This is a genomic window from Tatumella sp. JGM118, assembly GCF_018257515.1.
In the GTDB taxonomy this organism is placed as follows: Bacteria; Pseudomonadota; Gammaproteobacteria; order Enterobacterales; family Enterobacteriaceae; genus Tatumella; species Tatumella terrea.
This window is the reverse complement of the sequence record NZ_JAERJR010000011.1, coordinates 1-108,337: the sequence shown is the minus strand read 5'-3', so window position 1 is coordinate 108,337 and position 108,337 is coordinate 1. Positions and strand designations below refer to the sequence as shown.

Genomic DNA, 108,337 nt, shown 5'->3' with positions numbered 1-108,337 from the left:
CCCCATGTTGGTTTGTCTCCTTTTACTTGTGGTGAGTAAGCAGAGATATTCCGGCATGGGCATTCTTCAGGCTATAGTCTTACAGGATCAATCACCACCTCCCCAGGAGGTGGTTTAGGGGTGACAATAAAAAGGGCGTCCTGAGGGACGCCCTTTTTTTATCTCTGACCCGTTCTGAATCGCGATGACCTGTTCCTGATCTCACTGCGGATCACGTGATGATGGCAGAGCGCATAACAGCCAACGGGATTTGTCCCGGTCTGAATCGCGTTAATACCGTTGACTCACCTACTCAGGAAATCAGGAAAGGTGATCACTCAGCGGTGAAGTACACACCCTGCGATGGAACCTCACCCTGCATCCTGCTGTAACCTGCTGTTACCGTTCAGACTGCCCGGCCCCCGTCAGTTATTTACGCCGCCAGGTCGTTCCCTGCGGGCCATCTTCAACGATGATCCCCAGCTCATTCAGTTTGTCACGGGCAATGTCCGCCTGAGCCCAGTTTTTGGTTTCACGCGCTTCTTTACGCATTACAATCAGTGCCTCGATTTCAGCAACCTCATCATCATTGCTGCCGGCCGCGCTCTGCAGAAAGACTTCCGGATCCTGCTGTAACAGCCCCAGCACACCGGATAACTGACGTAATTTCGCCGCCACACCTTCCGCCGCGGCCGGGTCTTCGGCTTTCAGCCGGTTCACTTCGCGCGCCATATCAAACAGCACCGAATAGGCTTCCGGCGTATTAAAGTCATCGTCCATCGCATCGCGGAAACGCTGCTCAAACTCCGTCCCTTCCGCCGGCACTGCCGACGGGTCGGTGTTACGTAATGCGGTATACAGACGTTCCAGCGCCGAACGGGCCTGCTTCAGGTTATCTTCGCCATAGTTTAACTGGCTGCGATAATGTCCGGACATCAGAAAATAGCGTACCGTTTCGGCATCATAGTGGGCCAGCACATCACGCACGGTGAAAAAGTTACCCAGCGATTTGGACATTTTCTCGCGGTCCACCATGACCATTCCGGAATGCATCCAGTAATTAACGTATTCACCGCCATGAGCACAGGTCGATTGCGCAATTTCATTTTCATGGTGCGGGAACATCAGGTCAGAGCCCCCGCCGTGGATATCAAAATGCTCACCCAGTTGTTTGCAGTTCATGGCCGAACATTCGATATGCCAGCCCGGACGCCCCTCACCCCACGGAGATGCCCAGCCTGGTTCATCGGCTTTCGACATTTTCCACAGCACAAAGTCCATCGGGTTTTTCTTCACATCCGCCACTTCCACGCGGGCGCCGGCCTGCAACTGCTCCAGATCCTGGCGGGAAAGTTCGCCATAATGGCTGTCGCTCATCACATCGAACATCACATCGCCATTACCGGCAACATACGCATGTCCGCGTTGCAGCAGTTTTTCCACCAGCCCGATAATTTCCGGGATATGGCGGGTAGCCCGGGGCTCTGCGTCCGGCGGCAGGATATTCAGCGCAGCAAAATCACGGTGCATTTCGGCAATCATCCGGTCGGTCAGTTCACCGATGGTTTCACCTTTCTCGTTCGCGCGTTTAATGATTTTGTCATCAATATCGGTAATATTTCTTACGTAATTCAGGTCATAGCCCAGGTAGCGTAAGTAGCGGGAAACCACATCAAAGGCGACAAATGTCCGTCCGTGCCCGATATGGCACAGGTCATAAACGGTAATACCGCACACGTACATGCCAATTTTCCCGGCATGAATAGGTTTAAATTCCTCTTTTTGTCTGCTCTGAGTGTTATAGATTTTTAGCATTTAACTCTTCCGTTTCTGCGTGTGTTCTGCGTGTGCGATAACTCGGGTTATTGTGCCGTATTTTTCACGGGACTGCGACGTAAAGCAAGCCCGGTAACCGGAGGTCCACTTCCCCTACTGCCGTATACCTCAAATTTATGGTATAAGGTGCCATCGTCAATGCCCTTTCTGAATCACAGAAAAGGCTGAAATACTGCACAACAACCATGACAGGATGAAATTATGGTCACTTTCCAGACTAATTTTGGTGATATCGTCATCAAAACCTTCGATGATAAAGCCCCGGCTACCGTAGAAAACTTTCTGACCTACTGCCGTGAAGGGTTTTATGACAACACCATTTTCCATCGCGTCATCAATGGCTTCATGATCCAGGGGGGTGGTTTTGAGCCAGGGATGAAGCAGAAATCAACCAACGCTGAAATCCGTAACGAAGCCAGCAATGGTCTGAAGAACACCCGCGGTACACTGGCAATGGCACGTACTTCTGCACCGCACTCTGCCACAGCACAGTTCTTCATCAACGTTGCAGATAATGACTTCCTGAACTTCCGTGATGAAAGCGTTCAGGGCTGGGGCTACTGTGTCTTCGCCGAAGTGGTCGAAGGTATGGATGTGGTTGAGAAAATCAAAGCAGTTTCTACCGGCCGTAGCGGTATGCACCAGGACGTCCCTAAAGAAGACGTTGTCATTCAGAAAGTGACCATCAGCGAGTAATGTCGCGGACACTTTTTATTGCAGATTTGCATCTGTGTCAGCAGGAACCGGCAATTACTGCCGGTTTTCTGCGTTTTTTACAGCGTGAAGCCACAGCCTGTGAAGCCCTGTATATCCTGGGCGATCTGTTTGAAAGCTGGATCGGCGATGATGACCCGAACCCGCTGCACCAGCAGGTCGCTGAGGCGCTCTCTGCCCTGACGATCCCGGTCTGGTTTATCCACGGTAATCGCGACTTCTTACTGGGGAAAAAGTTTGCTGCCCGCTGCGGTATGCAGTTACTCCCCGAAGAACAGTTACTGGAACTCTATGGTCACCGCGTTCTGATTATGCATGGTGATACCCTCTGCACCGATGATGCCGGTTACCTGCGCTTTCGCGAGAAGGTTCATCAGCCCTGGCTGCAGCGCCTGTTTCTGAGGCTGCCGTTGTGGCTGCGCCAGAAAGTCGCCGTCCGGTTACGTAATGACAGTCAGCAGGCCAATCAGACCAAAAGCCAGCAAATCATGGATGTGAATCAACAGGCCGTCGAAGCCGTGATGGAACGTTACCAGGCCTCACTGTTGATCCATGGTCATACCCACCGTCCGGCCATTCATCGTCTCACTGTCAGTGATCATCCCGCAGAGCGGGCCGTCCTCGGTGCCTGGCATCAGGAAGGTTCTATGATCCAGCTGGATGCAGACGGGGTCAGCCTCATCGCTTTCCCCTGGTAAATCAGGCTATTTTGTCCGGTTGTGTCACGACGCAACCGTTTTCCTTCTTCCCGACTCATGCTATTCTCACGCCCTTCTCAAGGTGTAATACCTGTCCGCCTTCAGGTTTTTTATCTACTCACAGGAGTTGACCGCATGTCGTCGAATACTGCCCCGGCCCGTATCGCTATCATTATGGGTTCTAAAAGTGACTGGGCTACGATGCAGTATGCTGCAGAAATTCTTAACGAACTGGATCTTGCGCACCACGTGGAAGTGGTGTCTGCACACCGCACCCCGGATAAATTGTTCAGCTTTGCTGAGAATGCACAGCAGCAGGGCTTTCATGTGATTATTGCCGGTGCCGGCGGTGCAGCACACCTGCCAGGTATGCTGGCGGCCAAAACCCTGGTGCCGGTACTGGGTGTCCCGGTACAGAGCGCAGCGCTCAGCGGTGTCGATAGCCTGTATTCTATCGTGCAGATGCCGCGCGGGATCCCGGTCGGGACGCTGGCGATCGGTAAAGCCGGTGCCGCCAACGCCGCTCTGCTGGCCGCGCAAATTCTGGCCGTTAATGATGCCGGACTGGCGCAGCGTCTGTCCGACTGGCGGACGCAGCAAAGTGAAGCGGTGCTGAACCATCCGGACCCACGGGAGGAAGACGCATGAAACCGGTTTGCGTATTAGGTAACGGACAACTGGGACGGATGCTACGCCAGGCCGGGGAGCCGCTGGGAATTGCTGTCTACCCTGTCGGTATTGATGCAGAACCGGAAAGCCTGCCTATCCGCGAGAGCGTGATCACCGCCGAAATCGAACGCTGGCCTGAAACCCCGCTGACACAGGCCCTGGCCAGTCATCCGGCGTTTGTTAACCGGGATATTTTTCCGCGACTGGCCGACCGTCTGACCCAGAAGCAACTGCTCGATCAGTTAGGCCTGGCGACGGCCCCGTGGCAACTGCTGAGCGATGCAGCACAGTGGCCGGAGGTTTTTCAGCGCCTGGGCGACCTGGCCATCGTGAAACGCCGGACCGGGGGCTATGATGGCCGCGGCCAGTGGCGACTGCGGGAGAGCGATTGTCAGACGCTGCCGGAAGAGTGCTATGGCGAATGTATCGTGGAACAGGGCATAGATTTTTCCGGTGAGGTTTCCCTGGTCGGTGCCCGTGGTCATGACGGCACGCTGGTCTTTTATCCCCTGACCCATAACCTGCACCATAACGGTATTCTGATGTGCAGTGTTGCCCTGCCTGAGCCGGATGCCGCACAGCAGCGCCAAGCCGAGTCGATGCTGACAGCGATTATGCAGGAACTGGACTATGTCGGTGTGATGGCGATGGAATGTTTTATTACTCCTGAAGGCCTGTTAATTAACGAACTGGCCCCGCGGGTTCATAACAGCGGTCACTGGACACAGAATGGTGCTTCGATCAGCCAGTTTGCGTTGCATCTGCGGGCAATCACCGGTCTGCCCCTCCCCGAACCGGTGGTCTTCGCACCGTCGGTGATGGTTAACCTGATAGGTTGCGAACTGGACATCCGGTGGCTGTCACATCCTCTGGTCCATCTGCACTGGTACGACAAAGAGGTTCGTCCGGGCCGCAAGCTGGGCCACCTGAACCTGACCGACAGTCATCCCGACCGCTTGCAACAGGAATTACAGGCACTGGTCTGCCAGCTCCCGGCGGAATACGCCGCTGCCATCCCCTGGGCTTGCGAAAAACTCTGAACACTTTACCGCAGCAGCCTCCGGGCGCTGCGGTCATCTTCCCTTACCCTGCCTGCTCCGCGATTGGTACTCTGCCGGTTTTGTGTGTAATACTTTACCGGACCGGGCGCCTGAGGCTGAGGCGCATCCATTCCTCTTCTGATGTGATGTTATGCAAAAAAATATTCTGATTACCGGCTGCTCAAGCGGCATCGGTGCCGTTGCCGCCAGCGATTTACTGAACCGTGGCTATCGTGTGATTGCCGCCTGCAGAAAACCGGACGATGTGCGCCGTATGGTGCAACTGGGATATTGCGGTATTCTGCTGGATCTGGACGATGCAGAGAGCGTCAGCAACGCAGCACACGAGGTGATTACGCTGTGTGATGGCCGGCTGCACGGGCTGTTCAATAATGCCGGCTTTGGCGTGTATGGTGCCTTACCCGCCCTGTCCCGTGAGCAGATGGAAAAACAGTTTTCCGCCAATTTCTTTGCGGTACACCAGCTGACGATGCTGCTGTTGCCCGCGCTGAGAGCGGCCGGGAATGCCCGTATCATCAACACCAGTTCGGTGATGGGCCTGATCTCCACCCCCGGCCGGGGAGCCTATGCCGCCAGTAAATATGCCCTGGAGGCCTGGTCAGATGCACTGCGCATGGAGCTGAAACCGGAAGGTATTCATGTCAGTTTGATCGAACCCGGCCCCATCTCCACGGGGTTCAGTGAGAATGTCGTGCAGGGTGTCGCCGATGAACCGGTCACTAATCCCGGCATTGCCGCCCGCTTTACCCTGCCGCCGGAAGCTGTCCTGCCGAAATTGCGGCATGCGCTGGAGAGCCGTTTCCCGAAACAGCGTTATCCGGTGACCGTGGTCGCCCATGTGATGTCTGTCGCACGCCGTCTGTTACCCGGGAGAGTTCTGGATCGGATTTTAAGCAATCATTCCGCCAGAGAGAAATAACCGGTTGAAGTCCGGGAAAAGATCCCCCATATCCTGCGGATAACGGTAACTATTTTCAGACCAAGGAATACAGCTTATGTTACAGCAAGCCCCGATCACTGACGTTAATGAATCCAATCTGCAGCAGGTGCTTGAGCAGTCCATGCAGGTACCGGTGCTGTTTTATTTCTGGTCTGCCCGCAGCCAGCATTGTCAGGAACTGACCCCGGTGCTGGAAAAACTGGCCGGCGAATATCAGGGACAGTTTGTGCTGGCAAAACTGGATTGTGATGAACAGCAGATGGTCGCTTCACAGTTTGGTCTGAGGGCCATCCCTACCGTCTATCTGTTTAAGGACGGTCAGCCGGTCGATGGTTTCCAGGGCCCGCAACCGGAAGAAGCCATCCGCGCACTGCTACAGAAAGTATTGCCGCGTGAAGATGAAATTAAGCTTCAGCAGGCCACCGCCTTACTGGCCGAAGAGAAACCCCTTGAGGCACTGCCGTTACTGAAAGAGGCATGGCAGCTCAGCCAGCAATCCAGTGAGACCGGCTTCCTGCTGGCAGAAACGCTGATCACCCTGAACCGCAGCGACGAAGCGGAAGAGGTGCTGAAGCATGTTCCGTTGCAGGATCAGGATAGCCGTTACCAGGGGCTGATTGCACAGATCGATCTGCTGCGCCAGGCCGCCGATACCCCGGAAATTCAGCAGTTACAGAACGAGCTGGCAGCCGACCCGGCCAACGCGGCGCTTGCCGCAAAACTGGCCGTACAGTTCCATCAGGTCGGTCGTAACGAAGAAGCACTGGAGCTGTTGTTCAGCTTTCTGAAAAGCGATCTCGCCGCCGGTGGCGGTGAACTGCGTAAAACCTTTCAGGAGATCCTGGCCGCACTGGGTACCGGTGATGCGTTAGCCGGTAAATTCCGCCGTCAGCTCTATTCCCTGCTTTACTGATCGACGGATTTCGGGTTCGCGGTCTGATGACAGCACCCGGCCAGAGAATCGATAATCGGGCAGGCTGCCCCGTCATCTCCGGGGCAGCTTTCTGCAAGCGTTAATAACCGCTGTCGCATCTGTTGCAACTCCGCCATCTGCCTGTCCAGTTCCTGTACCTTCCTGAGCGTTCTGGCCTTGATATCCGCACTGTGACGCTGCGGGTCGTTAAACATACCCACCAGCTCACGACACTCCTCCAGACTGAACCCGACCTGCCGTGCCTGACGTAACAGCGTCAGTTCTTCAATATGGTGGCCGACATAATGCCGGTAGCCATTGGCCGACCGTTCCGGCGGGGTAATGATGCCCTTCTCTTCATAAAACCGTATCGCTTTACCGGATAAACCGGTTTTACGTGCAATATCACTGATGTTCATCGGGCTTCTCCGTGGTTGCCGGGGCCGGTGCGGCTTTTTCTGTTGACCTTTACCTTACCGGAAGGTTTAGACTTTTAATATCGTGACGCTCCACGTTCTGTAATAGAAGGAAAAAACTATGTCTGATACTACACAACTGAAACTGGATGGTCTTTCCTGCGGTCACTGTATCCGGCGGGTCAAAGAAGTGCTGGAACAGCGCAGTGATGTGACGGCTGCAGAGGTCACCCTGGAACAGGCTCAGGTCACCGGCACCGCACGGGCAGCAGACCTGATCGCCGATATCGAAAAGGCCGGTTACCATGCCAGCCAGCAGACCGGTGAAAGCCACCCAAAGTCTGAACCGCTGACAGCAACAGATCCCGTGCCGGACGGGCTGCCAGCGGACACCGTTCCGGCCTCCCCGCTGAATGAGGACGATCAGGCCGTCCAGCTGCTGATTGAAGGTATGAGCTGCGCGAGCTGTGTCAGCCGGGTTGAAAAAGCACTCAGTCAGGTCTCCGGTGTCCGTCAGGCGCGGGTCAACCTGGCCGATCGCAGTGCGTTGATTTCGGGACAACCTCAGCCTGACGCCCTGCTGGCCGCGGTCAGCGCCGCCGGGTACCACGCACTGCTGATCAGCGATGATAACGAACGCCGTGAAACACAGAAGAAAACGTCACGGCAACGTTTTATCCGTTTTAGCTGGCAGGCAGCGCTGGCTCTGCTGACCGGTATCCCGGTGATGATTTGGGGGATGACCGGCCAGCATATGATGCTGAGCGCGGAGAATCATAATCTGTGGCTCAGCATCGGGGTGATCACTCTGCTGGTCATGATCCTTTCCGGTGCCCATTTCTATCGCAGTGCGTGGAAAAGTCTGCGTAACCGGACAGCGACCATGGATACGCTGGTCGCGCTGGGCACGGCTGTCGCCTGGCTATATTCTGCCGCGGTGGTGTTATTCCCGGCTCACTTTCCGGAGGCCGCACGCCATCTCTACTTTGAAGCCTGTACCATGATAATCGGGCTGATTAACCTCGGCCATGCGCTGGAACAGCGCGCACGACAGCATTCCTCACAGGCACTGGAAAAATTAATCGCCCTCGCCCCGGCAGAAGCTACGATCGTCAACGGTAAAGAGGAAAAGCGTCTGCCGGTCAGTGCCATCGAAACCGGTATGCGGATCCACCTGCGGACCGGGGATCGGATCCCGGTGGATGGCGTGATCAGTGACGGGGAAGGCCGTGTCGACGAATCGATGCTGACCGGCGAAGCCTGGCCACAGAAAAAACAGGCCGGTGATCTCCTGCATGCCGGGACTCTGGTCAGTGACGGTTCACTGATTTTCCGGGCAACGGCCACCGGGAAGAATACGGCCCTGGCCAGGATCATCTCGCTGGTGAGAAATGCCCAAAGCAGTAAACCCCGCATCGGCCAGCTGGCGGATCGTATTTCTGCCGTCTTTGTACCGGCAGTGATTGCCATTGCGCTGCTCAGCGGGGTTATCTGGTATCTGGCCGGACCGGCCCCGCAGCTTGCCTACAGCATGGTCGTGATCACCACCGTACTGATCATTGCCTGCCCTTGTGCCCTGGGACTGGCGACCCCGATGTCGGTGATTGCCGGGGTAGGCCGGGCCGCCGTCGCCGGTGTACTGGTCAAAGATGCCGATGCGCTGCAACAGGCGAGCAGCGCGGATACGGTGGTGTTCGACAAAACCGGGACACTGACCACCGGGCATCCTTCGGTGACCGGTATCACGCTGTTTAACGATGCCGGTGAGGATGACGTTCTGTCGCTGGCCGCCGCGATGGAGCAACACTCGTCACACCCGCTGGCCAAAGCCATTCTGGCACAGGCCGCCGGCAGGGTATTACCTGATATCGCGAATGTGCAGACGGTCGCGGGCAAAGGGCTGTCCGCACGCCATAACACACAGTCGCTGTTACTGGGTAATATGACATTGCTGACGGAAGCCGGGGTGGACCTGAGTATTGCAGAGGATGCCATCCGCCAGGCGGCAGAACGTGGCGAAACCCCGGTCTTGCTGGCGATCGACAACCGGCCTGCCGCCCTGATCACGGTCAGTGACCCGTTACGTCCGGAGACGCCCCGGGTGGTACGGCAGTTGCAACAACTCGGCTATAACGTGGTGATGCTGACCGGCGACCAGCCCGAAGCGGCCGGCGTGATTGCCAAAGCCGCCGGGATCCCGCAGGTGATTGCCGGGGTACTGCCGGATGAAAAGGCTGCGACTATCCGTGGGTTACAGAAAAAAGGGCACCGCGTGGCGATGGTCGGTGACGGGATCAACGATGCCCCTGCCCTGGCGCAGGCAGATACCGGGATTGCTATCCGTGGGGGTAGCGATGTGGCGGTGGAAACGGCTACCCTGGCATTAATGCGTAACGATCTTCAGGCCGTCGCCGACGGACTGCTGATTGCCAGGGCGACCCTGCGCAATATGAAACAAAATCTGCTGGGTGCGTTTGTCTACAACTGCATCGGGATCCCGGTGGCGGCCGGAGTACTTTATCCGCTGACCGGCACCTTGCTGAACCCGGTCATTGCCGGTGCCGCGATGGCGCTGTCATCCATTACTGTGGTCACCAATGCTAACCGTTTATTACGCTATCGGTTGCCGGTACAGAATAAGCTATCCCCGGAGCACGGAAATGACTAGCATAGACGCATCCTCTGAACGACGGTATCTCAGGTAATGACACTCCTCTGGCAGCGACTGGAAAAACTATGGCGCTATCTCCACCCGGTCAGTTATCCCTGGCCGGCGGTTGATCTGCGGGTGAATGACTGCCGGATACATCTGACCGGCAGTATCCATATGGGTACGCGGGATATGTACCCGCTGTCTGAGCCTCTGCTAAAGCAGTTACGGGCCGCCGACGCGCTGATTGTTGAAGCCGACATCCTGTCATCGCCCTCTCTGCCACCGCCTGCCGATGCACGACCGCCGTTACAGGAACGATTTAGTGCAACGCTGAACGCAGAACTTGAAAAGCGGTGCGCGGAGTGTGAGTTGCCAGTCTCAACGCTGGATACGCTGCCGGCGTGGCAGATAGCGCTGATCTTACAGAGCCGGCAGGCTCAGCGGTTAGGGCTGCGTCCGGAGTATGGCATTGATTATCAGCTACTGCAGGCCGCAAAAACCCTGAATAAACCCGTGATTGAGCTGGAGGGGGCCGGAACACAGCTGGAGATGCTGACCCGCTTACCGGAAGACGGCATCGATCTGCTGACGGACTCCCTGCAGCACTGGCATACCAATGCCCGGTTACTGCAAACGATGATCAGCTGGTGGGTCGAAGGCCCGCCACGCGGAGGGCTGACCAATGACCTGCTGCCTTCTTCATTTGGTCATTCCCTGAACGATGTTCTGATCAAAAAACGTAATGCCGAATGGCAGCAGAAACTGATCCGCCTGCCTCCCGGCCGCTACCTGATGGCGGTAGGGGCACTCCATCTTTATGGTGACGATAATCTGCCTGCGATGTTTGGCCGGTGACCCTCTGCCCGTCAGAGGATCGGAAAAGTATGTATGTTCGATAGTTTAAAAGGATCTCTTTATGACGCCAGCCATTAATCTGCTGGAAAAGCAGAAGATTAACTTCCTGACCCATCAATATGATCATGACAGCAATGAGACAAATTTTGGTGATGAAGTGGTACGCAAACTTCAGCTGGACGCTGCTCAGGTGTTTAAAACCTTGCTGGTGGCCCTGAATGGTGACAGTAAACATCTGGCCGTGGCAGTCACGCCGGTGGCGACACAGCTTGATCTGAAAAAAGTCGCTAAATCGCTGGGGGCTAAAAAAGCTGAAATGGCCGACCCGCAATTAGCTCAGCGGGTGACCGGCTATCTGGTTGGCGGGATCAGTCCGTTAGGGCAAAAGAAACGCCTGCCGACCGTGATTGATGCCAGCGCCGCCTCCCTGCCGGAAATGTATATCTCCGGCGGAAAACGCGGGCTGGATATATCGCTGGCGCCGGCCGATCTGGCGGCTCTGCTGACGGCCCCTTTTGCGGATATCGCCCGCCACGACTAATCCTTCTGCTGACAAAACTGGTCAATCATCCGATACCCCGTCGGTCCCGGCGGATGGCAGGCTGACCAGATAACATGTCTCCTGCTTTGTTGCTGCCCGCCGGCTAACGTCTGCGCCCGAATGGCCTGACCAGCCAGCAAGGCAACGTTGTCCCGTCAAATCCCTGCTCTGCTATATCGCGGAGCAACAGATAAGGGGGGCTGACCACGAAGGCCCCTCACTTTTATTGTCGGGAGGCCGCATCCGGGTATTCTGCCGTCATTCCCGCACCTCTCTGAGCTGCGCCCCGCTCACCTGTTCGTAACCCGCCAGAGGATGCTGGTGATGAATATAGAGAGCCCCATTCTGACCAGCACCTGCAGGCGTCGGGCGACCCGGTCCGGCAACACTGCGTTCACGCACGCCCCGGAACGACCCGGCCGGTTTGCAGAAAATCCGCTATGTCATCATTTTCCGCGACTCTGCATTCAAATTCGATATCCTGATACTGCTCCGCAAAACGGTGTGACAGAGTTTCATGATGTTCGGCGGACCAGACATCTGACACTGCCAGGGTCAGCCCCGGCCCGGTGCCGCGGGATCAACCTATCGCTAAATCATCCGGACGACGGCAGGCGGCCAGGATCTCCCGGACGCTGACCAGTGCGAACGCCCCGCTTCCGTCAGTACCGGCTGCCTGCCGCGCCGGTCAAAGAACAGGAACTCCCTATCATCTTCCCGCCGGGCTACTGCGGCACTGATGGTGGACTGGCTTTTCCCGGTTTGCTCAGGTTCCATCCGGGACTGAACGGAGAAAAACGTTTTATCCGCCCTCAGCAGTCTTCCGGCGCGGCACCGCCCCCGTAAATGCTTAGTGAGCCAGCCCCCGCGGCCGGGTTCTCCGTCCGGACCCGGTTTGCTCAGGCTCCATCCGCGACTGACCGGCAAAAACTTTTATCCGCCCTCAGTCATCTTCCGGCACGGCAACCCGGTCGTAAAGCCTGAGCGAGCCGGCTCGTCAGGCGTCGGTGTGTTGATTCATCAGGCTCCGTCTGAAAGCGGGTTTTACTCTGCGGCCCGGGCTGTCGGGTGCCCCGGTGGCCGGCGCTGCAACAGGTGATAAACCCTGAGGATCCTGTGCCGCCGGCGAGAATTTATGAATATCAGGGATATTAATGAGTCGATAAATCCGGGGTTTTGTCAGGAAAACTAAAAAAATGGTGTCTGTCTCTCAACTTTCAGCGGCACCGTTTGTGTCATTCTGCTGTTTTACTTATTCTTTATTTAAGGGTTTACTCCGTGAATTCAGGCTGAAAGACAGAATTCAGGTTATTTTTGCCCTTATGCCTTTTTTACTGACTCAGTAACGGATTTTTAACGTTTTTATCGCGACTGTCCGTCCTGCGGACTGCGTCATTTTCCTCTCACCCCTGGCAGTGAAAGCGGTCGCCCGGCTTTAAAGGAGAGACAATGCATCATACCACCCCCCTGATCACCACTATCGTCAGCGCCCTGGTTCTGGCCTTTTTGCTGGGTATGCTGGCGAATAAATTACGATTCTCCCCGCTGGTCGGCTATTTACTTGCCGGTGTGCTGGTCGGGCCTTTTACCCCGGGCTTTGTGGCGGATACCAATCTGGCACCGGAACTGGCCGAGCTGGGCGTTATTCTGCTGATGTTCGGTGTCGGACTGCATTTCTCCCTGAAAGACCTGATGACCGTTAAAGCCATTGCTATCCCCGGGGCCATCGCACAGATTTTTGTGGCGACATTACTCGGGGTCGGTCTCTCGGCTATCCTGGGATGGAGCATGATGACCGGGCTGGTGTTCGGCCTTTGCCTCTCGACCGCCAGTACGGTTGTCCTGCTCAGAGCCCTGGAAGAACGGCAACTGGTTGACAGTCAGCGCGGGCGTATCGCCATTGGCTGGCTGATTGTCGAAGACCTGGTGATGGTACTGACCCTGGTTCTGTTACCCGCCATTGCCGGGATGATGGAACAGGGTAATGCCAGTATCGGGCTGCTGTTCCGCGACCTGCTGATCACCATCGGTAAAGTGATCGCCTTTATGGTGATTATGGTGGTTTTTGGCCGCCGGGTCGTCCCGTGGATCCTGGCGAAAAGTGCCGCCACCGGGTCGCGGGAGTTATTCACGCTGGCGGTTCTGGCTCTGGCGCTCGGGATTGCATTTGGGGCCGTGGAATTTTTTGATGTGTCATTCGCGCTGGGGGCTTTTTTTGCCGGGATGGTGCTGAATGAATCTGAACTCAGCCACCGGGCAGCCCATGATACGCTGCCGCTACGCGATGCCTTTGCGGTGCTGTTTTTTGTCTCCGTCGGTATGCTGTTTGACCCGCATATTCTGATTGAACGCCCCCTGGCGGTACTCGGCGCACTGGCCATTGTTCTGGTCGGTAAATCGCTGGCGGCCTGGTTGCTGGTTACCTGGCTTGGCCATACACGGCGTACCGCCTTAACCATCTCCGTCAGCCTTGCCCAGATTGGTGAATTTGCCTTTATTCTGGCCGGTCTGGGGGTCTCACTGGGATTACTGAACGATGACGGTCGTAATCTGGTACTGGCCGCCGCCATTCTGTCGATTATGGTGAACCCGGTGATGTTCAGTCTGGCAGAACGCTATCTGGCAACGACCGGGCCTTCCGGAGAAACGACGCCTGCCGGCGACGCTGACGAGCCGGAAGAACTCCCCGTGCCACTGACTCTCTGTCACCATGCCATTGTGGTCGGTTACGGACGGGTCGGTAGCCTGCTTTGTGAGAAGCTCCGTCAGCGACAGGTCCCGGTAGTGGTGGTGGAAACCAGCCGTACCCGTGTGGAGATTATCCGCGAACAGGGGTTTGCAGCTGTCGCGGGTAACGCCGCGCGCACCGATATCATGGACATTGCCCGGCTGGACTGCGCACGCTGGCTGTTTTTAACCATCCCCAATGGTTATGAGTCCGGAGAGGTGGCAGCAGCGGCCCGCGGGAGTCGCCAGGATATCGCCATCATTGCCCGCGCTCATTATGACGATGAAGTCACCTATCTCACCGAACACGGGGCGGATAACGTTATTATGGGGGAACGGGAAATCGCAGAGAGTATGGCCAATATTCTGGCCGCGGAGAGTTCAGCGCCGTATGCGGTATAGCGGCCGGGGCCGCGGGCCGGAGCACGCGCCCGTGAAGAATGCCACGGGCGCGGTCTGTTTTACCTGTCCCAGTAGGCCTCTTCCAGGCTGTCTTCACGTTCGGGCAGCCCGCGACTCAGACGCGGTGAATGCTGGTTCAGTACCTGGTAACTGACACGGTTTGCATACTTACAGACCTGAGCCAGCGAAGAGTAAGTCAGGAATGACTGAGAGTGTTTGGCCGAGTTCGGCACTTTCTGCCGGTGATAGTTATTGGCGGAAATATCGTGTAATACCGCGGCCAGTGCACCATCTCCTGCGCCATTAGTATTCATGATTTTTTCCGGCCCGCCCATGTAAGGGGCAATATGGGAGAAGACTTTCACCGGACGGTTACAATCCTGATAGCGCATGGCACGACTGAATTCATACTGGTTAAATTCAGCGATGGCCCCGGGTAATAATGGCAGATTCGTGCGGCGTAATACCTCTTCGTCACTGTAACCCGCCATATACAGTCCCGCCGGCCCGGCGGTGCACAGCACCAGGTCGACCCATTGTAAGGCCATATCCGCGGCCAGCAACGGGTCCGACTCCCCGGTCAGCTCACAGGCTTCGTCTTCGTTCATGGCGACGATCGAAATATGCTGCTGCAGGAACTCACGCCAGAATGCCGGGTTTTCGGCAATGACATGACGGGTCCCCAGGGTCAGAACCACCGGAACCTGGTGTTTTTTAGCATATTCGATGGCTTTCATGGTGGCCTGCGGCATGGGTTCCCCCTCTTTCGCACGCACCAGGTAAGAGGTCAGCACCAGAGCCGAGGCTTCAGCAATGACGGCTTCCGGAATATTCTCCGGATGCAGCTGATTCATGGCCCCCGGGCTTATGGCAAAGGTACGTTCGCCATTGTCACCAATCAGAGTGTAACAACGGCCAATCGAACCGTTGACGCCCTGCAGGCAGTTCAGGTCAACTTTGCTCGAGGTATTACAGAGGTAGCGATACGCATAATCACCGACCGTGATATTGCCGCACATCACCCCCAGCAGGACCGAGCGGTCATCTGCCAGCACTGAGTAGTTATGCAGAGTATTGCCGATAGTGCCACCGGCAAACTGATCACTGATAAGCTTCTTCTGTACTAATTCCTGATACAGTGCTTCTGCAACATCATCTTCGATAACCAGTGAATGCCCTCGGCTGAGACCATAACGTTCAATAAAAGCATCATCGACTTTTGCTTCTATATCCACCATCGTCTGATCAATACCGACCACCGGGGATGTGGTAAGAGACTCTGCAGGGTCAGCCTGCAGTAACGGGTCACGGGCACTGACCGGAAAGTAATGTTTGGATTTGCGCTGACCAGGAAATTTCATAATATTAAGTTAATCGCAGGAATAAAGCGTGGATCTTACCATATTCCCGACGATTAACCGGGGTTTCATCGCTCAGAATTTACCAGCTGTAACATCATGCGGATATGTAACTCATCATCGTTCAATGCCGGGATATATTCGAACTTCTCCCCCCCCGCATGCAGGAAGAACTCACGGTTTTGTTCGTTGATCTCTTCCAGTGTTTCCAGACAGTCGGCAGAGAAACCGGGACTCATGACCTGGATATGACGAATGCCTTTTTCCGGCAGAGACTTCACGGTTTCATCCGTATAAGGCATCAGCCAGGGTTCGCGACCAAACCGCGACTGGAAAGTCATGATTAATTCGTCTTCGTTCATCCCCAGGGCCTCACGCAGGCATGCCGTGGTATGTTCACAACGAAGCGGATAATCATCGCCCTGATTGGCGAAACGTTGCGGGATCCCGTGATAGGACAGTAACAGCACATCCGGCTTTCCATGCTGCGCAAATGAACGCTCTACCGAGTCCTTCAGTGCGGCGATATAACCGGGATGGGTGGCATAATCGCGGATCAGTTGAATATCCGGTAAGGTCCGCCGGCTCCGGAAAATGTCATGGAGTCCGTCCCAGACCGCCGAGACCGTCGATGATGAGAATTGGGGATATAACGGTAAAACGATCAGGCGGGTGACCCCCTGCTCCAGCAGTTCATCCACACCACTCAGCAGTGACGGATTGCCGTAAGACATGCCTAAGGCGACCGGCATATCGGTGAGCTTCGCCAGTGCGTCCCGTTGACGCTTGCTGTAGACCAGCAGCGGCGAGCCCTCATCCATCCATACCGATGCATAAAGCTTTGCTACGCGCGGAGAACGCAATGGCAGGATAGCGCCACGCAATACCGGCCACCAGATAATACGCGGCACATCGACGACGCGCTTATCACTCAGAAATTGCTTCAGATAACGCTTTACTGCCGCAGGTGTGGGGGCATCGGGAGTGCCCAGATTGACCAGCAGAACACCTGGCTTATCTTGCCTCATAATTATTCCTTATTCACAGGCTTTGCAGGGAAGGCTAATTGTAGCGAATATTGGCGAAGGGAACAGCGGCAGAAACAGAACGGACCGGATAAATCCGGTCCGTTACAGGGGATTACCCCAGAATGGTCGCCAGCTGCTGGCTGACTTCGCTGACCGGACGGGTACCGTCAATTTTCTGGTAACGGGTCTGTCCGGCAGCCGCGTCTTTGCTGTAATAAGCAATCAGCGGAGCCGTCATCTGATGGTATTCCACCAGACGTTTACGAACGGTTTCTTCCTGGTCATCTTTACGCGTGGTCAGCGGTTCGCCGGTCACATCATCCAGCCCTTCCTGCTTCGGCGGATTATAGTCGACATGATACACACGACCTGACGGCGCATGGACACGACGGCCGATAATACGGTCGACAATCACTTCGTCCGGGACGGCGAATTCCAGCACATAATCGACATTAATGCCGGCTTCTTTCATCGCATCGGCCTGCGGGATTGTCCGCGGGAAACCATCCAGCAGGAAACCTGCTTTGCAATCGTCCTGCGCAATACGCTCTTTAACCAGTGCAATAACCAGTTCATCTGTCACCAGTTTGCCTGCATCCATAATGGCTTTGGCCTGTTGACCCAGTTCAGTGCCCGCTTTAACCGCTGCGCGTAACATATCACCGGTAGAGATTTGCGGAATCCCGTATTTCTCCATGATGAACTGAGCCTGAGTTCCTTTACCTGCGCCCGGAGCACCGAGCAAAATAATACGCATTGCGTAGTACCTCTTGCGAATCGCGTTTAATAATCCTGAGAAGTGCAAAAACATACCATTATGTCCGGCGCTCCACAAGGAAAGGCCAGCCTTAATCGCTGTAAATGCCCGACAGGCACCGAAAGAGAGCCGGTAAGCCTGTTATTAAGTTTATGGAACGGACAACGACGTATCGCCGCGGAGATCACCGCCCCCTCAGATGATACAGACAGATAAAAAAGGCCCGCAAATGCGGGCCCCGTTAACATGCTGCACTCACCTGCGGCGATTACGCCAGTAATAGCTGGTTCATGCGGCGGATAAACTGGTTAGGATCTTCCAGTGTTCCGCGCTCAGCAAACAGCGCCTGATCAAGCAACAGTTCAACCCAGTCAGCAAACTGGCTGTCATCGGTCGCCTCAGCGGCTTTTTTCACCAGTGTATGTTCCGGGTTGATTTCGAAGATATATTTCACTTCCGGCGCTTCCTGACCGGCAGCGGCAAACAGCTTCGCCATCTGGGTACTCATTTCATCGGCATCGGTCACCACGATGGCCGGGGTATCAGTCAGACGATGTGTCAGACGGACATCCTTCACGCGCTCACCCAGCAGGGTTTTTACACGATCAACAAACGGCTCAAGGGCTTTTTCGCTTTCTTTCTGTTCCGCGGTTTCTTCATCGGCCAGCTTATCCAGCGAATCGTCTGCTTTGCTGACGGACTGGAACGATTTGCCATCGAACTCTGTCAGATAGCTCATCATCCATTCATCGATACGGTCAGACAGTAACAGTACTTCGATGCCTTTCTTACGGAACAGTTCCAGATGCGGGCTGTTCTTCGCCGCGGCATAGCTATCCGCCGTGATGTAATAGATCTTTTCCTGACCTTCGGCCATACGACTGATGTACTCTTCCAGCGTTACCGTCTGTTCAGAGCTTTCATTATGGGTGGAAGCAAAGCGCAGTAATTTGGCGATCGCCTGAACGTTACCCGCATCTTCCGCCGGTCCTTCTTTCAGGGCCAGACCGAATGCTTTCCAGAACTGCAGGTATTTCGCTGCATCATCTTTTGCCAGTTTATCCAGCATTTGCAGCGTACGTTTGGTCAGCGCACCGCGCAGACTTTGCGTGATACGGCTGTCCTGCAGAATTTCACGCGAAACGTTCAGTGGCAGATCATTCGAATCGATCAGTCCGCGAACAAAACGCAGATAATTCGGCATAAACTGCTCAGCGTCATCCATGATAAAGACACGCTGCACATACAGTTTCAGACCATGTTTATGATCACGGTTCCACATATCCCACGGGGCCTGCGCCGGGATATACAGCAGGCTGGTGTATTCCTGCTTACCTTCAACGCGGTTGTGGCTCCAGATCAACGGGTCAGTAAAGTCATGGGCGATATGCTTATAGAAATCGTTATATTCTTCGTCGGTGATTTCTGACTTATTACGTGTCCACAGTGCCTGGGCTTTGTTCACTTTTTCCCAGTGGGTGGTTTCACTGTCTTCGTCTTTGGTTTCAATTTCCACCGGCAAGGCGATATGGTCAGAATACTTGCTGACGATGTTACGGACGCGCCAGGTATCGAGGAACTCATCTTCCCCTTCACGCATGTGCAGGGTAATTTCGGTGCCACGCTCAGCTTTGTCGATGTCCGCCAGGGTATATTCACCTTCACCGGCCGACTCCCAGAACACCCCTTCACTTTCCGGAGCGCCTGCAGCACGGGTACGTACGGTCACTTTATCCGCAACAATAAAAGCTGAATAGAATCCGACACCAAACTGGCCGATCAACTGGCTGTCTTTAACCTGGTCAGATCCCATAGATTCCAGAAACGCTTTAGTCCCGGATTTTGCGATGGTACCAAGGTTTTCAATAACTTCCTCACGGCTCATACCGATGCCGTTATCACTCAGAGTCAGAGTGCGTTGCTCTTTATTCACCGACAGGCGAACGCGTAATTCACCGTCGCCTTCATACAGGCCGGAATCAGATAACGCACGGAAACGGAGTTTATCTGCGGCGTCGGACGCATTCGAGATAAGCTCACGTAAAAAGATCTCTTTATTTGAGTAGAGTGAATGGATCATCAGTTGCAAAAGTTGTTTCACTTCTGACTGGAAACCACGTGTCTCTTGTCCTTTCATCGTCATTGATACCTCAAGAAAATCAGTATTAATTCATGTCGATACAGGAGATGGGGGTGAAAGGAAAGTTTTCAAGCTGATGTTCAGAAAAAACATCAGCAGGGGATTAATATTTGAACTTCTGCCGTCCGGCCAGAGAATGGGATAACGTGGTACCGTCCACCATTTCCAGTTCTCCACCCACCGGCACACCGTGAGCAATCCGGCTGGCGTCGACACCATACTGACGGCATAAATCGGCAATATAGTTGGCGGTTGCCTCGCCTTCGATCGTCGGATTGGTCGCCAGAATCACTTCACGGATCGTTTCATCCTGCAGGCGATGTTCCAGCGTATCCAGCCCGATATCTGCCGGCCCTATTCCGTCCAGAGGAGAAAGGTGCCCCATCAATACGAAATAGCGACCGGCAAACTGCCCGGTTTGTTCAACAGCGTGGATATCCGCAGGGCTTTCGACAACACAAATGATGCCATTTTGCTGACGGCGGGGATTGGCACAGATAGTACAGATCTCCTGCTCGGTGAAGGTCCGGCAGTGAGAACAGTGGCCGATCTCCGACATCGCGCGGGTCAGCGCCTGTGCCAGGCGCATACCGCCGCTGCGATCACGCTGTAGTAAGTGGAAAGCCATACGCTGCGCTGATTTCGGCCCGACTCCGGGCAAACAACGCAGTGATTCCATCAGGGCTTCCAGCAACGGGCTTGTCTGCATCAGAAAGGCATCTTAAAGCCAGGGGGCAGCTGCATGCCGGAAGACACTGAAGCCATCTTCTCTTTCTGCGCTTCGTCAATACGACGGGCAGCGTCATTAAAAGCGGCGGCCACCAGGTCTTCCAGCATATCTTTATCGTCTTCCATCAGGCCCGGGTCGATTTCCACACGGCGGCAGTTGTGAGCACCGTTAATGGTCACTTTCACCAGACCGGCACCGGATTCACCGGTCACTTCCATTGCCGCGATCTCTTCCTGAACCTGAGACATTTTGTCCTGCATTTGCTGGGCTTGCTTCATTAAGTTGCCCAGACCACCTTTACCAAACATAGTTCTCTCTCTCTGCTAAGGCCACAGCCATCCCGATGATGACCTGCAGCATGTTTAAACGGGTCGTATGCTCTCTTCATCCAGAGAGGCATCAAATAACTTCTGTACTGCCCGGATATGCGGATCATCGACGATTGACTGGCGCGCCTGCTCCAGTTTTTCTTCATAAATCGCCTGCCGCCATTCCAGCGGTGTCAGCACTGCGGGATTATCGTCTGCCTCAATGGTCAGTTCAACTGTTTCACCTGCCGCCGCCGATAAAACCTCCGTCAGTACCTGCCTTGCGGACGCTGAATTCAGATGTTTCTGCGCCGAACGTAAATGCAGGTGAACCCGTGTTCCCTCCTGCTGCTTCCAGGCATTCAGCGCCAGCTGCTGTACCAGTTTCGGTAAATTCAGCTGCGCTATTTCATTCGCCCAGGCATCCCGGAGCTTCGCTTCTTCCGCGAGTCTGGCGGCAAGCTCTGGCGTTTTTTCATATTCCAGCGCCGTACGCAGTGCTTTCGGGGTCGCCACCGGTTCGGCTTCTGTCGTTTCCGGCTGCCGGGTTTTCCAGCGATAACGTTCCTGTCGGGTGGCATTCCCTGCGTCCGGATCACTCTCTTTCGACGTTTTCCTGACGACTTTTTCTGTTACTGAGGCCAGTCGCTGCAGGGCACTCTGCGCCGGCTGCGCGGTGGGCACCGCCGGCTCAGTCTTTTTTGAGGCTGAGGCCCCCCGCCGTAATAACTCTGTACGGGCCTGCAATAACTGACTGGTGGAACCGGCTACCGCACTGTTATCCGCAGGCTGAGGCGCTGGCCGGGCAGTCGGGGCAGTCGGGGCTGACGGTGCCGGTGCGCTCTGTGGCTTCGCGATCGGGTCGGCCGCCGGTTGCGGCAAACTGCCGGTCACCGGCTCTTTAATGTCAGCCAGCGGATGAAAAGCCAGCGCACGCAGTAAGGTCATCTCAACCCCCATTCGAGGGTCCGGTGCATAAGCAAGCTCTTTTCTGCCGACCAGCAACGTCTGGTAGTAAAGCTGGATCTCTTCAGGCGGCAGTTTTCTCGCCAGTTCACGTAACTGTTGTTCGTGCGTCAGGAATTCGTCATCCAGGGTAGACGGCAATAACTGCAACATGGCGATGCAATGCAGTAAACGTAGCATCTCAACCAGTAAGGCTTCCCATTCTACGCCACGGCTGGCGGCCTGTTGCAGTAAGGACATCACCGAATCACCCTCACCGGTGGCCAGGGCCTCTATCAGTGCCAGCGGCTGGTCGTTGTCCAGGGTGCCCAGCATGGCAGACACCGTGTCGGCCGTCACTGCCCCCTGCCCCATCGCAATGGCCTGATCGGTCAGACTTAATGCATCACGCAGGCTGCCTTCCGCTGCACGGGCTAACAGCTGCACGGCCCTGGGTTCAGCGTCTATCTGCTCTTCGCCCAGAATATGGGTCAGTTGCTGACTGATCTGCGGGACGTCCAGCGCCTTCAGATGAAATTGCAGACAGCGGGACAGAATGGTGACCGGTAGTTTTTGCGGATCGGTCGTGGCCAGTAAAAATTTGACGTGTTCGGGAGGTTCTTCCAGCGTCTTCAGTAGCGCATTGAAGCTGTGACGCGAAAGCATATGGACTTCATCGATAAGATAGACTTTGAAACGCCCACGGGCCGGCGCGTATTGCACGTTATCCAGCAGGTCACGGGTATCTTCGACTTTAGTCCGGGAGGCGGCATCGATCTCTATCAGATCAACAAAACGTCCCTGCTCTATTTCAAGGCAATTTTCGCACTGACCACAGGGTGTGGCCGTGATCCCCTGCTCACAATTCAGGCCTTTAGCCAGTAGCCGGGCGATAGTGGTTTTACCCACACCCCGCGTGCCTGAAAAAAGGTAAGCATGGTGAAGTCTGCCCAATGACAAACCATTGGCCAGCGCGGTGAGAACATGTTGCTGGCCGACAACATCAGCAAAAACCTGTGGTCGCCATTTTCGCGCGAGAACCTGATAACTCATGGAAATTTAGTCACTGGATTGGGGTTAAAACATCATACAGCGCATCTGATATGCGTCTCTGCATCCCGGTGCGTTTGTCGCAACCTATTGATACCAAAAGGGCCAACAAACACAGGGTTCAGTGTATCAGCCGCCTGACCTGTTGCCTATCTATTTAGATGAGGTGGCGGGTCAGGCGGGAACGGCCTGTTTTAGTGGCCCGGGAAGTTAACGACGCTGAAACATTCCAGTCCCAGTGCCTTCAGACGGGCTTCGCCTTCGAGGTCGAATAAATTGATCACAAACGCGGCATCATGTACTTCTGCCCCGGCACGACGAATAAGCTTCACTGTCGCTTCGATGGTGCCACCGGTCGCTAACAGATCATCAACCACCAGCACCACATCGCCTGGTTTCACCGCATCGGTGTGCATTTCCAGAACATCGGTGCCGTATTCCAGACTGAAGGCTTCGCTGTAGGTTTCACGAGGTAATTTACCTGGCTTACGAACCGGAACAAATCCAACGCCCAGCCCTAATGCCACCGGCGCCCCGAATAAAAATCCACGGGCTTCCGTCCCGACAACCTTGGTAATGCCTTTATTACGATAACGTTCGACCAGTATCTCAATGGTCGCTGAATATGCTTTTGCATCTTCCAGCAGTCCGGTAACATCACGGAAAAGGATCCCGGGTTTCGGATAATCGGGAACACTTTTGATGCTATTCTTAATGGATTCAAGCTGTTGCTCAGTTACGCTCATAATGGTATGCCTGGTAAATTCTTAGTAACACGCAGCCCGCTGCCGGCCCGGAACCTCTGTGGAGGATGACAGCCGACAGGAAAACGGACAGGAACTGCGTAGGAAAACCGACAAATCTAAGCAAACTACAAAATAATTGCAACCTCAGACCCCGACTTCTGCCTTTTTATTCTGTCTGTCAGAGGTTGATTCACTCAGAATAGCACTCAGTCTGCCCTGCAAAACCGCTTATCTGACGGTTGCCGCAGGGTATGCCGGGGAAGTTCAGGCACTATGAGCGCCCTTCGGCAGGCGGCCACGTTATCACTACCGTATTATTCATACCGTACTATCAATACAGGTTCTGCAATGAACAGAGATAAAATTATCCGCCAGTTTGTAATGTTAATTGCGCAATTAAAGCAGCAAATCGCCCGGGCGGGTGATCCGGCATGCCGGGAGAAACGATTCGATAATACACTTTTTCCGGTCTCCGGCCCGACACTGACCAGCTATCTGCAACAGACAGAGCAGTCGCTCGATAAACTGCATCAGTTTGAATCGGCATCCTCTCCGGCATTTCTCTGGCTGACGGAAAAAATGGCCGCCCAGTGTCAGGCCCTGCAGCGGGAACTGGCGACGGCAGGCAGACGCAAGGCCCTGCCTGAGGGGACGGCAGGCTACTGGCGGCACCTTTATCAGCAGCAACTGGGTTATGAAGCGCGATTGAATGAGATGCTGCTGCAACACGAACAGCAATTAACCACGGCCGGGACATTGCAGCAACAGCAGGAGATTGGTGAAAAACTGCGGATCCTTGAACAGCGTCTGGCGCGCTGTCGGCTGGCGCTGAAAGAGACGCACTGGCAAACCACTCTGCACAATTAACCAGGCCCCGGTAAGATCAACGGGTGAATTAATGCGGCGCCCGCTCCCTAACCTTCGGAAATTCCCGTTTTTTCTTGCAGGCCAACGGCAGTCAATGTTATCACTGGTTTAATGCGGTCAGCCTGGCGCTGACCGCACATACAGGTAAATCACTTTTTGGCAGAACAGGTTAACGTTATGTCGCTGGACACCGCACCTGAAGAGGTTAAACTCGCTGTTGATTTAATTATGCTTTTAGAACAAAACCAGCTTTCTCCGCGGGTGGTACTGGAAGCGCTGGAAATTGTCAGAAAGGACTATATTGCCAAACTGAACAATGAACAGCCTCTTTCTGCTGCTGACTAATTACTGTCTTATTCAGACGGTATTATTTCCGCAGTACCGGGCTTAAGCGCAACATATCCATAAAAGCATCAACCAGTGGCCCGGCATCATTTTCTAAATCAAAACCAGTGGGTGTAAATAACCAGTTCTCCATCAGGCCACTGATATAACTGCGCATCATAATCGCGGCCTGTCGGGTATTAAGTTTTTCGGGGAGCTGACCGGCAGCAATGCATTTATTTAATGTACTTTCGATCTTCGGATAACATTCTAATAACATGTCTTGCTGGATTTTTTGGAATGTTTCCATTTCTCCGACAAACTCGCATTTATGGAATATAATTTCCATTAATGCTCTTCGGGAGCTGTCTCTCACCGTCGACTGCAGCAGTGACACAAGTAAGGCACGAATTTGTGCCATGGGGTCATCCGGATATTGGTTCTGATATTCCAGTTCGAGCTTATCCAGACACTCATCACTCTGCAGCCAGATTTCATTAAGAATGTCTATTTTATTTTTAAAGTGCCAATAAATAGCACCTCGTGTCACACCCGCCCGGATTGCAATATCTGACAACGAGGTTGAAGAAACACCCCGGGTAGAAAAGCAGTGGATCGCAGCATCGAGTATCTGTTGACGGGTTTCAAGTGCCTGCTGTTTGGTTTTTCGTGCCATATAAATGGTTCTTAGTCAGATCACGGGTCATACGCCGTTGTACAGGCGATATAAGGATTTACATACATTCATGTATATATGTATCATATCATGGCTTGTGTAATTACACAGCCACTGTCCCTTTTTTAAGAACAGTGGCCAGATAAATTCCGGATATTAGAGGTTTATTTATGAAAAAAAACAGAGGATTGTCACCTCTGGCGGCCATCCTGATGTTTTCCGGGAGCGTCGCACTCACCGGATGTGATAACAATAAAACGCAGCAATCGGGCCAGCAGCAGCCCCCCGAAGTAGGCGTCGTCACATTGAAGGCTCAGCCGCTGGCTATGACGACTGAGCTTCCCGGCCGTACCTCGGCATACCGGGTGGCTGAAGTTCGCCCTCAGGTCTCCGGCATCATCCTGAAACGTAATTTTGCAGAAGGCAGTGATGTCCGGGCGGGACAATCGTTATATCAGATTGACCCGGCCACCTATCAGGCCGCTTACGACAGTGCGCTGGGTGATTTAGCTAAAGCTCAGGCAAACGCGCGTATTGCCGATTTAACGGTTCGTCGTTATAAACCTCTGCTCGGAACCCGCTATATCAGCGAACAGGAATATGATACTGCCGTCGCCACTGCCGCGCAGAACAATGCCGCCGTTCAGTCAGCGAAAGCCAGTGTCGAAACTGCCCGCATCAATCTGGCCTACACCAAAGTGACTTCCCCGATTTCCGGCCGGATTGGCAAATCGGCGGTGACCGAAGGTGCGCTGGTCCAGAATGCTCAGACCACTGCCCTGGCAACGGTTCAGCAGCTGGACCCGATGTATGTCGATGTCACTCAGTCGAGCGATCAGTTCCTGCGTCTGCGTTCCGAGCTGGCTTCCGGTCAGTTAAAACAGACTCAGGGCAAAGCCAAAGTCACGCTGATTATGGATAACGGGCAACCGTTCAATCAGACCGGGACACTGGAGTTTTCCGACGTCACCGTGGACCAGACCACCGGCTCCATTACCCTGCGTGCCATTATTCCTAATCCGGACCATAGCCTGTTACCGGGCATGTTTGTTCGCGCAAAACTGGATGAAGGGACCAACCCGGATGCACTGCTGGTGCCTCAGCAGGCGATCACCCGGACGCCGACAGGTCAGGCGACCGCGTTGGTGGTCGGCAGCGATAATAAAGTTGAGTTACGTCAGGTGGATGCTTCTCAGGCAATCGGTAATCAATGGCTGGTGACAAGCGGACTTAAATCCGGTGATCGGGTCATTACTGTCGGTCTGCAGCGTGCCCAGCCGGGTGCCAGCGTGACGCCGGAAGAGGTTACTCCTGATTCCGGTAGCAGCAATGCGCAATAACTGTCCGCAAAATTATCGTTTTAACAGGAGCCAGTGATCCATGGCTAAGTTCTTTATCGAACGCCCGATTTTTGCATGGGTACTCGCCATCATTGTCATGCTGGCGGGCGCGTTGTCGATTCTGAAACTACCGATCGAGCAATATCCTGACGTTGCTCCTCCGGCAGTACAGATCCAGGCAAGCTACCCGGGCGCAGATGCAAAAACCCTGCAGGATTCCGTTACCCAGGTCATAGAACAAAATATGAACGGGATTGACGGTTTGCTGTATATGTCATCCAGCAGTGATTCCAGCGGTACATTGCAGCTTACGCTGACCTTTGCCGCCGGGACTGATCCGGATATTGCGCAGGTTCAGGTGCAGAACAAGTTGCAGCTTGCAACCCCGCTTCTGCCACAGGAAGTCCAGCAGCAAGGGATCAGTGTCGAAAAATCCTCCAGCAGTTTTCTGATGGTTGCAGGCTTTGTCAGCGATGACGGCAGCATGGACCAGAATGATATTGCCGACTATGTGGCCTCCAACATTAAAGATCCTATCAGCCGTACCCCGGGGGTAGGTGATACTCAATTGTTTGGTGCACAGTATGCAATGCGTATCTGGATGGACCCGGCAAAACTGGATAACTATGGCCTGACGCCGGTCGATGTGATTACTGCGATTAAAGCGCAGAACAATCAGATCGCCGCCGGTCAGCTGGGCGGCAGCCCGCAGGTCAGTGACCAGGAGCTGAATGCTTCTATCATCGCTCAGACCCGTCTGACGTCAGTCGATGAGTTCCGTAAAATTCTGCTGAAAGTTAACACCGACGGTTCCAAAGTGACCCTGGGCGATGTCGCTAAAGTGGCACTGGGCGGCGAAAACTATGATGTTATCGCGCGCTTTAACGGAAAACCGGCAGCAGGCCTGGGGATTAAGCTGGCGACCGGTGCCAACGCACTGGATACCGCCACGGCCGTGAAAGCGGAGCTGGCTAAGCTCCAGCCGTTTTTCCCGCACGGACTGAAAGTTGTTTACCCGTATGACACCACGCCATTCGTTAAGATTTCTATTTTCGAAGTGGTCAAAACGCTGTTTGAAGCCATCGTGCTGGTGTTCCTGGTGATGTATCTGTTTATGCAGAGCCTGCGCGCGACACTGATACCGACCATTGCGGTACCGATTGTCTTGCTGGGTACGTTTGCCATTATCAATGCGCTGGGTTATTCGATAAACACGCTCACGATGTTCGGGCTGATACTCGCCATCGGATTGCTGGTCGATGATGCCATCGTGGTGGTGGAAAACGTTGAACGTGTGATGGCAGAAGAAAATCTGTCGCCGAAAGAAGCCACCAAACGGTCGATGGAGCAGATTCAGGGAGCCCTGGTCGGTATCGCTCTGGTCCTGTCTGCTGTCTTCATCCCGATGGCCTTCTTCGGCGGGTCCACCGGGGTAATTTACCGTCAGTTCTCCGTCACCATCGTTTCTGCAATGGTACTCTCTGTGCTGGTGGCATTGATCCTGACACCGGCATTGTGTTCGACCATTCTGAAACCGCTGAAGCCCGGCGATCACGGTAAAACCAAAGGATTCTTCGGCTGGTTTAACCGTATCTTCGAAAAAAGCACCAATCACTATGTGACGTGTGTCAGCCACATCATCCGTCGTACCGGTCGCTATCTGGTCATCTATCTGGCGATAGTCGTGGCAATGGTCTTCCTGTTTGCCCGGTTACCGACCTCGTTCCTGCCGGATGAAGACCAGGGGCTGTTGTTAGCTCAGGCGCAATTACCGGCAGGGGCAACCCAGCAGCGTACCCAGAAAGTGCTGGATCAGGTGACGAATTACTTCCTGACCAAAGAGAAGGACAATGTCAATTCGGTCTTCACCGTGAATGGTTTCGGATTCTCCGGACGCGGTCAGAATACCGGTATTGCCTTCGTCAGTCTGAAACCCTGGGATGAACGTACCGGCAGTGCCAACAAGGTACCCGCGATTGCAGGGCGTGCTATGGCCGCACTGGGGCAGATTAAAGATGCCTTCGTCATTCCGTTCAACCTGCCGGCCATTATCGAATTAGGTAATGCGACAGGGTTCGACTTTGAACTGATAGATCAGGCAAACCTGGGACACGAGAAACTGACCGAGGCCAGAAACCAGCTTCTGGGAATGGCCGCGCAGCATCCTGATGTCCTGACCGGTGTCCGCCCTAACGGTCTGGAAGATACGCCGCAATACCGGTTGATTATCGATCAGGAAAAAGCGACGGCTCTGGGTGTGTCCATCTCTGATATCAACACCACACTGGGCGCCGCCTGGGGTGGCTCCTACGTCAATGACTTTATCGACCGGGGACGTGTGAAGAAAGTGTACGTGATGGGTGAAGCCGATGCCCGTATGCTGCCTTCGGATATCAATAAATGGTATGTGCGTAACAGTAACGATCAGATGGTGCCGTTCTCTGCCTTTACCACAGCGAAATGGCAATACGGTTCTCCACGTCTGGAACGTTATAATGGTCTGCCATCTATGGAGATTCTGGGCCAGCCTGCCGCCGGTAAAAGCTCCGGGGAAGCCATGGCACTGATGGAACAACTGGCGTCGAAACTGCCGGCCGGAATTGGCTATCAGTGGACCGGGATGTCCTATCAGGAACAGATGTCCGGTAACCAGGCGCCGGCATTGTATGCCATTTCCCTGATTGTCGTGTTCCTGTGTCTGGCAGCACTGTATGAAAGCTGGTCGATACCGTTTGCGGTAATGCTGGTTGTTCCACTGGGTATTGTCGGTGCTCTGTTATTCACGACCCTGAGAGGACTGAGTAACGACGTCTACTTTGTGGTGGGCTTACTGACCACCATCGGTCTGTCGGCGAAAAACGCCATCCTGATTGTCGAGTTTGCGAAGGACCTGATGGATAAAGAAGGCAAAGGTCTGGTGGAAGCGACGCTTGAAGCGGTCCGTATGCGTTTGCGTCCGATTCTGATGACCTCGCTGGCCTTTATCCTGGGGGTTCTGCCTCTGGCTATCAGTACCGGTGCCGGCTCCGGATCTCAGAATGCGGTGGGTACCGGCGTTATCGGTGGTATGGTGACGGCAACCTGTCTGGCTATCTTCCTCGTGCCTGTCTTCTTTGTGGTGGTGCGTCGCAGATTTGGTAAAGACAATAGCGCGACCCGTACCGGAGTCTCTGCGCAGGATAAATAATCCTCAGAAATTCCGTATGACTAAAGAGGCTGCCTGGCAGCCTCTTTTTTTATCGGCTTTGCGGGGGATGCCAATCACAGGACGCTGTTGCTCTGCCGTTCGGAGTCTATCTTTTTACCCGCCTTCCTTCCGTCGTTACCGTGTATCGCAAGCCACAGGGTATTGGCTGATCACAGAAGGTGCTGTGCGCTGTGTTGTTTCTCTGATATTTACCGGCTGATACCCGTGTTCTGCCTGCCTCTCTTAGCAGCTTCCATGCTTTTTCTGCTCTGCGGCTACGGCTGCGTTGTACCTGCTATGTACCTGCTATTAAGATTTTCTGCCTGCGACACCCTGCTCTCTGCTCTCTGCTCTCTGCTCTCTGCTCTGCAACAGACTTGCCCGGAAACTCTGTTAGTGCCATAATTAAGTTATGTTATAACATAACAATTAAGCGGAGACTTTATGAAGCCTGATATCCATCCTTACTATCGCCCTGTGCTGTTCCATGATACGACGTCTGGCGAGTACTTCAGGGTAGGTTCGACCATCAGAACTGAGCGCACGATCGACTATCAGGGAGAGACGCTTCCCTATGTGACGCTGGATGTTTCATCAAAATCACACAGCTTCTATACCGGTAAGCAGAAAACGGTCGCCAAAGACAGTCGTGCCGCGCGCTTTGCTCAGCGGTATAAACATTTACCGGTAAGCCCGGCGGAGGAATAATCATGCAGGTACTCAGTTCCCTGAAGTCAGCAAAGCAACGGCATCCGGATTGTAAACTGGTTCGCAGGCACGGGCGTGTCTATGTTATTTGTAAGAGTCACCCGCGCTTCAAAGCGGTACAGGGGAAAAAGAAGAAACGCTAACGCCCCGTTGGGCGGCGAACGCTGCCCTCCGGGAATAGTAAAAAAAAACGGCCATTCCTGGCCGTTTTTTTGATGCGGAGGGTATCCGTTCCGGGGACTATTGCATGCTCTTCAGCAATTCTCTGACATTCAGCTCAAATGCCTGCTGATAGGTCGCTGCCGGACCCTTCGCTGTCGACAACGCTTCAGGGTATAACTCCCCGCCCGGTGACGCGTCAGCAGCCGTGGCTATCTGCTGTACCAGACGGGGATCCGTCTGATTTTCGATAAAATAGCGGTGGATATGATCCGCTTTCAGCTGATTAATTAACCCCGCCACGGTGGAGGCGCTGGCCTCTTCATCGGTATTCAGACCAATCGGTGACATAAATTTCACACCATACTCATCGCCGAAATAACCGAAAGCATCATGGCTGGTCAGTACCTGACGCTTACTGGCCGGGATTTTTGCAAACGCGGCCAGGGTCTGCTTATCCAGGTTCTCCAGTTGCTGAATATAGGCTTCCCCCTGCTTACGGATAGCGGCCGCATCTTCCGGGTCCGCTTTCTGCAGGCTTTCGCTGATATTCCGCGCATAAATGACACCGTTCGCCAGACTGTTCCAGGCATGCGGATCGGTAATTTTAACCCCGTCACTGATCATGGTCCGCGGCGTCACACCTGCGGAAGCGACCACCACCTTCCCCTGGTATCCGGAGGCCTGGATAAGTCTTTCCATCCAGCCTTCCAGCCCCAGGCCGTTAATGATAACCACATCGGCCTGAGCCAGAGCCACACTGTCACGCGGTGCCGGTTCAAAGGTATGCGGGTCACCATCCGGCCCGACCAGGCTCTTAACATCCACGTATTGCCCGCCGATTTGTCTGGCCATATCAGCGGGGATAGTAAAACTGGCAACCACATGCAGGGTCTTCGCCATCACGGCTGGTGCAAATACTACCCCGCTGAATACTATCGCCATCAGATATTTTTTCATCACTATCACCTTCTGTCATTAGCTGGCGGAGGAACGGAAAATTCCGCCACAAGGACCGGCACACACGGAAACAAAAAACAGCACCGTAGCGCAGAGAATAACCGCAGGACCGGCAGGTAAAGACCAGTACCACGACGCAGAGAGCCCGCACCAGGCAGAGAAAATGGCCAGCACAATGGCAACCAGTAATATTTTTTCGAGCCTCCGGCTCCAGAACCTGGCGCTGGCGGCAGGTAACATCATTAAGCCGACGGACATTAATGTGCCCAGGATCTGGAAACCGGCCACCAGGTTCAGCACCACCAGAATCAGGAAAATCCCGTGGACGACCGGCGCATGCCAGCGGCCCTGCATCTGCAGAAAATGGGGATCGAAGGCATCGATTACCAGCGGCCGATAGATAAGGGCCAGCACCACCAGACTCACGGCGGAGATTGTGGCAACCATGATTAACGCCTGACTATTCACGGCCAGCAGCGATCCAAACAGCACATTCAGCAGATCGACGCCGGAACGGCGCAACGAAATCAGCGTTACCCCGAGGGCAAGCGCCCCCAGATAGAAACCAGAAAAGCTGGCATCTTCTTTCAGCGGAGTGAACCGGCTGACAACCCCGGAAAGTAACGCCACGGATAACCCGGCGATTAATCCGCCGATGCCCATCGCCACCAGCGATAGACCGGAGAGAAGATATCCCATGGCGGCGCCCGGCAATACCGCATGAGAAAGAGCATCTCCTACCAGGCTCATCCGGCGTAATGAAAGAAAGACACCGAGGGGCGTCGCGCTGATAGCAATGGCGACACAGGCCACTAATGCCTTGCGCATAAAGGCAAATTCAATAAATGGCTGAACTAACAACATAGGTTTAATGCCTTTTCCTGCGTTTCTGTCGTGTGGTACCAGTGCGCGTTATCACCTTCCAGTGATATCACATGGCGAAAGTTCTGCATCACGAGCCGCTGATCATGCAGAACGACGACAATTGTTTTACCGGTGTGCTGCTGCTGATGGATTAATGCCATGAGTGAGGTGATAGTTTGCTGATCGACACCGCTGAAAGGCTCATCCAGCAACCATAAATCACTTTGCTGCAGTAACAGACGAGAAAAAAGCACACGCTGCAGCTGCCCGCCGGACAACATCGCAGGCCTGGCATCCGCAAATGCAGCCATGCCGGTAGCTTCCAGCGCCTGATGGATCTCTTGCCTGAGTTCCCGGTTAATGCTGCGAAACCAGCCGGTCCGGGGCCAGCAGCCCATGGCGACCAGTTCATACACCGTTAACGGGAACTGGCGTTCCAGTTCACTGCGTTGCGGCAGCCAGCCTATTTTATTCCGCGGTAAAGCGACCTCACAGTGACCACTGACGACCGGCAACAGTCCCGCAACGGTTTTTAAGAGCGTTGATTTACCGCAGCCATTCACGCCCACCAGTGCGGTCAGTGTGCCGGCAGAAATTTCGCCGTTAACTGTCGGAGTTACCGCCCGCCTGGCATAGCCCGCGCGGCATTCAGAAAAGCGTATCATCCCAACACTCCCCAGCTGACACCAGCCACAAGAAACAGGATAACCAGCCCTGCCACAATAAGCCGGCTGAAGGCGGAGAGAAGGAGTGGGCTGCTATACATAGAACACCAAAGAGTAAAAAACGTTATAACATTACATGTTAGAAAAAAAGCCGGCTAAAATAAAGAGGTTAAATGTTTCCAAATATCATACAAAAATCACCGATGAAAGGATTGCTAATTCCGGGGCTTCGCTGCAAACTATGAGCCAGTGTTGTGAACTCTGCGGGCCACCGGCCTCCTTCTGAGAATGCCGCAGGTCATTTCTGTTCGCTGTATTAGTTACTCAGTTACTCAGTTACTCAGTTACTCAGTTACTCAGTTACTCAGTTACTCAGTTACTCAGTAAACAGTTAAACTATGATTTTAAGAAAAGTCTTTATTGATAGATTCAATCGATAGATGTTAGTTTGCTGATATGCTTAAATCCGGTTCATACTCAGCACGGACTGTTTATACATTAAGTTTCTTTCTGCTGAATCCCCTGCGAACCGTGACGTAATTTTCATCAAAATAACGATTAACCCTATTCACTCTGGTAAAATAAGACAAACACCGCAGAGTAAACTAATATTGTTATGGTGGTTCAGCAGATAAAAACCCTGAAGATATTGCGCAGGATTTAGTCACAGGAATATCTCTGCTACTGATCTATCCTTATTCTCTCTGAACAGAATGAATCATTACGAATCTTCTTTATGCGGAATGGCTCCCGACAGAGCCTGATAAGAGGTGGAAAAGATGGATGAATACTCACCTAAAAGATATGATGTAGCACAGCTTAAATTTTTGTGTGAAAATTTATTTGATGAAAGTCTGGCTACCCTCAACGTCCAGGAATCGTGCTGGATTAATGACCCGACATCGGAAGGAAATCTTCAGCTGCATGATTTAATTGAGCATATTGCAGCCGTCAGTATTATTTATAAATTAAAACATAGTGAAGATGAACTACTGATTTCACAGGTAGACAAATATCTTGACGATACATTTACATTATTTAGTGGTTACACAGTAAATAAGCAGGACTTTAATTACTGGGAAGCCTCATCAGGCAAGTTATTTAGATTATTTTTTGAAGCGAGTCTCTGTCAGGAAAACGGACAAAGTCTCACACATTAACCAGGAGTCGTTTTATCATGAGTCAAACCCCATTAACCAAGACAGATTATCTGATGCGTCTGAGGCGTTGCCGATCTATCGATACTCTCGAGCGGGTGATCGAAAAAAATAAATATGAATTATCAGATGAAGATCTGGTGGTTTTTTATTCGGCAGCTGACCATCGTCTTGCGGAGCTGACTATGAATAAACTGTACGATAAAGTGCCTGCTACCGTCTGGAAATATGTTCGTTAATGTCACTGAGTTTCACCAGAATTAATAATCATAATTACTATTAAGGTTCCGGTTCCCCTGGCAAAAAACTGTTGAATTCGCTTTTCGCTTATCACGCGGGTGTATGATATCCGGCTGACTTCCGGACGATGAACCCGCAATTCTGAAGACTGCGTCGATGGAATGCCCCTGCATCGCTGATACCCTTGCGGGTACGTCAGGCCGGATGCCATCACCGATCCGCAGGATCCGTTATTGCCCAATGAATCTGTGAATCTGTGAATCTGTGAATCCGGAATTATTGTATAGAAATCATCAGGGAGTACTGACTCAGGCTGGAATTTTTTAGTGGGAGCAAAACAGGAATAATTCGTTGGGTGGGGCCCCTGCCAGCGACATCCCGGCACATGCGTCATCTGTTACGGCTGCTTCCTTCCGGATCTGACCGGGTTCACAGATTAGCATTGCGGGAGAACCAACAGGGTCCCCATTGATGAGCTCTGATCTCTCAAAGCGAGTGCATTATCAGTGATGGCATCATGAATTGCAAGTCTGTGGAACCTGACCGTTGTTTTCTTGAACATTCCCGCTATGATCCTCCTCTCTGAAGTTTATCCGGAAGTTATCATGTCTGAAGAATTATCATTTCGGGAAAGAGTGTGGCTAATCATTGCTGCCATTCCTTATGGCCGGGTGAGCACTTATGGCGAGATTGCTCGCCTGGCAGGTAATCCCCGGGCGGCACGTCAGGTCGGTGGTGTGCTTAAAAAATTACCGGAAGGCTCATCCCTGCCCTGGCATCGGGTGGTCGACAGGCAAGGCAGAATATCGTTGCAGGGAGCAGATTTCAGACGTCAGCAGCAGGCGCTGGAAGCGGAGAATATCGAATTTACCCCGATGCAGACAATTGATTTAGAAAAATACCGCTGGCCAGGGCATTCGTCGCCCTGACCTCACGGTTTAGCGGTTATGGCGTACCAGGAGACACCTGGTCCACAGGGACCGCAACTTCAGGAACTGCCACCAGCGTTAAATCCTGACGCTGTGTCGCCGGTGATGTGACCGGTTGCAGCGATTCAGCAGTGAAAATCACGCGTCCGTTCAGACTGATAGCTGCACTCAGCAACACCTGTCCCTGAGAACTCACATCGGCGGCATTAAACGGCAGACGGTAGTGGAAAGGCGCCTGCTGACCGGAGAGTCGCGTTACTTTCTGCGCGATCACTTTGGTCGGCCCGGTTCCCCCGGAAGCATCAGACAGGGTCACGGTCAGAACCGCACCTGGCGGCAGAGCGATACGTTGACGTACATATACCGCTCCGGAGATCACCGGCTGGTTACTGGTGGCGCTGATCACCGGTGCCGGTGCTGGTAAATCCGTCCTGTCAGCACAGGCCGTCACAGTCAGAGCCACGGCTAACCCTGTAATAATATGCATTGATTTCATTGATGTCGTCTCCTTATGAACAAAATGAACAACGGAAGTCTATAGTAAGCCAGTTCTGCATATTCGTTACCACTGAATATAATTTTGGCAGAAAATATAATTTATTCCTGCAGACAGGGGGCAAAACCCGGATACGACCGGATAATAGGAATAATCCTGGTTATTTTGCTGCGGCGGTTTCCGCCACGACAGCAACTGAATATTCAACCGCTTACAGAGCGATGGTTCCCCCCCATCAAAGGAACGGCAGATGCCCACTATGAAACCTGAGCAGCCGGTCGGCAACTGATGCCGGCGCTTCCCCGGCGCTCTGGCATACCCTGATATCAGCCCTCATCGTACGCTTACCCGCATGCCGGAGATAATGCTGCTGCAAACGGGTGAAGAATGATGGCGGATAAAGGGAGGTCTGAGGCGGTGATAGGGAATTAACGTGTTTCCCGGCACCGGGTGCGGGAGTGATCTGCACGGCAGTGGGGTATGGCTGGAAAGTGATATCGCGCGACTCACAATGCCGTTAAGGGGATGAGGGGAGCCGACGCCGGATCCCGCCCAAAAAAAAAGGCGATAATCTATCGCCCTTTTTACTTCCCGGGTCATCGCCCGGGATGAAGACTCACTTACTGGTTGTAAGCATTTTCGCCGTGACTATTCACATCCAGACCTTCACGCTCCTGATCTTCAGGAACACGCAGTCCGACAATCAGGTCAGCCACTTTAAAGGCAATAAAGGCAACCACACCTGACCAGACCAGAGTGACCAGGCAGCTCAGCAGCTGAACCCAGATCTGATGGCCCATCGTAACTCCGGCAGCATAGCCGACACCACCCAGTGAAGAAGAGGCGAAGACACCGGTCAGGATACAGCCCAGGATCCCGCACACACCGTGAACACCGAACACGTCACACGGGTCATCAACACGCAGGAAACGTTTCAGAGAGGTCACACCCCACAGACCTGCCAGACCCGCCGCCAGACCGATGATCAGCGCGCCACCAACACCGACATAACCACACGCCGGAGTGATTGCGACCAGACCTGCGATGAATCCTGAGCTTGCACCCAGCAGTGAAGGTTTACCACGCAGGATCCACTCACCGAATACCCAGGTCAGAACAGCGCCCGCGGTAGCAACCACCGTATTCAGGAATGCCAGAGCGGCGATTTCGTTAGCCGATGCCGCCGAACCGGCGTTGAAACCAAACCAGCCAACATACAGGATCGCCGTACCGATAAAGACCATCGGCAGATTGTGTGGTTTGAATGCCTCTTTACCGAAACCGGCACGTTTACGCAGCATGTAAGCTCCCACCAGCGCAGCCACCGCGGCATTGATATGAACCACTGTACCGCCTGCGAAATCAAGCGCACCATCCAGAGCCAGTAACCCACCGCCCCAGACCATATGAGCGATTGGGAAATAAGAGAACGTTGCCCAGATCAGGGTAAAAATCAGCACCGCAGAGAAACGTACACGTTCAGCTAAACCACCCAGTACCAGACCGACGGTGATGCAGGCGAAAGAAGCCTGGAAAGCCACATGAATGTACTGATAGATCGTACCCATTACGGCTTTCAGCTCAATCCCTTTCAGCATCACCCACTGGAAACCCCCAAAGTAGTTGTTACCCTCAGCAAAGGTCAGAGAATAACCGTAGATAACCCAGATAACACAGACCAGAGAGAACGTTACCGCGACCTGGGTCATCATGGAAAGGACGTTTTTGCCGCGGATAAGACCGCCATAAAAGAGCGCAATACCTGGCACTGACATAAATAACACCAGTGCGGTACAAATCATCATAAATGCATTATCTGCCTGGTCTGCCACTGCAGGTGCAGCAAACGCCAGTGAAGGCGAAAGAGCCGCTCCGGCTAAGGCCAGTTTTGTCAGAAGTTTATTCATTTTTTCCCTACCTCAACAATCAACGGCTAAATTAAAGCGCAGCTTCGTCTGTTTCACCGGTACGGATACGAATGACCCGCTGCAGTTCAGACACGAAAATTTTCCCATCACCAATCTTACCGGTGTAAGCAGCTTTACTAATAATATCAATAACTTCATCAAGCTGATCTTCGGCAATAGCAATATCAATTTTTACTTTAGGTAAAAAATTCACACTATATTCCGCACCGCGATAAAGTTCGGCGTGCCCTTTCTGGCGACCGAAGCCTTTCACCTCAGTGACGGTCAGGCCCTGGATACCTACGGAAGATAATGCTTCACGCACGTCTTCTAACTTAAATGGCTTAATCACCACGGTTACCAGCTTCATATCACTCCCTCCGGGTATTGAAATTATCAGTTACATTGAACCTGGACTATCTTAAGCAAATGGCATGCCATCTGTTTAATTTCATGAATTATTTTTCTGATATGCGACGATAGCGGGCTGTTAACGGATTTTCAGAACTGAGAGGATGGCGGGAATAAAAAAATTCAGGCCTGATGCACCACGATAATGCCGGCGGCACTATTGTGGTGCATTCATCAGAACAGTCTGATTAAAATGTACTAATTGAGTGCATTGCCGGAAGCGGGAAAGTCTGCAGTGCGATGTGATAGCTCATTACCGGCCTGTTGTAACTGATACATCTGTCGATAGCGGCCACGGTGGTCCAGTAGTTGCTGATGTGTTCCCTGCTCGATAACCTCCCCTCTTTCCAGAACCAGAATCGTATCCGCCGCCGTGATGGTCGATAACCGGTGAGCGATAACCACCAGGGTGGTATTCTTACGTATCTGGTTCAGCACCTGCTGAATCGCTTGTTCTGTCCCGGAATCGATACTGGCCGTTGCCTCGTCCAGAATTAATAATACCGGGATATCGACCAGGATGCGGGCCAGTGCCAGCAGTTGTTTTTGTCCGGCGGACAGGCTTTTCCCCTGCTCTCCCATTCGGGTATGAAGCCCTTCAGGCAGAGACTGAAACCATTCCATCAGTTTGACCTGCTCCAGCGCGGCCATGACTTTCGACGCACTAATCTCTCTGCCCAGACAAATATTTTCCAGTAATGTATCGGCCAGGATCAACGGATCCTGCTGCACCATACCAATCCCTTTACGCAGTACAGCATGGCTTAACTGCGAAATCTTCCGGCCATCGAGCGTAATTTCTCCCTCTGCAATGGGGTAATAGCCCATCAGCAAACCGGCCAGCGTGCTTTTTCCACTCCCCGTATGTCCGACCAGAGCCAGGAATCCCCCGGAAGATAACCGGCAGTGAATATTTTTCAGCACCGGCTGACCAGGCTTATACGCAAAGGAAAGATTATTGATGGTCAGAGCCCCGGTTTTCAGCGCCCGGTGGTCCGGACCATATTGCTGGGCCGGCGCATCCATCAGTTCAAAGATCCGCTCGGCCGAGACGACCGCCTGCTGTAATAATGATTGCCGGGTAGTCAGTTCTATTAAGGGTTCTTCGATACGTCCCAGATAGGCGATAAACGCATACAGGACACCCACTTCAAAATGTCCGGGGGCCGACAAGCTAAATAGCAGTACCAGCAGAGACAAAATAATCGCCGAAAACAGATTTAATAACGGGCGCAGTAAGAAAGCATCCAGTCGCAGAATTTTCATCCGCGCCTGATAGTGGTTTTCGTTATGCTGACGGAGCTGTTCTGCAAAATACTTCTGCCGCCGGAACTGCTGAATCACCGTCATTCCGCTGATCACCTCATTGAGGCTGTTATTAATATCCGCCAGGAAGGTTCGCACCTGACGGGCGATACCGGTACTGTAACGCTGGTAGATAATCATTACGGCGATCACCAGCGGAAAAATACCGGCGGCAATCAGCGCCATTCGCCAGTCCAGAATAAACATCGCCACCAGCATGGAGATGATCAGGACCCCGCTACGCAATACACTGCCGACCACAGAAATATATAAATCTCTGACCACTTCACTGTCATTGGTGACCCGGGAAACAAGCTGCCCCACCGGCCGGGTGTCAAAAGCCGATAATGGCTGGCGCAGGGCTGCATCCATCACTTCACAACGAATTTTCCGGACCACCCCGATAGCGACCCGGTTAAACAGCAGTGACTGGCGGTAATTAAAAACGGCCGCCAGTATTTGCAGCAGCAGAAAGCCGCCCCCCAATGCCAGCACCGGCAACCATTGCCATTGCCGGGTACTGATAAAATGATCGATAAAGTAGCTGACCAGAGCAGGCCCGGTCACCTGTGCCGCAGAAGCCATCACCAGCAGAAACACTGCCATCGTTAGTGGCTTTTTCCAGTCCCGCCCGTAGGACAGCAGACGCATTAATGTTTTCATAAAAGAGACTGGCTGCGACACTTAATGCTCCTGAGACTGAGGGTGTTCGGTACGGTGAGACAGGGATTCAGCAATTTTCTGATATTGCGACATTTCACGATACCATCCGGCGTCTTCCGCCAGCACTGCCGGTGTTCCTCGCTGGGCGATCCGTCCCTGCTGCAGTACCAGGATCTCGTCGGCCCCCTGTAACGCAGAAAGACGGTGGGCCGTTATGATCACGGTCTTCCCTGCCCGCCATTCCTGCAGTCGGGACAGGATGCGTTGTTCTGTTTCACCGTCCACGGCGGAGAGCGCATCATCCAGGATCAGGATTTCTGCATTCATCAGCAGCGCCCGGGCCAGAGAAATACGTTGTTTTTGTCCGCCGGAAAGCATAACGCCCCGTTCTCCCACCTGCGTGTCATAGCCGTCAGGTAAGTGCAAAATATCGTCATGGACAGAGGCCAGCAGCGCCGCCTGCTCTATCCGTTCACGACTGGCCCCGGGATCTCCCAGCGCAATATTGTTCGCAATCGTGTCTGAAAACAGAAACGGTGTCTGATTAACCACCGCCAGGCGCTGACGCCAGCCATCCAGCAATAATGCCGGCAGCGGATAGCCGTGATAGTCAATGCGCCCTTCACTCAGATCATAATGCCGCTGAATCAGCGAAAGTAAGGTGGTTTTCCCGCTGCCTGTCGGCCCGCAAATCCCCAGCATTCCCCCCGGGGGTAACCGGAAACGGACCCCGTGCAGAATGTCGGTCTCCGTGCCGGGATAGCTAAAACGGGTGATCTCTGCCACCAGTTCTCCGCGTGTTTCCGGCAGCGGCTGATCCCCATCGGGTAACGTGGGTGGCAGCGACAGCAACGCAGAAATACGTGTCCACGCCGCACTCCCCCGTTCAACGATATTGAACATCCAGGCCAGCGCCAGCATCGGCCAAATCATCAGGCCCAGATACATAACAAAACTGGTGAGCTGTCCCAGCGTCAGCTGATGATGCCAGACCATCCAGCCGCCTCCGGCAATGGCCAGAAAGTTAGAACAGGCGATAGCCAGATAGATCGTTGGCTCAAACAGAGCATCGACCTTTGAAACGTGAAGGTTGTCCCTGCTGGTCTGTGCCGTGGTCTCAGCAAACTGTGCTGACCGGTGATATTCCAGCCCGAAAGCTTTGATCATACGGATACTGGTCAGACTTTCCTGCGCCTGATCGTTCAGGGACGAGAATGCGGCCTGTGCGGCGCGGAAACGCTGATGTAATTTTTTACCACAACGATTAATGACCCATGCCATTAACGGCATCGGGAGCAGTGCCGCCAGGGTGAGCTGCCAGCTGATTTGTGTGCTCATCACCACCAGTACCGCCAGCCCCATGACCAGCGAATCGATCAGCGTCAGTACCCCTTCTCCGGCAGCAAAAACCACCCGGTCCACATCGTTAGTGGCCCGGGCGAGCAGGTCCCCGGTCCGGTACTGACTGTAGAATACCTGACTCTGCTGGCTGAGCTGGCGATAGTATTTTTCCCGCAGTACCAGCGCCAGCCGGTAAGATGCACCGAACAGAAGGATCCGCCAGACATACCGCAGCAGATAGGTCAGTAGTGCGGTGATTAAGATAAGCGAGATCCAGCCCGTCAGCTGGCGGGTTCCCAGACTATGGTGAGTCACCCCATCGACAATAATACCGACCAGCCGGGGCGGGACTAACTGCATCAGAGAAATAATAATCAGCAAACTGACCGCGCCTGAGTAGCGCCGCCATTCTGAAGAGAAATACTCACGTAAGTAGCTAAATAACTGCACAAAGAGATCTCATGATGTCGCGTTTTAAACGCTGAGCGGAATGGCCGTGGTATATTTAATTTCTTCCATCGCAAAACTGGAGGTGACTTCGGTCAGACCATCAAGGCTTTCGGCCAGCTTTTTATACAAAGCATCATAACTTTTCATGTCAGCAACCTGAATACGCAGCAGATAATCATACTCCCCCGCCATCCGGTAGCACCCCATCACTTCCGGTAATCCGTTGATCAGGTCCGAAAAGATCTGATACCACGCTTTACTGTGTTGTCGGGTTTTTACAAACATAAAGGCGGTCAGTCCCAGCCCCAGCTTTTCACCATCCAGCAGGGTGACACGGCGGCGTATAATGCCATTATCTTCCAGTTTTTTCAGCCGCTTCCAGCAGGGCGTTGAGGTCAGGTTAACCGCCATGGCCAGTTCCTGAAGGGACAATGTACTGTCCTCCTGTAACAGAGCGAGCAGCTTTCGGTCAGTTTTATCTATCATAACGCCCCCATGGAGAATATCTTTCTCTTATTCTGCCATTTTAAACCGTATTTAGTGACCTTTTTTTCCGCAGGGTGCTTTATGCTATTTTTTTATTTCCGGAGATAAAACCATGGCTGATACCTGGGTACGCGATGCTGTTAACGAACTTAATGCTGACTTCCGGCGCTCTGCCGATACACACCTGATCCGCTTTAGCCTGAAAGAGTATCCGGGAATTCATTTCTACCTGAAAGATGAGAGCACCCATCCCAGTGGTAGTCTGAAGCACCGGCTGGCACGTTCCCTCTTCCTCTATGGCCTGAGCAATGGCTGGATCAATCAGCATACCCCGGTCATCGAAGCTTCTTCCGGGAGTACAGCCGTTTCTGAAGCCTATTTTTCCCGTCTGCTGGGGTTACCCTTTATCGCTGTGATGCCCGCCAGTACAGCCCGGCGTAAAACAGAACAGATCAGGTTCTATGGCGGTCAGTGTCACTTCGTGGCAACCTCGTCTGAAATCTATCAGCAGTCTGCACAGCTGGCCCGCGAACAACAGGGGCATTATATGGATCAGTTCACCTACGCAGAGCGGGCCACCGACTGGCGCAGCAATAATAATATTGCCGAAAGTATTTTTCGTCAGATGCAGGATGAACCCTACCCGGTGCCACATACTCTGGTAATGAGTGCCGGTACCGGAGGGACTTCCGCTACGCTCGGTCGTTACATCCGCTATCGCGGTGCCCCTACCCGCCTTCTGGTGACCGATCCGGAAAACTCCGTCTTTTATGATTACTGGAAACACCGGGATCCCGGACTGACCCACTCAGCGGGCAGCAGGATTGAGGGTATCGGTCGCCCACGGGTCGAGCCATCTTTCCTGCCGGATGTCATCGATGAGATGCTAAAAGTTCCTGACGGTGCATCGCTGGCCGGGATGTACGCGCTGGAAAAAATTCTCGGTCGTCGCGTAGGCCCCTCGACCGGCACTAATTTCATCGGGTTGTTACATGTGGCGGAAAAAATGAAAGCCAACGGTGAGTGTGGCTCGCTGGTGACATTAATCTGCGACAGCGGCGAGCGCTACCCGGATACCTATTACAACCCGGCATGGGTCGCAGAAAATATCGGGGATATCAGCGGGTTTCAGTCACAACTCCCCTGCTAAAAACACCCTTCTGTGCCGCCAGTTTTGTTCTTTTGCCCGTCAGGCGGTAACATAGGCCGGTATTTTTGACGGGAATATTGATAATGAAAAGCGCTGTAGTAGTTTTTAGTGGCGGGCAGGATTCCACCACCTGCCTGATTCAGGCCCTGAATCAGTATGATGAGGTACATTGCGTCACTTTTGATTATGGTCAACGCCATCGTCAGGAGATTGATGTTGCCCGCCAGCTCAGTCAGCAACTGGGCGCCTGTGCCCACAAAGTGCTGGATGTCACGTTGCTCAACGAACTGGCCATCAGTAGTCTGACCAGAGACAATATTCCGGTGCCTGCCTATACCCCGGACAGCAATGGACTGCCGAGTACCTTCGTACCAGGCAGGAATATTCTGTTTCTGACCCTCGCGTCCATTTATGCCTATCAGGTGAATGCAGAGGCCGTCATCACCGGGGTGTGTGAAACCGACTTCTCCGGCTATCCGGACTGCAGAAACGATTTCGTCAAAGCACTGAACCATGCCGTTGAACTGGGTATGGCCCGTAATGTGCGTTTCGAAACGCCCCTGATGTGGCTGAATAAGGCAGAAACCTGGGCCCTGGCCGATTACTGGAAACAATTGCCGCTGGTGCGTACTGCGACACTGACCTGTTATAACGGTATCCAGGGCGATGGCTGCGGTGAATGTGCGGCCTGTCACCTCAGGGCCAGAGGGCTGGACGATTACCAGCAAAACCCGCATGCCGTGATGGATGCGATGAAGCAAAAAACCGGTCTGCAATAGCCGTTCTGATGCACAGGGGAGCACATTCAGAGCTGCCCCTGTACTTTCAGACTCCCCGCTACGGACGCAGCTGACTCATCTGCAGTCGTTCGGTATGCTGTGCCCCCCTGCTGCGCTGTACTCCTGCGGTTTTCCCGTCTCTGGTCTGTGCTGCCGTCTCTTTGCCCCTGGCTGAGCCGCAAACCGGTCACGCGGCAAAGCACGCCCGGGTCAGAGTGTCAGCCGGCTGACATTCCGTTCGACCAGGCTAGTGCCCATCCCCGGAACCTCTGCCAACTGCTCTACCGAGGTAAAAGGCCCGTACTGCTCGCGATATTCCACTATCGACCGGGCTTTCTTTAATCCGACCCCGTTCATGGCCTCTGCCAGCATTTCTGCCGTGGCCTGATTAATACTGACTTTTCCGGGACCGGCCTGTTCCTCCGCCACCGGTGCGGGGCTGCCAGCCACTGTCGCGGAAGGGGTGGCAGGAGACTGAAAACTGCAGGCCGCCAGGGCCAAACATAATGAAAAAATCCGGAAGCGTCGTTGTTCCTTTAACATAGTCATGGCTCTCCATAGATGAAAATTCAGCCATACGATGACAGAGCTCTCCGGGCCGCGACAGAGTGCCACAGATAAAAAAACGAAAGGCTGCAAGAAGCAGCCTTTCGGGTTACAGAGTGACATTATTTTATGCGGTCAGTTACTCGGATTGTGCCGCCGCACCGATCTTAATTTTCGCATCATGACGCAGGTTCTGTAACAGCGCGGCAAAGACCAGCTGCGCATTATTCTGGCTCACACCGTTAACCAGTTGAGTGACCTGCGCTGCCGGTAAAGTCCCGGGGATCACTTTATCCAGAGACAGGATAACCACATTCCCCAGCATATCCTCACTGATGCCGTAAGAGGATTTACCTGCTGCCGGCTCCGGCAATGCAAAGGCTGTGGACGTCAGCGAACTCTGGCTATTACGGCTCAGCGTCTCAGCTTCGCCGAATTTCAGTCCGGCAGCATCAAAGGCGGTGGTTTTACCGGCTTTCAGTTCATCGATAACCGACGCGGCCTGTGTGCGGGCCAGCTGCATCGCTTTATCATGCTTAATACGGTCGGCAATCTGAGCCTTCACCTGATCCAGCGGTTTCACCGCTTCAGGTTTGTGCTCTGAAATACGGACCACGAAAGCTCTGTCGCCATCGACACTGATAATGTCAGAGTTGCTGCCCACAGAACCGTTGCTGCCGAGCAGCGTACCGCCGAACAGTACCTGCTTCACCGGATCAAAGTTCAGTGCCGCCGGCACTGAGTCACGGCTGAACCAGTCAGTTTCAACAGATTTCACCCCGGCTGCGCTTTCTGCACCGGCCAGTGAGGTATTGTTATTGCTCGCGGCATCACTCACTTTCTGCTGTAACTTATAGAACTCGCTGACCGCCGCATCCTGTGCGGCCTGCTGCGCTACGGTGTTATAAACCGCAGACAGTGGCTGAACCTGCTGCGGATGAATATCATCCAGACGGGCAATCAGGTAACCGACCGAACTTTTGATCACGCCCGACAACTGACCTTTTTGCGTCAGGCCGGCATTTTTCAGCTCATCCGGCAGAGTGTCCTGTTCCAGCCAGCCCATATCTCCGCCTTTACGAGCAGAAATGGCATCGACAGACTTTTCTTTCGCGAGGGTCGCAAAATCTGCCCCCTGCTTCAGTTGTGCCAGAATAGCCTGAGCCTCGGCCCCGGTTTTCACCTGGATGACACTGAAACGGGTCTGTTGTTGCTGGGTATAGTCGCTCTTATGGCTGTCATACCATGCCTGAACCTGTTGCTGAGTCGGCGTTTTTTGCAGTGCCGAAGCATCCAGTTCAATATAGCTGACGCGGAATTGTTCCGGAGTCATAAAGCTGTCTTTATGCTGCTGATAATAGCTGCTGATTTCATCATCAGAGGCCGTCTGTTTCGCCGCCAGTGCATCCGTATTGAACGCCGCTTCGCGGACGCTGCGGGTCTGCGCTATCAGGCTGACTAACTGGCTGCTTTCATTCTTCAGCACAAAGTCGGTGTTGGTCACCGCATTGACAATCTGACTGGTTACCAGGCTTTTACGCAGCGCAGCGGCGTACTGATCCGCGGTATACCCCATGTTGTTAATCAGACCATTAAAACGGGCATTATCAAACCGGCCGTCAGTCTGGAACGCTTTCTGAGCAAAGATAGCTTCTTTGATCTGCGCGTCACTGACATCAAGATTCAATGACTTGACATACTGTTGCATCAGCGTCTGATCGATCAGGTCAGACATTGCCTGCTGACGCATCTGCTGCATAAATTGCGGGTTAGCGGCCAGTTGAGAGAATTGCGCCCCCAGCTGTTGCTGCTCGCGGCTACGCTCATTGTTGAACGCATTTTCAAGCTCTGCCCTGCTAATCGTCGTGCCATTAACTTTTGCAGCGTAATCGCTATTACCACCAATCAAATAGTTACCCACGCCGGTCAGCACGAATGAAACAATGATCAGTCCCAGTATAATCTTCAGCACGATGTGGCTAGAGGCCGTGCGTAAATTGTCCATCATGGTATGGCAACACTCCGCTGTAGTGTAAATATGACGCTTTACCGTCGCCGTTCAACTCAAAAACCAGCCGACCGAGGTGTCAGCAGTTTTTCATCGTTTTCTGGTGATGCAGCCGCCGGATCTGATTTTACCGGTATCCGGCATAAAAAAAAGGCACATCACCATGATGTGCCTGTATGTTACATGAGAACGTCTGCACAGTCCTCAATGCATGAAAGAAATTCCTTTCATGTTGCTAAAATTTATTAATTAACAGAGTCTTTCAGCGCTTTACCTGCACGGAAGCCCGGGACTTTACCGGCCGGGATAGTGATTTCTTTCCCGGTCTGAGGGTTACGTCCGGTACGCTCAGCTCTTTCACGGACAGAGAACGTCCCGAAACCGACCAGAGCAACTTCATCACCGTCTTTCAGTGAATCGGTGACTGCACCCATAAAGGCATCTAATACACGTCCAGCCGCTGCCTTGGAGATATCCGCATTTGCAGCAATTTTGTCGATCAATTGTGATTTATTCACTCTATCATCCCCTTTTAATTTTTCACTTCACCGCCAGGCTACTGCCCCGGTAAAGAACAGCCTTGTTATAGCAAGCATCTCAGCCCGATACAACGGTATTCAGTCCGAATCTTCATTTCCGGCCTTTACGGACCGGAATTCGCTGAAGATCGCCGTCATCCGGCGATCTTCAGCCCTCAGCGAACCCCGTCAGCCGTACTAATGACTGACGACTTCAAAGCCTTCTGGCGCACGTTCCAGCGCCAGGCTCAGCACTTCTTCGATACGTTTAACCGGATGAATTTTCAGGTCGGCGATCACGTTATCCGGGATCTCTTCCAGGTCTCGCTTGTTTTCATCAGGGATCAGGACGGTTTTGATACCACCGCGATGCGCTGCCAGCAGTTTTTCCTTCAGGCCACCGATAGGTAATACCTGACCCCGCAGCGTAATTTCTCCGGTCATCGCCACATCGGCACGCACCGGGTTCCCTGTCAGGCTGGAGACCAGCGCGGTACACATGGCAATACCTGCACTCGGGCCATCTTTCGGGGTTGCACCTTCCGGAACGTGGACGTGAATGTCCCTTTTCTCGTAGAAGTCACTGCTGATCCCCAGAGAATCGGCCCGGGCACGGACAACGGTCAGCGCCGCCTGGATAGATTCCTGCATCACCTCGCCCAGAGAACCGGTATAGGTCAGTTTACCTTTACCCGGCACACTGGCCGTTTCGATGGTCAGCAGATCCCCGCCGACTTCGGTCCATGCCAGACCGGTGACCTGACCGATACGGTTTTCTTCGTCGGCACGTCCGTAATCAAAGCGTTGTACCCCGAGGAAATCCTTCAGGTTTTCGCTGTTGATGGTGATGTGTTTCTGGTTTTTATCCAGTAACAATGCTTTCACTGCTTTACGACACAGTTTAGACAGCTCACGTTCCAGGCTACGCACACCGGCTTCACGGGTGTAATAGCGGATGATGCCCATCAGCGCACTGTCTTCCACCGTAATTTCTTTCGGCTTCAGTGCATTACGCTCAATCTGTTTCGGTAACAGGTGACGCTTAGCAATATTCAGCTTTTCGTCTTCGGTATAACCGGACAGACGGATCACTTCCATACGGTCCAGCAGCGGTGCCGGGATGTTCATGGAGTTTGAGGTCGCGACAAACATCACGTCGGACAGGTCATAATCCACTTCCAGGTAGTGATCGTTAAAGGCGATATTCTGTTCCGGGTCCAGCACTTCCAGCAACGCAGAGGCCGGGTCGCCACGCATATCAGACGACATTTTGTCAATTTCATCCAGCAGGAACAGCGGGTTTTTCACCCCGACTTTCGCCATTTTCTGGATGAGTTTGCCAGGCATTGAGCCAATGTACGTCCGGCGGTGTCCACGGATTTCTGCTTCATCACGAACGCCGCCCAGTGCCATACGCACATATTTACGACCGGTCGCTTTAGCAATGGACTGTCCCAGTGAGGTCTTACCGACCCCCGGAGGCCCTACCAGACAGAGGATAGGCCCCTTGATTTTATTCACACGGCTCTGGACCGCTAAATACTCAAGGATACGATCCTTCACACGCTCAAGACCGTAGTGGTCGGTATCCAGCGTCTCCTGCGCCTTACGCAGGTCTTTTTTGACCTTGCTTCGGCCGGTCCAGGGCACCTGAACCATCCAGTCGATATAACCACGCACCACTGTCGCTTCTGCAGACATCGGTGACATCATTTTCAGTTTCTGCAGCTCAGCTTCGGTTTTTTCTTTTGCCTCTTTCGGCATTCTGGCCGCATCAATTTTACGCTGCAGTGCTTCAAATTCGTCAGGAGCGTCGTCCATCTCGCCGAGTTCTTTCTGAATCGCCTTCATCTGCTCGTTCAGATAGTACTCGCGCTGGCTTTTTTCCATCTGTTTCTTGACGCGGTTACGGATGCGTTTTTCGACCTGCAGCAGGTCAATTTCAGACTCCATCATCGCCATCAGGTATTCGAGGCGCTCTGTGATGTCAGTCATCTCAAGCACAGACTGTTTATCTGCCAGTTTCAGCGGCATATGCGCTGCAATGGTATCCGCCAGACGCGCCGCATCATCGATATTGTTCAGCGATGTCAGCACTTCCGGTGGGATCTTCTTATTCAGTTTTATGTAGCCTTCAAACTGATTGACTGCGGTACGGACCAGGACTTCCTGCTCACGTTCTTCAATCTCTGCAGACGCCAGATAGTCTGCACGGGCTACAAAATGGTCACCGTCATCGGCGAGGGTGTCGATATGTGCACGCTGTAACCCTTCAACCAGTACCTTGACCGTACCATCAGGAAGTTTCAGCATTTGCAGGACAGAAGCAACAGTACCGACTGAAAAAAGATCACCGACGCCGGGTTCATCTGTCGAGGCTTCTTTCTGAGCCACCAGCAGGATCTTTTTATCGTTGTCCATCGCTGCTTCCAGACAGCGTATCGATTTCTCGCGCCCAACAAACAACGGAATAACCATGTGCGGATAAACCACCACATCGCGTAATGGCAATACGGGGATTTCAATGCGTTCGGAACGCTCAGAAGTCATAGAGCTCTCTCTTAGTTAATTTCCGCCAGGTAACAGGCTGCCACCCCATTCGTCTGACCAGGGTGCTAAAGGCCCAAAGATAATTGAGTATATGGGGATGTTGACACGACATTCAATGTCATAAATGCGAGAAAAATGAAAGGGGAAGCAATTTTCCCCTTTCATTCGTTACCGGACTGCCGGAATTGCTGAATTATTCGCCAGAAGCCTGTGCTTCCTGCGTGCTGTAGATCAGCATAGGTTCGGATTTGCCTTCAATGACTGAATCATCAATGACGACTTTTTCAATCCCTTCCATGGACGGTAAATCGTACATGGTATCCAGTAAAGCGGCTTCCACGATTGAGCGCAGACCACGGGCACCGGTTTTACGGGCCATGGCTTTTTTGGCAATCGCCGTCAGTGCTTCATCGCGGAACTCAAGCTCTGCACCCTCGAGGCTGAATAATGCCTGATACTGCTTGGTCAGGGCATTTTTCGGCTCACGCAGGATCTGGATCAGCGCTTCTTCACTCAGTTCATTCAGCGTCGCAACCACCGGCAGACGACCGATAAACTCAGGGATCAGACCGAATTTAATTAAGTCTTCAGGTTCAACCTGGGACAGTAATTCACCTTCAGTTGCTTTCTGAGACTTATCTTTGACCGTGGCGCCAAACCCGATACCGGAGCCGGTTTCGACACGCTGAGCAATCACTTTATCCAGTCCGGCGAACGCACCGCCACAGATAAACAGGATTTTAGAGGTATCGACCTGTAAAAATTCCTGCTGCGGATGTTTACGTCCTCCCTGAGGCGGAACGGCAGCGACTGTCCCTTCGATCAGTTTCAGTAAAGCCTGCTGAACCCCTTCACCGGAGACATCACGGGTGATTGACGGGTTATCCGATTTACGGGAAATTTTGTCAATTTCGTCGATGTAGACGATACCGCGTTGTGCTTTCTGCACATCATAATCACATTTCTGCAGCAGTTTCTGGATAATGTTTTCCACATCCTCACCCACATAACCGGCTTCGGTCAGGGTGGTGGCATCGGCCATGGTGAAAGGCACATCCAGTAAACGCGCCAGGGTTTCGGCCAGTAAGGTTTTACCGCTACCGGTCGGACCAATCAGCAGAATGTTACTCTTGCCCAGTTCAACGCCATTGCTGGTATCACCATTGCGCAGACGCTTGTAGTGGTTATATACCGCTACTGACAGAACTTTCTTGGCTTTTTCCTGGCCAATCACGTAATCATCGAGATGAACGCGTATTTCGCGCGGCGTAGGCAGGGCACTACGTTCACGATGCGGTGCAACTTCTTTGATTTCCTCGCGGATAATGTCGTTGCATAAATCGACGCATTCATCACAGATATACACTGACGGTCCGGCAATCAGTTTACGCACTTCATGCTGGCTCTTGCCGCAAAAAGAGCAGTACAGCAACTTACCTGAACCGTCTTTGCGCTTCTCTGTCATCAGTTAACCTCTTTATAGTTTCGGCTGCCCGCCAGGACCCAGGGTCAGGCGAGCGACACCCGGCAAAACACTTCCGGCTACTTCAGACTGCACGTCTGACATTGAGTGCAGTGTAGCAAAAAGTTTTATTTACGTTGCGTCAGAATTGAGTCGACCAGCCCATACTCTACCGCTTCTGAGGCTGAGAGGAAACGGTCACGCTCTGTATCATCAATGATCTGTTCCAGCGGTTTGCCGGTATGTTTCGCCATCAATTCATTCATGCGCTGTTTCACTTTCAGGATTTCACGGGCATGGATTTCGATGTCCGATGCCTGTCCCTGGAATCCGCCTAACGGCTGGTGGATCATGACACGTGAATTTGGCAGACAGAAACGTTTCCCTTCTGCCCCCGCCGTCAACAGGAATGCCCCCATTGAACATGCCTGCCCCATACAAATGGTGCTCACATCAGGCTTGATAAACTGCATGGTGTCATAAATTGACATCCCTGCGGTGATCACGCCCCCGGGTGAGTTGATGTACAGGTAGATATCTTTCTCAGGATTTTCAGCTTCCAGAAAAAGCATCTGCGCCACAATCAGGTTAGCCATGTGGTCTTCCACCTGGCCGGTCAGGAAAATCACTCGCTCTTTAAGTAAGCGGGAAAAAATGTCGTATGACCGCTCACCGCGCGAGGTCTGCTCAACCACCATTGGCACCAGGGCCATCTGTGATGCTGTCATTTCACGTTCGCCACTGTATGACATAACCGTCTCCTGAATAAAGTTCGTTGGTAACACTCTGTACCGATTTTACGTTAGGAAAGCTACGATTCCCACGAAGCCTGCCTCCTTCCGACAACGTCAGGACGGTTAATCAGCCAGTTTCTTCTCACACTCCCTCATATGTGGGGATAACTGCCAGTAATTCAAGCATAACAATCTTTTGAGGATTCGCGAAGATTATGCATGAGTCTGGCCGATAATCTGCCAGTAGATGATGGAAATATAAAGAAAAAGTATGCCTGCCTGCGGGAAGCTCGCTGTATAAGTAAAAAAGCCCGTGACCATCTGGCTCACGGGCTTCATTCAGTACACTTCAGACACCACTTATGCTGTCTGAGCCTGGTTCATCAAGTCCTGGAAGCTGGCCGCTTTTTCGGTGACTTTCGCTTTTTCCAGCAGAACGTCTACCGCCTGCTCTTCCAGAGCAACATTACGCATGTTGTCCATCAGCTCTTTATTTTTGCCGTAGAACTCGATCACTTCCTGTGGATCTTCATACGCTGAAGCCATTTCTTCGATCAGGCCTTTAACACGCTCTTCGTCAGCTTTCAGTTCGCTGGTGCGGATAACTTCGCCCAGCAGTAAGCCAACAACAACGCGACGTTTTGCCTGCTCTTCGAACAGTTCACGCGGTAATTCCAGCGCCTGCGCTTCGTTACCACCAAAACGCTGTGCCGCCTGGCGACGCAGAACATCAATTTCGCTGTCGATCAGCGCAGCCGGAACATCGATGTCATTGGCTTTGATCAGGCCATCGATAGTCTGGGTTTTGATGTTGTTACGTACGGCATTTTTCAGTTCACGTTCCATGTTCTTACGAACTTCGGTACGCAGACCGGCAACCGATCCGTCAGCCACACCGAAACGTTTCACGAACTCTTCGGTGAATTCCGGCAGTTCGCGCTGTTCTACTTTTTTCAGAACAATCGCAAACTTCGCGTCTTTACCTTTCAGGTTCTCGGCGTGGTAATCTTCCGGGAACTTAACGTCGATGGTGAATTCTTCACCGGCTTTGTGACCGACCAGGCCGTCTTCGAAACCAGGGATCATGCGACCCTGGCCCATGGCCAGTACGAAGTCAGACGATTTTCCGCCTTCAAACTCTTCACCGTCAACCGAACCTGTGAAGTCGATAGTGACACGGTCTTCAGCTGCCGCGGCTTCGCTGGTTTCTTTCCAGTCAGCCTGCTGCTTGCGCAGAGTGTCCAGCATGGTATCGACATCTTCGTCTTTCACTTCTACCTGAGGTTTTTCAACCTCGATAGCGTCCAGACCCTGCAGTTCGATTTCCGGGTAGACTTCAAACTCTACCGCGTAAGTGAAATCTTCACCCGCTTTGTACTCACCCGGGACATACTTAGGTGCGCCCGCCGGATTAATTTTTTCTTTGATGATCGCATCAATAAAGTTGCGGGACATCAGTTCGCCCAGCACGTCCTGACGCACGGAAGCACCGTAACGTTGTTCGATGATGTTGGCAGGTACTTTGCCTTTACGGAAACCATCGATGCGGACTTTCTTCGCTACATCAATCAGTTCTTTCTTCACCGCAGTCTCAATGCTGTCAGCAGCGACTGTGATGGTAATGCGACGGCCCAGGCCCTGTGTGGTTTCAACTGAAACTTGCATCTTGTTACCTCAAAAAATCACGTGCTCGGTCAACTTCAGACATCACGCATTAATGAATACGCACTATCTAACAACCGGGACGGCTTCCGTGAAGAATACTCCGTTCCCTGTTACCAGAAGCGTCCCGAAGACATTCCGGAAAAATAGACGCAGCATTATAGCGGCATCGGGGGAATGAGTCGAGGTGCCACATGCAGTGGATCAGGGCACTGACGCTGATTTTTGATCCGCTCTGGATTTTTTTCATAAAAAAAAACGGCCGCAGGGCCGTTACAGAGAGAGTCACCCGGGACAGGTTATGCCTGTAACCCGGCCCCGCGACAGTCAGGGGACGCGGGAACCGTATCCTGCAAGCCCTGCCATTCTGCGGTGGTATACGTATGCAGTGCGAGGGCATGGACCGGGCCTGCCAGTTCCTCAGACAAGACACTGTAGATTGCGCGATGCCGGGCCAGAAAACGCTGTCCCGCAAAGCGGTCAGTGACAATCACCACTTTAAAGTGGCTTTCTGAACCGGCAGGCACGTTGTGACGATAGCTTTCATCCTGAACATCGAGGTGGACAGGCTGAAATTCGTTGCGTAATTTGTCTTCTATTATTCCCCGAATCATCTCTGTTACTCCTGGCTTGCGAGCACGCTGCCCTTCATTATCAATACTAGTTTGTTTTTCAGAATCACGGCGCTATCTGTGCAAAAAAATTACGTGCTATTTAATAGACGATTAAGCATGATAGAGCGGTAACATCCGCGGACTATGGATGAGTTATCCGCTGAAATCCAGAGGCTTTTACAGATTCATCTGACAGCCTTCCCGGGTATGCTGCCCGGGTTCTGCCGGCACACCGTGTTGCGGGCTATCTTGTTTTTATCATGTGATGAGAAAATTTGTATGTTAAAACGCGTAATCTTCCCTCTGCTGGCAGCCTTTGCCCTTGCCGGCTGCGCTACCAGCAGTAATACCCTTGATGTCACCCCGAAAATGACATTACCTCAGCAAGACCCCAGCCTGATGGGCGTGACTATCAGCGTTAACGGGGCCGACCAACGTACCAGCCAGGCGCTGGCGCAGATCAACCGTGATAACCAGCTGGTTACCCTGACGCCGTCACGTGATTTACGTTTCCTGTTGCAGGAAGTGCTGGAAAAACAGATGACCGCGCGCGGGTATATGATTGGCCCGAATGGTGCGGTTGACCTGCAGATCGTCGTCAACAAACTCTATGCGAATGTCACCCAGGGGAACCTGCGTTACAGCATTACGACTAATGCGGACATCTCCATCACGGCTACGGCGAAAAATGGTAACCGTCAGGTCAAAACCTATCGTCAGACCTACAGTGTGGAAGGTGCCTTCAATGCCACGAACGAAAAGATCACTAATGCCGTCAATGCCACAATGAGTGATGTGATTTCTGATATGGCTCAGGACACTAGCATCAATGACTTCATTAAACAAAACTCCCGCTGAATGATATGATTGCTGCATGAATTTTCATCATGCAGCAGGGTGTCATGCGTTCAGACTATTTAAAGATTTTCAGCCAGCGTAACTTTACTGTTCTGCTATTACTGGGGTTTTCGTCAGGCTTACCGCTGGCCTTAACGTCCGGTACTCTTCAGGCCTGGATGACCGTTGAAAATATCGATCTGAAAACTATCGGTATTTTCTCTCTGGTCGGACAGGCCTACGTCTTTAAGTTTCTTTGGTCTCCCTTTCTGGATCGCTATGCTCCGCCGGTACTGAGCCGTCGTCGCGGGTGGTTATTAATGGCGCAATGCGCCCTGATGATCACCATCGCCGCCATGGGCTTTATTCAGCCTGCCGGTCATCTGACCTGGCTTGCTTTACTGGCAGTGATCGTCGCCTTTTGCTCAGCCTCCCAGGACATCGTCTTTGATGCCTGGAAAACGGATGTTCTTCCGGCAGAGCAACGCGGCAGCGGTGCGGCGATTACGGTGCTCGGTTACCGGCTCGCCATGCTGGTGTCCGGGGGCTTAGCCCTCTGGCTGGCAGATCGTTTTCTCGGCTGGCATGCCACTTACTGGCTGATGGCTCTGCTGATGCTGCCCGGGATCCTCGGGACCCTGATGGCAAAAGAGCCGGAGACCACGGCGGTACGTCCGCTGACCCTCCGTGAGGCCGTGGTCGCCCCCCTGCTCGACTTTTTCGGTCGCAATAATGCCTGGCTGATGATCACCCTGATCATCCTTTATAAGCTCGGTGACGCGTTTGCGGGTGCGCTGAGTACCACATTTCTGATCCGTGGTCTGGGGTTCAGTGCCGGGGATGTCGGGCTGGTAAATAAAACGCTCGGGTTACTGGCAACCATCATCGGGGCGCTGTATGGCGGCGTGCTGATGCAGCGACTGACCCTGTTCCGCGCACTGATGTGGTTTGGTATCTTTCAGACGGTATCCAATCTGGCTTACTGGCTACTGAGTGTCACGCCGGTCCATCTGTGGAGCATGGCCAGCGCGGTCTTTATCGAAAACCTGTGCGGGGGCATGGGCACCGCCGCCTTTGTCGCCCTGCTGATGGCGTTATGTAACGCATCGTTTTCAGCCACCCAGTTCGCTTTGCTGTCGGCACTCTCGGCGGTAGGCCGGGTCTATGTGGGGCCGGCCGCCGGCTGGCTGGTGGAACTGTGGGGATGGCCGTTATTTTATGCCTTTACCGTTTTTGCCGGAGTACCGGGGCTGCTGCTGCTGCTCATCAGCCGTCACAGCCTCAACGGACTCACCCGGCAAACCTCTTTTCCGCGGCGAACCGCATTTCCCTCCGCTTATCGCCTGGCTTTCCGGGTGTTTCTTGCCGGTTGCCTGGTACTTTTTGGCTGGCTGTCTACACTTATGCTGTCAGCGTTCCATTGGCTACCCGCCGGCTTTCGGGATGCGCCCATTTTTGAAACAGGAATGGCCATTCTCTGCCTCGCCGTATTATTCGGAGTGATGCTCGATTGCCGGCAGATAAAAAAGTGACATTTAATGCGTAATCTGAAGTGGGGTGGCACATTATTTTAATCCCCCCGTTTCATAGCTGTTAACAACTGGCTAAATTATAGCCAGTGTATTGCCGAAATAACCGGCTAAATAGTTAACAGAAGGTTAAATGTTAATTTTCTTATAACAGCCCGTGGCCGTTATAGCTATAAGGAATATTAGCGATAAGAATATTTCAGTCTGTTCGAATAGCGACTAACTGGTTGATGTATCTTAGCTTTTTAACTCCGGGTAAACTTTGTTAAATTTTACTGAGGGTAAGGATACATTCTGATGACACAACCTCAATTTGGTTTACAGTAAAGAAACCTTACCGTAAAATGCCACCACACTTAAACGACAATAAGCCCTTTGTCATTGAGGTCGTTAAATGAGACTCAGGAAATACAATAAATGTTTGGGGATTTTGTCACTTATCACCGGCGCAGTGTTACTCAGCGGATGTGATAGTGCCTTATTAAATCCCAAAGGTCAGATTGCAATGGAGCAACGTTCACTGATCATGACAGCCTTCGGCTTGATGTTAGTGGTGGTGATCCCTGTAATCTTTATGGCTATCGTGTTTGCCTGGAAATATCGGGCGTCGAATACGAACGCTAAATATTCACCTAACTGGTCGCACTCGAATAAAGTGGAAGCAGTGGTCTGGATAGTCCCTATCCTTATCATTCTCTTCCTGGGTGTGCTGACATGGAAATCAACTCACGCACTTGAACCCGCAAAACCTATCGCTTCAGAGGTAAAACCTGTCGAGATTGACGTCATTGCCCTGGACTGGAAATGGCTGTTTATCTACCCGGAACAAGGGATAGCCACGGTTAACCAGATTGCCTTCCCGGTCAATACGCCGGTCAGTTTCAGAATCACCTCGAACTCCGTGATGAACTCCTTCTTTATTCCTACCCTTGGCAGCCAGATCTACGCGATGGCAGGAATGCAGACCAAACTGCACCTGATTGCCAATCAGCCAGGAATTTTTGACGGTATTTCGTCTAACTTCAGCGGTCGTGGTTTCTCTGGTATGAAGTTCAAAGCCATTGCCACCAAAGACAACGCGGACTTCCAGCAATGGGTAGATAAGGTGAAGGCGTCGTCAAATACGCTGACCACCCTGGATCAATTCAACCAGCTGGCCGCACCGAGTGAGAATAATCCCGTGGAGTACTTCTCTACCGCGAATCCGCAACTTTTCAACGAGGTTGTCGATAAGTTCATGGCACATGACGGGAATATGACCATGTCTCAGCACGAAGGTATGGATATGAGCCATCAGGCTACCGCCGGAGCAGGGGAATAAACCATGTTAGGAAAATTAAGTTTAGCGGCGGTTCCATTAGACGTACCAATCGTCATGGTGACCTGCTCCGCTATTATCATTGTCGGTATCGCTATTCTGGCGGCTATCACTTACTTCGGTAAGTGGCAGTACCTGTGGTCTGAATGGATTACCTCCATCGACCATAAAAAGCTCGGTATCATGTACATTATCCTGGCGTTCGTCATGCTGTTGCGTGGTTTCGCCGATGCGATAATGATGCGTAGCCAGCAGGTACTGGCCTCGGCCGGCGAGGCGGGCTTCCTGCCGCCGCATCACTACGATCAGATCTTCACCGCGCACGGCGTGATTATGATCTTCTTCGTGGCGATGCCTTTTGTCGTCGGACTGATGAACATTGCCGTGCCCCTGCAAATTGGTGCGCGTGATGTCGCCTTCCCGTTCCTGAACAACCTCAGCTTCTGGTTTACCGCGATCGGTGTGATTCTGGTTAACCTGTCGCTCGGGGTCGGGGAATTTGCACAGACTGGCTGGCTGGCCTATCCGCCGCTTTCCGGGAGTGAATACAGTCCCGGGGTCGGGGTCGACTACTGGATCTGGAGTCTGCAGTTATCCGGAATCGGGACCACACTGACCGGGATCAACTTCTTCGTCACCATTCTGAAGATGCGTGCACCTGGCATGACGATGTTCAAAATGCCGATTTTTACCTGGGCATCGCTGTGTACCAACGTACTGATTATCGCTGCGTTCCCGGTACTGACCGTTACCCTGGCACTGCTGACACTTGACCGTTATCTGGGCTTCCATTTCTTCACTAATGAAATGGGCGGCAACATGATGATGTACGTCAACCTGATCTGGGTCTGGGGACATCCGGAAGTTTACATTCTGGTGCTGCCGGTCTTCGGGGTCTTCTCTGAAGTCACCGCGACGTTCTCCAAAAAGCGGATGTTTGGCTACACCTCCATGGTGTGGGCGACCGTGGCGATTACCGTATTGTCGTTTGTTGTCTGGCTCCACCACTTCTTCACCATGGGTGCCGGCGCCAACGTTAACGCCTTCTTCGGTATTATGACCATGATCATCGCGATTCCGACCGGGGTGAAAATCTTTAACTGGCTGTTCACCATGTATCAGGGACGCGTTCAGATGACCGCGCCGATGCTCTGGACCGTGGGTTTTATTATCACCTTCTCGGTGGGCGGAATGACCGGGGTGCTGCTGGCCGTACCGGGTGCTGACTTTGTGCTGCATAACAGCCTGTTCCTGATTGCTCACTTCCATAACGTGATTATCGGTGGTGTGGTATTCGGTTGTATGGCGGGTGTCACTTACTGGTTCCCGAAAGCGTTCGGCTTCACGCTGAATGAAACCTGGGGCAAACGTTCTTTCTGGTGCTGGATCATCGGTTTCTTCGTCGCCTTTATGCCGCTGTACGCGTTAGGCTTTATGGGGATGACCCGTCGTCTGAGCCAGAACATTGACCCGCAATTCCATCCGCTACTGGTGGTGGCTGCCTGTGGTGCCGGGATTATCGCGCTGGGTATTCTGTGTCAGCTGATTATGTTCTGGGTTTCTGTCCGTGACCGCGATCAAAACCGTGATCTGACGGGTGACCCGTGGGGTGCCCGTACACTGGAGTGGTCTATCTCCTCCCCTCCTCCGGCGTATAACTTTGCCGTAATCCCTGAAATCCATGAACGTGATGCGTTCTGGGAAATGAAGGAACGCGGTGAAGCGTACCAGCAGCCTGCGCACTATGAAGCCATTCATATGCCGAAAAATAGCGGTGTTCCGGCCATTATTGCGCTGTTTGCCACCGTTTTCGGTTTTGCCATGATCTGGTGGATTTGGTGGCTGGCGGGGGTTTCTTTCGTAGCCATTATTGCGCTGTGGATTGCTAAAAGCTTCGATGAAGACGTGGATTATTATGTCTCAGTCGAAGAGGTCGAACGGACTGAACGCAAACACTTTGAAGAACTCAGCAAAGCAGGTGTGAAATAATGTCTTCTCCAACTCTATCCAAACAGCACGACGCCCATGCAGCGCATGGGCATCACGATGCAGGAGCCAATAAAGTCTTTGGCTTCTGGATCTACCTGATGAGTGACTGCATTATCTTTGCAACACTGTTTGCTACCTATGCGGTGATGGTTCATAACACCGCCGGGGGGCCTTCAGGTAAGGATTTCTTCGAACTGCCTTATGTTCTGGGTGAAACAGCGTTGCTGTTGTTTAGCTCAATAACCTACGGCTTCTCTGTCATCGCCATGAACAGAAACAGCAAAAATGCCGTGGTCGGCTGGCTGGTGCTGACTTTCCTGTTCGGTCTTGGCTTTATCGGTATGGAGATCAATGAGTTCCACCATCTGATTGCCGAAGGCTGGGGGCCACAACGCAGCGGCTTCCTGTCGGCCTTTTTCACTCTGGTCGGCACGCATGGTCTGCATGTGACCTGTGGGCTTATCTGGATGCTGGTCCTGATGTATCAGGTCGCCACCCGTGGGCTGAGTGCAGCTAACCGTACCCGTATCATGTGTCTGAGCCTGTTCTGGCACTTCCTGGATGTGGTTTGGATCTGTGTATTTACCATTGTCTATCTGATGGGGGCCATGTAATGAGTCATACCGTAAATGAACATGGCGCGTCTCACGGAAGTCTGAAGTCTTATATTACGGGCTTTATTCTTTCCATCATCCTGACGGGGATCCCGTTCTGGATGGTGATGGAGGGTAGCGCAGAAAAAAGCACGACGTTAGTGGTGGTCGTTCTTTGTGCGGTGGTTCAGGTGATCGTTCATCTTGTCTGTTTCCTGCATCTGGACCGTAAGTCAGAGGGGGGCTGGAACCTGGTGGCCATCGTCTTCTCGGCAATCATTATCCTGATTGTTGTGGTTGGCTCACTCTGGATCATGTGGAACCTTAATTACAACATGATGCCCCACTAAGAGTTATACGTAATGATTAAGCAATACCTGCAAGTGACAAAACCAGGAATTATTTTCGGAAATCTAATTTCTGTGGTTGGTGGGTTTTTACTGGCCTCCAAAGGCAGTATTAATTACACCTTATTCCTCACCTCCATGGTCGGCGTATCATTAGTGGTGGCATCAGGTTGTGTGTTTAACAACGTGATCGACCGGGATATCGACCGGAAAATGGAGAGAACAAAGAACAGGGTTCTTGTGAAAGGACTCATTTCCGCGAAAACCAGCCTGGTGTATGCGACCTTCCTGGGTATTGCTGGCTTTATGATGTTGTACTTTGGTGCCAATCCACTGGCCATGTGGTTGTCAGTGATTGGCTTCATCGTCTACGTCGGCATCTATAGCCTCTATATGAAGCGTCATTCAGTGTACGGCACGTTAATCGGTAGTCTTTCGGGGGCTGCGCCACCGGTGATCGGTTACTGTGCCGTATCGAATGAATTCGATGCCGGTGCCCTGATCCTGCTGGCTATCTTTAGCCTCTGGCAAATGCCGCATTCCTATGCCATTGCCATCTACCGGTTTAAAGATTACCAGGCGGCTAATATTCCGGTATTGCCGGTGGTGAAGGGGATCTCTGTCGCGAAACATCATATTACCATTTATATTCTGGCATTTATGATAGCCACGTTGATGCTCTCTCTGGGCGGATACGCGGGTTACAAGTATCTGGTGGTTGCTGCGGTGGTGAGTCTCTGGTGGCTCGGTATGGCCCTTTCCGGCTATAAGCGGACCAATGATGATCGCCTCTGGGCCAGGAAATTATTCGTCTTCTCCATTGTTGCCATTACCGCTCTCAGCGTCATGATGTCGGTCGATTTTATGACCCCGACCTCCAGAGACCTGCTGACTTACGTCTGGTAAGTCCCTCCCCTGTCAGAACTAAAAGGCGCGACATACGCGCCTTTTCTTTTTTTGTTACTTCTGTTTGTAAAGTATTATTTTACCGGGCTTGTTACGCACCTTACTATAGCGTCGGTCAATAAAAAGAGGTTTTAATGAACGATAATAAAATGACGTCGCTGGAACGGAGAGCAACATGGGGGCTTGGCACCGTCTTTTCGCTACGGATGCTGGGTATGTTTATGGTGCTGCCCGTATTAACGACCTATGGTATGGCCCTGCAGGGGGCTTCCGAAGCGCTGATTGGTTTAGCCATCGGCATCTATGGTTTAGCTCAGGCCGTATTCCAGATCCCGTTCGGATTGCTGTCTGACCGCATAGGCCGTAAACCCTTAATCGTCGGAGGGCTGTTGTTATTTGTGCTGGGTAGCGTGATAGCTGCCTGTACGCAGTCTATCTGGGGGATCATTCTCGGACGCGCCTTACAGGGCTCCGGAGCCATTGCCGCGGCAGTGATGGCGCTGCTGTCTGATCTGACCCGCGAGCAGAACCGTACCAAAGCGATGGCATTTATCGGGATCAGTTTTGGGGTGACCTTTGCGATTGCCATGGTTATCGGCCCGGTCGTCACCCATATTCTTGGCCTGCACGCGCTGTTCTGGATGATTGCGCTACTGGCGACCCTCGGCATATTTATCACGCTGGCCATTGTCCCTTCCGCCAAAGATCATGTGCTGAACCGTGAATCCGGGATGGTAAAAGGCAGCTTTAAAAAGGTACTGGCCAGCCCGCGGTTACTGAAGCTGAACTTCGGTATTCTCTGCTTACACATCCTGCTGATGTCCAGTTTTGTGGCCCTGCCCGGCCAGTTCGAAAACGCAGGATTCCCGGCCTCCCAGCACTGGAAAGTCTATTTCGTTACCATGCTGATTGCGTTTGTGGTGGTGATGCCTTTTGTCATCATTGCCGAAGTCAAACGCAGGATGAAAGCCGTGTTTATCAGTTGTGTGGCCTTGCTGGTCATTGCAGAAATTATTCTCTGGGGGGCTGGCACACACTTCTGGACCCTGGTCGTCGGTGTTCAGGTGTTCTTTATCGGTTTTAATCTGATGGAGGCCATTCTTCCCTCACTGATCAGTAAAGAATCCCCCGCGGGTTATAAAGGAACGGCGATGGGTGTCTATTCCACCAGCCAGTTTATCGGCGTGGCTATCGGGGGGAGCCTGGGGGGCTGGATCTTCGGCCATATGGATGCGCAAACCGTTTTCCTGGCCGGAACCCTGCTGGCCGTGGTCTGGCTGCTGGTCAGCCTGACCATGAAAGAGCCTCCGTATGTCAGCAGCCTGCGACTGGTCTCAGATCAACTGCGCCATACTCCGGGTCTGGAGCAAAAGTTATCTGCCGTTGAAGGGGTCTCCTCGGTCATGATGATACCGGAAGAAAACAGCATCTATGTGAAAATTGACAGTAAAGTCACCAGCCGTGAGGCACTGGAGAGGATTATTGCGGAGTATCAGCCGCTGCAGGTGTAGTCCACACACGGTTATAAAAAACGCGGCTTCTGAAAGCCGCGTTTTTTTAGGGAGGGGTTAATCGCGGAAGTTTTTAAACTGGAAAGGCTGGCCCAGATTGCCGCCGCGAACCAGTGCCATCGCACCTTGCAGGTCATCGCGGGATTTTCCGGTCACCCGCAGTGACTCGCCCTGGATCTGCGTCTGGACTTTCAGCTTGCTGTCTTTGATCAGTTTTACGATTTTTTTGGCGACATCCGTTTCGATGCCCTTTTTCAGTTTCGCGTCCACTGACCAGCTTTTGCCGCTGTGTTCGATCTCGTCAGGCACTTCCAGTGCTGCACCTTCAATTCCGCGTTTCAGTAATTTTTCACGCAGAATATCCACCAGTTGTTTCACCTGAAAATCAGATTCCGAACTGATCTTAATGGTTTCATTTTTTTCGTTTAATTCAACCGCGGCTACCACGTTACGAAAATCAAAACGGGTAGATAATTCACGGCTGGCATTTTCTACCGCATTGCGCACTTCCTGAAGTTCAACTTCAGAAACAATATCGAAAGATGGCATATTCTCTTCTCCTGAGTCGGTTTTGCCATGCATAATACGCAGATCGACGCGGTAAAAAAATGCCTGAGTCCTGAAAACATCAGACCCGGCAACGAAAACCGGTATTTTTGTCGCCGGCTATCCGGGAGTTATTATGAAGATTACGGTACTGGGGTGTGGTGCCCTGGGACAACTCTGGCTGTCAGCCTTACACCGTCAGGGACACGAGGTTCAGGGGTGGCTGCGCAGCGCACAGCCGTCGATGACGGTCCATATCACCGCCCCTGACGGAGAGAGGCATCGTCACAGTTTTCCGGCCAATGACCCGCGATGGCTGGCAGACAGTGAGTTACTGCTGGTCACGCTAAAAGCCGCGCAGATATCGTCTGCCGTCCTGCAAATACAGCCCCTGCTGCCACCGCACTGTACTATCGTGCTGATGCATAACGGGATGGGGATCATCGATGAGTTGCCGCCCCTGCCGCAGACCGTTCTGCGGGCGATTACGACACATTCCGCCTGGCGTCATCAGGGACGCGTTATCCATGTTGCCCACGGGGTCACCCATCTCGGGCCGGTTGCCTGCGATGAAAACCCCCTCAGTCCGCTGGCTGATCTGCTGCACGAGGCATTACCGGAAGTGGCCTGGCATAACGATATTCTGCCTGCCTGCTGGAATAAACTGGCCATCAATTGTGTGATCAATCCGCTCAGCATCAAATACGATTGCCCTAACGGTGAACTCCTGCAGTACAGCGGGGAAATTACCACGCTCTGTGAGGAGATCGCGGCGGTGATGAACCGTGAAGGCCTGCACGCCGATGCCCGGCAACTGCAGCAGAGTGTTACCCATGTTATGCAAAACAGTGCCGCTAACTATTCCTCCATGCTGCAGGATATCCGCACCGGACGTCGCACCGAAATAGACTATATCACCGGCTATCTGCTGAGGAAGGCCGTCGGGTATGGTATTCCTGTCCCCGCTAATCGCGAATTATATCAGAGAGTAAAAACAAAGGAGTCGGCCGATGGGCACCCAAAAATCAGTGCTGGTTTGTCTGGCGCATGGCAGTGAAGAAACTGAAGCCGTTACCGTTATCGATCTGCTGGTCAGGGCCGGCATTCATGTCACCACCGCCAGTGTCGAAAGCCAGGGTGACCTGCTGATCACCTGCTCCCGTGGCGTACGATTACAGTGCGATACCACACTGGTTTCGGTGGCGGATCAGCCTTTTGATGCGCTGGTTCTGCCCGGAGGTCAGCAAGGTGCGGAGACTTTCGGTGACAGTGTTCTGCTGCTGGAAACCCTCCGTCAGTACCGGACCACCGACCGGATTGTCGCCGCCATCTGCGCCGCACCGGCGCTGGTGCTGGCGGCCCATGAGCTTTTTCCGGACGGAAATATGACCGGGTTCCCGGGCCTGCGTGAAAGTATTCCGGAAAAACAGTGGATCGAACGCAGGGTCGTCTGGGACCCGCGGGTAAATCTGCTGACCAGTCAGGGGCCGGGGACCGCATTCGATTTTGCGCTGAAACTGATTGATCTGCTGGCCGGTACTGACAAAGCCCGGGAAGTGGCTGAACCGCTGGTCCTGGCCCCGGGGATCTATAACTACCAGGAAAGCTGAAATAAAAAAGCCCGCGATAATTAACATTATCACGGGCTTTATCGTTTACCGGGCGTTACGGACGATACACTTTCACATTCGTATAGCCCTGCTCATGCAGGTAAAGCGCCTGCAGGCGGCTCATTACCCCCCGATCACAGTACAGCAGCCAGGTACGACTCTGGTCAAGATCGGCAAACTGGCTACCAAGCTTATAAAACGGCAGCGATTTGATCTCGACATTTCCCGCCTGCAGCGGGCTTTCTTCGTATTCATCGACCGACCGGATATCCAGGATACTGTCGTTTTCACCGAACGCATCTACCGTTTCAATCTCAACCACGTCGCGGGCCGCTTGTTCGGCGATCTCACGGATGTCCAGATTGTTGGCCTCTTCGACCACTTTTTCCAGTATGCCGAAATCGAAGTTTTCTTCTTCGGCCAGGATCTTACTCTTCAGCGCTTTCACTGTCGGACTTTTAGAGATCACCCCACAGTATTCCGGCATGGTACGGGCAAAATCTTCTGTGCCGATCTTACGCGCCACATCAATGATTTGCTCTTTATCATGAGAGATCAGCGGGCGCAGGATCAGGGTGTCACTGGCATTATCAATTAAGCGCAGATTGGTCAGTGTCTGGCTGGAGACCTGACCGAGAGCTTCACCGGTCACCAGCGCCTGCACACCATAGCGCTCTGCCACCATGGAAGCGGCACGGACCATCATACGCTTAAGCACAACGCCCATCTGGCCGTCTTCGATATTTTCGAGGATGGCACCGACCACCGGTTCAAAGTCGATGGCAACAAAGCGGACACGGTGCGAACGACCGTACCGGGTCCAGAGATAGTGAGCGACCTGACGAACACCAATCTCATGGGCCGCCCCACCGAGATTGAAGAAGCAGTAGTGCACACGGCATCCGCGACGCATCAGCATATAGCTGGATACTCCGGAGTCGAACCCGCCGGAAAGCAGCGATAAGACATCGTCCTGCGTCCCGATAGGGAAGCCGCCGAGACCTTCATAGCGTTCGGTCACCAGCAACAGGCGATCATCATCGATCTCCAGGTTAACCGTCACTTCCGGACGGGTTAACCGGACAGAGGCTGTCGGGATATGCTGGTTCAGTCCGCCGCCGACATAACGCTCAACATCCTGCGAGCTGAACTCTTGTTTGCCGCGGCGTTTCGCGCGGACGCAGAATGTTTTACCTTCAAGTCGCTCACGGTTTAATGCCAGCGTCTGCTCAAAGATATCGTGCATATCGGTGTAAGTATGTTCTTCCACCGCCAGGATATGATGGATCCCGGGGATACGCGTCAGTTCTTCGGCAATGACCGGTTTCAGCGCTTCGTTTTTAGAACGGACAACAATGTGGTCCCAGTGACGAACAACTTTAATCTCTTCGTCGACGGTTTTCAGGATATTGCGAATATTTCCGTTGAGGATTTTAATAAAACGCAGCCGTACAGACTGGCTTTTAATCGTGATTTCCGGAAACAGTTTTATGATAAACTTCATGGTGGCACAGGCTTATTCAGGGAAAATAAGTGTTAATAACTTACACACTTAACTGTTAAAATCAGAGAATGGCGGACAGCGACAGGTGGTGTCCCGCATCCAGGATGCGAGAGTATATCATCTTTGTTGCGACTCTGCTTCTGCAACCTCTGCCACATTGATCATTTTGCTAATCGTTTGTGGTCAGCTACCATAAGTGATTACAATTGAATATATAAATCGTTGAGCCGGTGTCTACTATGCCTAAAAAAACCGAACCTTCTGTCAGCTTTGAGCAAGCGCTGCAGGAGCTGGAAAGCATTGTCCGTCGTCTGGAAGGGGGGGAATTGCCATTAGAAGAAGCCCTGAACGAGTTTGAAAAAGGCGTAAAGCTTGCCAAAACCGGCCAGCAAACATTACAGAAAGCCGAGCAACGGGTACAGATCTTACTGAAACCGGATGAGACTGCCGATCTGAATGCCTTCACCCCGGACAGTCACTGATGGATTTGTCGACATTACTGGCCACCTATCGTGAGCGGGTGGATAATACATTAATCCGATTACTTAATGATCTGCCCTTTCAGAGTTCTCCTCTGGTGAACGCCATGGAGCACGGCGTACTGTTAGGCGGTAAGCGCATGCGTCCGTTTCTGGTCTATGCGACCGGTCATATGCTGGGAGTTCCGCTGCCGGTACTGGATGTCCCTGCCGCAGCCATTGAATGTATCCATGCCTACTCTCTGATTCATGATGATCTGCCCGCGATGGATGACGATGCTTTACGGCGGGGGCAGCCCACCTGTCATATCGCGTTCGGTGAAGATACCGCTATTCTTGCCGGTGATGCCTTACAGACGCTGGCCTTTACTGCCCTGAGTACTCATCCGATGCAGGGAGTCACTGCAGACGCCCGGCTGACGATGATTTCTGAACTCGCCGCGGCCAGTGGTGCTGCAGGTATGTGTGGCGGACAGGCGCTGGATTTAGCGGCTGAAGGTCAGTCCGTGGGGCTGGACGCGCTTGAGACTATCCACCGCCATAAAACCGGGGCATTGATCCGTGCGGCGGTCAGACTCGGTGCCTGTTGCGCCGGGGAAAAAGGTCAGGCACTGCTGCCGGAACTTGACCGCTATGCCAGTGCTATCGGACTGGCTTTTCAGGTTCAGGATGACATCCTCGATGTTGTCGGCGATACCGAGGTGATCGGTAAACGCCAGGGGGCCGATATTGCCCTGGGAAAAAGCACCTACCCGGCCCTGCTTGGCCTGGAAGGCGCACGCGAAAAGGCCCGCCTGCTCTGCCAGGAAGCCACGGATGCATTGGATAAGCTCGCCGGAAAATCTTTCGATACCGCCTCATTACGGGCGCTGGCGGGCTATATAATTGAACGTGATAAATAACATCCATAATGAGTCACTGATGAGTTTTGATACCACCCAATACCCGACACTGGCGCTGGCAAGCACAGTGCAGGAATTACGTCTATTGCCAAAAGAGAAGCTCCCTGCCCTGTGTGGGGAGCTGCGTCAATACCTGCTCGACAGTGTCAGCCAGTCCAGCGGGCATTTTGCCTCCGGACTGGGGGTCGTCGAACTGACGGTCGCTCTGCACTATGTTTACAACACCCCGTTCGATCATCTGGTCTGGGATGTTGGTCATCAGGCCTATCCGCACAAGATCCTGACCGGCCGTCGTGATCGCATCGGTACTATCCGTCAGAAAAACGGGCTGCACCCGTTTCCGTGGCGCGATGAGAGTGAACACGACGTACTGAGTGTTGGTCATTCATCAACCTCGATCAGTGCCGGACTGGGCATGGCGGTGGCCGCAGAAAAAGAAGCCGCAGGACGCCGCACCGTCTGTGTGATAGGTGACGGTGCCATCACCGCAGGTATGGCCTTTGAAGCCATGAACCATGCCGGCGATATCAAACCGGATATGCTGGTGATCCTGAATGATAACGATATGTCGATTTCAGAGAATGTCGGTGCACTGAATAACCGGGTGGCTCAGATCCTCTCCGGAAAAACCTATTCACGGTTGCGGGAAAGTGGCAAACGTGTGCTGACCGGCCTTCCGCCGATCAAAGAGCTGGTGAAACGTACCGAAGAACATCTGAAAGGGATGGTTTCCCCCGGCACCTTATTCGAGGAGCTTGGCTTTAATTATATCGGTCCGGTCGACGGTCATGATGTGCTGACACTGGTCAGTACCCTGACCAATATGCGTGAGCTGACCGGCCCGCAATTTCTGCATATTATTACCCGCAAAGGGAAAGGCTACGCGCCCGCGGAGCAGGACCCTATCGCCTGGCATGCGGTGCCTAAATTCGACCCGGCCAGCGGTGCTTTGCCTGAGAGCAAAGGCGGTATACCAACCTACTCCAAAATCTTCGGCGACTGGCTGTGTGAGATGGCTGCGCAGGATGATAAGCTGATGGGGATTACCCCTGCGATGCGCGAAGGGTCCGGAATGGTCCGTTTTTCCCGCGAATATCCGCAGCAATATTTTGATGTCGCCATTGCCGAACAGCATGCGGTGACCTTTGCCGCAGGGATGGCTATCGGCGGCTATAAACCGGTGGTTGCCATTTACTCGACCTTCCTGCAGCGCGCCTACGATCAGTTGATTCATGATGTGGCTATTCAGAAATTGCCGGTGCTGTTTGCCATTGACCGCGGAGGCATTGTCGGTGCCGACGGACAGACGCACCAGGGTGCCTTCGATATCGCCTTCCTGCGCTGTATTCCTGACCTGGTGATCATGACACCGAGTGATGAAAATGAGTGCCGGAATATGCTGTATACCGGTTATCACCATCAGCAGGGGCCAAGTGCCGTGCGCTATCCGCGTGGCAATGGTCGCGGGCTGGAAAGTGAGCCACTGCAACAGCTTCCGCTGGGTAAAGGCCTCGTGAAACGTCAGGGCGGGAAAATTGCTATTCTGAACTTCGGGACGTTATTGCCTGAAGCCGAAAGCGTGGCCGAAACCCTGAATGCTACCCTGGCCGATATGCGCTTCGTGAAACCTATGGATCAGGCTCTGGTGCTGGAACTGGCGGAAAGCCATGACCTGCTGGTGACGCTGGAAGAAGGCACCATCAGTGGGGGGGCCGGTAGCGGAGTGAATGAGATCCTGATGGCGGCACGTCGCATGACGCCAGTACTGAACCTGGGGCTGCCTGACCGCTTTATTTCGCAGGGGACTCAGGATGAAGTGCGTCATGACCTGGGGCTGGATGCTGAGGGGATTCTGGCGGCTATCGAACGCTGGCAGGCCCTGTAAGCGGTAAGTCAGATTCGGCAACCTGTGTGCCGAATCTGACTGCTTTCTGACCCGGTGATGCTTAATCAGAAGGGAATGAAGGCAGGAAAGTAGTGTGCCACTGCAAAGATTAACGCCGCAGAGATCACCCCGGCGACAATATCATCGACCATAATCCCCATTCCGCCCCGGACATTGCGATCAAACCAGCGGATAGGCCAGGGTTTCCAGATATCAAAAACGCGGAACACCACGAATCCGATCGCTATCCATTGCCAGTGATGATTCGGGATCGCCACCAGCGTTATCCACATACCGATAAATTCATCCCAGACAATACTGCCATGATCATGCACACCCATATCTTTTGCGGTTCTGTGGCAGAGATAGACCCCCAGACAGATCCCCAGTAACACGATCAGATAATAGAGTTCCTGCGGCAGCTGGATCAGAAAATACCAGAACGGGATCGCCGCCAGTGACCCGGCAGTGCCCGGCATCACCGGGCTGAGTCCGCTACCGAAACCTACGGCGAGGAGGTGCCACGGGTTACTCAGTCGCAGACGTGAGATAACTTGTTGTCTATTTCCGGCCAAAATGATCGTATCCTTTCACATGAAGCGTGGCAGGCTTACCCTGATCCAGCAGCACCAGCCCTTCACTTTCCGGCGCTATCTGGCCGATACAGTGATAAGGAACACCGAGGTGGTCAAGGGAGACCGCCAGCGCACCGCGATTGATCTCCGGTACGGTGAAACATAGCTCATAATCTTCACCACCACCGAGCGCCCAGCGTTGTGCCTGCTCTTTACCGAACCCTTCGGTCAGTGCGGTAGAGAGTGGCAAGGTATCGATGTTGATTCTGGCACCGACCCGGCTGTTCTTCAGAATATGTCCGATATCCGCCAGCAGACCGTCCGAAATATCTATCGCTGACGTGGCGAGATCACGCAGCGCCTGGCCCTGCAGGATGCGGGGGACTGGCCGGAGATGGCGCTTGATCAGCGCCTCATAGATGGCCGGGTCGTCGGTACGGACATGATGCTGTAACAGTGCCAGCCCGGCGGCGCTGTCCCCCAGGGTACCGGTCACAAAGATCCAGTCACCCGGTTTGGCACCGTTGCGTTTCAGTGCCCGCCCTTCCGGAACCAGCCCGTGAATACCCAGCGTCATACTGAGCGGGCCACGGGTCGTATCTCCGCCGACCAGTTGCATGTCGTAGTAATCCAGCAGTTCAAACAGGCTGTCACTGAACGCCTGCAACCACGCCTCATCGACCGACGGTAACGTCAGTGCCAGTGTCAGCCAGGCAGGGTCTGCCCCCATCGCCGCAAGATCACTGAGATTGACCGCTAAGGCTTTATAGCCAAGATCGGAAGGATGAATATCACGCAGGAAATGTATCCCTTCCACCAGCGTATCGGTACTGATCGCCAGGGTCTTTTTTTCAGGGACATTAAGAAGAGCACAATCGTCTCCGATGCCTTTGATGACATCACGACGCGAGCTGGTAACACGATTAAAATAACGAGCAATGAGCTCAAATTCGCCACAGGACATAAGCGGGATCACTCAACAGGTACGTTATTGATATAAAAAAGGCCGGAGAACCGGCCTGAGTATCATTACTTACGATTCGGACGAATTTGTGGTGCTGCTTTATCCAGAACGCCATTCACAAACTTATGGCTGTCTTCGGCACCAAAGACCTTCGCCAGTTCAATACCTTCGTTGATAGCGACTTTATAAGGCACGTCGTCACGCTTGCTCAGTTCATACAGCGCAATACGTAATGCGGCTTTTTCAACCTGGCCCAGCTCATCCAGACGACGGGTCAGGTAAGGCTGCATCAGACCATCAAGGTAGGCACTGTTGTTCGCGACACCCGCCAGTATTTCGCGGAAATAGTTAACATCAACATCTTTGACGTCCTGTTCCGCCAGAAACTGGTATTCCACATCGGAAATGTCATTATTGGATATCTGCCAGGAATAGAGTGCCTGGAGGGCACACTCCCGGGCACGGCGGCGAGCAGCAGGTTTCACAAAATTCCCCTTAAGATCAGGCGTTAATAGCTTCTAAAACATTAATCATTTCAAGTGCGGTCAGTGCCGCTTCGGCACCTTTATTACCCGCTTTAGTACCGGCACGCTCAATAGCCTGCTCGATATTTTCGGTTGTTAACACCCCGAAGGCGACAGGAATGTCGCTGTTCATTGCCACATTGGCAATACCGGAACTGGCTTCCCCGGCCACAAATTCAAAGTGGGCTGTTCCGCCACGGATCACGGTTCCGAGCGCGATCACCGCATTATATTTACCGGTGTTACACAGCGCGCGCGCAGCCAGAGGTAATTCGTAAGCTCCGGGAACCCAGACGACGGTAATATTTTCATCTTTCACCTGACCAATACGTTTCAGCGCATCGATAGCACCGTTCAGCAGGCTGTCATTGATAAAATTATTAAAACGGGCAATGACAATGGCAACGTTAGCTTCAGGCGTTGCTACAGCAGCTTCGATAATTTTCATACACTTCCTTTCAGGTAAAAATCGCTTTCAGGTAAAAGTCGGGTCGCCCGGCAAGGGGGGCGAATTTTAGCATACTCTTTCGCGCTCTGCTCTCGCTTTTGCGCAAACTCTTATTCAGGGCGTAAAATAACCCGCAAGTCATCACCGATACGGCGAACATCCTCAAAACAAAATGCCGGGGCATCGGCCAGCCGGGTGAGCCCCGGTAAGGCACAGAGCCCGCGGGCTTCATTACCGAGAAGCTTCGGCGCCAGGTAAACGATCAGTTCATCCACCACCCCCGCGCGTATCAGCGCGCCAGCCAGTGTCGCACCGGCTTCCGTCCAGACACTGTTAATCTGCTGGCGGCCTAACTGCATCATCAGTGCCACGAGGTCAAACCCTCCGTCGTGTTCCGGCACCACTATCTGCTTCACTGTCTCCGGCCATTCCCCGTCGGGACGGGAGCGTATCAGCCAGGTATCACCTGGCCCGGAAAACACCGACTGTGAAGGCTGTAATTGCTGCTGCCGGTCGGCTATCACACGGACAGGCTGGCGAAGGTGAGTGGCACCGCCGATGGCCGTCAGTGTCTCACTGTCCAGTGAACCCGCACGCACGGTCAGGGCCGCATTATCGGCAATGACCGTTTTAGCCGTGCTGAGAATGGCGTGGCTCTGTGCGCGGAAGTGCTGCACATCCCTGCGGGCGGCCGCGGAAGTGATCCACTGGCTCTCGCCACTCGCCATGGCCGTTCGGCCATCCAGCGAAGCCCCCAGTTTTAACTGTACCCACGGAAACCCGGTGCGCATACGTTTCAGAAAACCGCGGTTCAGGGCCTCGGCGTCCTGTTGCATCAGACCATGACTGACCTCAATGCCGGCCTGGCGCAGACGATAGAGTCCCCGCCCCGCCACTTCCGGATTCGGATCCTGCATCGCGGCCACCACACGGGAGACGCCTGCCGCAATTAAGGCATCACAACACGGGGGGGTTCGGCCAAAATGGCTGCACGGCTCCAGCGTAACATAGGCCGTGGCACCCCGGGCCGCGTCTCCGGCGGCACGAAGCGCATGGACCTCGGCGTGAGGTTCCCCGGCCCGCTGATGCCAGCCTTCCCCGACAATCTGCCCGTCCCGGACAATCACACATCCGACATTCGGGTTAGGGGCGGTGGTAAAGCGGCCGCGTCTGGCCAGCTCCAGCGCCCTGGCCATAAATACCTGATCAGTCATTCACGTTTATCCTGTAAACGGGCAATCTCTTCGCCGAATTCGCGGATATCCTCAAAACTGCGATACACAGAGGCAAAGCGGATATACGCCACTTTATCCAGCATTTTCAGTTCATCCATCACCAGGTTACCCAGCATTTTACTGGGGACCTCTCTCTCCCCGGTGGCCCGCAGATGCGCTTTGATCCGGTGAACGGCACTGTCCAGCGCGTCTGAACTTACCGGACGCTTCTCCAGTGCCTTCATCATGCCGCGTACCAGCTTATCTTCGTCAAAGGGTTCACGCACATCGTCACTTTTTACCACTCTGGGCATCACCAGTTCTGCCACCTCAAACGTGGTAAACCGTTCATGGCAGACCAGACACTGACGACGACGACGTACCGATGAACCCTCACTGACCAGTCGGGAGTCTATGACCTTGGTATCTACGGCTGCGCAAAACGGACAATGCATCGAATTATTCCCGGGCTTAAGTAATCATTCAGTCTAGTGTAACGCGAAGACATCGTTAACTAAATGTATTCACGTGCGGTGACTTTCATTTTGCCGTAACCGCGTTATTCTTTATCACTGTTTACGACTATGCTTAATGTGTTTATCGTAAAGATCCTCAAAAAAATCAGGAGTCAATCAGTATGGGTTTATTTAGTTTTGTTAAAGAAGCTGGCGAAAAATTATGGGATTCTGTCTCTGCGGACGATGGCAGCAAGATCCAGGATCATTTAAAAAAACTGGGCCTGCCTGACAGCGATAAAGTGAATGTCAGTGTCAATGACGGGACAGCCACCGTGACCGGTGATGGCCTGAGCCAGGAACTGAAAGAAAAAATCCTGGTTGCCGTCGGTAATGTGGCGGGGATCACCCATGTGGATGACAAAGTCAGCACCGACGGCCCGGAAACGGCACCGACGATCTATACCGTAAAATCCGGAGACACCCTGAGTGCTATCTCTAAGCAGGTTTACGGGGATGCTAATCAGTACAATAAAATTTTTGAAGCGAACAAGCCTATGCTCTCCAGTCCGGACAAAATTTATCCGGGTCAGGCACTGCGCATTCCTCAGGCATAATATTCGCATGAAGAAAACCAGCCTCAGCATCATTGCCGTTTCGTTATTACTTGCGGGGTGCAGTTCGTCGCAGCCGCCGGCCCGGCTGACCGACAGTGTCGGCCAGCTGAACCGGGATCTGAGCCGGTTATCTGCCCAGTCAGAGGCTCTGGCTTATCAGCGGCAACTCAATGCGGCGTCCACCCGCGGCGCCTGGCTACTGCCTCTGGCGGACAGTGCGGTGTCACTCGTTACCGCGCAAGGTAAGGTGCTGACAAAACTGGCTCCGGTAAGTCCCGGGGGCTTGCCGGTATTACTGGTTAAAAACCAGCAGACCTGGTCGCTGCCCCCCTTCACGATCACGGCCGAACTGGCGACGGTCTCTGATGAACAGGGATACCGGAATGCTGTCCCGGTGATTGTGAAACGCCAGGTGTTACAGCGGGCGGTTCCATTGGCGCCGTCGGAACAGGCCCGCTTTATTCTGCCGGAAATCAGGCTTAAAGATGGCCAGGTGCTGGTGGTCAATGTGCATCAGTTTATGCCGGAAATCTCAGCCGCGGTTACGCGCCCCCGTTAACCGGGCGGCCAATCCTGAGATAGATTGACCGTTTTGTGGTTAAGGGACGGATGTCATCTCTCATGATGACAGTTTGCCATGACCGGGGCTTGTGTGAGGTGTGGCAGACGACTCAGACCATAAAAAAAGGCAGCCCCTGCGGGCTGCCTTTTTCAGAGTTATGACGGGAAATCGTATTACGGTAACAACGATTTCTGATCCGCCCCCTCTTTTTCAACTTTCTGAACCAGCATATGTTCACGCTTCATGCCCAGCTTCAGTGCCAGGGCAGAGGCCACATAAATGGATGACACTGTACCGATGGTGACACCGATTAACATGGTCAGCGAGAAGCCACGCAGTAATTCGCCACCGAACAGGAACAACATCAGTACCACCACCAGCGTGGTCGCTGAGGTCATAATGGTACGACTCAGTGTCTGCGTCAGCGAGACATTGACGATGTCGTACGGTGTTCCGCGGCGGATTTTGCGGAAGTTCTCACGAATACGGTCAGAGACCACGATGCTGTCGTTCAGCGAGTAACCGATAACCGACATCAGTGATGCGATGATAGTCAGGTCAATCTCGATATGGAACAGCGAGAGGATCCCCATCGTGATCACCACGTCGTGCGCCAGTGCCAGTACTGCCCCCAATGCCAGTCGCCACTCAAAGCGGAAACCGACATAGACCAGGATACAGATCAGCGCGACAAGTAATGCCATGCCCCCGGCCTGGGCGAGATCACTGCCGACACTCGGTCCGACAAACTCGATACGTTTGACTATTGCCGTCTGGCTGGTGGCCTGATTTATGACAGAGACCACCTTGTTCCCCAGTTCCTGTCCGGTATTTCCGGCATGCGGGGACAAGCGCACCATCACATCACGGCTGCTGCCGAAGTTCTGGACTTCCGGCTCCATGAATCCGGCATGTTGTAATGCCTGACGCATGGTATCCAGCTCGCCGGGTTTCTCCAGAGTAATTTCAATCACCGTACCGCCGGTGAAATCCAGACCCCAGTTAAAACCACGGACACCCATCACGACGACAGACGCTATCAGCAGGATCCCGGAGATAGCGAAAGCCACATAGTCCCAGCGCATAAAGTCGTAGACTTTACGGCCATAATTTAACTGTTCAACACTATATTGCTGTGCCACTACGCGCTCCTCAAATTGACAGCTTGTTGATACGTTTGCCGCCATACAGCAGGTTCACGATGGCACGTGTCCCGACAATTGCTGTGAACATGGAGGTCGCAACACCGATGGCCGTTGTGATAGCAAATCCTTTGATGGACCCGGTACCGACGGCGTACAGGATGATTGCAGTAATCAGCGTCGTAACGTTGGCATCGACAATACTGGAGAACGCACCACGATATCCCTCGTGAATAGCCTGCTGAACACTGCGACCATTACGAAGTTCTTCTTTTATACGTTCGTTAATCAACACATTCGCATCGACGGCGACCGCGAGGGTTAATACTATCCCCGCAATACCTGGCATGGTTAAGGTTGCCCCCGGCAGCAGCGACATGATCCCGACAATCAGAACCAGGTTGGCAATCAACGCTGTGGTGGCAATCACACCAAACTTTTTATAGTACAGGACCATAAACAGGATAGAGGCAATCAGTCCCCACAGGCAGGCATGCAGACCCTGATTAATGTTCTGTTGTCCCATGGTCGGGCCGATGGTACGTTCTTCAACGATCTGAATCGGCGCAATCAGCGCTCCCGCACGTAGCAGTAACGATAACTGACGCGCTTCGTTCGGATTGCTGATACCGGTAATGCGGAAGCTGTTACCCAGGCGTGACTGAATATTGGCCACGTTGATAACTTCTTCTTCTTTTTCCAGAATCGCACGACCTTTGGCATCTTTCTTACCGCTGTCTTTGTACTGCACAAACAGGGTTGCCATCGGTTTACCGATATTGTCCTTGGTATAATCAGACATCATATTTCCGCCGGTACTGTCGAGGGAAATATTAACCTGAGGCTGGTTATACTCATCCATACTGGACGTGGAATCGGTAATATGGTCACCGGTCAGGATCACACGCTTGTACAGCACCACCGGCTGACCATCACGGGTCATCTTAACTTCAGAATCCCCTGGCACACGGCCCTGAGCTGCCGCCGCAGGATCAACGGAGGTGTTGACCGGACGGAACTCCAGCGTTGCTGTCGCGCCGAGGATCTCTTTAGCACGCGCAGTGTCCTGGATACCCGGTAACTCAACCACGATACGGTCAGTTCCCTGGCGCTGAACCAGCGGTTCTGCCACACCCAGCTGATTCACACGGTTACGCAGAATGTTAATGTTCTGCTGAACCGCATATTCACGGGCTTCGCTCATCCGTGCATCGGTCATGACTGCGGTCAGGGCGTTATTTCCTGCAGAGTTAATGACTAAGTCACTGTGACGCGGAGTGAGGTAGCTGATGGCTTTATCCCGATCAGTCCCGTTCGCGAAACCGATGGTGACACCATAGTCAGGCGCTTTACCGATCGTGGTATACGGGATGTTCTGAGCACGTAAATCACTGCGCAGGCTGTCGGAATTTTGTTCCTGCAGCTTACCCAGTGCGGTGTCCATATCCACTTCCATCAGGAAGTGAACACCACCACGCAGGTCCAGACCCAGTTTCATCGGATCGGCAGACAGCATTGCCAGCCACGCCGGGGTTGCCGGGGCGAGGTTCAGAGCCACAACGTAGTTGTCACCCAGGCCACTCACCAGAGCTTCACGGGCACGGAGCTGGATATCGGTATTATTAAAGCGGGCAAGAATGGCCCCATTTTCCAGGGCAACGGATTTGCTCTGGATATGGTCCTGCCGGAGAATATTCTGGATCTGATCCAACGTTTGCTCACTGGCGGCGGCACCCCGCGCGCCAGTGACTTGCACGGCCGGATCCTCACCATACAGGTTGGGAAGTGCATACAGCAGACCGAGCAGGAGAACCACGATCAGCATGATGTACTTCCACAAAGGATAACGGTTTAACACGGCAATTCCCTTAGGGAAGAAAAAATTACAGCGCCTTCATTGTGCCTTTCGGCAGAACGGCAGCCACGAAATCACGTTTGATCACGACTTCAGTCGTATCATTCAGAGCAATAACCACGTACCCGGTCTCTGACACTTTGCTGATACGGCCCACTAATCCGCCATTGGTTAACACTTCATCGCCTTTGGTGATTGAGTCCATCAGCTTCTTGTGTTCTTTAGAACGCTTCTGCTGCGGGCGCAGAATCATGAAGTAAAAGATCAATCCAAATACGACCAGCATGATCACCATAGAATACGGACTTCCCTGAGACGGGGCACCCGTAGCGGCAACAGCGTCAGAAATGAAAAAGCTCATTAAATTTCCCTCATTGGATTTATAGTCAAACGTTTAAGGCAGGGACGTCTTTCCCCTTCCTTTGATAAAAATCAGTGACAAATTGCTCTAAATTACCGTCTTCAATCGCCTGACGTAAACCGGCCATCAGACGCTGATAGTAACGCAAATTGTGGATAGTATTCAGCCTTGCACCTAAAATTTCATTACAACGGTCCAGATGATGCAAATAGGCACGGGTGTAATGGCGACACGTGTAACAATCACACTCTGCATCCAGCGGAGAGGTATCATCTTTATGCTTAGCATTACGGATTTTAACCACCCCGTCGGTCACAAACAGATGACCATTACGGGCATTGCGGGTTGGCATAACGCAATCAAACATATCAACACCACGACGCACGCCTTCGACCAGATCTTCAGGTTTTCCGACGCCCATCAGGTAACGTGGCTTATCTTCCGGGATTTGCGGACAGACATGCTCAAGGATGCGATGCATATCTTCTTTCGGCTCCCCGACAGCCAGACCGCCCACAGCGTACCCATCAAATCCTATCTCTACCAGTCCTTTAACAGAGACATCTCGTAAATCTTCGTAAACACTGCCCTGGATAATACCGAACAATGCGTTTTTATTCCCCAGAGAATCAAAACGGTCACGGCTACGTTTCGCCCAGCGCAACGACATTTCCATCGAACGCTTCGCATAATCGTGGTCAGCCGGGTAAGGCGTACATTCATCGAAGATCATCACGATATCGGAACCGAGATCGTACTGAATTTCCATCGACTTTTCGGGGTCCAGGAAAATGGCATCGCCGTTGATCGGGTTACGGAAATGTACCCCGGCTTCGGTGATCTTACGAATATCGCCCAGGCTGAAGACCTGGAAACCGCCGGAGTCGGTCAGGATAGGCCCCTGCCACTGCATGAAGTCATGTAAGTCACCATGTAACTTCATGATTTCCTGACCAGGACGCAGCCATAAATGGAAGGTATTTCCCAGGATAATCTGCGCGCCGGTGTCTTTGACTTCTTCCGGTGTCATTCCTTTGACCGTACCATAGGTGCCCACCGGCATAAATGCCGGGGTTTCGACCACACCGCGATCGAACACTAAACGACCGCGACGGGCACGACCTTCGGTAGTAATTAATTCAAACTTCACACAACCTCCACCAGAGAAACAGTCTGATGTTAAGAGTTAAACATCTGATCAGCGGCGGTTTCCGGACGGAAACTGCCAGCCCTTTTATTCCCCGACCTGCTGTTCAGCCGCCTGAGGATTTTTAGTAATAAACATCGCATCACCGTAACTGAAGAAACGATATTGCTCTGCGACCGCCTGCTGATATGCCTGCATCGTATTCCGGTAACCGGCAAACGCGGAGACCAGCATGATAAGCGTGGATTCAGGCAGGTGGAAGTTGGTGATCAAAGCATCAATCACCTGATATTGATATCCCGGATAAATAAATATCTGCGTATCATCAAAAAACGGCGCGATCAGGCTCTCTCCGGCGGCCTGCGCGGCGCTCTCCAGAGAACGTACAGAAGTTGTTCCGACGGCGACCACTTTATTGCCACGGGCTTTACAGGCCAGCACCGCATCCACCACGTCCTGAGGGACTTCGGCATATTCCGAGTGCATTATATGGTCTTCAATACTGTCCACCCGTACCGGCTGGAATGTGCCGGCCCCCACATGCAGGGTGACAAACGCCATCTCCACGCCTTTTGCGCGCAGAGCCTCCAGCAGACCATCATCAAAATGGAGTCCCGCGGTCGGAGCCGCCACTGCCCCCGGACGGGCGCTGTAGACCGTCTGGTAGAGCTCACGGTCAGACTCTTCATCCGGCCGGTCGATATAAGGCGGCAGTGGCATATGGCCGACCTGATTGAGGATCTCCAGCACGGCACGCTGATCATCAAAAGCAATCTCGAATAAAGTGTCATGACGGGCCACCATGGTGGCTTTCACGCTTTCATCATCGCCTAACAGCAATTCGCTGCCGGGCTTCGGGGCTTTTGAGGCACGGACATGGGCCAGCACCCGGTGCTCATCCAGCACCCGCTCGACCAGCATCTCAATCTTACCGCCACTGGCTTTGCGCCCGAAGACTCTGGCCGGGATCACCCGGGTATTATTGAACACCAGCAAATCCCCGGCATTCAGTTTTTCCAGCACATCGGTAAACACCCCGTGGGTGAGCTCGCCTGTCGGGCCGTCGAGGGACAGCAGGCGGCAGCTGCTTCGTTCTGCCCGCGGATAATGGGCAATCAGGGACTCAGGCAGTTCAAAATTAAAATCAGCAACGCGCATGGCGGAATATTCCGGGTAAAAAATCAGGCGGCATAGTGTAACGGAAAAGCCGGGATTACTGAACCTCTGGCTGTCAGGTCGGAGTTCGGCCTATAATACCCTATGAATTTTCTTGCACATCTGCACCTGGCCACACTGGCCGAAAGCTCGCTGCTCGGGAACCTGATGGCCGATTTTGTACGCGGTGATCCGGATACCCATTGGGATAGCGCCACCGCTGAAGGTATCCGTCTGCATCGCCGGCTGGATAGCCTGACCGACGCCTTACCGGAAGTCCGTGCCGCCCGCCTGCTCTTCCGGGAGGAGACCCGCCGCGTCGCGCCGATCACCCTCGATGTTATCTGGGACCATTTTCTGGCCCGCCACTGGGATCATTACTGTCCGGCAACCCCGCTGAGCCTCTTTTGCCGGCAGGCCGAACAGCAAATCCGTCCGTTTCTGCCCGATACCCCGGACGCTTTTCGCAAACTCAACCAGCTGATGTGGCCGGAGCGCTGGCTGGAAAAATACGGTCAGCCGGAACGGCTGGCGCTGGTGCTGAATGGCATGGCGAACCGCCGCCCGAAACTCGACCAGTTACGTCATTCTTATCAGGATTTTGTGGAGAATTATTCAGCACTGGATGCGCTGTTTTCTGTGTTTTATCCGCGCCTTATGCAACTTGCCACAGAAAAAAGGCTGTAAAAGCACGTTTCGGCTGTCATACTCTTGTCAGCAAATGAAACGATGATAATCTACAGAAAATGACATACCCAATGGTGTGTTGTTGTTAATCCCTTAACCGATTGGAGTGATTATGGTACTGGTTACCCGTCAGGCCCCTGACTTCACGGCAGCAGCCGTACTGGGCAATGGTGAAATTGTTGAGAATTTCAACTTTAAAAAACACATTGCAGGTAAACCTGCCGTCCTGTTTTTCTGGCCAATGGACTTCACTTTTGTGTGTCCTTCAGAATTAATCGCTTTTGATAAGCGTTATGCTGAGTTTGAAAAACGTGGTGTGGAAGTCGTTGGTGTTTCTTTCGACTCCGAGTTCGTTCATAACGCATGGCGTAACACCCCTATCAATGATGGCGGTATTGGTCCGGTGAAATATGCGATGGTGGCTGACATTAAGCGTGAAGTTCAGCAGGCGTATGGCATCGAACATCCGGATGCAGGCGTTGCTCTGCGTGGTTCTTTCCTGATCGACAAAGACGGTGTTGTTCGTCATCAGGTAGTGAACGATCTGCCACTGGGCCGTAACGTTGACGAAATGCTGCGTATGGTTGATGCGCTGCAGTTCCACGAAGAGCACGGCGAAGTCTGTCCTGCACAGTGGGAAAAAGGCCAGGAAGGTATGGGCGCTTCTCCGGAAGGCGTTGCAAAATACCTGACCGCAAACGCCGGCAAGCTGTAAGTTACCTTGCTGAAATAACCCGCTGCGGCGGGTTATTTTTTTGCTCTCCCCGCCTTATCCTCTGCCGGACTCTGCCGGTAATCACCTCCGTTTTGCCCGCCAATACTTATCACTGTACGCCGGATAACATCATCACAGCGCAATCTCTCCGTTATTGTCGTCGCTGATGGTGACCGTCGCTCCCATGGCTACCTGCCAGGTCAATGAAACCTGCACAGTATATCCGTCTGCTTAACTGAAAATTCATTCTTCGTTCAGTGGGGCTGCATCACCAGGGAAAGGAATGCGGGTCAGACTGTAACAGCCCACAAAATCCTCTTCAGAGCGACACCCCGCCCAGGCTATTACGGACAGATGACAATCCCCTTTCCTGTTCGCCATAACCCGTGCCACAAAGACTGATGCTGTGCGCAGGGCATTACAGACAGATGAACATCCCTTTCCTGTTCACCGTAACCCGCGTCGCAAAGACTGACGCTGTGCGCAGGGCATCTGACATTATCCGAATGACAAAGACGATATTGTGGTGCTGACTTACGTCGTTCTGTTATCTCCGGTAAGGCCGGCCCGTGAACCTGCCGCCATTTTCACTAAGAGGGATATTAAACCGATTCAACCGACATCAGCCGCAAAATTCCGGCTCACTCTTTCTGATGCACAGCGCGTTACCTTTTCCGAAGATAGCTACACGTTGCTGAGCCGTGTGTACCTGGCGAGGTAATGCGTTGTGGGGGTTGAGTCACTGGCCTGCGTTGCGCCCCAGGGAGGCTTATGGTAACTGTAGGATGAAACCATCTTACGGAGGGGGTTATGGGAAACAAAATTTCAGGCCATTGCCATTGCGGGATAGTGACTTTTTCCGTTGAGTTGTTAAATGGATTTGAAACTATCAGACGCTGTGATTGTTCACTTTGCCGTATGAGAGGCGCGGTGGTTGTTAGCGCTGAATTGTCAGGTATTGAGGTGTTAACCGGACGCGAGTGTTTAACCGAATATCGTTTCAATACAAAGCAGGCCGTGCATTATTTTTGCAGTAAATGCGGGATTTATACCTTCCATCAACGCCGGTCAAATCCCGGTCAATATGGTGTTAATGTTGCTTGCCTGGAGGGCATTTCGCCCTTTGATTTTGCTCAGGTTCAGGTCATGGACGGAATCCATCATCCGGAGGATGGCGGAAATGGAGGTGTAGCGGGGATCCTATCCTACCGCCCCATCAATTCATAACGAGGAATGGTCACCGGAAGGGATGAATCAGAGTTTATAGCATTCCGACGGATGACGTTTTATCAGCTGCGGATCACCATGTTTGCGGGGCCTGAAAAGGGTGTTACGGAAGCGGCGTGGTTAAAAGAATATTAGCAAAACGTCTTTCTCAATCAGGGATCCGTTCATTCCGGTGATTACCGGCCAACCCTGACTTTCCCATGCCAGGATCAGTCCATCAGAGCATATGGAACCGCACCTGCTGACAGCTTCGTGGTAACGTCATCCGCGCCCTGCGGCGTGTCAATCCGGCCAGCCGAAGATTTAGTATCAGAAGCGCTCAGCCTGTGGAGGTGTCGGCTGCCTGTGCCTGTCAATAACGGGGGGCTGCATGCGGATGAAGATATTATCTTAGCTGCTTCAGCGCACAGGCTATCAGCCGATTGGGATGACCTGACGTCATCTCCTGCATCGCATCGCAGGCCAACTTACAGGTAAAGTTTTGTATTCACGGCCGTTAATTTTGTTTGTCATTCGCACTCCCCTGCTGAAACCCTTAAGCTAAGAGAGTTGAGATAATTAACGCAGGGAGCTTTATGCAACAGCAAATCATCGAATGGCTGCAGTCACTGGGCCTGACTCATTATACCAATGCATTGTCGGTCGTCGCGGTACTGGTCGCCATCGTGTTTATTTCACTGGTCATACACCTTCTGCTGCACAAATTGATGCTGCCGATGTTCAAGCGACGTGCCGAAGCCAGCCCCTACCAGTGGCCAAAGGCGCTATTGCGCCACAAGCTGTTCCACCGTGTCACCTGGCTATTACAGGGGATTTTATTCCAGTTACTGACCCAGGCGTGTCTGGATAATAATTCGGCCCTGTTCAGCACACTGATGACGGCGGTCCAGCTCTGGATGATCCTGTTCACCTTGCTGATTGGTTTTTCACTGCTGGATGTGGTGCAGTCGGTCACTGCCCGCAGTATGCTGGCCCGGCAGCTCCCGCTACGGGGCATTCTGCAAAGTATTAAGCTGGTTGCCGCTATTCTTATCAGTATTCTGATGATCTCCGTCCTGCTCGGGAAATCCCCCGGCGTGTTACTGACCGGACTGGGGGCGATGACCGCCGTCCTGATGCTGGTCTTTAAAGATCCTATCCTCGGTCTGGTCGCGGGGATCCAGCTTGCCGCCAACGATATGCTAAAGCTGAATGACTGGCTGGATATGCCAAAGTACGGCGCGAACGGTGCCGTCATAGATATCAACCTGACGACCGTGAAAGTTCAGAACTTTGATAACACTATCGTGACCATCCCGGCCTATGCCCTGATATCGGATTCCTTTAAGAACTGGCGTGGAATGTCAGAGTCCGGTGGCCGCCGGATCATGCGCAGCCTGAATATCGATGCCACCAGCATCCACTTTCTGTCAGAGCAGGAAGCTGAACAGCTGAGTCAGGCCCATTTTCTGGTCCCTTACATGAACAAAAAGCGCCAGGAAGTGACCGACTGGAATAAGAAAAATGCCGAAGGCAGCGCCTCGGCTCTTAATTACCGGGCACTGACAAATGTCGGCACGTTCCGGATCTGGCTGGAAAACTGGTTGCGTAACCATCCGCAAATCCGCCAGGACATGACGCTGATGGTCAGACAACTGGCACCGACGGAAAACGGCTTGCCGATTGAGATCTACGCCTTTACTAACACTACCGACTGGAATGAGTACGAGAATATTCAGTCTGATATTTTCGATTATATTTATGCCGCCCTTCCGGCGTTCAGTCTGCAGGTGTTTCAGAATCCGACCGGGAGTGATATGCGGGCACTGGGGGGTGGCTTAGCCGGGGCGGTCACCGCCGCACGTAGCTCGTCGGCGGAGAGCTCAGCCCCTTAGCCGATGGCCGGACCGGGGAAACCCGGTCCGGCGGGCAGATTAGCCTTGTGAAGAGGTATGACTTTTCTTTTTAAACAGACGGTAACTTACCAGCAGTAACACCACCCAAATCGCTCCGGCATAGAGTGACAACCGTGTATCCGGGAAGTAACCGATCAGCGCGATGATAAAGACCAGGAACAGGATCCCGATAACCGACATCACTGAGCCACCCGGTAGCGGGAACCTGATCTGGTGGCGTCCTTCCGCACCCAGTTTCCTGCGGAAACCAATCTGCGCCAGTAAAATCATGATCCAGACCCAGACCGTGGCAAAGGTCGCCAGCGAGGCAATGACCAGGAAAACTTTTTCCGGCATCAGGTAGTTCAGCAAGACGGCAATCAGCAGCGCGACCATCATCACCACCACCGTCAGCCACGGGGTACCGCGTTTGGAGACAGCGGTGAACATCTTAGGTGCATCGCCCTGTTCAGCCATGCCATGCAGCATACGACCGACCCCAAAAATATCGCTGTTAATCGCCGATAACGAGGCGGTGATCACCACAAAGTTCAGTACCGCGGCGGCGGCGGCGACGCCCAGATGCTGGAAGGTCAGCACAAACGGGCTGCCATTGGTCCCCACCTGGTCCCAGGGATAGATGGACATAATGACGAACAGCGTACCCACGTAGAACACCAGAATACGCCACGGAACGGAGTTGATGGCTTTCGGGATGGTGTTTTCCGGTTTGTCCGCTTCACCGGCGGTAATGCCGATAATCTCAATTCCGCCGTACGCAAACATCACCATCTGCAGGGACAGCAGCATTCCGGTCAGCCCGTGCGCAAAAAATCCGCCATGGCTCCACAGATTACTGATACCGGTCGGATGACCGCCGTTACCAATGCCCCAGATAATGATCCCCAGGCCTGCCAGAATCATCAATACAATGGTGGCGACTTTAAAGAACGAGAACCAGAACTCAAGCTCACCGAACACTTTGACGCTCATCATATTGATGGCACCGATGATCAGCACCACACTGAGCACCCATATCCAGTGAGGTACGTCCGGGAACCAGACGCCCATATACACCCCGAAGGCAGTCACATCGGCAATGGCCACGATCAGGATTTCAAAGCAGTAGGTCCAGCCCGTAATATACCCTGCCATCGGGCCAAGGTAGTCTCTGGCATAACGGGAAAACGAGCCGGCATTCGGATTATTCACCGACATTTCACCCAGCGCGCGCATAATAATATAGGCGACAGCCCCGCCAATAATGTAGGCCAGCAGAACACTCGGTCCCGCCATGCGGATAGCATCCGCCGAGCCATAAAATAATCCGGTCCCGATAGCGGAACCCAAAGCCATAAACCTGATATGTCTGGTGCTGAGCCCCCGACGCAGTGTATTTGTTTTTTGCATAACGACCTGTACCTGTAAAAAAGAAAACCACGGGCAGGCCCGTGGTTTATACTTCAGTATTCCGGTTTACTGACGTACTTCTACCGGATGGCTCCCTTTTATCCGGTCAATGACCATAGAGACCACCAGAATCACCAATGTCGGTGGCAGCCATGACAATCCCTGATCGGCCAGCGGCAGATTCTGACAGAATCCCGGTAACAAGTCTTTAAATTCGCTGCCTTTAATCGCATCGATTGCCCCGAAAAACAGGCTGACCAGCATGGCCGGCGCAATAATCCGCGTGCTGCGGTTCCACCAGCGCAGGGTAAAGCTCAATACCACCAGCACAATACACGGCGGGTAAATGGCGGTCAGTACCGGAATGGATAACTGGATCAGATGGCTCAGTCCCAGGTTGGAGACCAGCATCGAAAAGCCGCCCAGAATGAATACCAGTGCACGGTAGGAAAGTGGCAGCAGCTGTGCAAAAAACTCAGCACAGGCACAGGTCAGTCCGACCGCCGTCACCATACAGGCAACAAAGATCAACGCACCGAGGAACAGGCTGCCTGCCCCGCCGAAAGTATGTTGTACATACGCATGCAGGATAGTCGCACCGTTAGCACCGGCCGGTACCAGCTGACCACTGCCGGACCCGAGGCGGAACAGCGCCAGATAAACCAGCGTCAGACCGATACCGGCAATAATTCCTGCCAGCATGGTATAGCGGGTCAACAGTCCGGAATCTTCAATGCCGCGTGAACGTGCGGCATTGACGATAACAATCCCGAAGACCAGCGCACCGAGGGTGTCCATGGTCAGATAACCGTTAACAAAGCCGTTCGAAAATGCTGCCGTCTGATAAACATCTACCGCCGGAATCTCAGCGCCCGCCGGCCAGAGTAACGCCGCAACGCCGAGGATAGCCAGCGCCACAATTTTCAGCGGTGCCAGGAAATGCCCTACCGTGTCCAGCAGTTTACCCGGATAGAGGGAAATCAGAATGACCAGCGCAAAATAGATCAGGCTGTAGATGAATAAGGGCATCGCCCCTTCACCGGCCAGTGGCGCAATGCCAATTTCAAAGGAAACGGTGGCGGTACGCGGGGTCGCAAACAGCGGTCCGACGGCCAGGTAACAGACTGTCGCCAGCACCAGCCCCGCCGCTTTACCGATGGGCGAGCTGAGGGCATCAATGCCACCCCCGACGCGTGCCAGGGCGATCACCGTCAGCACCGGAAGTCCGACCGCGGTGATCAGGAAGCCACCGGCCGCCGTCCAGACATGTTCCCCGGCCTGAACACCCACCATCGGCGGGAAGATTATATTGCCGGCGCCGACAAACAGGGCAAAAGTCATAAAGCCCAGCGCAAGGATATCTTTAGTAGTTAAACGTTTAGTCATAAATCACTCTGCACATCATGTGCTGACAGAAGCAGGAAGTTGGGTTTGGTTATCATCCATCCACGAATAATTTTTCACCCGATACTGACACCCTGCCGGGCGCCGGACTGAAAACAGCGAAATATTCGGTTTATTATTTTTCACCAGAGGATTTGATGATAACGGTCATAAGTAAAACTTTTATAGGGAAGAAAGGCAATAACGGATCGTCAAACCAGTAGGATATGTCATATTTATTCTGAAAAGCAGTGGATGTGAGGGTGTTTGCTGCAGGCAGGCGGGGATGATGTGTTTATTATTTGTCCGGAGCATAAGGATATATACATTTTTCATATGACGGACAACGAAAAGGCGCGGGATCCGCGCCTTTTCTGACAGGGTCAGGCCGTCGTTACCAGACTTCTCCGGCAATCGCGACCACACTGCGGATCTTCTGCCATTGTTCGTCTTCGGTAATACTATTCCCTTCCTCGGTCGAGGCAAAACCACACTGCGGGCTCAGACAGAGCTGTTCAGGGCTGAGGAACTCCGAGGCTTCTGCAATGCGGGCTTTCACCTGTGCAGGATCCTCCGGCGTCCCGTTTTTAGTCGTGATCAGACCCAGCACCGCCTGTTGATGTCCGGGGCGGATAAAACGCAGCGGTTCAAAGCCTCCGGAACGCTCATTGTCATATTCCAGGAAGAAGGCATCGACATTCACCTGACCAAATAAAATTTCGGCCACCGGCTCGTAGCCCCCTTCGGAAATCCAGGTAGAACGGAAATTTCCGCGACACACATGTAAGCCGACGGTGAGATCAGACGGTTTACCGATCAGCGCCTGGTTCAGGACTCTGGCATAAGTTTCTGCCAGCGTATCCGGATTATCACCACGGGCTCTGACCTGCGCTTTCTGGTCTTCGGAACATAAATAGGCCCAGACCGTATCATCGAGCTGCAGATAACGGCATCCGGCCTGATAGAAGGCGTGGATAGCCTCACGCCATGTGGCGGCCAGATCATCAAAATAGTCATTCAGATCCGGGTAGACCGTTTCATCGATATATTCCCGTCCGCCACGGAAATGCAGCACGCTCGGGCTGGGGATGGTCATTTTAGCCACGGCATCACCGGCAATACTCTGCAGGTAACGGAAATCTTCCAGCATCGGGTGGTCTTTGAATCCCAGTTTGCCGGTCACACGCACCCCACGGGCTTTGGTTTCTACCCCGTTAAAACGGATACCGTGAGCCGCTTCGAAAGGCTCCACCCCTTCCAGGCCTTCAAAAAAGTCAAAATGCCACCAGGCACGACGAAATTCACCGTCGGTAACGACCTGTAATCCGGCTGCACGTTGTTTCTCTACCACATCCAGGATAGCGGCATCTTCAATTTTTCTGAGTTCTTCTGCGCTCAGCGTGCCGTTGGCAAATTCTGAACGAGCCTGTTTAATGGAGGCAGGACGTAAAAAGCTACCTACAGTTTCTGCACGAAATGGGGCGTGTTCTCTTTGCATTATTATTCTCCGGGTCCGCTATCGTTCCGGCGACTGGTCATAAAAAGCCATCCGGACGGCTAAATGTCTTTCTGTAGCATGACATGAGGAAAATTCCTCATCAACTGATGAAATTTCAGTATAGATGAATTTTTCTCATTAGTGACTTCAGGAAACTTCATTATCCGCGGGACCGGCCTTGCCGGAAGGAACGGGGCACAGACACTGCGCCCCTGGAAAGACTTCAGGAGGTGAGTGTCTCCGCAGCGTTCTCTTTAGCGACAATCAGCCGCGAGGGAAGCTGAAAACTGAAACAGGTGGCTTTTCCGGGGATGCTGGTGACCGACAGCCGGCTGCCATGATGCCCCAGCGCATGCTTGACTATCGCCAGGCCCAGGCCGCTGCCGCCGGTTTGCCGGGAGCGGGCCTTATCCACCCGGTAAAAGCGTTCGGTCAGATGAGGAATATGCTCGGCGGCAATCCCCGGACCGTTATCGGTCACCGAGAAGAGAGCCCCCTGTGCGTCCCGCTGCCAGGCGATATCAATACGGGTATTTTCAGGCGTGTGGCTGAGCGCATTGTAAACCAGGTTAGAGATCGCACTGCGCAACTGTTCATCACTGCCGGATACCCGCAGATCGCTGTCCACCGAGAAACTGACCACCTGTCCCGGATGCTTCAGACTGTCAGCTTCCTGTTGCAGCATCGACAGCATCCCCGGAACATCGACAATCTCCCGGGTATTCATGGCCGGGGCGGCTTCTATCCGGGTCAGGGTCATAAGCTGTCGGATAAGCCCTTCCATTCGCCGTGACTGTTCCTGCATGGTGCCTACCGCTTTCATCCGCAACGGCGCATTCATCTGGTCGTCTTCCATCATCTCCAGATACCCCTGGATAACCGTCAACGGGGTACGTAATTCATGGCTGACATTGGCAAAAAAGTGGCTGCGCATATTTTCCAGCTGACGCATCTGTGTCATATCCCGCGCGCTGATCATCCATTGGCCTTCGGTATAAGGTACAATTCTGAACTCCATATGATGACCATTATTCAGTAATTGCGTCAGTGGTTTATCGAAATCCGCGGTCTGTAAATAGCGGCTGAATTCGGGATAACGCAGTAAATTCAGGATATTTTGCCCGTTATCCTCCGGCCAGCGCAGTCCCAGATATTGCTGAGCCAGCCCGTTGCACCAGAAGATATTCCCCTCTTCGGTGGTCAGCACTAACGCATCCGGCAGCGACTCGGCCCCACTGCGGAAACGTTTGATCAGGCTTCTCAGTTCACGCCGCCGATGCCGGTTGCGCGCCTGCATAAGGTACAGACCGTGAAATAACGGTTCCCAGCTCCCCTTGCCGGTCGGCGGCGTCATACTTTTATCCACCCATAACCAGTGGGACAGCCGCATCAGTTGGAAAAAATGCCAGAACAGTAATAAAGAAACCGCCAGAAACAGACACAAGCCCGGATGACCACTCACCAGCCCGGCAATCCCCCCGGCGAGGCAGACCAGCAGAAATTCTGACAGCAAGGTACGCCACGAAAGTTTGTCCAGCAAAAGTCACACTCCTATCAGAAACGGGCAGAAAACCGGTAACCGGTGCCCCGGACAGTCTGAACCATACGTTCATAACCACTGACTTCAAGCGCTTTACGTAAACGGCGGATATGCACATCCACTGTTCTGTCTTCCACGTAGACGTTGGTTCCCCAGACATGATTCAGTAATTGCTCGCGACTGTAAACACGCTCAGGATGGGTCATAAAGAAATGCAGGAGTTTATATTCGGTAGGCCCCATATCCAGCGGGGTTTCGCCGGCCATCACCCGGTGGGAGGTCGGGTCTAAGGTCAGGCCCTGAATATCGATGAGTTCATCATCGGCCATCGGTGAGATACGACGGATCACGGCCTTGATCCTGGCAATCAGTTCCCGGGGAGAAAAGGGCTTGGTAATATAGTCATCAGCCCCCGCATCCAGACCGCGCACCCGATCTTCTTCTTCCCCGCGCGCTGTCAGCATCACGACCGGGATATCCCGGGTCATGGCTTCTTTTTTCATATATTTGATCAGCTGAACGCCCGTGCCTCCCGGCAGCATCCAGTCGAGCAGGATCAGATCGGGCCAGGGTTCAATCAGATGCTTCACCGCGCTGTCATAATCTTCAGCCTCGATGGGATGGTAACCATTCTGCTCCAGCACAAAACATAACATTTCACGGATTGGAGCTTCATCTTCCACGACAAGAATGCGTTTAGCCATTGTTTCTCCAGAGAGATAATTCCGGATTCTTCCGGTATACGCGGCACATTATGAGACAGTTTTATGACAGATTTATGAAGGAATGTCAGGGATATCTTTACCGATGGCCCCGCCTGCCCCCCGCAGAGAGATACTTTTTTATCCCGGCACCGTCTGCAGGTATACTGCGGGCAGCAGGCACTCTCGGGAGCATTATGAAAATTATCCATACCTCGGACTGGCACCTGGGCCAGTTTTTTTATTCCCGGAGCCGGGCGAAGGAACATCAGGCTTTCCTTGACTGGCTTCTCTCGCAGATCACTCTGCATCAGGTTAATGCCCTGATAGTAGCCGGAGATATTTTTGATACCGGATCCCCGCCCAGTTATGCCAGGGAGATGTATAACCAGTTTATTGTTGAGCTGCAAAAAACCGGATGCCAGCTGGTGATCCTGGCCGGTAATCATGATTCAGTGGCGGTGCTGAACGAGTCACGGGCACTGCTGGCCTGTCTGAATACCCGGGTGATCGCCAGCGCCAGCCCTGACGTCGATGATCAACTGGTGGTTCTGAACGATGCTCAGGATCGCCCTGCCGCCATTGTCTGTGCGATCCCGTATTTACGTCCGCGTGATATCCAGCTCAGTCAGGCCGGTCTGGACAGTCAGCAAAAACAGCAAAATCTGCTGCAGGCGATTGCCGGCCATTACCGGCACTGTTATCAGGCCGCCCTGCGGCTGCGCGAAACCCTGGGGTCTCCGGCGCTGCCGATCATCGCGACCGGGCACCTGACGGCCCTGGGGGTCAGTAAAAGCGATTCGGTGCGTGATATTTATATCGGTACCCTGGATGCTTTCCCGGCTTCCGCCTTTCCGCCCGCAGATTATATCGCTTTAGGCCATATCCACCGTCCGCAACAGGTCGGCGGTCAGCCCCATATCCGTTACAGCGGCTCACCCATTGCACTCAGTTTTGATGAGTCCGCCACGGAGAAGAGCGTATGTCTGGTGGAGTTCAGCCCGCAATCCGCCCCGGTCATCACCCCGTTACCCGTGCCCTGCGTTCAGCCACTGAAAACGCTGAAAGGGTCACTGGCAGACATCGAACAGCAACTGGCGTCACTGACGCCGCTGGCCGACGGCACCCCGGTCTGGCTGGATATCGAAGTCACGCAGCAGGAGTACCTCAGTGACCTGCAGCAACGGATAGAAACACTGACGGAAGGCCGCCCGGCGGAAGTCCTGCTGTTACGACGCAGCCGGACGGGCGCGGCCGGCGGTATCGACCGCGAAAATAATGAAACCCTGAGCGAGCTGACCGCTGAAGAGGTGTTCCTGCGTCGTCTGAGTCGTGAAGAAGCGTTACCGGAAGAAGAACAGCAGCGACTCCTGACGCTGTTTCTTCAGACCCTGGAACAGGTCCGGGATACCGGCACGGAGAGTGAATGAAAATACTGACATTGCGGTTTAAAAACCTGAATGCCCTGCGCGGGGAATGGTTTATTGATTTCCGGCGTGAACCCTTTGCCGGTAACGGACTGTTTGCCATCACCGGAGATACCGGGGCGGGGAAAACTACCCTGCTCGATGCTATCTGCCTGGCACTCTATCACCAGACCCCAAGACTGCCGAATATCAGTCAGTCGCAGAATGCACTGATGAGCCGCGGTTGCAGCGACTGCCTTGCCGAAGTCGAATTTGAAATTCGCGGCGAAGCCTGGCGGGCGTTCTGGAGCCAGAACCGTGCCCGCAACCAGCCGGACGGTAAACTGCAGCCCCCGCGGGCAGAACTGGCACGCTGTGCGGATAACGTGATTGTTGCGGATAAACTTCAGGATAAGCTGCGCTACACCGAACAGCTCTCCGGGCTCAATTTCCAGCGTTTTACCCGTTCGATGATGCTCTCGCAGGGGCAGTTCGCGGCTTTCCTGAATGCCCCGCCGGGCGAACGGGCTGAGCTGCTGGAAGAACTGACCGGCACCGAAATCTACGGGCAGATCTCCCGCAGTGTGTTTGAACAACATAAAGCCTTACGGCAGCAACTCGACACATTGCGGGCCGGATTATCAGGGGTGGTTTTACTGGATGAGGCCGCCCGCCAGCAGATCCTGGACCGGCAACAGGGACTGCAAACCACAGAACAGCAACTGCAGCAGGCAGTGACCCGTCATGAGCAGGCCCTGCACTGGCTGAACCAGACCCGGCAACTCACAGAGCAGCACCGGCAACGTGAACAGGCGCACCGGGAGACCCGGGAGCGTCTGGTGGAGGCAGAACCCCGTCGCCTGCGTCTGCAGCGCAGTGAGCCGGCGGAAAAAATCAGACCGCAGTGGCAGCAGTTACAGAGCCGCCGGCAGTCACAGCAGGCACTGGTCACCGAACAGGCCCGGTCGGCCGAACGTCTTAAACAAACAGAGGCCGGATACCGGCAGGCCCACGAACGGTGGCAGACCGCTGAACAAGGCTATCGCCATCAACAGATGCAGCAGCAGCAACTGGAGACCCTGCTCAGTGAACAGGTGATCCCGCTGGACCACACGATCGCCAGCGAAGAACAGCAACTGACCCGGTATCTGAAACAACTGAACGAACAGCAGCAGCAACAGGCAGATACCCGTCAGTCCGTCACTCAGACAGAGCAGCAACTGCAACAACTGAACGGTCAGCGTGAACAGTGGCTGAGCTGGCGTCAGCAGCATATGAGCCTGGCAGAGTGGGGCCCTGCCCTGCCCCTGTGGCGCGAAAGACTGACCCAATGGCAGCAGCATACGCTGACGGCCCGGACACTGTATGAGCGCATGACGCAGCAGCAACAGGAACTCAGCCAGCAGGCACAGGTACTGAACGGCCTGAACGACCATCTTCCGCCCCTGCAGCAGGCAGAAACGGCCGCCGCCACAAAACTTGAACATCTGACGCAGCAGCAACAGTCCCTGGAAAATGCACATAGCAGCGATTCATTACGACAGGCACTGGAGGATGCACAATCCCGCCGCGCCCGTCAGCAGCAACTGCTGTTACTGGCCACCCGGGCTGAGCCGTTACAGCTTCAGCTGAATAAACTGCATCCCCTGGCAACCGCGCTGCAGCAAAAGATCGCTGCCGATGAACAGTCGCTGACACAGTTTCGTGAGCTGTTCCAGACTGAACGAAAACAACTGCAGGCGCTGATCACTCTTTGTGAACTGGAGGCGAGGATCACCGATCTTGCGACATTGCGCGAGACCCTTGAGGCCGGACACCCCTGCCCGCTGTGTGGCTCCTGTGAGCATCCGTCGGTCGCGGAATATAAACAACTGCAGCCCGCCGAAAATCAGCAACTGAAACTCGCGCAGGAAAAACGGGTGGCCGAACTTCAGGAGCAAGGTGTTCAGCGTAAAGAACAACTGGCCCAGGCCCGGCAGCAGCACGGGCAAATGACGGAGGAGATCTCCACCCTGACGGCGGCACTGGCGGAGTCTGAGGTACAATGGCAGTCGCTGTGCCTGGCCGAGGGGCTGACGCTGAAACTCACTGAGATGCCACGGCTGCAACAGTATCTGCAGGAGACAGAAGCCCGGGAACAACAGGTCCGCCGGCAGTTACAGCAACGTGAACAGGCCGCCCTGGCCTGTCAGCAGGCCAGGGAACACTATTATCAATGCCATGACCGCTTACTGCGCCACCAGCAACAAACTGCATTGATGACGGAGCAGCAGAATACCCGTCAGGCCGCCGTTGAAGAGAGCAGCAATAATTACCGGCAGACAGCCGGGCAGGCGGAAAAACTACTGGCCGCATTACGGGAAGAGACGGCCCGCTACGCATTGTCGCTGCCGGAAGAGATCCGGGCAGCGGAAACGTGGCTGGATACGCAGCAGGCGCTATGGAAGCACTGGCAACATAATGAACAGCAACTTCGCGACAGTGAGCCGGAACAGATCCGCCTGACCACCTCGCGGGAAAAATTACAGCAGGACCTCCGTCAGCAACTTACGACCCTCTCGCAGACAGAACAGACTGTCACACAGCAACGGGCGCAGCTGTCAGCATTGCGGGAAAAACGCCATGCCTTATTTGCCGATAAAGACGTCAGCGTGGCACGACAGGCCATGCAGCATGAGTTACAACAGCAGCAAAAGCAGCAACAGGCGTTACTGGAACAGTCTCATGCATTACAGCGTGAGCTGAGCCTGCAGGATGGTCAGCACCGTCAGCTCGAACAGCAGTGCCGCCAGCTGGCAGAACAACGACAGAACGACGAGCTGGCATTCAGCGATGCCCTGCAGCAACAGGGATTCAGCGATAGCGAGGCTTTCTCTGCTGCCCTGCTGGAAGAAGAAACCGCCACTGCCCTGCGCCGGCAACTGCAGGAACTGGAACAGGCCAGCGATCAGACCGGCACCCTGTTACAACAGGCGCATGAGAGCCTGCAGCAGCATCTGCAACAGCGGCCGGAGGGGATTCCGGAAGAGAGCGAAGCCCTGACAGAGATGACCGCAGCCCTGAAACAGCGACTGAAAGAAACGGTCTGGCAGCAGGGAGAACTTCGCGAACAGCTTCAGGCCGATGATCGTTATCGTCAGCAGCAACAGCAGCTGATCGAAAAGATCAGTCAGCAACAGCGCCTGCTGGCTGACTGGGATCACCTGAACCATCTGATTGGATCGGCCAGCGGGGATCGGTTCCGACGGTTTGCCCAGGGCCTGACGCTGGATCATCTGGTTTGGCTGGCCAACAAGCAACTGACACGCCTTCACGGACGCTATCTGTTACAGCGTCAGTCGGATGACACTCTGGAGCTGGCGGTGATTGATAGCTGGCAGGCGGACAATTGCCGGGATACGCGCACCTTATCCGGCGGGGAAAGTTTCCTGGTCAGCCTCGCCCTGGCGCTGGCGTTATCCGATCTGGTAAGCGAGAAGAACCGGATTGAGTCACTGTTCCTTGATGAAGGTTTCGGGACACTGGATGCGGAAACGCTGGATGTGGCGCTCGATGCGCTGGATAGCCTGAACGCCAGCGGAAAAATCATCGGTGTGATTAGCCATGTTGACGCCATGAAAGAGCGGATCCCGTTACAAATCCGGGTCATCAAAAATAACGGTCTGGGTTACAGCACTCTCGAACTGCCGCCGGAATAAGGTCAGACCGCCGGCCATACGGTTTTACAACATGGCCGGGGTCAGGCCTGCGCGTTCTCCTGCTGACGCCACTGGCGGGGACTGATGCCATACCAGCGGCGGCAGGCGCGCGAGAAAGCACTGACCTCAGAGTACCCCAGCAGCATCGCCATCGCGGAAACGGACAGCGACTGCTGTTGCAGATAATGAGCGGCCAGTTCACTGCGTACAGCATCCAGCAGACGTGAGAAACTGACCTCCTGCTCACGTAATCGGCGCTGTAAGGTCCATTCAGATAACCCCATATTCTCTGCCACCTGTTCCAGGGTCGGTTCGCCATTGCTCAGCAGCAGATGAATACAGGCTCTGACTTTACCGGTCAATCCCTGACTTTCACGGGTAGTGTTCAGGCGTTGCAGCGCGTCTTTCACGACCATCAGTAGCATAGGATCGTTGTCCGGCATCGCCCGCTGTAACTCGCGGCGGCCAATCAGCAGCGAATTGTAAGGCTGATCGAAGTAGACCGGGGCATCAAAAATTTTACAGTGTTCGTGCCAGTTTTCCGGGCGGGAGTGTTCAAAATGGACTTCACGGGGAGCCCAGTGCTGACCGGCAGAGTGGCGGATCAGGTTCATAAACATCCCCAGCGTCAGCTCTGCATCCTGACGACGCGATAAAATGGCCCCATGGCGTACCTGATAATCCAGCCGCCAGTAATCCCCTTTATCGACCATACGGGTCAGGGTATCGTGCTGATGGCAGGGGAAAAACTGCACCACATTCTGTAATGCTGTCTCCAGCGTCGGTGAACAGAGACCGATATAGCCAATCAGCCCCAGCGACTGCGGCTTAAACTGACGGCCATAATGCAGACCAAAATTATTGGTGGAAGAGTGCCGGGCCGCTTCTTCCAGCACACGGCAATAGTTCGCCAGACCGAGACTCAGGGTCGGGCTGCCCAGCAGTTCCGGATCCACACCACTCAGCCCGAAGATGCGATCACTGTCGCCGCCCTGGCTGCCAATAAAATCACTCAATCCGGTCGCTGCCGCTGCCAGAACACCCCGGTTGCCGGAAGCGCCCCCGGCCATGGACTGAGATGCTGTGGTTAAAAGAGTCATTGCACTGTTCATACCTGTTCCGGAATTTGCCTGCATTAAACCTGTCAGGGGTTATTATGCAAAATCCGTACCAGTCTCTGTGTCAGTTCTGTGACAGCCCCGGGGCCACCTGGCAGCAGGGGCCATGCACCAGCAGCGGGCACTGCGACGGTGCAACTCAGGATCACGCCCCGACAGGCCAGCGATCGGTTTCCAGATACCGCCGGCAGAGGCGCACCGTGTCTGCCGACCACTGAGCCTCCAGGCTTTGTGCCATCTCAGTTCCGGCATGCGACCCCATCCAGGCACTGAGTTGCAGACGCCGCTGCATCAGCAGGTCTGGCAATACCGCCAGATCGTCATCACTGACATGCGCAATTTTTTCATAGCCGGTCAGCCAGTTTTCGATCCATTCTGCGGCACGCGGATGATGCTCAAAGAAACTGACCGCGGCTGCCAGGTCATGCATATACCAGCCGAAACCGCAGTCGTCGAAATCAATGATGCGGGTTTGCCCCTGATGATGTAATAAGTTAGTCAGTCGCAGGTCCGCATGGATCAGACCGTAACGATCTGCCGATTGTCCGTATACGGCCAGTTTACGGTCAATATTTTCTATGGCCCCGGTGATCAGCCCATGATCATCGCGGTTCAGTCGCGGGGCATCCTGCCAGCGTCCCCAGTGCCCGGACGCACCCACCATGGTCTGGTGATCCCAGATGATGCGCTGAAAGGTGGCCGGACGCTGCCACTGGCGGCTGTGCTGATGCAGGCGGGCGGTCACTTCTCCCAGCGCCTGAAAGGCCACCGGGTCCACATTGGTGGTCGGCATTTCACCGTCCATCCAGTTGAAAATGACCACATGGCGGACACTGCCTTCCTCTGTGACCACGGTCTGAACCGTCTCCCCTTCCCCGTCTTTGACGGCTTCCGGCACTTCGATCCCGCTTTCCCTTAACGCGTCCAGCCAGAGAAGTTCACTCAGGATATCGGCTTTCTGGTGATAATCCGCGCGATGCAGTCGTAACGCATAACGGCTGTCAGCTGTTTTCAGTAAAAAGGTCGCGTTTTCCGAACGGCAGATCAGTGATAACTCCCCCTGGCAGAGAGCCGGATAACGGCTGAGGGCCTGATGTGCAACCCGGTAAATCTGTGCATCGGTCATTGGATCATTCTGTTTTACTTCCATCATGCGCCCCTCTTTACTCAATAGTGTCCGTCGGTCTTTGACTCAGCATGCCCGTGGTCAACGACGTATTTCCTGACCCGGCAATAGCAAAACCTGGCTTCAGACGACAATATCAGTCCGCCCGCCGCCGGAGTTGACTTCAGACGACAAACTCTGACCGGCAAGGTCAGGTATTTATCCGATAGCCCACGGCATTATGCCAATGACAGATCATTCTGCAGGCCACCGGCCGGGCAGAGGGTTAATTCACGATGGGGATACTAAGATGACAACAAAACTAAAACCCACACTTGGCACATTCTCCCTGTGGGGGATCGCTGTTGGTCTGGTGATATCCGGCGAGTATTTTGGCTGGAGCTATGGGTGGGGCGTGGCCGGGACTCTGGGGTTCCTGATCACGACGCTGCTGATTGCGTTAATGTATGGCTGCTTTATTTTCAGTTTTACCGAGCTCACCACCGCTATCCCGCATGCGGGCGGACCATTCGCTTACAGTCGCCGGGCATTTGGCGAAACCGGCGGCCTGATCGCCGGGCTTGCCACACTGATTGAGTTTGTTTTTGCACCTCCGGCCATCGCTCTGGCTATCGGGGCGTATCTGAACATCCAGTTCCCGGCACTTGACCCGAAAGTGGCGGCTGTCGGTGCCTATATCATTTTTATGGGACTGAATATCCTTGGCGTGAAACTGGCGGCGATGTTTGAACTGATTGTGACCATCCTGGCCGTCATTGAACTGCTGGTATTTATGGGCGTGGTCTCTCCGGGCTTCAGCATGGCAAACTTTACCGCCCACGGCTGGGCCGGTGACCATGGTTTCGGCCTGCAGGCACTGAGCGGTGTTTTTGCGGCGATCCCTTTTGCCATCTGGTTTTTCCTGGCTATCGAAGGGGCTGCCATGGCCGCTGAGGAAGCCAAAGATCCCCGTAAAAACATTCCGCGCGCCTATATCTCCGGTATTCTGACGCTGGTCGTGCTGGCTATCGGGGTAATGCTGCTGGCGGGCGGTGCCGGTGACTGGCGTAAACTCTCTGATATCAATGACCCGTTGCCTCAGGCGATGAAAATGATTGTCGGGGAACATTCGCGCTGGATGCATATGCTGGTCTGGATCGGATTATTTGGCCTGATTGCCAGCTTCCACGGCATTATTCTGGGCTTCTCACGTCAGTTCTTTGCTCTGTCCCGCGCCGGCTATTTACCCCCGGCACTGGCAAAGTTAACCCGTCATCAGACCCCGTATCGTGCCACCCTCGCCGGAGGCGTGATCGGTATCCTGGCTATCTTCAGCGATAACTGGATCCACCTGCAGGGGATGTCGCTGACCGCAGCCATGATCACACTCGCCGTCTTTGGTGCCATTGTCATGTATATCATGAGCATGCTCAGTCTGTTCCGGTTACGCCGCACCGCACCGGACATGCCGCGCAGCTTCCGGGCTCCGGGGTATCCGCTGGTGCCGGGCATTGCGCTGGTACTGGCCGTGCTCTGCCTGGTCTCGATGGTCTGGTTTAATCCGGTGATCGCCCTGCTATTTGTGGCCATCATGCTGGCAGGTTACGGGTATTTCCGACTGACCACCGCCCAGCGTGCACAGGCACCTCATGATGAGTTACTGATGGATAGCGAGTAATCTCCTGGCGCAACACAGGGAAATCTCTCTGTGTTGCCTTTTCCTGCCCTGATGCTCCCCCGGGGGCCATTGTTCTGTCCTGCCTGCCGCCGCCGTTTTCGCCCTCTCTGACCGCCACGGTTGTTAATTGTTATCCCGGTTGCTGAAACCCGGCCCCTGATTGGGTATCATCTGCCCTCTGTCCGGAAATGCTGGCTTAAGGAATTAAGATGCTGTGGTTTAAAAATATGATGGTGTATCGTCTGAACCGGGAAATCCCGCTGTCTGTTGACGATATGGAACGACAACTCAGTGCCTGCAGTTTCACCCCCTGCGGAAGCCAGGACCTGTCCAAATCCGGCTGGGTCTCTCCTCTGAACGATAACAGTGATTCCCTGCTGCACGTGAGTCAGGGCCAGCTCCTGCTGTGCGCACGCAAAGAAGAGAAAATTCTGCCGGCCCCGGTGATCAAACAGGCACTGGAAGCAAAAATCCATCATCTGGAAACAGAACAACAGCGTAAGCTGAAAAAAACCGAAAAAGATGCCCTGAAAGATGAGGTGATCCATAGCCTGTTACCGCGCGCCTTCAGCCGTTACAGCCAGACATGGTTGTGGATCGACCCGAAGCATCAGCTGATTATGGTCGACAGTGCCAGTGCGAAAAAGGCCGAGGATCTGCTGGCCCTGCTGCGTAAAAGCCTGGGGTCATTACCTGTCGTGCCGCTGGCGCTGGAAACCCCGATCGAACTGACCCTGACCGAATGGGTTCGCTCCGGCACCCTGCCGGCAGGGTTTGCGCTGCTGGACGAAGCTGAGCTGAAAGCCACCCTGGAAGAAGGCGGTGTGATCCGTTGTAAACAGCAGGAGCTGGTCAGTGATGAAATTGCGCACCACATTGAAGCCGGAAAGCGGGTGACTAAGCTGGCCATTGACTGGCAGGAACGTCTGCAATGTATCGTGAGTGATGACGGCTCACTGAAACGCCTGAAATTCAGTGATACCCTGCGTGAACAGAACGATGATATTGACCGGGAAGATTTCGCGCTGCGTTTTGATGCCGATTTCTCGCTGATGACCGGCGAGCTGGCCGCCTTTACGGAAGCCTTAATTTCTGCGCTGGGCGGCGAAGCACAGCACTGAGGCTAACGGTCATGCCCTGCTCAGCAGGGCATGACCGCGACAGAATTACAGATAACGGCAGAGGTAGGCGCTTTCTTCCGCCACCTGTAAATAAAACTCACTGTTGCCCGGGACATTAAAGACCTGACCCGCCTCAAACCACTGCCATTCGGTTTCCCCCGGCAGCAGGACTTTTAATGCGCCGCTGACCACGGTCATTTCTTCAGGCTTCCCGGTCCCAAAGGTATATTCTCCGGCCGACATCACCCCGACGCTCGCTTCACCTGACAGCGAGTTTTCAAAACCAATAGATTTTACTTTACCTTCAAAATACTCATTCGATTTCAGCATCTTTTTTCCTTTGTCGTTCGCGGGGGTATGCTGACAGTGTAAAAGCAGTCCGATCTCCTTGTCACGTGAATAATCAGCCGCATCATCAGGTTAGCGTTTTCCTCTCCTCACCTGCCCCGCCACCGGACAACTCACCGCGATAACAGGTGCCGGAGGGCGCTCTGCACTAAGCCATTTTCAGCGTCAGGTCAGTCTTTTCCAGAATGTTGAGGTTATGGCCGGGGATGGGAACGTCAGGCTACGTCGGTGTGAGGCCTATCCTCTTCCCCGGGGAGCTCAGGAGTGCAACCCTGTCCCCCGGAAAGACCGCTATTTTTGCCCCGGCCTGACTGACACTGAAGGCTCCGGTGACCACGACAGACGATGCCTGCCACTCGCAGGTGTTATCTTTCTCTGTGCGTTCCTTCGCTTTTATCAGTCAGAGGAGCGGAGTATGCCCGCGAGCCAGGCACAGATATCCCCTTAAAAGGGTATCCGCGCAGGTACTGCCTGATACGGCAACCTGATAACCAGCGTCTTTTATAAGACAGTTCACAGTCCTGAGGCTCAATATGCGGGAGATGTCTCCCGGCCGGCAGGCTTTCCGGAAAACGGACTGAGGCGTTAACCGCCTTCATTATCAGTATGACGACGAATAACCTGTCCGGTAATGCGGTAGCGGCAACCGTCGCCGCTTCAGGGCGTATGCAGATTCAGCCCGCACGCTGCTGTGACAAAACCTGCAGAATATTGTCGACCACCTCCTGAGGAGGCAGAGTGGCATCAATAATATGGTGGGCGGTTGATGAATAAAGCGGGCTACGGACTTTCAGTATATCGCTCATCTCTTCGGTGATAGGGCGCCCTGTCAGTGTGGGACGTTGTTCATTTTCAGGCTCCGCATCCAGGCGCTTTGCCAGTTCATCCGGCTCGACACTCAGCCAGAAGACCCGGCCGTTATCCCGCATAAACTGACAGTTTTCCGGACGCAGAATGATCCCGCCGCCGGTAGCGACCACCGAGGAGTCCGCGGTCACCGCGACCAGTGAATCACTTTCCTTCGTCCTGAAGCTTTCCCATCCCTCTTCCGCGACAATCTGTGCAATCGTACACTGCAGTGACGTTTGCAAATGATGGTCCGTATCATGGAATGCATAGCCCAATGTCTTTGATAACAGATGTCCGACGGTTGTTTTTCCACAACCCCGGGCACCTATCAGATAAATGGGTAATGACATAAAGGCTAATCCTCCGCCGGAATATTCGCAAAGTGACTGAAAATAAAAACCCGTGCATGATAACCGGAATTCACGCTGACAGCCACCCGCACATCGGTGATCAGGCCGGAGAGACCAACGGAGCCTGGCCGGCGGATGATTCGCAATATTTTTTTACTGCACCCTCATTTACTTTGCGCTGAGCTATCCCCATATATAATGAGGCTGACGCGGGTGTGAAGCAGAAGTGCCGGCGCTATAATTTCAGGATACAGGCTTCTGTCGTGACGACGGCCTGTGTCAGTTGCTATGAAATGTCAGAAACATTGTTTCCGGACCTCCGGCGATAATGTCTTAAAAGATGATGAGAGGTTTCACCATGCAGAGCGAAGAGCAAAAAATAATTGATGGCTTGTTCAGCCGGTTACAGCAGGCAGAAAGCCAGTCCGGTCCGCGTGATGCGGGCGCTGAACAGTTGATCAGAAATCATCTGCAAAATCAGCCGGCAGCCGCCTATTACATGGCGCAGGCTATTCTTATCCAGGAAGCGGCGCTGAAAAAACTGAATGAACAGGTTAACAGCCTGGAAAACCAGTTAAAACAGCAGCAGCAACCTCAGCAAAGCAGCGGCGGCTTTCTGTCCGGGTTGTTTGGCGGGGGTAACTCACAGCCTCGCCAGGCGGCACCGGCCCAGCCGGCATGGGGCTCACAGCCACAACAGCCGGCACAGCAACCGGGCTATACGTCTGCACCGGCCGCTGCACCGCGCGGTACCGGGTTCCTGGGCGGCGCATTACAAACTGCGGCCGGTGTTGCCGGGGGGGTCGTACTGGCGGATATGCTGACCAGCATGTTCCACCATTCACAGCCGGAAGAGATCGTGAATATCATTAACGAACCGCCGCTGGAAAGCCCGGATTACGATCAGGGGCTGGATACCTTTAACCAGGGCGACAATACCTTCCCGGCCGATGATAACCGCTGGGATGACAACAGTTCCGGAGGGTTTGACAGCTTCCTGGGCGACGACAGCTTTAACGATGACGACGACAGCTTCCTGTAAACACTCCGCTGTCCTCCCCTTCAGGCAGCATTATTGCTGCCTGAACCATTTATCCAGTTCATTGGCAAATAACTGCCGGTCCTTCTGATTCAGTGCCGCCGGTCCGCCGGAAGCCATCCCACTGGCCCGTAAGGTCTCCATAAAATCCCTCATGGTCAGCCGCTCACGGATCGTTGCCGGTGAATAGCGTTCTCCGCGGGGATTCAGTGCCGCGCCGCCCTTTTCAAGCACTTCAGCCGCCAGGGGAATGTCGGCGGTCACCACTAAATCCCCGGCCTCAACACGCCGCACAATTTCATTGTCAGCCACATCAAACCCTGCCGCCACCTGTAATGAATGAAGCCACGGAGAAGCCGGGATCCGCAATCCCTGGTTAGCAACAAAAGTAATATGTGTTTGCGTTCTGTCGGCCGCACGATAAAGTATTTCTTTAATAACGGCAGGACAAGCGTCTGCATCTACCCAGATAGCCATAGTTTTTCCTGAAAGAGACTGAACAGGAATTGTGGATCATTATGGCTGTGCAGAACAACTTTTTATCCTTGCCGGAGAAGACCGGACGGCACCTTACCGGGTCTGTTAAAGGTATCACTGCTGATTTTCTGATTAACACAAAGGACAGATAATGCTGAACAAAAAAGTGGGGTTCATTGGTTGCGGTAATATGGCCAAAGCGATTATCAATGGGATGATTGCCAGCCGAATCATCGCCCCGGAAAATGTGTGGGTCTTTGATCGTAAACCTGAAACAAATCAGGCGATGGCAGAAAAATACGGGCTGCACGCGGCAGAAAGCCTGGAGTCGATGGCCCGTGAGGTAGATATTCTGGTCGGTGCGATCAAGCCGAATGTGATGCTGAAACTGCTGGGAAGCATTGCCGGGTTGCTGAAAAAAGAGACGCTGGTCGTTTCTATCGCCGCCGGGATCACGCTGGATGCTCTCGCTACCGTACTGGGTCATGACCGGAAGATTATTCGTGTTATGCCAAACACACCGGCCTTAGTCGGTACCGGCATGACCTCCGTCACCCCGAATGTGCTGGTGAATGAGGAGGAAACCGATATTATCCTGCAAGTGTTCCGTAGCTTCGGGAAAGCCGAACTGGTCAGTGAATACCTTATCCACTCGGTCGTCGGCGTCAGCGGCTCCGCACCGGCTTATGTGTTTATGATGATTGAAGCCATGGCGGATGCGGCCGTACTGGGGGGAATGCCCCGCAAACAGGCCTACGAATTTGCGGCTCAGACCGTAAAAGGTGCGGCTCAGATGGTTCTGGAAACCGATCAGCACCCCGCTCAACTGAAAGACAGTGTCTGCTCTCCAGGCGGTACCACCATTGAAGCGGTGAAGACTCTGGAAAGTAAAGGGTTCCGTGCTGCGATTATGGAAGCCATGCAGAAATGTATGGAAAAGTCAGAGCAACTGAGCAAAGCATAATAATGCCGCTTCCCTCCGGTCATCTCTCTGCCGGGGGGCTATCCGTTTTACCGCAAATCAGAGTCACCCGTCCTGCCGCCTCAGAAAATGCCGTTGCCCGCAAACCATTGTCAGAGGCCCGTTCTGCAGCCCATAGCAATACCGGCAATCGCTTGCCAGCCCCGGCATGACAGCCGATAAACTTTTTACACCGGGGATAGCGTGTAAACGGCCTTTTATCCATGGCTCAGAGGATACTGAAACCCGCGATCAAACAGGGGCCAGCGACAGCATTCAGGGAGTGATCTGTTCCTGACAGAAATGCGTTTTCTGACCTTATCGCGTGGCCCTGCTGATACCCACGCCCCGTCAGGGCGAGCGTTTACAGGCCAGTGCCGTCCGGTGAACGGTGGATCGTCACGGCATCACCGCCAGTACCGCGAGGCTGACAGAGATGGGGATTATCCGCCGCCGGGGACAAAGGCAACCGGATACCCGGGTTAAGTATGACCGGATGCTGACAGATAAAAAAACAGCCCCGGAGGGGCTGCTCTGATGGACTACCAGGGTTAATGACCTCAGTCATTAGCCTTTTTTCAGGCAGCTGCTCATAAAGGATTTACGGTCAGCACCTTTTAAGGCTTTCTGTTTGGCATCAGCATTACAGGTTTTCATTTTCTGTTGCTGTGCCGTCAGCGCTTTTGGCGCTTTATGATCTTTTTTCAGGCAGGTGCTCATAAAGCCTTTACGGGCTTCACCTTTCAGAGACTGTGTCGAGGCCTGGTTGTTACAGTCAGTCATTTTTTGCTGCTGCGCGGTTCTTTCCGCTGCAGAAGCCTGCCCCGCCATTAATAATCCGCCCAGAACAGCGGCTACGATCATTTTATTCATGATTACTCCTGTCAATAAAAAAACCGGTAAACAACCGGTGATACCCGACAACCTTTCACTGAAGTGAGTTATCGGTAATTGGGTTAACACTTATCCGTCAGACTATCAGCGGCTAATGCCCGTTATCTTTTCAAGATAGCCGGTATTCAATAATGCGCGACTTTTTTCTGACGACGTCTCGTTAGTATTATCTATCAGGTGTTCGATTTGCGTCTGAAATGACAAGCGGGCTTCGGGTGAAAGGGTTTCTACCAGTGCCGATAAAATAATCTCTATCGTGGCCTGGCGCTCTTGCTGAAGTTTATATTCTTCATCCCTCTCCGCCAGTTTAATTAAAAGCTCAGCAATAATATTTTTCATACATAAGCCTCAGAATCATCTGATCCTGAACTTAACATTGCGAATAGCAAAAAAACAGGCTTTTTATAAAACTGAAACAGTTAATTTCATAAACAAATAGAAAGTTAAATACCGGGGAGAACCGCAGGAAAAGAGCATTCCGGTCAGCGGGACTCGAGGACAGGCAGGACATTGCGGCCGGTCAGAGTCCCCGGCATGATGCCGGGGACTCTATAGCCGTTAAGCAGGGTTTATCAGTTACCGGAGTAGTTATAGTGCGGACCACCGCCCCCGCCCACCCCCCCCCCCCCCCCCCCCCCACCGGGGCCCCCGCCCACCCC

At 53.5% G+C, this 108,337-nt stretch carries 100 protein-coding genes and 1 other RNA gene; 47 read left to right on the top strand and 54 right to left on the bottom strand.

The features are described from left to right. Positions 1 to 408: 408 nt before the first annotated feature. Entirely contained in the window at positions 409 to 1,794 is a 1,386-nt protein-coding gene (gene cysS, locus JK223_RS11590; RefSeq protein WP_212714334.1) for a cysteine--tRNA ligase, read from the bottom strand. A 222-nt stretch (positions 1,795 to 2,016) separates the two neighbouring features. Here cysS and ppiB point away from each other — a divergent pair, with 222 nt between their 5' ends. The 6 genes from ppiB to JK223_RS11560 all read left to right on the top strand — a co-directional run bounded on the left by ppiB (position 2,017) and on the right by JK223_RS11560 (position 6,810). Further along, positions 2,017 to 2,511: a peptidylprolyl isomerase B gene (gene ppiB, locus JK223_RS11585; protein ID WP_212714333.1), complete on the top strand. Its 495-nt coding sequence runs from the start codon at positions 2,017 to 2,019 to the stop codon at positions 2,509 to 2,511. After that, a complete protein-coding gene (lpxH, locus tag JK223_RS11580) occupies positions 2,511 to 3,227 on the top strand; it encodes a UDP-2,3-diacylglucosamine diphosphatase (RefSeq protein WP_212714332.1) in 717 nt (238 codons plus the stop codon). The genes ppiB and lpxH overlap by 1 nt, the downstream gene beginning before the upstream one ends. Positions 3,228 to 3,362: 135 nt before the next feature. Next, on the top strand, positions 3,363 to 3,875 hold the full coding sequence (gene purE, locus JK223_RS11575) for a 5-(carboxyamino)imidazole ribonucleotide mutase (RefSeq protein WP_212714331.1): 513 nt from the start codon (positions 3,363 to 3,365) through the stop codon (positions 3,873 to 3,875). Continuing rightward, positions 3,872 to 4,936 (top strand): 5-(carboxyamino)imidazole ribonucleotide synthase, encoded by a 1,065-nt coding sequence (purK, locus tag JK223_RS11570; RefSeq protein ID WP_212714330.1) that lies wholly within the window; start codon positions 3,872 to 3,874, stop codon positions 4,934 to 4,936. Before purE ends, purK begins: the two co-directional genes overlap by 4 nt. Positions 4,937 to 5,087: 151 nt before the next feature. After that, positions 5,088 to 5,876, top strand: coding sequence for an SDR family oxidoreductase (locus JK223_RS11565; protein WP_212714329.1), 789 nt, complete (start codon positions 5,088 to 5,090; stop codon positions 5,874 to 5,876). Between the two features lie 76 nt (positions 5,877 to 5,952). Beyond that, positions 5,953 to 6,810, top strand: coding sequence for a co-chaperone YbbN (locus JK223_RS11560; protein ID WP_212714328.1), 858 nt, complete (start codon positions 5,953 to 5,955; stop codon positions 6,808 to 6,810). Here the strand turns inward: JK223_RS11560 and cueR are convergent. Beyond that, entirely contained in the window at positions 6,804 to 7,229 is a 426-nt protein-coding gene (gene cueR, locus JK223_RS11555; RefSeq protein ID WP_212714327.1) for a Cu(I)-responsive transcriptional regulator, read from the bottom strand. The genes JK223_RS11560 and cueR overlap by 7 nt on opposite strands. 118 nt (positions 7,230 to 7,347) lie before the next feature. Between cueR and JK223_RS11550 the strand changes: the two genes are divergently transcribed. The 5 genes from JK223_RS11550 (at position 7,348) to ybaL (ending at position 14,404) form a co-directional block, all read left to right on the top strand. Continuing rightward, positions 7,348 to 9,894 carry a copper-translocating P-type ATPase gene (locus tag JK223_RS11550; RefSeq protein ID WP_212714326.1) on the top strand — a complete coding sequence of 849 codons (2,547 nt, stop codon included), beginning with the start codon at positions 7,348 to 7,350 and terminating at the stop codon, positions 9,892 to 9,894. Positions 9,895 to 9,930: 36 nt separating this feature from the next. Further along, complete coding sequence (locus JK223_RS11545) at positions 9,931 to 10,734, top strand: TraB/GumN family protein (RefSeq protein WP_212714325.1); 804 nt, start codon at positions 9,931 to 9,933, stop codon at positions 10,732 to 10,734. A 61-nt stretch (positions 10,735 to 10,795) separates the two neighbouring features. Next, positions 10,796 to 11,275: a Cys-tRNA(Pro)/Cys-tRNA(Cys) deacylase YbaK gene (gene ybaK / locus JK223_RS11540; protein WP_212714324.1), complete on the top strand. Its 480-nt coding sequence runs from the start codon at positions 10,796 to 10,798 to the stop codon at positions 11,273 to 11,275. Between the two features lie 642 nt (positions 11,276 to 11,917). Continuing rightward, positions 11,918 to 12,121 (top strand): hypothetical protein, encoded by a 204-nt coding sequence (locus JK223_RS11535; protein WP_212714323.1) that lies wholly within the window; start codon positions 11,918 to 11,920, stop codon positions 12,119 to 12,121. A gap of 603 nt (positions 12,122 to 12,724) precedes the next feature. Further along, positions 12,725 to 14,404, top strand: coding sequence for a YbaL family putative K(+) efflux transporter (gene ybaL, locus JK223_RS11530; RefSeq protein WP_212714322.1), 1,680 nt, complete (start codon positions 12,725 to 12,727; stop codon positions 14,402 to 14,404). A gap of 59 nt (positions 14,405 to 14,463) precedes the next feature. On the opposite strand, the gene JK223_RS11525 is transcribed toward ybaL, so the two are convergent. The 8 genes from JK223_RS11525 to apt form a co-directional block, all read right to left on the bottom strand. Further along, positions 14,464 to 15,765: an inosine/guanosine kinase gene (locus JK223_RS11525; protein WP_212714321.1), complete on the bottom strand. Its 1,302-nt coding sequence runs from the start codon at positions 15,763 to 15,765 to the stop codon at positions 14,464 to 14,466. Between the two features lie 65 nt (positions 15,766 to 15,830). Further along, on the bottom strand, positions 15,831 to 16,790 hold the full coding sequence (hemH, locus tag JK223_RS11520; RefSeq protein WP_212714320.1) for a ferrochelatase: 960 nt from the start codon (positions 16,788 to 16,790) through the stop codon (positions 15,831 to 15,833). A gap of 112 nt (positions 16,791 to 16,902) precedes the next feature. Next, positions 16,903 to 17,547, bottom strand: coding sequence for an adenylate kinase (adk, locus tag JK223_RS11515; protein WP_212714319.1), 645 nt, complete (start codon positions 17,545 to 17,547; stop codon positions 16,903 to 16,905). A 268-nt stretch (positions 17,548 to 17,815) separates the two neighbouring features. Beyond that, positions 17,816 to 19,684: a molecular chaperone HtpG gene (gene htpG, locus JK223_RS11510; RefSeq protein ID WP_212714318.1), complete on the bottom strand. Its 1,869-nt coding sequence runs from the start codon at positions 19,682 to 19,684 to the stop codon at positions 17,816 to 17,818. A 106-nt stretch (positions 19,685 to 19,790) separates the two neighbouring features. Continuing rightward, positions 19,791 to 20,396: a recombination mediator RecR gene (recR, locus tag JK223_RS11505; RefSeq protein ID WP_212714317.1), complete on the bottom strand. Its 606-nt coding sequence runs from the start codon at positions 20,394 to 20,396 to the stop codon at positions 19,791 to 19,793. Further along, positions 20,396 to 20,725 (bottom strand): YbaB/EbfC family nucleoid-associated protein, encoded by a 330-nt coding sequence (locus JK223_RS11500; protein ID WP_212714316.1) that lies wholly within the window; start codon positions 20,723 to 20,725, stop codon positions 20,396 to 20,398. Before JK223_RS11500 ends, recR begins: the two co-directional genes overlap by 1 nt. A gap of 54 nt (positions 20,726 to 20,779) precedes the next feature. Next, a complete protein-coding gene (gene dnaX, locus JK223_RS11495) occupies positions 20,780 to 22,723 on the bottom strand; it encodes a DNA polymerase III subunit gamma/tau (RefSeq protein ID WP_212714315.1) in 1,944 nt (647 codons plus the stop codon). Between the two features lie 191 nt (positions 22,724 to 22,914). Beyond that, positions 22,915 to 23,466: an adenine phosphoribosyltransferase gene (gene apt, locus JK223_RS11490; protein WP_212714314.1), complete on the bottom strand. Its 552-nt coding sequence runs from the start codon at positions 23,464 to 23,466 to the stop codon at positions 22,915 to 22,917. Between the two features lie 348 nt (positions 23,467 to 23,814). Between apt and priC the strand changes: the two genes are divergently transcribed. Then, entirely contained in the window at positions 23,815 to 24,333 is a 519-nt protein-coding gene (gene priC / locus JK223_RS11485; protein WP_212714313.1) for a primosomal replication protein PriC, read from the top strand. 177 nt (positions 24,334 to 24,510) lie between these two features. Continuing rightward, positions 24,511 to 24,678: a pleiotropic regulatory protein RsmS gene (gene rsmS / locus JK223_RS11480; RefSeq protein ID WP_212714312.1), complete on the top strand. Its 168-nt coding sequence runs from the start codon at positions 24,511 to 24,513 to the stop codon at positions 24,676 to 24,678. A 22-nt stretch (positions 24,679 to 24,700) separates the two neighbouring features. Here rsmS and acrR read toward each other — a convergent pair whose 3' ends face one another. Then, a complete protein-coding gene (acrR, locus tag JK223_RS11475) occupies positions 24,701 to 25,333 on the bottom strand; it encodes a multidrug efflux transporter transcriptional repressor AcrR (protein WP_212714311.1) in 633 nt (210 codons plus the stop codon). A gap of 170 nt (positions 25,334 to 25,503) precedes the next feature. Here acrR and JK223_RS11470 point away from each other — a divergent pair, with 170 nt between their 5' ends. The 4 genes from JK223_RS11470 to ykgO all read left to right on the top strand — a co-directional run bounded on the left by JK223_RS11470 (position 25,504) and on the right by ykgO (position 30,711). Further along, positions 25,504 to 26,673, top strand: coding sequence for an efflux RND transporter periplasmic adaptor subunit (locus JK223_RS11470; protein WP_212714310.1), 1,170 nt, complete (start codon positions 25,504 to 25,506; stop codon positions 26,671 to 26,673). A gap of 40 nt (positions 26,674 to 26,713) precedes the next feature. Continuing rightward, positions 26,714 to 29,860, top strand: coding sequence for an efflux RND transporter permease subunit (locus JK223_RS11465; RefSeq protein ID WP_212714309.1), 3,147 nt, complete (start codon positions 26,714 to 26,716; stop codon positions 29,858 to 29,860). 444 nt (positions 29,861 to 30,304) lie between these two features. After that, positions 30,305 to 30,568: a type B 50S ribosomal protein L31 gene (locus JK223_RS11460; RefSeq protein WP_212714308.1), complete on the top strand. Its 264-nt coding sequence runs from the start codon at positions 30,305 to 30,307 to the stop codon at positions 30,566 to 30,568. A gap of 2 nt (positions 30,569 to 30,570) precedes the next feature. Continuing rightward, a complete protein-coding gene (ykgO, locus tag JK223_RS11455; RefSeq protein ID WP_212714307.1) occupies positions 30,571 to 30,711 on the top strand; it encodes a type B 50S ribosomal protein L36 in 141 nt (46 codons plus the stop codon). Between the two features lie 97 nt (positions 30,712 to 30,808). Here the strand turns inward: ykgO and JK223_RS11450 are convergent, their stop codons facing one another. The 3 genes from JK223_RS11450 to JK223_RS11440 are packed head-to-tail and all read right to left on the bottom strand — an operon-like array spanning position 30,809 to position 33,216. Further along, entirely contained in the window at positions 30,809 to 31,687 is an 879-nt protein-coding gene (locus JK223_RS11450; protein ID WP_212714306.1) for a metal ABC transporter solute-binding protein, Zn/Mn family, read from the bottom strand. Between the two features lie 18 nt (positions 31,688 to 31,705). After that, on the bottom strand, positions 31,706 to 32,551 hold the full coding sequence (locus tag JK223_RS11445; RefSeq protein ID WP_212714305.1) for a metal ABC transporter permease: 846 nt from the start codon (positions 32,549 to 32,551) through the stop codon (positions 31,706 to 31,708). After that, positions 32,542 to 33,216, bottom strand: a complete 675-nt coding sequence (locus tag JK223_RS11440) for a metal ABC transporter ATP-binding protein (RefSeq protein WP_212714304.1) — start codon at positions 33,214 to 33,216, stop codon at positions 32,542 to 32,544. The genes JK223_RS11445 and JK223_RS11440 overlap by 10 nt, the downstream gene beginning before the upstream one ends. Positions 33,217 to 33,995: 779 nt before the next feature. Between JK223_RS11440 and tomB the strand changes: the two genes are divergently transcribed. Continuing rightward, positions 33,996 to 34,376, top strand: coding sequence for an Hha toxicity modulator TomB (tomB, locus tag JK223_RS11435; RefSeq protein WP_212714303.1), 381 nt, complete (start codon positions 33,996 to 33,998; stop codon positions 34,374 to 34,376). Positions 34,377 to 34,393: 17 nt separating this feature from the next. Further along, the gene (locus JK223_RS11430; RefSeq protein ID WP_025902459.1) at positions 34,394 to 34,612 is read left to right on the top strand and encodes an HHA domain-containing protein; all 219 of its coding nucleotides are present in this window, start codon (positions 34,394 to 34,396) and stop codon (positions 34,610 to 34,612) included. 363 nt (positions 34,613 to 34,975) lie between these two features. On the opposite strand, the gene ffs is transcribed toward JK223_RS11430, so the two are convergent. Continuing rightward, positions 34,976 to 35,072: signal recognition particle sRNA small type (gene ffs, locus JK223_RS11425), an RNA gene on the bottom strand. Positions 35,073 to 35,218: 146 nt separating this feature from the next. On the opposite strand from ffs, the gene JK223_RS11420 reads away from it, so the two are divergent. Continuing rightward, complete coding sequence (locus tag JK223_RS11420; RefSeq protein WP_212714302.1) at positions 35,219 to 35,542, top strand: MGMT family protein; 324 nt, start codon at positions 35,219 to 35,221, stop codon at positions 35,540 to 35,542. 16 nt (positions 35,543 to 35,558) lie between these two features. On the opposite strand, the gene JK223_RS11415 is transcribed toward JK223_RS11420, so the two are convergent. The 6 genes from JK223_RS11415 to JK223_RS11390 form a co-directional block, all read right to left on the bottom strand. Beyond that, positions 35,559 to 36,038 carry a YbaY family lipoprotein gene (locus JK223_RS11415; protein ID WP_212714301.1) on the bottom strand — a complete coding sequence of 160 codons (480 nt, stop codon included), beginning with the start codon at positions 36,036 to 36,038 and terminating at the stop codon, positions 35,559 to 35,561. Positions 36,039 to 36,658: 620 nt separating this feature from the next. After that, complete coding sequence (gene amtB, locus JK223_RS11410; protein ID WP_212714300.1) at positions 36,659 to 37,945, bottom strand: ammonium transporter AmtB; 1,287 nt, start codon at positions 37,943 to 37,945, stop codon at positions 36,659 to 36,661. Between the two features lie 31 nt (positions 37,946 to 37,976). Beyond that, positions 37,977 to 38,315, bottom strand: coding sequence for a P-II family nitrogen regulator (gene glnK, locus JK223_RS11405; RefSeq protein WP_025902464.1), 339 nt, complete (start codon positions 38,313 to 38,315; stop codon positions 37,977 to 37,979). A 239-nt stretch (positions 38,316 to 38,554) separates the two neighbouring features. After that, the gene (locus JK223_RS11400; RefSeq protein WP_371813113.1) at positions 38,555 to 40,345 is read right to left on the bottom strand and encodes a SmdB family multidrug efflux ABC transporter permease/ATP-binding protein; all 1,791 of its coding nucleotides are present in this window, start codon (positions 40,343 to 40,345) and stop codon (positions 38,555 to 38,557) included. Then, positions 40,346 to 42,115 (bottom strand): SmdA family multidrug ABC transporter permease/ATP-binding protein, encoded by a 1,770-nt coding sequence (locus JK223_RS11395; RefSeq protein WP_212714299.1) that lies wholly within the window; start codon positions 42,113 to 42,115, stop codon positions 40,346 to 40,348. Positions 42,116 to 42,139: 24 nt separating this feature from the next. Next, positions 42,140 to 42,601, bottom strand: a complete 462-nt coding sequence (locus JK223_RS11390) for an Lrp/AsnC family transcriptional regulator (protein ID WP_212714298.1) — start codon at positions 42,599 to 42,601, stop codon at positions 42,140 to 42,142. A gap of 112 nt (positions 42,602 to 42,713) precedes the next feature. Between JK223_RS11390 and JK223_RS11385 the strand changes: the two genes are divergently transcribed. Together JK223_RS11385 and queC are read left to right on the top strand one after the other, a co-directional pair. Beyond that, on the top strand, positions 42,714 to 43,751 hold the full coding sequence (locus tag JK223_RS11385; RefSeq protein ID WP_212714297.1) for a PLP-dependent cysteine synthase family protein: 1,038 nt from the start codon (positions 42,714 to 42,716) through the stop codon (positions 43,749 to 43,751). Positions 43,752 to 43,834: 83 nt separating this feature from the next. Continuing rightward, positions 43,835 to 44,530 carry a 7-cyano-7-deazaguanine synthase QueC gene (gene queC, locus JK223_RS11380; RefSeq protein ID WP_212714296.1) on the top strand — a complete coding sequence of 232 codons (696 nt, stop codon included), beginning with the start codon at positions 43,835 to 43,837 and terminating at the stop codon, positions 44,528 to 44,530. A gap of 210 nt (positions 44,531 to 44,740) precedes the next feature. Here the strand turns inward: queC and JK223_RS11375 are convergent, their stop codons facing one another. From JK223_RS11375 to bolA, 8 genes are all read right to left on the bottom strand, one after another. After that, positions 44,741 to 45,073, bottom strand: coding sequence for a helix-hairpin-helix domain-containing protein (locus JK223_RS11375; protein ID WP_212714340.1), 333 nt, complete (start codon positions 45,071 to 45,073; stop codon positions 44,741 to 44,743). 142 nt (positions 45,074 to 45,215) lie between these two features. Continuing rightward, complete coding sequence (ppiD, locus tag JK223_RS11370; protein ID WP_212714295.1) at positions 45,216 to 47,084, bottom strand: peptidylprolyl isomerase; 1,869 nt, start codon at positions 47,082 to 47,084, stop codon at positions 45,216 to 45,218. A 245-nt stretch (positions 47,085 to 47,329) separates the two neighbouring features. Continuing rightward, positions 47,330 to 47,602, bottom strand: a complete 273-nt coding sequence (gene hupB, locus JK223_RS11365; protein WP_212714294.1) for a nucleoid-associated protein HU-beta — start codon at positions 47,600 to 47,602, stop codon at positions 47,330 to 47,332. A 198-nt stretch (positions 47,603 to 47,800) separates the two neighbouring features. Beyond that, on the bottom strand, positions 47,801 to 50,152 hold the full coding sequence (gene lon / locus JK223_RS11360; RefSeq protein WP_212714293.1) for an endopeptidase La: 2,352 nt from the start codon (positions 50,150 to 50,152) through the stop codon (positions 47,801 to 47,803). A gap of 193 nt (positions 50,153 to 50,345) precedes the next feature. Then, a complete protein-coding gene (clpX, locus tag JK223_RS11355; protein WP_212714292.1) occupies positions 50,346 to 51,617 on the bottom strand; it encodes an ATP-dependent protease ATP-binding subunit ClpX in 1,272 nt (423 codons plus the stop codon). Between the two features lie 125 nt (positions 51,618 to 51,742). Beyond that, positions 51,743 to 52,366 (bottom strand): ATP-dependent Clp endopeptidase proteolytic subunit ClpP, encoded by a 624-nt coding sequence (gene clpP, locus JK223_RS11350; RefSeq protein WP_212714291.1) that lies wholly within the window; start codon positions 52,364 to 52,366, stop codon positions 51,743 to 51,745. Positions 52,367 to 52,708: 342 nt separating this feature from the next. Next, positions 52,709 to 54,013 carry a trigger factor gene (tig, locus tag JK223_RS11345; RefSeq protein ID WP_212714290.1) on the bottom strand — a complete coding sequence of 435 codons (1,305 nt, stop codon included), beginning with the start codon at positions 54,011 to 54,013 and terminating at the stop codon, positions 52,709 to 52,711. Positions 54,014 to 54,309: 296 nt separating this feature from the next. Beyond that, positions 54,310 to 54,624 carry a transcriptional regulator BolA gene (bolA, locus tag JK223_RS11340; RefSeq protein WP_212714289.1) on the bottom strand — a complete coding sequence of 105 codons (315 nt, stop codon included), beginning with the start codon at positions 54,622 to 54,624 and terminating at the stop codon, positions 54,310 to 54,312. A gap of 279 nt (positions 54,625 to 54,903) precedes the next feature. Between bolA and JK223_RS11335 the strand changes: the two genes are divergently transcribed. From JK223_RS11335 to JK223_RS11300, 8 genes are all read left to right on the top strand, one after another. Then, positions 54,904 to 55,482 carry a lipoprotein gene (locus tag JK223_RS11335; RefSeq protein WP_212714288.1) on the top strand — a complete coding sequence of 193 codons (579 nt, stop codon included), beginning with the start codon at positions 54,904 to 54,906 and terminating at the stop codon, positions 55,480 to 55,482. A gap of 44 nt (positions 55,483 to 55,526) precedes the next feature. After that, complete coding sequence (gene ampG / locus JK223_RS11330) at positions 55,527 to 56,993, top strand: muropeptide MFS transporter AmpG (protein WP_212714339.1); 1,467 nt, start codon at positions 55,527 to 55,529, stop codon at positions 56,991 to 56,993. 391 nt (positions 56,994 to 57,384) lie between these two features. Further along, positions 57,385 to 58,311 (top strand): cytochrome o ubiquinol oxidase subunit II, encoded by a 927-nt coding sequence (cyoA, locus tag JK223_RS11325; protein WP_212714287.1) that lies wholly within the window; start codon positions 57,385 to 57,387, stop codon positions 58,309 to 58,311. Positions 58,312 to 58,314: 3 nt separating this feature from the next. Beyond that, a complete protein-coding gene (cyoB, locus tag JK223_RS11320) occupies positions 58,315 to 60,297 on the top strand; it encodes a cytochrome o ubiquinol oxidase subunit I (RefSeq protein ID WP_212714286.1) in 1,983 nt (660 codons plus the stop codon). Continuing rightward, positions 60,297 to 60,911, top strand: a complete 615-nt coding sequence (locus tag JK223_RS11315; protein WP_212714285.1) for a cytochrome o ubiquinol oxidase subunit III — start codon at positions 60,297 to 60,299, stop codon at positions 60,909 to 60,911. The genes cyoB and JK223_RS11315 overlap by 1 nt, the downstream gene beginning before the upstream one ends. After that, positions 60,911 to 61,240: a cytochrome o ubiquinol oxidase subunit IV gene (locus tag JK223_RS11310; RefSeq protein ID WP_212714284.1), complete on the top strand. Its 330-nt coding sequence runs from the start codon at positions 60,911 to 60,913 to the stop codon at positions 61,238 to 61,240. Before JK223_RS11315 ends, JK223_RS11310 begins: the two co-directional genes overlap by 1 nt. A gap of 12 nt (positions 61,241 to 61,252) precedes the next feature. Beyond that, positions 61,253 to 62,143: a heme o synthase gene (gene cyoE / locus JK223_RS11305; protein ID WP_212714283.1), complete on the top strand. Its 891-nt coding sequence runs from the start codon at positions 61,253 to 61,255 to the stop codon at positions 62,141 to 62,143. A gap of 134 nt (positions 62,144 to 62,277) precedes the next feature. Then, complete coding sequence (locus JK223_RS11300) at positions 62,278 to 63,654, top strand: MFS transporter (protein ID WP_212714282.1); 1,377 nt, start codon at positions 62,278 to 62,280, stop codon at positions 63,652 to 63,654. A gap of 57 nt (positions 63,655 to 63,711) precedes the next feature. Here the strand turns inward: JK223_RS11300 and JK223_RS11295 are convergent, their stop codons facing one another. Next, positions 63,712 to 64,203, bottom strand: a complete 492-nt coding sequence (locus tag JK223_RS11295) for a YajQ family cyclic di-GMP-binding protein (protein ID WP_212714281.1) — start codon at positions 64,201 to 64,203, stop codon at positions 63,712 to 63,714. A gap of 133 nt (positions 64,204 to 64,336) precedes the next feature. Here JK223_RS11295 and panE point away from each other — a divergent pair, with 133 nt between their 5' ends. Beyond that, complete coding sequence (gene panE, locus JK223_RS11290; protein ID WP_212714280.1) at positions 64,337 to 65,257, top strand: 2-dehydropantoate 2-reductase; 921 nt, start codon at positions 64,337 to 64,339, stop codon at positions 65,255 to 65,257. Then, positions 65,211 to 65,810, top strand: a complete 600-nt coding sequence (yajL, locus tag JK223_RS11285; RefSeq protein ID WP_212714279.1) for a protein deglycase YajL — start codon at positions 65,211 to 65,213, stop codon at positions 65,808 to 65,810. Before panE ends, yajL begins: the two co-directional genes overlap by 47 nt. 55 nt (positions 65,811 to 65,865) lie before the next feature. Here the strand turns inward: yajL and thiI are convergent, their stop codons facing one another. Continuing rightward, positions 65,866 to 67,314: a tRNA uracil 4-sulfurtransferase ThiI gene (gene thiI / locus JK223_RS11280; protein WP_212714278.1), complete on the bottom strand. Its 1,449-nt coding sequence runs from the start codon at positions 67,312 to 67,314 to the stop codon at positions 65,866 to 65,868. Positions 67,315 to 67,553: 239 nt separating this feature from the next. Here thiI and xseB point away from each other — a divergent pair, with 239 nt between their 5' ends. Genes xseB through dxs form a run of 3 tightly spaced genes read left to right on the top strand, consistent with a single transcriptional unit; the run spans position 67,554 to position 70,580 of the window. Beyond that, positions 67,554 to 67,796, top strand: a complete 243-nt coding sequence (xseB, locus tag JK223_RS11275; RefSeq protein WP_212714277.1) for an exodeoxyribonuclease VII small subunit — start codon at positions 67,554 to 67,556, stop codon at positions 67,794 to 67,796. Further along, a complete protein-coding gene (gene ispA / locus JK223_RS11270) occupies positions 67,796 to 68,695 on the top strand; it encodes a (2E,6E)-farnesyl diphosphate synthase (protein ID WP_212714276.1) in 900 nt (299 codons plus the stop codon). Before xseB ends, ispA begins: the two co-directional genes overlap by 1 nt. 19 nt (positions 68,696 to 68,714) lie before the next feature. Beyond that, entirely contained in the window at positions 68,715 to 70,580 is a 1,866-nt protein-coding gene (gene dxs / locus JK223_RS11265; protein WP_212714275.1) for a 1-deoxy-D-xylulose-5-phosphate synthase, read from the top strand. A gap of 65 nt (positions 70,581 to 70,645) precedes the next feature. Here dxs and pgpA read toward each other — a convergent pair whose 3' ends face one another. From pgpA to nrdR, 6 genes are all read right to left on the bottom strand, one after another. Further along, positions 70,646 to 71,161, bottom strand: coding sequence for a phosphatidylglycerophosphatase A (pgpA, locus tag JK223_RS11260; protein ID WP_212714338.1), 516 nt, complete (start codon positions 71,159 to 71,161; stop codon positions 70,646 to 70,648). After that, positions 71,142 to 72,119, bottom strand: a complete 978-nt coding sequence (gene thiL / locus JK223_RS11255; RefSeq protein ID WP_212714274.1) for a thiamine-phosphate kinase — start codon at positions 72,117 to 72,119, stop codon at positions 71,142 to 71,144. The genes pgpA and thiL overlap by 20 nt, the downstream gene beginning before the upstream one ends. 65 nt (positions 72,120 to 72,184) lie before the next feature. Then, a complete protein-coding gene (nusB, locus tag JK223_RS11250) occupies positions 72,185 to 72,604 on the bottom strand; it encodes a transcription antitermination factor NusB (RefSeq protein WP_025902495.1) in 420 nt (139 codons plus the stop codon). Positions 72,605 to 72,620: 16 nt separating this feature from the next. Next, entirely contained in the window at positions 72,621 to 73,091 is a 471-nt protein-coding gene (ribE, locus tag JK223_RS11245; RefSeq protein WP_212714273.1) for a 6,7-dimethyl-8-ribityllumazine synthase, read from the bottom strand. Between the two features lie 110 nt (positions 73,092 to 73,201). Continuing rightward, positions 73,202 to 74,305, bottom strand: coding sequence for a bifunctional diaminohydroxyphosphoribosylaminopyrimidine deaminase/5-amino-6-(5-phosphoribosylamino)uracil reductase RibD (ribD, locus tag JK223_RS11240; RefSeq protein WP_212714272.1), 1,104 nt, complete (start codon positions 74,303 to 74,305; stop codon positions 73,202 to 73,204). Further along, a complete protein-coding gene (nrdR, locus tag JK223_RS11235; protein WP_212714271.1) occupies positions 74,302 to 74,760 on the bottom strand; it encodes a transcriptional regulator NrdR in 459 nt (152 codons plus the stop codon). The genes ribD and nrdR overlap by 4 nt, the downstream gene beginning before the upstream one ends. Positions 74,761 to 74,942: 182 nt before the next feature. Between nrdR and lysM the strand changes: the two genes are divergently transcribed. Both lysM and JK223_RS11225 read left to right on the top strand, forming a co-directional pair. Further along, positions 74,943 to 75,377, top strand: a complete 435-nt coding sequence (lysM, locus tag JK223_RS11230) for a peptidoglycan-binding protein LysM (protein ID WP_212714270.1) — start codon at positions 74,943 to 74,945, stop codon at positions 75,375 to 75,377. A 7-nt stretch (positions 75,378 to 75,384) separates the two neighbouring features. After that, complete coding sequence (locus JK223_RS11225; protein ID WP_212714269.1) at positions 75,385 to 75,936, top strand: DUF3251 domain-containing protein; 552 nt, start codon at positions 75,385 to 75,387, stop codon at positions 75,934 to 75,936. 176 nt (positions 75,937 to 76,112) lie between these two features. Here JK223_RS11225 and secF read toward each other — a convergent pair whose 3' ends face one another. From secF to queA, 5 genes are all read right to left on the bottom strand, one after another. Next, positions 76,113 to 77,081: a protein translocase subunit SecF gene (gene secF, locus JK223_RS11220; protein ID WP_212714268.1), complete on the bottom strand. Its 969-nt coding sequence runs from the start codon at positions 77,079 to 77,081 to the stop codon at positions 76,113 to 76,115. A gap of 10 nt (positions 77,082 to 77,091) precedes the next feature. After that, positions 77,092 to 78,939, bottom strand: coding sequence for a protein translocase subunit SecD (secD, locus tag JK223_RS11215; protein WP_212714267.1), 1,848 nt, complete (start codon positions 78,937 to 78,939; stop codon positions 77,092 to 77,094). Between the two features lie 25 nt (positions 78,940 to 78,964). Beyond that, positions 78,965 to 79,297 (bottom strand): preprotein translocase subunit YajC, encoded by a 333-nt coding sequence (yajC, locus tag JK223_RS11210; RefSeq protein WP_025902503.1) that lies wholly within the window; start codon positions 79,295 to 79,297, stop codon positions 78,965 to 78,967. Between the two features lie 25 nt (positions 79,298 to 79,322). Next, a complete protein-coding gene (gene tgt / locus JK223_RS11205; protein ID WP_025902504.1) occupies positions 79,323 to 80,447 on the bottom strand; it encodes a tRNA guanosine(34) transglycosylase Tgt in 1,125 nt (374 codons plus the stop codon). Positions 80,448 to 80,531: 84 nt separating this feature from the next. Then, positions 80,532 to 81,602: a tRNA preQ1(34) S-adenosylmethionine ribosyltransferase-isomerase QueA gene (queA, locus tag JK223_RS11200; RefSeq protein ID WP_212714266.1), complete on the bottom strand. Its 1,071-nt coding sequence runs from the start codon at positions 81,600 to 81,602 to the stop codon at positions 80,532 to 80,534. Positions 81,603 to 81,704: 102 nt separating this feature from the next. Between queA and JK223_RS11195 the strand changes: the two genes are divergently transcribed. From JK223_RS11195 to JK223_RS11180, 4 genes are all read left to right on the top strand, one after another. Further along, the gene (locus tag JK223_RS11195) at positions 81,705 to 82,286 is read left to right on the top strand and encodes an ACP phosphodiesterase (RefSeq protein WP_212714265.1); all 582 of its coding nucleotides are present in this window, start codon (positions 81,705 to 81,707) and stop codon (positions 82,284 to 82,286) included. Positions 82,287 to 82,398: 112 nt separating this feature from the next. After that, on the top strand, positions 82,399 to 83,001 hold the full coding sequence (locus tag JK223_RS11190) for a peroxiredoxin C (RefSeq protein WP_212714264.1): 603 nt from the start codon (positions 82,399 to 82,401) through the stop codon (positions 82,999 to 83,001). 810 nt (positions 83,002 to 83,811) lie between these two features. After that, the gene (locus JK223_RS11185) at positions 83,812 to 84,228 is read left to right on the top strand and encodes a GFA family protein (RefSeq protein WP_212714263.1); all 417 of its coding nucleotides are present in this window, start codon (positions 83,812 to 83,814) and stop codon (positions 84,226 to 84,228) included. A 575-nt stretch (positions 84,229 to 84,803) separates the two neighbouring features. Continuing rightward, positions 84,804 to 86,102 (top strand): mechanosensitive ion channel family protein, encoded by a 1,299-nt coding sequence (locus JK223_RS11180; RefSeq protein ID WP_212714262.1) that lies wholly within the window; start codon positions 84,804 to 84,806, stop codon positions 86,100 to 86,102. Positions 86,103 to 86,141: 39 nt separating this feature from the next. Here JK223_RS11180 and proY read toward each other — a convergent pair whose 3' ends face one another. From proY to phoB, 5 genes are all read right to left on the bottom strand, one after another. After that, a complete protein-coding gene (gene proY, locus JK223_RS11175) occupies positions 86,142 to 87,512 on the bottom strand; it encodes a proline-specific permease ProY (RefSeq protein ID WP_212714261.1) in 1,371 nt (456 codons plus the stop codon). A gap of 66 nt (positions 87,513 to 87,578) precedes the next feature. Next, a complete protein-coding gene (gene brnQ, locus JK223_RS11170) occupies positions 87,579 to 88,898 on the bottom strand; it encodes a branched-chain amino acid transport system II carrier protein (protein WP_212714260.1) in 1,320 nt (439 codons plus the stop codon). A gap of 391 nt (positions 88,899 to 89,289) precedes the next feature. After that, a complete protein-coding gene (locus JK223_RS11165; protein WP_212714259.1) occupies positions 89,290 to 90,393 on the bottom strand; it encodes a cobalamin-independent methionine synthase II family protein in 1,104 nt (367 codons plus the stop codon). A gap of 223 nt (positions 90,394 to 90,616) precedes the next feature. Beyond that, on the bottom strand, positions 90,617 to 91,933 hold the full coding sequence (phoR, locus tag JK223_RS11160) for a phosphate regulon sensor histidine kinase PhoR (protein ID WP_212714258.1): 1,317 nt from the start codon (positions 91,931 to 91,933) through the stop codon (positions 90,617 to 90,619). 14 nt (positions 91,934 to 91,947) lie between these two features. Then, on the bottom strand, positions 91,948 to 92,637 hold the full coding sequence (phoB, locus tag JK223_RS11155) for a phosphate response regulator transcription factor PhoB (RefSeq protein ID WP_212714257.1): 690 nt from the start codon (positions 92,635 to 92,637) through the stop codon (positions 91,948 to 91,950). Between the two features lie 194 nt (positions 92,638 to 92,831). On the opposite strand from phoB, the gene sbcD reads away from it, so the two are divergent. Continuing rightward, positions 92,832 to 94,064 carry an exonuclease subunit SbcD gene (gene sbcD / locus JK223_RS11150; protein ID WP_212714256.1) on the top strand — a complete coding sequence of 411 codons (1,233 nt, stop codon included), beginning with the start codon at positions 92,832 to 92,834 and terminating at the stop codon, positions 94,062 to 94,064. After that, the gene (locus JK223_RS11145) at positions 94,061 to 97,738 is read left to right on the top strand and encodes an SbcC/MukB-like Walker B domain-containing protein (RefSeq protein ID WP_212714255.1); all 3,678 of its coding nucleotides are present in this window, start codon (positions 94,061 to 94,063) and stop codon (positions 97,736 to 97,738) included. The genes sbcD and JK223_RS11145 overlap by 4 nt, the downstream gene beginning before the upstream one ends. 41 nt (positions 97,739 to 97,779) lie before the next feature. On the opposite strand, the gene JK223_RS11140 is transcribed toward JK223_RS11145, so the two are convergent. Both JK223_RS11140 and JK223_RS11135 read right to left on the bottom strand, forming a co-directional pair. Further along, positions 97,780 to 98,850, bottom strand: a complete 1,071-nt coding sequence (locus tag JK223_RS11140; protein WP_249213589.1) for an AraC family transcriptional regulator — start codon at positions 98,848 to 98,850, stop codon at positions 97,780 to 97,782. 151 nt (positions 98,851 to 99,001) lie between these two features. After that, positions 99,002 to 100,006, bottom strand: coding sequence for a phosphotransferase enzyme family protein (locus JK223_RS11135; RefSeq protein WP_212714336.1), 1,005 nt, complete (start codon positions 100,004 to 100,006; stop codon positions 99,002 to 99,004). A gap of 265 nt (positions 100,007 to 100,271) precedes the next feature. Between JK223_RS11135 and eat the strand changes: the two genes are divergently transcribed. Then, positions 100,272 to 101,639, top strand: a complete 1,368-nt coding sequence (gene eat, locus JK223_RS11130; RefSeq protein WP_212714254.1) for an ethanolamine permease — start codon at positions 100,272 to 100,274, stop codon at positions 101,637 to 101,639. Positions 101,640 to 101,848: 209 nt separating this feature from the next. Beyond that, positions 101,849 to 102,760: a recombination-associated protein RdgC gene (gene rdgC, locus JK223_RS11125; RefSeq protein ID WP_212714253.1), complete on the top strand. Its 912-nt coding sequence runs from the start codon at positions 101,849 to 101,851 to the stop codon at positions 102,758 to 102,760. Positions 102,761 to 102,805: 45 nt separating this feature from the next. Here rdgC and ppnP read toward each other — a convergent pair whose 3' ends face one another. Both ppnP and aroL read right to left on the bottom strand, forming a co-directional pair. Next, complete coding sequence (gene ppnP / locus JK223_RS11120; protein WP_212714252.1) at positions 102,806 to 103,090, bottom strand: pyrimidine/purine nucleoside phosphorylase; 285 nt, start codon at positions 103,088 to 103,090, stop codon at positions 102,806 to 102,808. Between the two features lie 692 nt (positions 103,091 to 103,782). Then, entirely contained in the window at positions 103,783 to 104,307 is a 525-nt protein-coding gene (gene aroL, locus JK223_RS11115) for a shikimate kinase AroL (RefSeq protein ID WP_212714251.1), read from the bottom strand. A gap of 358 nt (positions 104,308 to 104,665) precedes the next feature. Between aroL and JK223_RS11110 the strand changes: the two genes are divergently transcribed. Then, on the top strand, positions 104,666 to 105,349 hold the full coding sequence (locus JK223_RS11110) for a DUF2076 domain-containing protein (protein ID WP_212714335.1): 684 nt from the start codon (positions 104,666 to 104,668) through the stop codon (positions 105,347 to 105,349). 30 nt (positions 105,350 to 105,379) lie between these two features. On the opposite strand, the gene JK223_RS11105 is transcribed toward JK223_RS11110, so the two are convergent. Then, complete coding sequence (locus JK223_RS11105; protein WP_212714250.1) at positions 105,380 to 105,823, bottom strand: YaiI/YqxD family protein; 444 nt, start codon at positions 105,821 to 105,823, stop codon at positions 105,380 to 105,382. 151 nt (positions 105,824 to 105,974) lie between these two features. Between JK223_RS11105 and proC the strand changes: the two genes are divergently transcribed. After that, a complete protein-coding gene (gene proC, locus JK223_RS11100; RefSeq protein WP_212714249.1) occupies positions 105,975 to 106,787 on the top strand; it encodes a pyrroline-5-carboxylate reductase in 813 nt (270 codons plus the stop codon). A 564-nt stretch (positions 106,788 to 107,351) separates the two neighbouring features. On the opposite strand, the gene JK223_RS11095 is transcribed toward proC, so the two are convergent. Further along, complete coding sequence (locus JK223_RS11095; RefSeq protein WP_371813119.1) at positions 107,352 to 107,615, bottom strand: PsiF family protein; 264 nt, start codon at positions 107,613 to 107,615, stop codon at positions 107,352 to 107,354. A gap of 147 nt (positions 107,616 to 107,762) precedes the next feature. Next, entirely contained in the window at positions 107,763 to 108,017 is a 255-nt protein-coding gene (locus tag JK223_RS11090; protein ID WP_249213588.1) for an anti-adapter protein IraP, read from the bottom strand. Between the last annotated feature and the right edge of the window lie 320 nt (positions 108,018 to 108,337).

Coding starts and splice junctions, on each gene's coding strand:
- cysS (WP_212714334.1), bottom strand. CDS start 1,794: ATGCTAAAAATCTATAACACTCAGAGCAGACAAAAAGAGGAATTTAAA.
- ppiB (WP_212714333.1), top strand. CDS start 2,017: ATGGTCACTTTCCAGACTAATTTTGGTGATATCGTCATCAAAACCTTC.
- lpxH (WP_212714332.1), top strand. CDS start 2,511: ATGTCGCGGACACTTTTTATTGCAGATTTGCATCTGTGTCAGCAGGAA.
- purE (WP_212714331.1), top strand. CDS start 3,363: ATGTCGTCGAATACTGCCCCGGCCCGTATCGCTATCATTATGGGTTCT.
- purK (WP_212714330.1), top strand. CDS start 3,872: ATGAAACCGGTTTGCGTATTAGGTAACGGACAACTGGGACGGATGCTA.
- JK223_RS11565 (WP_212714329.1), top strand. CDS start 5,088: ATGCAAAAAAATATTCTGATTACCGGCTGCTCAAGCGGCATCGGTGCC.
- JK223_RS11560 (WP_212714328.1), top strand. CDS start 5,953: ATGTTACAGCAAGCCCCGATCACTGACGTTAATGAATCCAATCTGCAG.
- cueR (WP_212714327.1), bottom strand. CDS start 7,229: ATGAACATCAGTGATATTGCACGTAAAACCGGTTTATCCGGTAAAGCG.
- JK223_RS11550 (WP_212714326.1), top strand. CDS start 7,348: ATGTCTGATACTACACAACTGAAACTGGATGGTCTTTCCTGCGGTCAC.
- JK223_RS11545 (WP_212714325.1), top strand. CDS start 9,931: ATGACACTCCTCTGGCAGCGACTGGAAAAACTATGGCGCTATCTCCAC.
- ybaK (WP_212714324.1), top strand. CDS start 10,796: ATGACGCCAGCCATTAATCTGCTGGAAAAGCAGAAGATTAACTTCCTG.
- ybaL (WP_212714322.1), top strand. CDS start 12,725: ATGCATCATACCACCCCCCTGATCACCACTATCGTCAGCGCCCTGGTT.
- JK223_RS11525 (WP_212714321.1), bottom strand. CDS start 15,765: ATGAAATTTCCTGGTCAGCGCAAATCCAAACATTACTTTCCGGTCAGT.
- hemH (WP_212714320.1), bottom strand. CDS start 16,790: ATGAGGCAAGATAAGCCAGGTGTTCTGCTGGTCAATCTGGGCACTCCC.
- adk (WP_212714319.1), bottom strand. CDS start 17,547: ATGCGTATTATTTTGCTCGGTGCTCCGGGCGCAGGTAAAGGAACTCAG.
- htpG (WP_212714318.1), bottom strand. CDS start 19,684: ATGAAAGGACAAGAGACACGTGGTTTCCAGTCAGAAGTGAAACAACTT.
- recR (WP_212714317.1), bottom strand. CDS start 20,396: ATGCAGACAAGCCCGTTGCTGGAAGCCCTGATGGAATCACTGCGTTGT.
- JK223_RS11500 (WP_212714316.1), bottom strand. CDS start 20,725: ATGTTTGGTAAAGGTGGTCTGGGCAACTTAATGAAGCAAGCCCAGCAA.
- dnaX (WP_212714315.1), bottom strand. CDS start 22,723: ATGAGTTATCAGGTTCTCGCGCGAAAATGGCGACCACAGGTTTTTGCT.
- apt (WP_212714314.1), bottom strand. CDS start 23,466: ATGAGCGTAACTGAGCAACAGCTTGAATCCATTAAGAATAGCATCAAA.
- priC (WP_212714313.1), top strand. CDS start 23,815: ATGAACAGAGATAAAATTATCCGCCAGTTTGTAATGTTAATTGCGCAA.
- rsmS (WP_212714312.1), top strand. CDS start 24,511: ATGTCGCTGGACACCGCACCTGAAGAGGTTAAACTCGCTGTTGATTTA.
- acrR (WP_212714311.1), bottom strand. CDS start 25,333: ATGGCACGAAAAACCAAACAGCAGGCACTTGAAACCCGTCAACAGATA.
- JK223_RS11470 (WP_212714310.1), top strand. CDS start 25,504: ATGAAAAAAAACAGAGGATTGTCACCTCTGGCGGCCATCCTGATGTTT.
- JK223_RS11465 (WP_212714309.1), top strand. CDS start 26,714: ATGGCTAAGTTCTTTATCGAACGCCCGATTTTTGCATGGGTACTCGCC.
- JK223_RS11460 (WP_212714308.1), top strand. CDS start 30,305: ATGAAGCCTGATATCCATCCTTACTATCGCCCTGTGCTGTTCCATGAT.
- ykgO (WP_212714307.1), top strand. CDS start 30,571: ATGCAGGTACTCAGTTCCCTGAAGTCAGCAAAGCAACGGCATCCGGAT.
- JK223_RS11450 (WP_212714306.1), bottom strand. CDS start 31,687: ATGAAAAAATATCTGATGGCGATAGTATTCAGCGGGGTAGTATTTGCA.
- JK223_RS11445 (WP_212714305.1), bottom strand. CDS start 32,551: ATGTTGTTAGTTCAGCCATTTATTGAATTTGCCTTTATGCGCAAGGCA.
- JK223_RS11440 (WP_212714304.1), bottom strand. CDS start 33,216: ATGATACGCTTTTCTGAATGCCGCGCGGGCTATGCCAGGCGGGCGGTA.
- tomB (WP_212714303.1), top strand. CDS start 33,996: ATGGATGAATACTCACCTAAAAGATATGATGTAGCACAGCTTAAATTT.
- JK223_RS11430 (WP_025902459.1), top strand. CDS start 34,394: ATGAGTCAAACCCCATTAACCAAGACAGATTATCTGATGCGTCTGAGG.
- JK223_RS11420 (WP_212714302.1), top strand. CDS start 35,219: ATGTCTGAAGAATTATCATTTCGGGAAAGAGTGTGGCTAATCATTGCT.
- JK223_RS11415 (WP_212714301.1), bottom strand. CDS start 36,038: ATGAAATCAATGCATATTATTACAGGGTTAGCCGTGGCTCTGACTGTG.
- amtB (WP_212714300.1), bottom strand. CDS start 37,945: ATGAATAAACTTCTGACAAAACTGGCCTTAGCCGGAGCGGCTCTTTCG.
- glnK (WP_025902464.1), bottom strand. CDS start 38,315: ATGAAGCTGGTAACCGTGGTGATTAAGCCATTTAAGTTAGAAGACGTG.
- JK223_RS11390 (WP_212714298.1), bottom strand. CDS start 42,601: ATGATAGATAAAACTGACCGAAAGCTGCTCGCTCTGTTACAGGAGGAC.
- JK223_RS11385 (WP_212714297.1), top strand. CDS start 42,714: ATGGCTGATACCTGGGTACGCGATGCTGTTAACGAACTTAATGCTGAC.
- queC (WP_212714296.1), top strand. CDS start 43,835: ATGAAAAGCGCTGTAGTAGTTTTTAGTGGCGGGCAGGATTCCACCACC.
- JK223_RS11375 (WP_212714340.1), bottom strand. CDS start 45,073: ATGTTAAAGGAACAACGACGCTTCCGGATTTTTTCATTATGTTTGGCC.
- ppiD (WP_212714295.1), bottom strand. CDS start 47,084: ATGATGGACAATTTACGCACGGCCTCTAGCCACATCGTGCTGAAGATT.
- lon (WP_212714293.1), bottom strand. CDS start 50,152: ATGACTTCTGAGCGTTCCGAACGCATTGAAATCCCCGTATTGCCATTA.
- clpX (WP_212714292.1), bottom strand. CDS start 51,617: ATGACAGAGAAGCGCAAAGACGGTTCAGGTAAGTTGCTGTACTGCTCT.
- clpP (WP_212714291.1), bottom strand. CDS start 52,366: ATGTCATACAGTGGCGAACGTGAAATGACAGCATCACAGATGGCCCTG.
- tig (WP_212714290.1), bottom strand. CDS start 54,013: ATGCAAGTTTCAGTTGAAACCACACAGGGCCTGGGCCGTCGCATTACC.
- bolA (WP_212714289.1), bottom strand. CDS start 54,624: ATGATTCGGGGAATAATAGAAGACAAATTACGCAACGAATTTCAGCCT.
- JK223_RS11335 (WP_212714288.1), top strand. CDS start 54,904: ATGTTAAAACGCGTAATCTTCCCTCTGCTGGCAGCCTTTGCCCTTGCC.
- ampG (WP_212714339.1), top strand. CDS start 55,527: ATGCGTTCAGACTATTTAAAGATTTTCAGCCAGCGTAACTTTACTGTT.
- cyoA (WP_212714287.1), top strand. CDS start 57,385: ATGAGACTCAGGAAATACAATAAATGTTTGGGGATTTTGTCACTTATC.
- cyoB (WP_212714286.1), top strand. CDS start 58,315: ATGTTAGGAAAATTAAGTTTAGCGGCGGTTCCATTAGACGTACCAATC.
- JK223_RS11315 (WP_212714285.1), top strand. CDS start 60,297: ATGTCTTCTCCAACTCTATCCAAACAGCACGACGCCCATGCAGCGCAT.
- JK223_RS11310 (WP_212714284.1), top strand. CDS start 60,911: ATGAGTCATACCGTAAATGAACATGGCGCGTCTCACGGAAGTCTGAAG.
- cyoE (WP_212714283.1), top strand. CDS start 61,253: ATGATTAAGCAATACCTGCAAGTGACAAAACCAGGAATTATTTTCGGA.
- JK223_RS11300 (WP_212714282.1), top strand. CDS start 62,278: ATGAACGATAATAAAATGACGTCGCTGGAACGGAGAGCAACATGGGGG.
- JK223_RS11295 (WP_212714281.1), bottom strand. CDS start 64,203: ATGCCATCTTTCGATATTGTTTCTGAAGTTGAACTTCAGGAAGTGCGC.
- panE (WP_212714280.1), top strand. CDS start 64,337: ATGAAGATTACGGTACTGGGGTGTGGTGCCCTGGGACAACTCTGGCTG.
- yajL (WP_212714279.1), top strand. CDS start 65,211: ATGGGCACCCAAAAATCAGTGCTGGTTTGTCTGGCGCATGGCAGTGAA.
- thiI (WP_212714278.1), bottom strand. CDS start 67,314: ATGAAGTTTATCATAAAACTGTTTCCGGAAATCACGATTAAAAGCCAG.
- xseB (WP_212714277.1), top strand. CDS start 67,554: ATGCCTAAAAAAACCGAACCTTCTGTCAGCTTTGAGCAAGCGCTGCAG.
- ispA (WP_212714276.1), top strand. CDS start 67,796: ATGGATTTGTCGACATTACTGGCCACCTATCGTGAGCGGGTGGATAAT.
- dxs (WP_212714275.1), top strand. CDS start 68,715: ATGAGTTTTGATACCACCCAATACCCGACACTGGCGCTGGCAAGCACA.
- thiL (WP_212714274.1), bottom strand. CDS start 72,119: ATGTCCTGTGGCGAATTTGAGCTCATTGCTCGTTATTTTAATCGTGTT.
- ribE (WP_212714273.1), bottom strand. CDS start 73,091: ATGAAAATTATCGAAGCTGCTGTAGCAACGCCTGAAGCTAACGTTGCC.
- ribD (WP_212714272.1), bottom strand. CDS start 74,305: ATGACTGATCAGGTATTTATGGCCAGGGCGCTGGAGCTGGCCAGACGC.
- nrdR (WP_212714271.1), bottom strand. CDS start 74,760: ATGCATTGTCCGTTTTGCGCAGCCGTAGATACCAAGGTCATAGACTCC.
- lysM (WP_212714270.1), top strand. CDS start 74,943: ATGGGTTTATTTAGTTTTGTTAAAGAAGCTGGCGAAAAATTATGGGAT.
- JK223_RS11225 (WP_212714269.1), top strand. CDS start 75,385: ATGAAGAAAACCAGCCTCAGCATCATTGCCGTTTCGTTATTACTTGCG.
- yajC (WP_025902503.1), bottom strand. CDS start 79,297: ATGAGCTTTTTCATTTCTGACGCTGTTGCCGCTACGGGTGCCCCGTCT.
- queA (WP_212714266.1), bottom strand. CDS start 81,602: ATGCGCGTTGCTGATTTTAATTTTGAACTGCCTGAGTCCCTGATTGCC.
- JK223_RS11195 (WP_212714265.1), top strand. CDS start 81,705: ATGAATTTTCTTGCACATCTGCACCTGGCCACACTGGCCGAAAGCTCG.
- JK223_RS11190 (WP_212714264.1), top strand. CDS start 82,399: ATGGTACTGGTTACCCGTCAGGCCCCTGACTTCACGGCAGCAGCCGTA.
- JK223_RS11185 (WP_212714263.1), top strand. CDS start 83,812: ATGGGAAACAAAATTTCAGGCCATTGCCATTGCGGGATAGTGACTTTT.
- JK223_RS11180 (WP_212714262.1), top strand. CDS start 84,804: ATGCAACAGCAAATCATCGAATGGCTGCAGTCACTGGGCCTGACTCAT.
- proY (WP_212714261.1), bottom strand. CDS start 87,512: ATGCAAAAAACAAATACACTGCGTCGGGGGCTCAGCACCAGACATATC.
- brnQ (WP_212714260.1), bottom strand. CDS start 88,898: ATGACTAAACGTTTAACTACTAAAGATATCCTTGCGCTGGGCTTTATG.
- JK223_RS11165 (WP_212714259.1), bottom strand. CDS start 90,393: ATGCAAAGAGAACACGCCCCATTTCGTGCAGAAACTGTAGGTAGCTTT.
- phoB (WP_212714257.1), bottom strand. CDS start 92,637: ATGGCTAAACGCATTCTTGTCGTGGAAGATGAAGCTCCAATCCGTGAA.
- sbcD (WP_212714256.1), top strand. CDS start 92,832: ATGAAAATTATCCATACCTCGGACTGGCACCTGGGCCAGTTTTTTTAT.
- JK223_RS11145 (WP_212714255.1), top strand. CDS start 94,061: ATGAAAATACTGACATTGCGGTTTAAAAACCTGAATGCCCTGCGCGGG.
- JK223_RS11140 (WP_249213589.1), bottom strand. CDS start 98,850: ATGAACAGTGCAATGACTCTTTTAACCACAGCATCTCAGTCCATGGCC.
- JK223_RS11135 (WP_212714336.1), bottom strand. CDS start 100,006: ATGGAAGTAAAACAGAATGATCCAATGACCGATGCACAGATTTACCGG.
- eat (WP_212714254.1), top strand. CDS start 100,272: ATGACAACAAAACTAAAACCCACACTTGGCACATTCTCCCTGTGGGGG.
- rdgC (WP_212714253.1), top strand. CDS start 101,849: ATGCTGTGGTTTAAAAATATGATGGTGTATCGTCTGAACCGGGAAATC.
- ppnP (WP_212714252.1), bottom strand. CDS start 103,090: ATGCTGAAATCGAATGAGTATTTTGAAGGTAAAGTAAAATCTATTGGT.
- aroL (WP_212714251.1), bottom strand. CDS start 104,307: ATGTCATTACCCATTTATCTGATAGGTGCCCGGGGTTGTGGAAAAACA.
- JK223_RS11110 (WP_212714335.1), top strand. CDS start 104,666: ATGCAGAGCGAAGAGCAAAAAATAATTGATGGCTTGTTCAGCCGGTTA.
- JK223_RS11105 (WP_212714250.1), bottom strand. CDS start 105,823: ATGGCTATCTGGGTAGATGCAGACGCTTGTCCTGCCGTTATTAAAGAA.
- proC (WP_212714249.1), top strand. CDS start 105,975: ATGCTGAACAAAAAAGTGGGGTTCATTGGTTGCGGTAATATGGCCAAA.
- JK223_RS11095 (WP_371813119.1), bottom strand. CDS start 107,615: ATGGCGGGGCAGGCTTCTGCAGCGGAAAGAACCGCGCAGCAGCAAAAA.
- JK223_RS11090 (WP_249213588.1), bottom strand. CDS start 108,017: ATGAAAAATATTATTGCTGAGCTTTTAATTAAACTGGCGGAGAGGGAT.